Below are 114,266 nucleotides of genomic sequence, written 5' to 3'. Positions count from 1 at the left end.
GGACCGGTAGAGACCAATCAACGCATGCCGCTCACCCGGCCGGCCATGAATCCGCTGCATCGTCGGCCCATTGAGCGGCCTCAGGATGTCGGAGTGCGCGCAATTAACTCGCTGATTACCGTCGGCCAGGGCCAGCGTATGGGCCTGTTTGCAGGCTCCGGTGTGGGTAAATCGGTACTGCTGGGGATGATGACCCGAGGCACCACTGCCGATGTGGTAGTGGTGGGCCTGGTGGGAGAACGGGGCCGAGAGGTCAAAGAATTTATTCAGGATATTCTAGGCGAAGAAGAACGGCAAAAGTCAGTTGTGGTGGCTTCGCCTGCGGATACCTCACCACTGATGCGGCTCAAAGGTTGTGAAACGGCGGTAACCATTGCTGAATACTTTCGTGATCAGGGCCTGGATGTTTTGCTGCTGGTGGACTCACTGACCCGTTATGCGATGGCCCAACGTGAAATTGCGCTTGCGGTAGGCGAGCCACCCGCTACCAAGGGCTATCCACCTTCCGTGTTTGCTCGTTTGCCTGCACTGGTAGAGCGGGCGGGTAATGGCGGCGACGGGCAAGGTTCGATTACCGCCTTTTATACGGTATTGACGGAAGGCGATGACCTTCAGGATCCCATTGCCGATTCGGCTCGGGCGATACTGGATGGGCATATTGTGCTTACTCGTCGATTGGCCGACAGTGGTCATTATCCCGCTATTGATGTAGAGGCATCTATCAGTCGTGTTATGCCTATGGTGGTCAGCGAAGAGCATATGGATGTGGCACGCCGGGTGAAACAGGTCTATTCCACTTACCAGCAAAACCGAGATCTGATCAGCATTGGCGCTTATAACAAAGGCAGTGATCCCCGGATCGACCTGGCGATTCAGGCCGAGCCTGTAATTAACGAGTTCCTGCAACAGAAGATGAAGCAGGTCATCCCCTATGATGAGAGTCTGGAGCATTTGTTGCAGCTCGGACAGGGACTTGGGCAAGGGTAACCGGAGCGCGTTATGTCGATTAAGCAGTTACAAATGGTGGCTGAACGAGAACAGGAACAGGAGGATCGACTGGCGCGCGAGTATCAGCACGCTCAGCAGAATGTCTCCGCCCAGAAACAAAAGCTGACCGGTTTGAACAGTTACCGACTGGATTATCTGCGAGAGGTTCATCAACGAGCGTCATCCGGCGTGGGCGCCTCCACCTTTGGTCAGCACCAGGCCTTTATCGATAAACTGGATATGGCGTGCTTGCAACAAAGTCGTCTCGTGGCCCAGTCCCAGTCGGCCGCGGATCAGCGCAAGCAGCAATGGCTCAAGCAGCAGCAAAAGCGCAAAGCGGTGGAATTGCTGTTGGAGAAAAAATACCAGGAGCAGGCAGAGCGGGAAGCCCGTCAGGAACAACAGGTGCTGGATGAATTTGCTATTCAGCGCTTTCTAAGACAACGGCAAAGTTTCAGCTCCTGAACATTATAAAGTGGTTGCGAACCGCTCCAGGTTAATAGCTGGCCCGATAATTGCTTTTATTTTGTTCACAGATTCAGTGTCGGTAAGACGTCGCCTCATAAGGCGCTTCATTTGCCATCAGGCCCTTTGAATAAAGTGGGAAATCGAAAACTATGCAACAAGTTGCCACCCCCAACCCAGCGATTGCCGCCCCTAAAGTAAAAGGCAGCGAATCCCGGTCGCCACAGACGGCTTCAGAGTCGAATGGCGCTTTTTCTGAGCACTTTACTCGGCAACAAGCCGCCAATGAGTCGAAATCAGCAAAACAAACAGAATCGGCAAGCCGCACTGAAGTGTCTGAGCGGGCGGCGGTGTCCACCGATAAGGACAACCGGATTTCTGACAAGCCAAAGCATGATTCCGAGCGGTCTGCAAAGAAAGGTGAGGCGGCTAGTCAGGGCGTAAAAGGCAAGACAAGAGAGCACCCTGAAGCAACTCAGCATCCAGATCAACATAAAAAGGCACAAGCGGAGTCCGATAAGACAGCGGCGTCCTCGCAGTCTGCCCAGTCACCGGCAAAACCCATTCAGGCAGAGCAAAAAGATCATGTCGAAGAGGGGGAGTCGCCGGAGAACCAACACTGGCTGGATTTGATTCATGAGCTGGCCGACCAGCATATCAGTCAGCAGGGGAGTGTCGATAAGCAAAAGCAGTCTGAGGATGTGTCGGAAGAGGTGACCTCTGACCCGGATGACAATGCTCCGTCGATGGCGAAATGGCTGGAACAGCTGGGCTTCGATGCCGATAGAGTGCTACAGGAGCTGGATGGTGAACAGCGCCAGCAGCTTGAGGCCATAATGGCTGAGCTGCAAGCGACTGATAATAGTGGCGAGCCTAAAGAGCTTGTCCATTTTCTTGATAAATTAACGCGCTTTTTGCAACAACAGTCGGCGGACAAAGGTGAGGCTGCGAATCAGGATAACCCAGAGGATATGCCCTTAGATCCTAAGTGGCTGAACGGCCAGACCCAGAAGTTATTGCAGGCCATAAACCAATTCAATAAAGAGGCTGACGGAGAAGGACCCGGTCAGGAGGTTAAGGTCGGCGTGCAGGAATTGACTCTGCTGCGTCAGCAGTTAATGGCTCAGGAAAGTACTGGACTGACTACCGAAACCGAGTCTGACGAGGTGCTGCAACTGATACGCGATAAGCTCCTTAAGATTCAGGGTAAGGGGACGGCAGACGTGTCATCCGCCGGAGCGTCAGACTCTGGCAACAACTCAACTGCCAGCAATGCTGAGCCGGATATGGAGAGAACGCTTAAGGCTTTGGCACGGCTCTCTGATACCAAACTGGACCAGGCACTGAGTCAGGCCAGTCAGGCTCTGCAAGGCGCTGATGAGTCGGAGAAAAGCAGCTTTATCAGTAGTCTTAAGGCCGGTGTGGAAGAAATGAAGGCCCAGCTAAAACAAGGTCGCGAACCTGGACTGGACTTAAAAGCTCTGGTGGCACAGGCCCTTTCTTCTGAAGGCGAAAGCAGCGATAAGCAAACCGCGACGTTGCAGGATGCCATACAACGTCTTACCAGCCTGACTGATTCCCAGAGTCGTGCGCAGGCTCAGACGTCACCGCCCGCGGAACTCATGAACTCACCCATGGCGGCCGAACGAGCTGGCGTCGGTCACGTTGAGGCCACGTCGGGGAGCAAGGCCGCTCAGCCAACTTCAAGCCCTGCCGGGCAGATGGAGCGGGCCATTAACATAGCCAAGTCCGAGGCAGCTCAACAGCTGGCGGATCGAGTAAGGATGCTGGTGGATCAGGGTAATATGTCGGCGGATATTCGTCTGGATCCACCGGATTTGGGTTCCATGCAGATTCGTGTGCAGATGAACGGCGAGCAGGCCAGCGTGAATATGACGGTACAAAACCAGCAGGCCAAAGAGATGCTGGACCAGGCGATGCCAAGGCTCAGAGAACTATTATCAGAAAAGGGCATTGAACTGGGACAATCTTCTGTAGAGCAGGAACAGCAGCAGGCTCAGGAACAGAGCAGCCAAGGACAAGGGGCAGGCGGTTCGTCTGAGGGACACGACGGCGAGCAGGGTGAAGACAGTGAAACTGGCGTCGAGATGAGCGTGGTGAATGGCAGTCTGGGTGGCATTGATTATTTTGTTTAGTCTGGCCCATTGCCAAGGCAGCCCAGTGTTGAGGATAATAGCGATAAACGCAGCGGGAAGAGAAGCCAATGGCAGATGATAAAGAACTGGAAGTAAAAGAAGGCGGTAGTAAGAAAAAACTGATAGTGATCATCGCTGTCGCCGTACTGTTGCTCGGTGGTGGTGCCGGAGCCTATTTTATGTTTATGGGCGGCTCTGATACCCCGATGCCTGAGCAGGATACTGCTACTGCACCGGCTGAAGCCGATGATGGTACGCCACAAGCAAAACTGGGATCGGCGCGCTACGTTGCCATGCCCCGGCCCTTTGTCTTTAATGTGCCCGGTATCGGCCGTGATCGTCTGGTGCAAATTGAGGTGCAGTTGATGGTTCGGGGCAATGACAATGAAGAAGAAGCCAAGAAGCACATTCCCATGATAGAAGGGACCTTGCTGAGAGTCTTCAGTAGCACCAACGCCGAAGATTTAGCGACCGAAGCAGGCAAGGTCGCGCTGAAAGAACAGTCGACCCGCGAAGTACGCGCCGCCATGAAAGACGTGTCGGGCCGGGAAGTGGTAGAGAAAGTGCTCTTTACCGGATTTGTGATGCAATAAGGTACGTATTGTGAGCGACTTATTATCCCAAGACGAAATCGATGCCCTGTTACACGGGGTCGATGATGTCGAAGAAGAAGACGTTGAGTCCAGTGAGCCCTCGGGGGCAACGCTGGAGTATGACTTCTCGTCGCAGGATCGTATTGTCCGGGGACGGATGCCAACGCTGGAGATCGTCAACGAACGCTTTGCCCGTCATATGCGGGTGAGCCTGTTTAATATGATGCGTCGCAGTGCAGAGGTGTCTATCAACGGCATCCAGATGATCAAGTTCGGCGAGTACATCCATACTCTGTTTGTACCCACTAGCTTGAATATGGTGCGCTTCAGGCCGCTGAAAGGTACTGGCCTGATCACCATGGAAGCACGTCTGGTTTTCATTCTGGTGGACAACTTCTTCGGTGGTGATGGTCGCTACCATGCCAAGATCGAAGGACGGGAATTTACTCCCACCGAGCGGCGGATTATCCAGATGCTGCTCAAACTTATTTTCGAAGATTACAAAGAAGCCTGGGCACCGGTGATGGACGTCTCTTTCGAGTATTTAGACTCGGAAGTGAATCCAGCCATGGCGAATATTGTCAGCCCCACCGAAGTTATCGTCATTAGTTCCTTTCACATCGAGTTGGATGGGGGCGGCGGTGACTTCCATGTGGCGTTACCCTACTCCATGCTGGAGCCCATTCGTGAGTTGCTGGACGCGGGTGTTCAAAGTGATAAAGAAGATACCGACCTGCGCTGGAGTAAGGCCCTGCGGGACGAAATCATGGATGTGGAAGTCGGCGTTTCTGCAACCTTGCTGGAGCTGGAGCTCTCGCTTCAGGATATTATGAACATGAAGGAAGGGGATATTATTCCGGTGGAAATGCCCGAGCATGTGACCATGTTCATTGAAGATCTGCCCACCTTCCGAACCAAGATGGGACGCTCGAGAGAGAACCTAGCCCTGAAAGTGACCGAGAAGATCCCAAGACCGACCTCGGTGAAATCCGAATTACAGCTATTGACCAAAGGTGGCCGTCGTCTGGACAGTGATGCCGAATTGGCGGTGCTGGAAGATGACCTGTAACGATAAAGAGAGAGGTAGCCATTATGAGCACTGAAAATGATGACGGAATGGACGATTGGGCTGCGGCCATGGCCGAACAGGCTGAGTCAGAAGGCGAAGATGGCGGCGATGAGCAGTCGCAAGACGACGTGCAGGTCGCCGAACTGGATGAGCTGCAAGAAGAAGAGCCTGCCGATATTTCTCAGGAAGAAAAAAAGAAGCTGGACACTATTCTGGATATTCCTGTTACCATCTCCATGGAGGTGGGGCGAACCAGCATCAGCATCCGTAACCTGTTGCAACTCAACCAGGGCTCGGTGGTCGAACTGGATCGTGTCGCCGGCGAACCACTGGACGTTCTGGTCAATGGTACCCTGATTGCTCACGGCGAAGTGGTAGTGGTGAACGACAAATTTGGTATTAGGCTTACGGATGTTATTAGTCAAATCGAACGTATCAAGAAGCTTAAATAAAGCCCCTCTGATTTCCTCGGTGCTCAGTCTGGCCTGGTTGCCAATGACTGTGGCAGGCCAGGAATCTGAGAGTAGTCCTCGCACGGTCGGCAGTTCTGCCGACCTTCTTACACTTGGCTTATCACTGGCCGTGGTCATTGGTGTTATTTATGCCTTAGCCTATGTGCTGAAGCGCATGAATGTCAGCCATACCGGTAATCGTCAGATTAAAGTGGTGGCCTCGGCCGCCATGGGTACCCGGGAGCGCGTGTGTGTGATCGAAGTGGCCGGCGAACAACATTTACTCGGTGTGACGGCGAACCAGATCAGTCATCTGGCCACTCTAAGTGAGCATATCGATACCTCGTCCTCTGAGGTTACCGTACCGTTTAAAGATCGACTGGCGCAGTTTATGAATGGTTCGGCCGCGCAGAACAAGGGCTCCGGACAATGATTCGCTGGCTCCTGCTGACTGTTGTTTTAGCCGCTGGGCTGGTGCCCGAGCTAGCTTGGGCACAAAGTTCGGGCATCAAGGCGGTCACAGTGACCACCAATCCGGATGGCACCCAAGACTACTCCATGACCTTGCAGGCGCTGGCGATCATGACCGCGCTCAGTCTGATCCCTGCCTTTGTGTTGATGATGACCAGTTTCACACGCATTATCGTTGTGCTGGCAATATTGCGTCAGGCTATCGGCCTGCAGCAGTCGCCCTCCAATCAGATCCTGATCGGTGTCAGCCTGTTCCTGAGCCTGTTTATCATGGCTCCGGTGTTTGACAAGATGAACGAGGTGGCTCTGCAGCCCTACCTGGACGAAGACATCACCTTTTTGCAGGCGTATGAGCGAGGCAAGGAGCCCATGCGTGCCTTTATGCTGGCCCAGACTCGGGTTAAGGACTTAGAAACCTTTGTAAAAATAGGCAATATGCAGGGGGAGATCGATGATCCTCGTAACGTGCCCATGACCGTTTTGATACCCGCCTTTGTGACCAGTGAGCTTAAAACCGCGTTCCAGATTGGGTTTATGCTGTTTATTCCCTTTTTGATTTTGGACTTAGTGGTGGCCTCGGTGCTGATGGCAATGGGTATGATGATGCTCTCACCAATGATTGTGTCCTTGCCCTTTAAGCTAATGCTGTTTGTGTTAGTGGATGGCTGGAATCTGATTTTTGGCACTCTGGCCACGAGCTTTGGGATGGGTGTATGAGTCCCGAGTTATTTGTCGAGATCTTAAGGGATGCACTGGAGATGGTGATCATTATGGTAACGGCCATCATCCTGCCCAGCCTGATCGTGGGACTGATTGTGTCGGTGTTTCAGGCCGCGACCTCCATTAACGAACAGACCATTAACTTCTTGCCTCGTTTGCTGGTAACCATGCTGGCGATCATGCTGGGTGGTCACTGGATGACCGATAGAATGACCAGCTTTTTTATCGATATGGTGCAGCGGATCCCTGAAGTGGTTGGCTAGTTATGGACATTCTTGCCACCACCATTACCCAATTCCTGGTGGATCTGACGCTACCCTTTATGAGAGTTGTGGGCATGTTCACTGCAATGGTGGGGTTCAGTGCCCGTAACGTGAACCCCAGAGTGCGGGTGATGTTGGCGGTGTTTGTCACTCTGCTGGTGATGCCCATGATGGAACCGATTCCCATCACCCAATTACTCTCAGTGGGTTCTTTCTTACTGATCATTCAGCAACTTCTGATCGGCATTGCCATCGGTTTTTTGTCTTCCCTGATGCTTAATACCTTTGTATTAGCCGGGCAAATCTTAGCTATGCAAACCGGCCTGGGTTTTGCGTCGATCGTCGATCCGGTCAACGGAATTAACGTACCAGCGGTGGGTCAGTTCTATCTGATTCTCGCCACCCTGTTGTTTTGGGCGATGGATTGTCACTTGATCATGTTGCAGATGATCGCCGCCAGCTTTGAAGCCTTCCCGGTGGGAAGCGGCTGGTTTACCGGCGAGCAGTTTCGGGAAATCGCCCATTGGGGCTCTTATATGTTTCTGGCTGCAGTGACGATGTCCTTGGCCCCCATTATGTCACTATTGGTAGTGAACCTGTCTTTTGGTGTGATGACTAAAGCCGCGCCACAGTTAAATATTTTCTCTCTGGGGTTTGCCATCGCTCAGAAAGTGGGCTTTGTAGTGATGTGGGTTACCATTGGTAACTTTATCTATCATTTCGAAAGTCAATGGGACCGCGCGCAATTGCTGATGTGTCAGCTGCTGCGTGTCTGTCCGCCTTAAGGTTGGGGAGGGGCTATGGCTGAAGAATCTGCCGCGGAAAAAACCGAAGAACCCACGGAGAAAAAAATCAAGAAAGCTCGCGAGAAGGGGCAGATCGCCCGTTCAAAAGAGCTTCCAACCACGGCGGTACTCATTGGCGCTGCGGTCTGTATGGTGGTGTTTGGCCACTTTGTGGCAACCGCGCTTTACCGCGCTATGGAGCGGACCTTTACGCTCTCCCGTGATGAGGTGTTCGATACCAAACATATGTTTCAGGCCTTAGGCGCTTTTGTGGGGGAAGTGGCGTTTCCGTTGGCGATGATTCTGATCATCTTGATGGTGGTAGGCATCGTGGCCAGCACCATCCTCGGCGGCTTTAACTTTTCCTGGAAGGCGGCAGCGCCCCAGTTTAATAAGCTCAACCCCATTAATGGTTTCAAGCGTATGTTTGGTCCAAATGGCCTGGTGGAGCTGGTTAAGGCGCTGGGTAAGTTCCTGCTGGTAGCGGTGAGTGCGGTTACCGCTATGATGATTTTCCAGAATGAAGCCATTCACCTGGACCAGGAAGTCTACCCTCGTAACATTTTTCACGCCCTGGAGTTAGTCAGTTGGGTATTTTTGATTATCTGCTGTGCGATGATTCCCATCGTCGCGCTGGATGTGCCGTATCAGTCTTACAAGCACAACAAAGAAATGAAGATGACTAAGCAAGAAGTGAAGGATGAACATAAAAACCAGGAGGGTGACCCTCAGATCAAGGGTAAGCAGCGTCAGCTTCAGATGCAGGCTTCAGCGAGGCGGATGATGCAGCAAGTGCCGGAGGCGGATGTTGTCGTCACCAACCCCACACACTACTCTGTGGCTTTAAAATATGAGGAAGATGGTGAACGGGCACCCATTCTGGTGGCGAAAGGGGCTGATGAATTAGCTTTGCATATCCGTAAGATTGCCACGGCTCACGAAGTGCCCATCATAGAATCGCCGATGTTGGCCCGTTCCATCTATCACTCCACCGATGAAAATCAGGAAGTGCCCGAGAAACTGTTTATGGCGGTGGCTCAGGTGCTGGCTTACGTGTACCAGATGAAGCAATGGCGCAAGGGCAGAGGCAAGCGGCCTAAGCCCCTTGCCAAAGACTTACCCATTCCACCGGATATGCGTCACTAAAACGAGCCACCGTAGGCCCGCTGCATGCGCCGTTTGACGATATCCGGTGTGGCCTGGTGATTTTGTGGTCCTTCCGACTCCACCTTAATACAGCCCATGGTGCAGCCGATCTGGCCGGCTGTGTTCAGATCCTGCCCTTCGATCAGTCCATACAACAGGCCTGCCCTGAAAGCGTCACCACAACCGGTGGGGTCGGCGACTTGCTCGGGCGTGAGTGCGTCCAGGTGAAACTCGTCGTCCGCTGTATAGAAGTCCGCCCCTTCCCGACCACGGGTGACGATCAGTGCGTCTAACTGACTGGCCAGATCCTTGGCGGTATGTTTGGTTTTCTCCTGAGTGACCTGCCACTCATAGTCATTCACCGCCAGAATGTTGGCCTTTTGCACCAGCTCCAGCAGTTCATCACCATCGAACATGGGCAGCCCCTGACCCGGGTCGAAGATAAAGGGCACACCCGCCTCATGCAATTGTCTGGCGTGCTGCTGCATAGCCCCCTTGCTGTTGGGGCTGACAATGCCCCAGCTCAATGGCTCTTTGATATCAGCAATTTTCTGCTGCTCGGCCACATCCATGGCACCGGGATGGAAGGCGGTGATTTGGTTGTCGTCTTCGTCAGTGGTGATAAAAGCCTGAGCGGTGTAGTGGTCATTAACCGCTTTCACATAATTACGCGGGATGCCCTTTTGATCCATCCATTCGGCGTAGGGCGCAAAGTCTGAGCCGACCGTCGCCATCGGCAGTGGTGCCCCTCCTAACTGTTTGAGGTTATACGCGATATTGCCGGCCGTGCCACCAAAGTTACGCTGCATCTGCGGCACCATAAAACAGACATTCAGGATATGCACGTTCTCGGGAGAGATGTGATTCTTAAACTTATCGTGAAAAACCAGGATGTTGTCAAAGGCAACGGAACCACTGATCAAGGCATTCGACATTGTCGTTTCCTCTTGGTTGTTGGTTAAAAGTTTCATGATTTATTAAAAGCTGGAGGTCAAGCAAAAGTACAACTATAGACTCGAGGTTTCGGTCTGTAAAAAGTTAGTGTTGAAATAAAAGTGACACATTTTAAATCGGGGCTGTTGCTGGTTAACAGAGATCGCCTCCGAGTTCATAATTCTCCTTATCAGGCTCTAATGGCGGCCTGTCACGGCTGAATTCTAATTGTCTATGCGAGTTGTTGATCTTAATAGGGTTAGTGAAATTTTTTCAATAAGGGGTTGAATTATTTCGATAAAGGCGTTTAATTATTGGTGTTCTAATTATTAATGACCAAGATAAATGCGACCCGGAGAGACTGGTTTTCACCGGGTCTAGTCGTGCATTTGCCGTTCTGTAAAGCCAAATGTGGCGTTAGATACCTGATAACTAACGACCAGATGGCCCTAGGCGGAAAATGTGTGCCACCGCTTTTTGCCATCTGCGTCATGCTCAAAACCAAAACGGAGTGTGCAGATGAGTCAGCAATCAATGCGGGTCCAGGATTATGGGAGCGACCCGACCTCAGTACGCGAAACCGGAAAGTACGTCGAAGAATACATTCAGCCCTTTGTCGATAAGTGGGATGAACTGATCGACTGGGACGCCCGCGCAGAGAGTGAGGGTGAATTTTTTATCCAGAAGCTTAAAGAGCGGGGCGCGAAGAAAGTATTGGATGTGGCTACCGGCACAGGCTTTCATTCAGTTCAGCTGTTAAAGGCCGGCTTTGAAGTGACCAGTGTGGACGGCTCTGCTGAGATGTTGTCGAAGGCCTTCGAAAACGCATCCAGACACGGGTTTACTCTGCGCACCGTGTTAGCCGACTGGCGCTGGCTGAACCGCGATATTCACGATTACTATGATGCCGTAATCTGCCTGGGAAACTCCTTTACGCATCTTCACGACGAAAACGATCGGCGTAAGGCATTGGCAGAGATGTACGCAACCCTGCGTCACGATGGTGTCTTGATCATGGATCAGCGCAATTACGACGCACTGCTGGATGAGGGAGGCAAACCCACTCACAACTATTATTACTGTGGTGACTCGGTCAGGGCCGAGCCTGACTATCTCGATCCGGGTCTGGCGCGTTTTAAATACACTTTTGCCGATGGCGCAGTTTACTATCTGAACATGTTTCCCCTGCGCCGCAACTACACCCGCCGTCTCATGCAGGAAGTGGGCTTTCAGCGGGTCACTACCTATGGCGATTTTGAAGAAGAGTTTAGCGACAGTGAGCCGGACTTTCTGATCCATGTAGCGGAAAAGCGCTATGAGGAGGGATTAACCATGACCAAAGACGATGATAATGCCGATAACAGCGACTCTATCGCGGGCAGTTATCAGGCGGCCCTGAAGAAAGCGCGGGACTATTACAACAGCGAAGATGCCGATAATTTCTACGCCAATATATGGGGCGGTGAAGACATCCATGTGGGCATTTACCGGCGGGCCGATGAGTCCATTCGAGAGGCCAGTGCCCGTACAGTCAAATATATGCTGAATAAGTTAAACACCCTGAATAAAGACTCGGTGGTGTTGGATATTGGCTCCGGTTATGGCGGCTCGGCCCGCTATATTGCCGCCAACTATGGCTGCAAGGTTATCGCCTTAAACCTAGCGGAAGAAGAGAATAAACGAGCACGCAAACTGAATGAAGAGCAGGGGCTGGATCATCTTATCGAGGTGATCGACGGCTGCTTCGAAGACATCCCGCTGGAGCATAACAGCGTGGATATCGTCTGGTCACAGGATGCCATCTTACACAGTGGTAACCGGCCGCAGGCACTGAATGAAGTTAATCGGGTTCTCAAGCCCGGCGGTGAGTTTATCTTTACCGATCCAATGCAAAGCGATGACTGCCCCAAAGAGGTGTTAGAGCCCATTTATCAGCGCATTCACCTCCCCAATCTGGGCAGCATCAGCTTTTACCGGCAAATGGCCCAGCAACTGGGGTGGGAGGAGGTTCATGTGGATGACCTCACCGAGCAGTTGACCAACCATTACAGCCGTGTGCGGTCAGAGCTCATCGCTCATCGGGACGAGTTAAAGCAGCATGTGTCCACCGAGTATATGGACACCATGGTGGAAGGTCTGGGCCACTGGGTGGAAGGCGGTAAAAATCGTCATCTGAGCTGGGGCGTGCTGCACTTCCGTAAGCCTGAGTAATGTCGCAACGCTGAATCAGTCAAAGGCCAAAAGCCCGGTGAGCTTTTGGCGCCCGAATGAGAATAAAGAAACAAGGATTTGATTATGTCTAGAAACTATATTTTTTCTTCAGAATCTGTGGGTGAGGGTCACCCGGACAAAATCGCCGATAATATCTCCGATGCCATTTTGGATGAGCTGTTAAAACAGGACAAGAACTCTCGTGTGGCTTGTGAAACCATGGTCAATACCGGCATGGCGGTGATTTCTGGGGAGATCACCTCTAACGCCACCGTGGATTATACCGATGTAGTACGCAAGACCATTTGCGATATTGGCTACAACCACAGTGACTTAGGTTTTGACGGTAACTCCTGCGCGGTGTTGCTGGCCATTGATAAACAGTCTCAGGACATTGCTCAGGGCGTGAACGAAGGCAGTGGGATCGATTTGAACCAAGGCGCCGGGGACCAGGGCCTGATGTTCGGTTATGCGGTGAATGAAACGGACGAATTGATGCCCATGCCCATTCAGTACGCTCATAAGCTGACCGAACGGCAGTCCATTGTTCGCAAAAACGGCAGTATCCCGTGGCTAAGACCGGATGTGAAATCCCAGGTGTCGGTGCGCTATGAAGACGGTAAACCCAAGGCGGTGGATGCCATTGTGCTGTCGACCCAGCATGATGAGTTCATCGAGCATAAAGAGCTCAGTGAAGCGGTGATGGAAGAGATCATCAAGCCGGTCATTCCCGAGTCCATGCTGACCAATGATACTCAGTATTTTATCAACCCCACCGGGCGTTTTGTGATTGGTGGGCCGGTCGGTGACTGTGGCCTGACCGGGCGTAAGATCATCGTTGATACCTATGGCGGCATGGGTCATCACGGCGGTGGTGCCTTCTCTGGTAAGGACCCGTCTAAGGTGGATCGCTCGGCAGCTTATGCAGGCCGCTATGTGGCTAAAAATATCGTTGCTTCCGGCGTCGCCGATAAATGCGAGGTGCAGTTTGCCTACGCTATCGGTATTGCCGAGCCGGTGTCCATTCACGTAAATACCTTTGGCACTGCGAAAGTGCCGGAAGAGCGTATCGAAGGCCTGGTGCGGGACTTCTTTGACTTGCGTCCCAAAGGCATTATCCAGATGCTGGATTTATTGCGCCCAGTGTACAAGCCCACGGCAACCAATGGCCACTTTGGTCATAATGGTGACGGCTATACCTGGGAGCGAACCGATAAGGCTGACGCTATCCGCGAGGCGGCAGGACTCTGATGGCTGCACCTGAGCCGCGGTTTTTACCGCGGCTTATATTCATTGATGAATAACGAGGTGTAATTATGTCGAAATACGCAGACAGGCAGTTTTCTTTCGAGTTCTTTCCGCCCAAAACGGAGACCGGGGAAAACAAGCTCAAAGCCAGTTTAGAACGCTTGCAGCGTTACTCGCCGGAGTATGTGTCGGTAACTTTCGGTGCCGGAGGCAGTACCCGGGAGCGCACGCTGGAAACGGTCGACTGGATCAAACAAAACGGCAGAGTGGATGTGGCACCGCATCTATCCTGCATCGGTTCAATGGAGAAGGACATCGAAGGCATCCTGCGTCAGTACCGGGAGATGGGCATCAAGCGGATCGTGGCGCTTCGGGGCGATATCCCGGAGCACGGTGACGCTTTCATCGAGGGCGGTTTTCGCTACGCCAATGAACTGGTGGGCTTTATCCGTGAATTCGGAGGCTTTGAAATCCATGTGGGGTGTTACCCCGAGTTTCATCCGGAATCGAGCAGTGCCAAGGTCGATCTGGATAACTTCGCCCGCAAGGTGAAAGCTGGAGCGGACGAGGCCATCACTCAGTACTTCTTTAATAACGATGCCTACTATTACTTTATCGATGAGATCCAAAAACGCGGTGTCGAGGTACCCGTTCATGTCGGACTCATGCCCATTACCAACTACAACCAGATCCGTCGCTTCTCCGATATCTGCGGGGCAGAGATCCCGCGCTGGTTGTCAGAACGGATGAAGGACTTGGGTGATGATACTCAGGCACAAGAAGATCTGGGGGTGGAGTTCGCCACGCGCCAGGCCGAGGAGCTATTGGAACAGGGCGCCCCCGGCATTCATTTTTACACGCTTAATAACGCCGGGCCTACCGAGCGCATCTGGCGCAATCTGGGACTGGTGGATTCAACTAATCATAACGACAGAACTTAAAACCAAGGAGACTATTGAATGAGCGAATTTACCGATTATAAGGTCGCCGACATTTCCCTAGCCGAGTGGGGCCGTAAGGAAATCAACATCGCCGAAAGCGAAATGCCGGCGCTGATAAAGCTGCGTGAAAAGTATGCGGGCCAGAAACCGCTGGCAGGCGCTAAAATCATGGGTTGTATTCATATGACCATCCAGACTGCGGTACTGATTGAGACTCTGACTGCACTGGGTGCCGAAGTGCGCTGGTCCTCCTGCAATATCTTTTCTACGCAGGACCATGCTGCAGCAGCTATTGCCGCCAGTGGCGTGCCGGTATTTGCCTGGAAAGGCGAAACCGAAGAAGAGTTCCTCTGGTGCATCGAACAGACCATTTTGAAAGAGAAAGGCAGCAGTGAGACCTGGGACGCCAATATGATCCTGGACGATGGTGGCGACCTGACTGAGATGGTACACAGCAAATACCCGCAATTGCTGGATAAGATCCACGGCATCTCCGAAGAAACCACCACCGGCGTTCACCGCCTGCAGGAAATGCTGGAAAACGGCGAGCTGAAAGTCCCCGCCATTAATGTAAACGACGCCATCACTAAATCGAAAAACGACAACAAATATGGCTGTCGCCATTCACTGAACGACGCCATCAAGCGTGGTCTGGACCACCTGTTGTCCGGTAAGAAGGCACTGGTAGTGGGGTATGGCGATGTGGGCAAAGGCTCCGCCGCCTCGTTGCGTCAGGAAGGGATGATCGTTAAAGTCTCAGAAATCGATCCCATCTGCGCCATGCAGGCCTGTATGGATGGTTTCGAGGTGGTATCGCCCTATAAGGATGGCGTTAACGACGAAACCCTGGATTGCATCGACAAAGGCTTACTGCAAAATATCGACATTCTGGTCACCGCGACCGGGAACGTGAATGTGTGTGACCGCAACATGCTGCAAAGCCTGAAAAGCGGTGCTGTTGTGTGCAATATCGGCCACTTCGACAATGAAATCGATACCCCTTACATGCGCGATCACTGGGAGTGGGAAGAGGTGAAACCTCAGGTGCATAAAATCTACCGCGATAAAGCCAAGGACGACCACCTGTTCCTGCTGTCCGAAGGCCGTCTGGTGAACCTGGGTAATGCCACCGGGCACCCGTCACGGATTATGGATGGCTCCTTCGCCAACCAGGTGATGGCACAGATGTACCTGTGGGAGAAAAAGTTCGCCGAGCTGCCTGTCGATCAGAAGGCCGACAATCTCTATGTCCGCGTGTTGCCTAAGAAACTGGACGAAGAGGTTGCTGCCGGTATGGTAGAAGGCTTTGGTGGTGTCATCACGCGCATGACCCCGTCGCAGTCCGAGTACATTCGCCTGCCGGTCGACGGACCCTACAAGCCGGAAGCCTACAAGTACTAACACACCGGCAAAAGAATCTGGCAAGCCGGAATCCCCTCCGGTTTGTTAGAGCGCGAGCCCCCGCAACCCGGGGGCTTTTTTATATACAGGATGTATGGTAACCCACGAATGCAGGGAGCAATTCGTGGGATATGTCCAAGATGAACGGTATGCCGCGGGCGCATGGACGCGCAGGAGCGGCGATGTAAGGATGAACGATATCCCTCGAATACCGAGAGCAATTCGTGGGATATGTCCAGGGTGAATAGGCATAAAATCGCTCCTGCTTTTTTGTATTTCCGCCACTTGTGATGACGAGTCTCATGTGGGATAAGCCCGAAGGCGGCAGGATAATAATGTGACAAGTAAGCTTGACATTAAATCGATTAAGCCTATTGTTATGACAAGTCTACTTTACTTTTTTAGGTTCACTTTATGTCACAAACTCCGACAAATTCATTAGAACAGCGCCACAAGCGCTCAACAAAGGCCCTCTTTATCTGGACGTCAGGCTGGCTGCTGTCCCTGGCACTGGTTGCTTTTGGGCCGAAATTTTTGTGGCATTTCAGTACGTCGATAACCCTGGTAGCCATCGCTGTTAATCTGTTTCTGGGCTATCGCATGATTGTGGTCAATAAGCAGCATCTAGAAGCACTGGATGAATTGCAGCGCCAACTTCATATGAATGCGATGGCCATTTCACTGGGGGTCAGTATGGTGTTCGGCGCGGTTTACGGTTTGTTAGAACCTGTCCGCTTGCTCGACTCGACGCCGAGCCCGTCCAATATTCTGTTTGTGATGGGTCTGTCCTATCTCATCAGCATCGTCATCAACAGTCGAAAGTATCAATGAAGAATCGGTTAAAGGTGCTGCGGGCCGAGCGAAACTGGACCCAAAGTGATTTGGCCAAAGCGCTGGATGTCTCACGGCAAACGGTGAATGCCATCGAGACGGGCAAGTTTGATCCCAGTCTGCCATTGGCCTTCAAGGCTGCCCGAGTCTTTGGGCTGGCGATTGAACAAATCTTCGATGATGAGCATCAGCAGTCAGACTGACCGGGATTAACCCTGCCTGGCCCAATCATTTCACCTGCGCCGGCTCTCTGACCGGTAATTGCCATCACAGTCGGATCGCTGACGACCACTCTCATCATGGCATCGGTTTGGCTACACTGAACCTATCAGTTAAACATTTCAGCTAAGCAGGTTATGACATTATGTGGCGACTGAGACAGTCTGGTTTGCAGCGCTTTTCATCGTATCGTTATTCGCCCGAACAACTATCGGCACTAATAAAACGCGGTGAGATTAAATTGAGCGTGTTTAACGAACGCTTGCGTGTATTAATGCGCAGTGAGGATTCATCGCCGGTCAATGGCGCGGCGTTACTGAGTGACTATTCAGCCGATGAGCTGATTTTTCTGGGGCTGGATGAGTCAGACACGCCCTGTTTCAGTGCTCAGGTGAGAGACGATGACCTGGAGCTGGATAATGACGCGGACTGGCAGGACCTCCGGCTCTTGTTGCCACTGCTGAGCGATGAACAGGTCGCGCCACTGGCACAGGCCAAAGCCCTGCATCACTGGCATCAGAACCACCGCTACTGCGGCCGTTGTGGGGCCCGGACCAAAGTGGATGCTGCGGGTCATGAGCGCTACTGCGCTGAATGCGAATCCAGAGTTTATCCCCGTACCGATCCGGCGGTCATAATGGCGGTGACCCATAAGGACCGGCTGCTGCTGGCGCGTCAGCCACAATGGCCCCCAAAGCTTTATTCGGTGCTGGCCGGTTTTGTGGAACCGGGTGAATCCTTTGAGCAAACCGTGGCCCGAGAGGTGGCCGAAGAGGTGGGGCTGGATACGCAGCGAATAGACTATCTGGGCAGCCAGCCCTGGCCTTTTCCGTGCTCGGTGATGATAGGCTTTTACGCCGGGACCACTGACTCTAACGTTACTCTACAGGATGACGAACTGGAGGACGCTTTTTGGCTCACCGCCAAAGAGCTTGAAGCCGCGCTTAGGGAAGGCAGCATTGAACTGCCGGTTCCCGGCGCGATTTCGTATGCGCTGATACAGTACTGGGCTCAACAGCAGGGCGTTACCATTGATGGCTAAGCGGCCCTGAGGTCTGTCTTTAATTTTGCATCGGAATATCCCGCTCCCAGCGGAACCCGACGCCGCCACCATGCCAGACCCCGGAATCAGTGGGATTGGGGCCGTGTATGTCCAGATGCACCGGCAGGTCATGACGGGGCTTGAGCATATCCAGACCGCGAACCGTGCTGCGGTGCATGATCCTTAAACCCTGTTGTTCTGCGGGTAAGTGCGCCTCTGGCGCTGCCCGGTGAGCCACCGCCAGATTATCGATAAACAGGCAGTCGCCTTGTTCGTACTCGTAATTAACGGCATAGCCTTTATCAAACCCGTCATTTAGCAGTTCATTATATTGTCGGCATAGCTGAGTCAGTTCATCGGCTTCCAGTAACCGATAGCGGTCGTCATCCTGCGATTTTTCTATCACCGCACCGGTCATGCCCAGATGCAGCCAGACCGACTCACGGCCTGAAATGGGGTGGCGGTGTACCAGAGGATGGACCACGCCGCTGTTGGAATTGACCGACGATAAGCGCCGCCAATAGCTCTGCGTGTCTTTGGACAAGGCATCAAATGCCGCGCCCTGGTGGGCAAAGCTGGTGCCGCCACCGCGTTCTGCCGGGCGGATAATATGATATCCAGAATGGGAGAACGTCGTGGGGTTAAAGCTGCCATCGTTATGCCACTGCGGCCCCACGCCGGGTATGCCGATTTTAGGGTCATTGGACAAACGGAAAATGTCCTTGTTATAGCCCGGCGTGGCTGGATGGACGCCGTGAGTGCTGTGAATCTGCTTGCCGCCCCACCAGCAACTGGCGGCCAGAAACTGTTCTGGCTCGAGATTATCCTGGCCTTTGAACACAATAAATCCACGCTCCGCCATGGTTTTTTCAAGGGCCGATAAGACGTCGCCGGGCGGTGTGGCGCTGCGTAAATCTATGCCAGACACCGCAGCGCCGATGGGATTAAGTGGCTTAACCCTGGCACCAGCCGACTCAACGAGATCAATGCAGGATTGCGGAATAGGGGGAATGGGTGTTGGTGTGATAACAACCTCCTGAATGCGTCCGGATAATAAGAATCATCCGATAAGTGGCATAGTATTGGGCAAGTATCACGGCGCACAGTTCATTCGGGATTCAAGGACTTAGCTGCTCGGCATCACGGACCCTGTTTCAGGCGGCGAGAACATCAAAGGCAATGGCAACTATTTTCTTCGAGATTGCATGAATAATTAGCACCTGTTTATAACACCGAGATACAATGCACCACGACCAACCGGTTCGCGCGGGCACTTCACCCCGACGCGCACTACGAGTAAGAGATACATGCACAAAACCCTGATTGTGACGGACTCAGAGCTGAGTTCACAATCCTCCAATGATTTGATCATCAGTTTCGACACTTACCTGACCGACTATCCGAAAAAGAATGAGCCGAGTACCACGGTGATTAACCTCTGTGATACCGCGCATTACCTCAGCCAGGGCTATTATTGTTCGCTGCTGGCGGAGGCCAGACAGCACAAAGTGATGCCGTCGGTGAAGCTGATTAATACACTGCGCAAGAAAAACCACGAACGCCCCGCGACCCTGGACGTTCGGGTTAAAGCCGAGCTGCGACTGGATAATACACATGCGCAATATGTGTTTTTCGGGCAAACCTCACTGAATGAATACCGCGAGGTGGCGTTGGCAGTGTTTCGTGCTTTCCCCGCGCCCTTGCTCAGGATTCAGTGGCGGGAGCGCATGGCCGACGATACAGTGCGTGTCAGCGTTCAGCGCGCCAGTCTGGACGAACTGTCCGATGAGCAAAGCGCGTTGTTCTGGCAAGCACTGACCGACTTTTCTGAACGTACCTGGCCGGCCAAGGTGAAACGTAAACCGCTTCGCTGGGACATGGCGATCCTGGTGGATCCCGATGAGGCCATGCCACCCAGCGATGGCAAAGCCCTCAAGGCCTTTGTCAAAGCGGCCCGTAAATTATCCATTAACGCCACCCTGGTGACGCAGTCCGAGCTGGTGGGCATTAATCGTTTCGACGCCTTATTCGTGCGTGAGACCACGGCCATCGACCATCATACCTACCGCACCGTGGTGGAAGCGGAAAACGAAGGGCTGGTGGTGATGGATGACGCCCAGTCCATATTGCGCTGTTGCAATAAGGTGTTTCTGCACGACGCCTTCAGCTATCAGAAGGTGCCGACACCGCGTACCCGGGTCCTGCATCAGCTGACGCCAGACACACTGGGCGAGCTGGAAAGCGACTTTGGTTTTCCCATGGTGTTGAAACTGCCGGAAGGCTCGTTTTCCAAGGGCGTGTATAAGGTCAGCGATCAGAGTGAGTTAGCACAGCGACTGACCGAGATGTTTGAGCTGTCGGCCCTGGTGCTAGTGCAGGAATACATGTACACCGATTTTGACTGGCGCATCGGCGTGCTGGGCGGACGGGCTCTGTATGCCTGCCGCTACGAGATGGCCCGCAATCACTGGCAAATCTACAACCACGGCGTGAAGCGACACAGCAGTGGCGGGTTTAAAACTCTGCCCACCTTTGAGGTGCCAAAGTCGGTGTTAGACGTGGCGGTGAAAGCCTCCAATGTCATCGGTAAAAGCCTGTATGGCGTGGACATCAAGGTTAAGAACGGCAAGCCCTACGTGCTGGAAGTGAACGACAACCCCAGCATTGAGTACGGTGTTGAAGATGCCTATCTGGGCAATGAGCTGTATATGCAGATCATGGCCGAATTCCAGCAGCGGTTGGAAGCCCGTGGCAGAGGTTAACGGCCCCGTACAGATTGCCCCGGCTGAGCGCCGTCATCTGGACGCGCTGTTGGCGATTGAAGCGCGCTGTTTCGAGGTGGACCGCTTGTCTCGCCGCAGCTTTAAGCATTGGCTCGACAACGACAATGGACTGTTTCTGGTGGCGCTGGTGGACGGTCAGGTGGCGGGCTATGGTCTGGTGATCAATCACCCCGGCACCTTGCTGGCAAGGCTGTACTCACTGGCCGTGCTGCCCGGGTATCAGGGGCAGGGCATAGCGGTCAAACTGCTGTTGGCGTTAGAGCAGCAGAGCATCGAAGCCGGGCGTTTGTATATGCGCCTGGAAGTGGCCAAAAAGAACGCGCGCGCCATCGCACTGTACAAACAGCTGGGTTATCAGGAGTTTGGCGAGTATCAGGATTATTACGATGATCACGACGACGCCATCCGTATGCAGAAAAGCATCTGGCAGGGCAAGCGGCTCGAGCCACTGCAGCCGCTGCAATGGTACGGCCAGACCACCGATTTTAGCTGCGGCCCGGCGTCATTAATGATGGCGATGTCGTATCGCCTGCGTGACAAACCGCTGACACAAGCCGAGGAGCTGTCCATCTGGCGTACCTCAACCACGGTTTTTATGACCTCGGGCCACGGCGGCACTCATCCCTTTGGCTTGGCCTTGGCGGCCTGCGAACGAGGTTTCGCCGCCACCGTCAGAGTCAATGATACCGGCCCGCTGTTTCTGGACAGTGTTCGCAGTGAGCATAAAAAATCGGTGATGACGCTGGTGCATAATGAGTTTGAGCGCCAGATAAAAGACAGCGCCGCTACCGTGGAATATGAGGCGCCCACTTTGGACTGGATAGAGGCTCAGCTGGCGGCGGACGCCAGTGTGATTGTGCTTATCAGCACCTTCCAGCTGGACAAACGCAAAGCGCCTCATTGGGTGGCGGTAACCCACATGGACAAGGATTGTATTTACGTGCACGACCCCGATGTGGGCGACCAGCAGAGGCCGCTGGATTGTCAGCATATGCCCATTGCTCGCACGCGGTTTAACAGCATCAGCGTGTTTGGCAAAAGCAAGTTGCGAACGGCCGTAGCCATTAAACCATTATCGCCCTGAACTCAATTCAGGGCCCAGTTCATTCGTCCCTTGCCAGGAAGACAGAACCCTGGTCCTGAGCCGGATTTATCCTTTTGCCTCCTTGCCGGATATGACGTGCCTTCCATGGCACGCCAGCCCCTTTTGGCAAGACCCAAAAGGGGCGAAAAGGTCTTTGGTCGCTGCTGACTTTCCGGGAACCTTGCCGAATCAAGGCTCTGACAGCATCGAACCGGCTTAAGGTAGCGTCCTGCAAGGCTACCGCCTCGCGAAATCGTCCAGGATTTCGCGTTCAATTGAGCCTTGCTTCGCCAAGGGAAAGTCAAAGCGACAGAGAATAAACCCAACCATCCGAGTCACCCACAGTTTGTCTCAGGGACTTCAGAGATTGTGTTCATACCTGACCATCATAGAAAAGATCCAAGGCACAAATATGGGACAGTGGTGGGCGACGCTACTCCCCCTTAAAAACGCCACATGCTGGCAGAGCGCCAACAAAAAGGCGGTCAAATTTCCGGGAGAAATTTGAGTAAGGCATGAGTCGGGAACGAATCCTTACGACCCCTTTTTGGCAAGTTCTGGCAGTATGGCTGTTGGCGTTTCAGGGGGCGTGATTTCTTTTCGCTCCTTTTCTTTGGCACGAGCAAAGAAAAGGGGCTGGCGCGCCACGGATGGCGCGTCATATCCAGCAGGGACAGCCCGTAAGTTCATGACTGGCTCCAACCTCCGAATAAAAGGTGCCCTATGGCGCAATGGGTTAACTTGTTGTTAGTATGGGATAAACGGAGAAAACACGGATGTTCCCATGTGCAGCCTGCCTCGCGGATACCCAGAATTCACAGTAATACACTGTTAAACTTCTCTGATAAACCGAGAATATAGAATGAGATATAAGCACGTCAAAGTCGGCAATGCCGAAAGATACGATCTTGACCAAGGTGAAATCACTTCCATTCTTGCATCTGGTTCTGATACTGATAACAGAGTTTCTATTTTTGATAGCAAACTTCCCAAAGGAAATGAGGCTCCTTGGCACTTCCATGAGGTTGATGATGAGATCTTTTATCTAATTTCAGGAGAAATTGAGTTCGGTGTAGAAAACGACGAATTTGTTGCAACTGCAGGTGATCTTGTCATTGCAGGTCCTCAAGTAAAAAGGCGCTTTAAGGCCATCACAGACAGTCATTTGCTCGTCATCAATGCTCCATCAGGTCCTTCTGAGGGATTTATAAGAGACATATCCAAGTTTACAAATGATAATCCGCCTACTGATTCAGACAGACAGACGTTTATTGAAAAATACAAAATTCATATTGTCTAGCCACTCTGAAGCACTAGCGCTAAACAAGCGCATATTGTCGGACTGGTTTTCCGTTACGCTCCAAACCAGCCGTAAGCACAAGCGTTAGGCGGACAACAAAACTTAACTAAGGAAAACAGATGTACAAGGGCAGTTGTTTGTGTGGTTCAATCCACTTCGAACTGGACGGCAGTGTCACTGATATTATTCACTGTCATTGTTCGTTGTGTCGTAAAGCAAGTGGAAGCGCTTATGCTACAAATGGTTTCATTAATGCAGAAGACCTAAGATTAACAGACCAAAATAATACGCTTACTTTTTATGAGAGCAGTAAAGGTAAGCGTAAGTACTTTTGTAAAAGTTGCGGTGCTCCTATATACAGTTCAAATTCTCATTCTCCAGAAAGGTATCGTATACGTTTAGGGGCACTAGACAGTGATATATCGGAGCGCCCAATATCTCACAACTTTGTTACTTCGAAAGCAAACTGGGAAGACTTAAATGCGAAATTGCCACGTTACGAGAAGCATGAACCAGGGCGAAAGTAACATCGTACAAAATCGTTTAACAATTAATTTAAGCAGATTCGCAACGCTTGGCGGTCTGGGTTTGCATCGGCGTGGTTTTTGCGTTACCCAGTACTTAATTGGACGTTAGGACTTCTCAATGAAACCAACCAATTACGTCATTATTGATGTAGCACCGACAGCTAAGGAATTTATTGCCTTACGGTGTGAAGTCGACTGGGATCGTATCGATTTAGATGTGGCGCATAGGAGCTTAGATAATTCTTTATTTCAGGTATCAGTCAGAGATAACAAAAAGCTGATAGGAATGGCTAGGGTTGTTGGTGATGGATTTATGTATTTTTACATTCAAGACGTCGTAGTGACTCCTGAGTATCAAGGGCAAGGTATTGGTCGAATGCTTATGAATAGAGTTGAACGCTATCTATCCAAAGCGTGTCAGGTGGGGTCCACGGTCGGCTTACTTGCAGCTCAAGGTAAAGAAGCGTTCTATCGAAGTTATGGTTACATTGAGCGAGATGGTACTCATCTTGGTAAAGGGATGTGTCGCTTTGTTCGTGAACAGCCCTGACAAACAAATATTATCGCGAGCAAAAAGTGCTGGCTGTGACGTCAATCCGCTGAGCCGCAAATGCAGGCATTAAATGAACCCCTACCTCCCCATCGGCTTCTTGGGGTCTTTCCAGTTAATCTGATTCGATAACAGCAACTCCCTGAGCGTTAGCGCCCGGGGCTGGGCTTTCTTGTTGTGTTTCCAGCCGTGGCCGCAGCAGGCGGCGGTCAGGGTGGCCTTGGTGGGGATCAGCAGGTGATAGCGGTCGTGCTCCTGATGGGAGCCGGTCAGGGCAAACCAGCCGTATTTGTTGGTATGAATCAGTCCTTCTTCCGCGTCGATCCGGTCGACAGAATCCAGCTCCAGATGTTCCATGCCCAGTTCATGCACCCGGATTGGCACGGGCATACCCAGTTGGGCGTGCTGGCTGAACCACTGCTGACATTTCTCCGGTGCCGGTTTGGCCGGGCAGCGGGCGGCCTGTTTGCTTTGCCAGCTGGCGTTATGCACATCCACTTCCAGCGGACCGTCGTGTTGCATCATGGCTTCGGCGGCGTGGCGGATATGGTGGCTTAATCCCTTCAAACGCCGGGGCAGCAGGGATTTATTGTTTGAATGCGCCAGTTGCAGCAATTCCCGCTCATAAAGGGCGTTACACAGCTCAGCAAACGCCAGCTGTTGGGCGTCACTGCGGAAAATGTCCGTCTGTCTGGCGTTCATGGGATGAGAATAGCAGGCGGAAGCGGGCGCTTCCGCCTTTGTCGCTTACTGGCCTTTGATTTCTTTCAGGCCGTTGTACGTGGCGCCAGTGCCCAGCGCTTCTTCGATGCGCAGCAGCTGGTTGTACTTGGCGACGCGATCGGAGCGGCACAGGGAGCCGGTCTTGATTTGGCCGGCGGCAGTACCTACCGCCAGATCGGCGATGGTGGCATCTTCGGTTTCGCCGCTACGGTGAGAGATCACCGCGGTGTAACCGGCCTCTTTGGCCATGCGAATGGCGTTTAAGGTCTCGGTCAGTGAGCCAATCTGGTTAAACTTAATCAGGATCGAGTTGGCAATGCCTTTGTCGATGCCTTCCTGCAGAATGCGGGTGTTGGTCACGAACAGATCGTCGCCCACCAGTTGTACCTTGCTACCGATCTTGTCGGTCAGCACCTTCCAGCCGTTCCAGTCGCCTTCGTCCAGACCATCTTCGATGGACACGATAGGGTACTTGTCAGACAGCTCGGCCAGATAGTCGGCAAAACCGGCGGAGTCGAACTCTTTGCCTTCGCCTTTGAGGTTGTACTTGCCGTCCACGTAGAATTCGGAAGCCGCGCAATCCAGCGCCAGGGTAATGTCGCTGCCCATCTTGTAACCGGCTTTTTCCACCGCTTCCACGATCACCGACAGGGCTTCTTCGTTGGATTTCAGGTTGGGGGCAAAACCGCCTTCGTCACCGACGGCGGTGTTCAGGCCCTTGGCGCTTAATACTTTCTTCAGATTATGGAAGATTTCCGCGCCCATGCGCAGCCCTTCACGGAAGCTGGGGGCACCCACAGGCTGAATCATAAACTCCTGAATATCCACGTTGTTGTCGGCGTGCTCGCCGCCATTGAGGATATTCATCATTGGGACCGGCATGCTGTACTGCCCGGCGGTGCCGTTGAGATCGGCGATGTGCTGGTACAGGGCCACGCCTTTGGACTGAGCGGCCGCTTTGGCGGTCGCCAGAGACACGGCCAGAATGGCGTTGGCGCCCAGGTTTTCTTTGTTGTCGGTGCCATCCAGCTCAAGCATGATTTCATCGATGGCTTGCTGGTTCAGTGCGTCTTTGCCGCTTAAGGCGGGGGCAATCTTGTCGTTAACTGCGGACACAGCTTTCAGTACGCCCTTGCCCAGATAGCGGCTCTTGTCGCCATCGCGCAATTCCAGCGCTTCGCGAGAGCCGGTCGATGCGCCAGAGGGCGCACAGGCGCGCCCGAAGGAACCGTCTTCTAAAATAACATCGGCTTCGACCGTAGGATTACCCCGAGAGTCCATCACCTCACGACCGATAACAGTTTTAATTTGTGACATCTTGTTGCCTCTAAATTTGAGTCTAAAACACAAAAGGCCGCACAGGCGGCCTTCGCTTTAATTATTTTGTTTGTTGTAATCACCGGCGGCGTGCACAAAGCCCTCGAACAGAGGATGGCCGTCGCGCGGGGTAGAGTTAAATTCAGGGTGGAATTGTCCGGCCACAAACCAGGGGTGATCGTCGATTTCGATCACTTCCACCAGGCGTTTGTCGGTGGACAATCCAGTCACTTTCAGACCGGCTTTTTCAATTTCCGGGCGCAGATTGTTGTTCACCTCGTAGCGGTGACGGTGGCGCTCGTAGATTTCGTCCGACTTGTACATATTGTGGATCTTGGTATCCGGAATCAGGTGGCAAAGCTGACTGCCTAACCGCATGGTGCCGCCAAGATCGGAAGTCTCGGTGCGGGTTTCCACGCTGCCATCGGCGTCCAGCCACTCGGTGATAAGACCCACCACCGGATACGGTGTGTCCTGATCGAACTCGGTGCTGTTGGCGTTTTTCATACCGGCCACATTGCGGGCGTACTCGATATAAGCTACCTGCATTCCTAAGCAGATCCCCAAATAGGGCACCTTGTTTTCACGGGCATACTGGGCGGCCATGATCTTGCCTTCGATACCGCGCTCGCCAAAGCCGCCGGGCACCAGCACGGCGTCCAAACCGCGCAGAATCTCCACGCCCTTGCTCTCGATATCCTGAGAGTCGATGTATTTGATGTTCACCGTCAGGCGGTTTTTCAGACCAGCGTGTTTTAAGGCCTCGTTGACCGACTTATAGGCATCGGGCAGGGCCACGTACTTGCCGATCATGCCGATAGTCACTTCGCCATTGGGGTTGGACTCGGCGTAGAGTACCTGCTCCCATTCGGACAGGTCCGCTTCTGGGCATTTCAGGCCAAAGCGGTTTACCACCAGTTCGTCCAGACCCTGAGATTTCAGCATGGCCGGGATGCGATAGATGCTGTCTACATCGCGCAGGGCGATAACGGCCTTGTCGGCCACATTGGTAAACAGGGCAATCTTGTGACGTTCGTTAGTGGGCAGTGGCGCTTCAGAGCGGCACACCAGAATATCCGGCTGAATCCCCACCGAGCGCAGCTCTTTCACCGAGTGTTGGGTGGGCTTGGTTTTGACCTCGCCGGAGGCGGCCATGTAAGGCACCAGTGTCAGGTGCATAAACAGTGAACGCTCACGGCCAATCTCGGTGCCAAGCTGGCGAATGGCTTCGATAAACGGCTGAGATTCGATGTCGCCCACGGTACCGCCGATCTCCACAATGGCCACATCTGCGCCTTCGGCACCGTCGATAATGCGTTGTTTGATCTCATTGGTGATATGGGGGATCACCTGAATGGTCGCGCCTAAGTAATCGCCGCGACGTTCTTTTTTCAGAACTTCTTCGTACACCCGACCGGTGGTGAAGTTATTGCGTTTGGTCATCCGGGTGCGGATAAAACGCTCGTAATGGCCCAAATCCAAATCGGTTTCGGCACCGTCATCGGTGACAAACACTTCACCATGCTGAATTGGACTCATGGTGCCGGGATCCACGTTGATATAAGGATCCAGTTTAAGCATGGTGACATTCAGGCCGCGAGCTTCCAAAATGGCGGCCAGTGAAGCAGCAGCAATGCCTTTACCTAGTGATGACACCACACCACCAGTAACGAAAATATAGTTTGTCATGCGAAACCCAAGGCGTAGGAGTTGAACGGAATTTGGTTTATCGGCTTATCCATAGCCGTTTGAGCGGGCTGGCCCGTCTCTTGTCCCGGCCTTTTATGGCCGGTCATCCTTGAATTCGATTAATCCTGCCTGAGGCAAGGAATTAATCTATCAAGACGGGAAACTAGTATACCGAAAAGCCCCGGGTTGCTCAATTTAAAAATCCCCGCCCCGCTTGCTGAGCGCTTTTAGTTCGTACAAGGCATCCAGAGCCTGTCGGGGCGTCAGGTTATCAGGTGACAGTTCGGCCAGGCGCTGCTCGGCCGCCGATGGCTGGGGTTTGCTCTGAGGTTTGGGCTCGGGTCTGGGAGTAGGGTGCTCGCCGCCGGCCAGTGACGGCGCCTGTTCCAGTTCGTGCAGCTTGTGCTTGGCCTGCTCGATAACACAGGCCGGTACACCAGCCAGTTGCGCCACCTGCAAGCCATAGCTGCGATCGGCTGAACCTTCCTGCACCGCGTGCATAAAACTGATGCCGTGATCGTGTTCCACCGCATCCAGGTGCACATTGGCTAGCATGGGCAGGCTGTCGGCCAGCTGGGTCATCTCAAAATAGTGAGTGGCAAACAGAGTAAAGGCGCGCAGTCGTTCGGCCAGATAACTGGCGGTTGCCCAAGCCAGCGACAGACCGTCGTAGGTACTGGTGCCGCGGCCGATTTCGTCCATCAGTACCAGTGAGTTGGGCGTGGCATTGTTCAGTATGTTGGCGGTTTCGGTCATCTCCACCATAAAGGTCGAGCGGCCCGAAGCCAGATCGTCCGAGGCACCGATGCGGGTAAAGATGCGATCCACCGGGCCAATCTTGGCATCCTGTGCCGGGACAAAACTGCCCATATAGGCCATCAGGGTAATCAGCGCCGTCTGGCGCATGTAGGTGGACTTACCGCCCATATTGGGGCCGGTGATGATCAGCATCTGGCGCTGCGCATTCATCTGTAAGGGATTGGCGATAAAGGGCTCGTCCATGACCTGTTCCACCACCGGGTGGCGACCAGAGCTGTAGCTCAGACCTGTTTCAGTCACTAAACAAGGGCGGTGATAATCCAGGCTGGCGGCCCGTTCGGCCAGGTTGGCTAATACGTCCAGTTCCGCTAGTGCGGCGGCGCTGTCCATCAGATCATTGAGCTGTGGTAACAGGCGGTCGAACAGGCGCTCGTAGAGCTGTTTTTCCAGTGCCAGTGCGCGGCTTTGGCTTGTAAGCACCTTATCCTCATGCTCTTTCAGCTCGGGGATAATGTAGCGCTCGTTGTTTTTCAGGGTCTGGCGGCGAATATACTCGGGCGGCACCTGTGCGGAATAGCTGCGGCTCACCTCGATAAAATAGCCATGCACCTTGTTGTAGCCCACTTTCAGGGTAGGAATGTCGGTACGGGCCTTTTCTCTGTCTTCCAGCTCTTGCAGATAGTCGGTGGCGCCCCGCGACAGGTTGCGTAGCTCATCCAGCTCTTCGCTAAAGCCTTCGGCGATCACGCCGCCATCGCGCAGTACCACCGGCGGGTTATCGACGATGGCGCGTTGCAGTAATTCACACAAGTCATCGAACTGGCTGATGCGCCTGGCAATCGGGGCCAGTACGGGGGTATCCAGACTGCTCAGAAAGGTCTGGATTGCAGGCAAGTGCTCGAAGGCCTGACGCAGGCGGGCAAAATCCCGGGGGCGGGCCGAGCGCAGCGCCAGACGGCCCAGCACCCGCTCCATGTCACCCACGGCTTTTAAGTAGCCGCGCAGCTCGTCCTGATCCGCATCCAGCAGTTCGCTGATGGCGTCCTGACGCGCAGTCAACACACGATGGTCGGTTAGTGGGCGATGGATCCAGCGCTGTAATAACCGGCCGCCCATGGCGGTGGCGGTTTTATCTAAGATCGCCGCCACGGTATTATCTGTGCCGCCGGAGAGGTTCTGGGTCAGCTCCAGATTACGCCTTGTGGCGGCATCCAGCTGCACCACCTTAGACTGGGCCTCCATAGCGATGCTGCGAATATGAGGCAGGGCGGCGCGTTGGGTATCTTGCACGTATTGCAGCACGCAGCCTGCGGCGCACAGGCCCAGCTCGGCCTGTTCGACACCAAAACCGGTTAATTCGCGGGTGCCGAATTGCTCATTCAGCTTATTCCTGGCGGTGGCCAGATCAAATTCCCACTCGGGGCGACGCCGCAAACCTTTGATGGATTCGAGCAGGTGCAGGGCGCGAAAGCCTTCCGGGTACAGCAGCTCGGCAGGCTGGGTCTTTTGTAATTCGGCGGACAGGGCATCATCGCCGTTCAGTTCTACCAGAGTAAAGCGGCCGCTGGCCACATCCAGCGCGGCAAAACCGTAGTGGTCTTTATGCTCAAACACCGCCGCCAGCACATTGTCGCGCCTGTCTTCCAGTAGCGCCTCGTCGGTAACGGTGCCTGGGGTGACAATTCGGGTGACCTGACGTTCCACCGGGCCTTTACTGGTGGCGGGATCGCCAATCTGTTCGCAAATCGCCACCGACTGCCCCAGTTTTACCAGCCGGGCCAGATAGGATTCCACCGAATGGTAGGGCACGCCCGCCATAGGAATAGGGTCGCCGCCAGATTTGCCGCGGGCCGTCAGGGAAATGTCCAACAGTTCGGCGGCTTTCTTGGCGTCGTCGTAAAACAGCTCGTAGAAATCGCCCATGCGATAGAACAGTAAAATCTGTGGATGCTCGGCCTTAATGCGTAGATATTGCTGCATCATCGGCGTGTGCTTGGCAATGTGCTCTTGATGAAAGAGTTCGGCTTGTGTGGCGGCGTTTTCAGACGGCATAATGGCGCTATTATTATCGTTTGTGATGGTGATTTATGACACTTACGGAGTCGATTGTCGACACAGCCACTCAATTAGGGGCCGCCCTAAAACATCAGGGGTGGCGCATTAGCTGTGCCGAGTCCTGTACCGGAGGCGGCATAGGATACGCCATCACCAGTGTTTCTGGAAGTTCTCAGTGGTTCGAACGGGGATTTATTACCTATTCTAACGAGGCCAAAATCGGTGAGCTGGGCGTCGATGAAAGCATATTACTAACCTCCGGGGCCGTTTCTTCAGAAACCGTGGATGCCATGGCAAAAGGCGCACAGCGCCGGGCGGATGCCGAGGTGGCAGTAGCCGTGAGCGGCATAGCCGGGCCCGATGGTGGCACGCCGGAAAAGCCGGTTGGCCTCGTCTGGTTTGCATTAGCGGTGTGTGAAAAAACCATTACCTGGTCGAGGCGCTTTGACGGTGACCGGCATCAGGTGCGTCAGCAGGCTATTCAGGATGCATTAACCACGACCCTGGCGTACCTCAATAAAAATTAATTCGAATAAACTCATGCAGTTACAACGAATTTCTATACATGACTTGTAACTGTATAACTGTACAGTATAATTCTGGGTAACGATTAAGCTACCCGCTCATACAGGAGCCAAAGCGATGGATGAGAATAAGAGCAGAGCGCTAAACGCAGCGGTCGGACAGATTGAAAAGCAATTCGGTAAGGGTGCAATCATGCGCCTGGGTGATAACCAGGCCATGGATGTGGAGTCTATTTCCACCGGTTCACTGAGTGTGGATATTGCGCTGGGTATTGGTGGCTTGCCAACCGGCCGGGTGGTGGAAATTTACGGTCCGGAGTCTTCCGGTAAAACCACCATGACCTTACAAGTAATTGCCGAAGCGCAAAAAGCCGGTAAGACCTGCGCCTTTGTGGATGCCGAGCACGCACTCGATCCCGTCTATGCCGGCAAGCTGGGTGTAAACGTGGATGAGCTGTTAGTCTCCCAGCCGGATACCGGTGAGCAGGCGCTGGAGATCTGCGACATGTTGGTGCGCTCAGCGGCAGTGGATGTGGTGGTTGTGGACTCGGTGGCAGCACTGACACCGAAGGCGGAAATCGAAGGCGAAATGGGGGACTCTCACGTAGGTTTGCAGGCGCGTTTGATGTCACAGGCGCTGCGTAAGCTGACGGCCAATATCAAGCGCTCCAATACCCTGTGTATCTTCATTAACCAGATCCGGATGAAGATCGGTGTGATGTTCGGTAACCCCGAAACCACCACCGGGGGTAATGCCCTGAAGTTCTACTCGTCAGTACGCTTGGATATTCGTCGTATCGGCTCACTGAAAGAAGGTGACGAGGTGGTGGGTAACGAAACCCGGGTCAAGGTCGTCAAGAACAAGGTGGCCCCGCCGTTTAAGCAGGCCGAGTTTGCCATTATGTACGGCGAAGGCATCAGTAAAGAAGCCGAACTGTTGGATCTGGGCGTGAAAGAGAAGCTGGTGGAGAAGGCCGGAGCCTGGTACAGCTACAATGGTGAGCGAATTGGTCAGGGTAAGGCCAACTGTGTGCGTTTCTTAAAAGAGCATACGGAGATCGCCAATGAAATCGAAACTCAAATTAGAGAACGTCTGTTATTGACTAAAAAGCCCAAGAATGAAGAGGCCGAGGAGCAGGAAGAGCTGTAATAGTCTCTAAGTATTTAACAGAAAAAGCCGCTGTCATCAGCGGCTTTTTTGTATCGACAGAATCAACTTCATTTAGACGTCTAGACGTAAAGATGTTGACTTTTCCCCGGGCCTTGGCAAGATGGCACTCTGGTCTTTTTTGATGGAGCTTGATGATGCCTATCTGCATTCCCGGTGACTTGCCCGCACAAGATGTACTCAGCGATGAGAATATCTTTGTGATGGACGCTGAGCGCGCTTTAGCTCAGGAAATTCGTCCGCTGGAAGTTGGGATCTTAAATCTGATGCCCAACAAGATAGAGACCGAGGTGCAGTTATTACGGCTGTTGTCCAATACGCCGTTGCAGATCAACGTGGATCTGATCCGCATCGACTCCAAGGCCCCCAAAAATACCCCAGAAGCCCACATGCGCAACTTCTACCATCAGTTTGATGAGGTGGCGGGGAAAAAATACGACGGTCTGATCGTTACCGGTGCACCTTTGGCCAAACTGGCCTATGAGGACGTTAAGTACTGGGACCGGATGACAGAAATCATGGACTGGGCCCGTCGCCATGTGACGTCGACGTTGTTTTTGTGCTGGGCAGCCCATGCGGCGCTGTATCATTTTTATGGCATTAACCGCCGTTTGCGACAACAGAAGTTATTTGGGGTGTTTAATCACCAGGTGGAGCGGGAACATGATCCTTTGATGCGTGGTTTTGATCCCGTGTTTTTTGCACCTCACTCACGCTATGGTGAAATTCCGCTGGCCGATTATCGCTCGGTGGAGGAATTAGAGGTGCTGGCCAGTTCCGCAGAAGCCGGGGCCTATGCGGCAGCGTCTAAGGATAAGCGGGTGGTGTTTGTCACCGGCCACCCGGAATACGATCCCGACACCCTGGCTCAGGAATACTTTCGTGACCAGAAAGCCGGCCTGAATACTGCTGTACCAGCGAATTATTTTCCTGCCAACGATCCCAGCCAATGCCCCTTGGTTACTTGGCGTTCACACGGTAGCCTATTGTTTACCAATTGGTTGAATTATTACGTCTATCAGGCTACCCCTTACAACTTATCTGATATTGCGTAATAGTTTTATTCAATATCTCTCATTAACAAAACAGGTATAGGAATGTTCTTAACCGAAGCACAAGCGTTAGATGATGCGTTAAAGGAACGCATTCTGGTGCTGGATGGAGCCATGGGCACCATGATTCAACTGCGGGATTTGCAGGAATCGGACTATCGCGGTGAGCGGTTTGCCGACTGGCATCTGGATGTAAAGGGCAACAACGATATGTTGGTGCTGACCAAGCCCGATTTGATCAGAGAAATCCACGCCGAATATCTTGAGGCGGGGGCGGATATTATTGAAACCAACACCTTTAGTGCCACCACGATAGCCATGGCCGATTACGATATGCAGGACTATGCCCATGAGATGAATGTGGTTGCCGCCAAGTTGGCCCGTGAGGTAGCGGATGAGTACAGCACTCCCGAGAAACCACGGTTTGTTGCCGGTGTGTTAGGGCCCACTAACCGAACCGCTTCCATATCACCGGATGTGAATGATCCGGGCAAACGCAACACCAACTTCGATGAATTGGTCAAGGCCTATGAAGAGAATGCCGAAGGCCTAATCGAGGGCGGTGTGGATATGCTGTTGATTGAGACGGTGTTCGATACCCTCAATGCGAAAGCGGCGGTGTTTGCGGTTGAAAATGTCATGGAGCGAATGAACAAGCGTCTGCCGGTAATGATATCCGGTACTATTACCGATGCCTCCGGTCGCACATTGTCCGGTCAGACTACAGAGGCCTTCTATTACTCTCTGCGGCACGCTAAACCGGTCAGTTTTGGCCTGAACTGCGCGCTGGGGCCGGATCTGCTGCGTCAGTATGTGGTGACTCTGTCGGAGATCGCCGAATGCGGCGTGTCGGCTCACCCTAATGCTGGGTTGCCCAATGAGATGGGTGAATATGATATGCAGCCCGACGAGATGGCCGAGCATATCCGTGAGTGGGCCGAGTCCGGTTATCTGAACATCGTGGGGGGCTGCTGTGGCAGTCGTCCGGAACACATACAGGCGATTGCTGAGGCCGTCAAAGGCCTTCCTCCTCGCCAGCCCGCAAAACGGGACGTTAAGATGCGTCTTTCCGGGCTAGAGCCATTTGTGCATTAAGGAGGTGATATGAGTCAGGCAAGTTCAACCTTTATTAATATTGGCGAGCGCACCAATGTGACCGGTTCGGCCCGGTTCAAGCGCCTGGTTATGGACGGTGACTATGAAACCGCGCTCGATGTGGCTCGTCAGCAAGTGGAAAACGGTGCCCAAATCATCGATGTGAACATGGATGAGGCCATGCTGGACTCGGAAGAGGCCATGGTCACCTTTTTAAACCTGATTGCATCGGAGCCGGATATCTCCCGGGTTCCGGTGATGATCGACTCATCCAAGTTTACGGTTATCGAAGCAGGCCTTAAGTGTGTTCAGGGCAAAGCCATTGTTAACTCCATCAGCCTGAAGGAAGGCGAGGAGCAATTCCTCGAGCAGGCTAATAAGATTAAGCGCTACGGGGCGGCAACCGTGGTAATGGCCTTTGATGAAAACGGACAGGCGGATACCGAAGACAGAAAGTTTGAGATCTGTGAGCGTAGTTACCGCTTACTAACTGAAAAGATCGGCTTCCCACCGGAAGACATCATCTTCGATCCTAATATCTTCGCGGTAGCCACCGGCATCGAAGAGCATAATAACTATGCGGTGGACTTTATCGAGGCCACGCGGCGCATCAAGCAGAACCTGCCCCATGCCTCGGTATCCGGTGGCTTGTCCAATATCTCCTTCTCTTTTAGGGGCAATAACCCGGTGCGTGAAGCCATGCACTCGGTGTTTCTGTATCACGCCATCCGCGCGGGGCTGGATATGGCCATCGTCAATGCCGGACAGCTGACGGTCTATGACGACATTCCCGATGAGCTGCGTGAAGCGGTGGAGGATGTAATCCTTAACAAAGGGCCCGAGGCTACTGATCGCTTGCTGGAGCTGGCACCAAAATATCAAGGCGATGGCAAGGTGGCCGCCAAGGAAAATCTGGAGTGGCGTGAATGGCCGGTAGAGAAGCGTCTCGAACACTCTCTGGTGAAAGGCATCACCGACTATATCGAGGAAGACACCGAGGAGTGTCGCCAGCGAGCAGAAAAACCCCTGCATGTGATAGAAGGGCCACTCATGGACGGCATGAATGTGGTAGGGGATCTGTTCGGTGAAGGCAAGATGTTCCTGCCTCAGGTGGTCAAATCCGCCCGGGTAATGAAAAAGGCTGTGGCCTACCTCAACCCCTATATCGAGGCGGAAAAAGAAGAAGGCGACACCAACGGTAAGATTCTGCTGGCCACGGTGAAAGGAGATGTGCACGATATCGGTAAGAACATCGTCGGTGTGGTCTTGCAGTGTAATAACTTTGAAGTGACAGACCTAGGCGTAATGGTGTCCTGTGAAGAGATCTTAAAAGTCGCCAAGGAAAAGAACGTGGATATGATCGGTCTGTCGGGCCTGATTACCCCGTCCCTGGATGAAATGGTACATGTGGCAAAAGAAATGGAGCGTCAGGGCTTTGATATGCCGCTGCTGATTGGCGGCGCCACCACCTCCAAGGCCCATACCGCGGTGAAAATTGAGCAAAATTATCATGCGCCTGTGGTCTATGTGCCTAATGCCTCCCGCGCCGTGGGGGTGTGTCAGAAGCTGATTTCCAAGACCCACCGTCTGGCCTATGCTGCGGAGCTGGCTGAGGATTACGAGAAGGCCCGTGAGCAGCACGCCAAGAAAAAGCCGCGCACCAAGCCCATCAGTTTAGAAGCAGCGCGAGAGAATGCCTTTAAGCCCAGCTTCGACGACTATGAGCCTAAAGCACCGGAGCAAAAAGGCATTCAGGAAGTTTCGGCAGATATTGCCACTTTACGTCAGTACATCGACTGGACGCCCTTCTTTATGACCTGGTCGCTGGCGGGCAAATACCCACGTATTCTTGACGACGAGAAGGTGGGCGAGGAAGCCCGTAAGTTGTTCGAGGACGCCAAACAGTTGTTGGATGACCTTGAACAAAGCGGCGATATTCAGGCAAAAGGTGTAGCGGGAATTTTCCCAGCCAACCGCGTTGGCGACAGTGTAGAAATCTACACCGACGACAGTCGTGAGCAGGTGCGTGGCACGGCGCATCACTTGCGTCAGCAAACCGAGAAGAAAAATGGGGCCAACTACTGCCTGGCCGATTTTGTAGCCAGCAAAGACTCGGGTATTGCCGACTACATGGGGGCCTTCGCGGTCACCGGTGGTATCGGTGAAGACGAGTTGGCCAAGCACTATGAAAAACAAGGCGATGACTATAACGCCATCATGGTCAAGGCGGTGGCAGATCGCCTGGCCGAGGCTTTTGCCGAGTACCTGCATGAGCGGGTACGTAAGGAAATCTGGGCTTATGCGCCCGATGAGCAGCTGGCTAATGATGAACTGATTCGTGAGAAATATCAGGGCATTCGTCCCGCACCCGGCTACGCGGCGTGCCCGGAGCACACTGAGAAGCAGCTAATTTGGGATTTGCTGGAAGCAGAGCAGCGCACCGGCATGAAGCTCACCGAAAGCTTCGCCATGTGGCCCGGGGCCTCGGTATCTGGTTGGTATTTTGCTCACCCGGATACCCGCTACTTTGCGGTGGCCCAGATCAAGGACGATCAGCTCAAGGACTACGCCGAACGTAAAGGCTGGTCGGTGGAAAAAGCCGAGAAATGGCTGGCACCGAACCTGTCTGGCTGATGTTACACCTTGTCATACTGTAAAGCCGGGGCAAGCCCCGGCTTTTTTGTACTGGCTTGATTTATCGGTGTAAGTTGGCTTGTATAGGTCGTCTAACCGGAATGGGAGCGAAAGTATGCGAGTGTTGTTGATGGCGTGTTTGATTGGGGGACTTGGTTTCTGTCAGGTATTACAGGCCAATGAACCTCCGGTGTTTGGTGGCCAGCAGGGGTATGATGACAGCCTCGAAGCTATCGAGCCTACACCGTCTGCAATGAAAGTGGGGTTGGCAGGGGAACAGAAAACTGACATCGCTCGCTATATTATGGCGGCAAACGAAGGCGTGATTTCAGCTGCCTTATCACCATCCGGAGAGCGGGTGGCGTTTTTATGGGCGATAACCGGTGAGCCTCAGGTATGGCAGGTTCCCGTAGGCGGAGGAATGCCACAGCGATTGACGTACGGCAATGGGGTCAGCTTTTTTGATTGGCTTGATAACCAGACCCTGATCTACGGCGCGGATAACGATGGCAATGAACAAGAAGGTTTTTATACGATCAGTGCCGATGGGAGCAAAGAGCGTCGGTTAATACCTGCCAAGTCCGGTGATTTCAGGCGGTATGGCGGAGTGACAGCGAGTGGCGACACCATTGCTTATGCTTCCACGGCTCGGACAGGCAGTGATTTTGATATTTATCTGGCCGACAGAAGCACCGGTCAGGCCACTCGTATTGTTGATGGCGTATTTGGTTACAGTGTGGATTCTATCTCCCCAAATGGACGTTACTTGGTGATCACCGAAGATGTGGGGGAAGACGGCAGTAACCTCTATTTATTTGACCGGCAAGAAGATGAATTTACGGAGTTGTCAAAACCAAAACGCCGCGCCTATCACGCTGACTCGGTATGGCTTGATGACAACAGCGGCTTCTATTTTCTGAGCTCAAAAGACCGGGAGTTTAAGAATGTCTTTTTTTACGATGTTAATACCACAGCACTAACCGCAGTGGTGGAAGAAGACGTGTCCATCGAGACGCTGGCATTGTGCGGTGAACAGCAGCAACAGCTGGTGTGGACTGAAAATCACGCCGGTTTTTCTCAACTCAAGGGCCGGAATCTCAAGTCGAAAAAACCGCTTGACTTCAAGCCGCTTCCCGAAGGGGTTTATCGGGTGCAGTGTCCCAGTGGTCATATGCTGGTTGAAGTATCCGGCTGGCAGACTCCAGGCACTTTTATGGTTTGGGAAGAACAAACCCAACGTTGGCTGCAACCCGTGCCTACGTCTTTAGCTGGGGTGCCAAGGGAGAACCTGGTAAAGCCAGAAAGTGTCACGATGCCAGCGCGTGACGGGACTGAGTTGCAAGGGCTACTGTATTTGCCCCGAAACATCTCGGCCAGTGAGAAGCCGCCAGTCGTCTTTTTTGTGCACGGGGGGCCCACCGCCCAGTCGCGGCCCGTGTTTGATGCCGTAGTGCAATACCATGTTAATCAGGGAATGGCGGTATTTGAGCCTAACGTACGAGGTTCTACCGGGTTTGGCTTCAGTTATTTAAGTTTGGATGACCGGGAGAACCGGTTGGACTCCATCCGTGACCTGGTGGATATGTTGCAGGCATTGGGTGAGCGAGGGGTGGTCGATGCCAATCGTGCTGCGGTAGTTGGAGGCTCTTACGGAGGCTATGCCGTCAATGCGGTATTGGCCAACTACCCAGGTCACTTTAAGGCCGGTGCCTCTTTATTTGGGGTTGCCGACTGGGTTACAGCTCTGACGATCGCATCACCCGGCCTCAGAGCGTCTGATCGCATTGAATACGGGGATATCAACAAGCCAGAATGGAAAGCATTTTATGAGAAAAACTCACCGATTAATCAGGCGGATAACATTACTGTGCCGGTTTTATATTCTCATGGTGTGCAAGACCCTCGTATTGATATTGCTGAAACCGAGAAAATGGTTCGCATTCTGCGTAACAATGGAGTTCCAGCTCCTTACATTAGGATACCGGACGAAGGACACGGTTGGCGGAAGCTGAAAAATCAGTTGTTTTATTACCGGTATCAGGCTGAATTTTTGAAGCAACAACTCAGGGAAGGCGCGAAGCAATGAAGCCATTTAGTCAGGCCTGTGAGAATAACAAAATACCAATTTTAACGGTGTTGAAGGAGGCCTTTTCTGATCGTCAGCATATTCTGGAAATCGGCTCAGGGACCGGTCAGCACGCGGTGTTTTTTGCTCAACATTTATCAGAGCTTACCTGGCAAACCAGCGACCAACCGGACTATCATCCCGGCATGTTGCAGTGGATGCACGAATACCCCGCCGATAATCTAAAAACGCCTGTTGCCTTTACGGTTGGTCAGGATGAGTGGCCGAGATTATCACCGCCCATAGACGGTGTGTTCAGCGCTAACACCGCTCATATTATGCAAAAACAAGAGGCTAAATTAATGATGGAGCAGGTGGCCGGGCACCTGCCTGAGCAAGGAGTATTTTGTCAGTACGGGCCGTTTTTGTTTAGCGGAGATTTTACCAGCGAGTCCAATCGCCAGTTCCACCAAGGTCTGTTAGAACGAGGCTGCGGAGGCCTCAGGGATGTGGATGAACTGACGGCCTGGGCTTCACCCAAGGGGCTTCGACTGGAACAAACTCATGCCTTACCGGCCAATAACCACCTGCTGGTCTGGCGTAAGCACGGCTAATCCAGTGCTGAAAACGTATGCAATGGCGTTGATATTGACGAGTCTTATCGGCTGACCCAAGCTTACCGTTTCTATCAGAGAACAGAGAAACCTTATGTTGAGACTCCTTGCTTTAGTATGGATACTGGGTGTGACCGGCTGTGCCAGTCAGGTGACACCCCCCGAAACCCCCGCTGCGTATCAGCCTGAGCCCTACGTCAAAGTCTCTCATCCGGAATGGAGTAAGAACGCCGCCATTTACCAGATCAATACCCGTCAGTTTACCGAGGCTGGTACTTTTGCGGCGGCCGAGGAGGAACTCCCACGTCTTAAGAAACTGGGCGCCGATATATTATGGTTGATGCCCATCCATCCCATCGGGGAGAAGAATCGCAAAGGCAAACTGGGTAGCCCTTATTCGGTTAGGGACTACTACGGGGTGAATCCTGAGTTTGGGACGCTGGATGATCTCAAGTCTTTTGTAGATCGCGCCCACGAACTAGGCATGTATGTGATTCTGGATTGGGTGGCCAATCACACGGCCTGGGATAATCCCTTGGTGAAGCAGCATCCCGACTGGTACGAAAGAGACTGGAAGGGGGACTTTCGACCCACACCGTGGTGGGATTGGTCGGATATTATCGATCTGGACTACTCCAAGCCTGAAGTTCGTCAGTACATGACGAACGCTATGAAATACTGGGTCAAGGAAGCGGATATCGATGGTTATCGCGCCGATGTGGCCGGCTTTGTTCCGATCGAGTTTTGGAATAACCTGCGTCAGCAGCTGGATGCCATTAAGCCCGTGTTTATGCTGGCCGAATGGGAGTCGCGGGACTTACATGCCGAAGCCTTCGATATGACGTACGCCTGGAGTTGGTTTAAGGCGGTGCATCGTATTACCACCGGAGATGCTGGCCTCAGTGAGCTTTATATTTACTACTCATGGAATGAAAGTGCCTTTCCCAAAGACAGCATTCGCATGACGCATGTGACCAATCACGATGTGAATGCGTGGGAAGGCACTATGTTCGAGAACTTTGGCGATGGGCTTGATGCAGCGATTGTTCTGTCAGTGGTGGGCGAGGGTATGCCGCTGATTTATAACGGTCAGGAAGCGGGTAACGATAAACGCCTGCAGTTTTTTGATCGGGACCCTATCATGTGGAAGCCTCACCCTATAGGTGCTCTGTATAAAAAGCTCTTTGCGTTGATGAAGAGGAATACGGCACTGTGGCATGGCCATTGGGGGGCGACCATGATTAAAGTTGAAAACAGTGTGCCAGAGTCGGTGTTCAGCTTTGTACGCCAAAATGACAAGGATAAGGTGTTTGCGCTGATGAATTTTTCTGATCGTCCGCAACAGGTCAGCTTTCCTCAGTCGTTGCACCATGGCGATTATATGGATTACTTTAGCGGTGAGGCCGTTAGCTTCGGACGGGGCAGTGAGCTAAACATCGAGCCGTGGGGCTATCGGGTGTTTGTTCGTTAGCCATCTTTTTTAAACGGCAACAGAGTCGCGGCCTCCCGAATGTAGTCGTTCAGGTGACCGTGCTCTTGCTGAATAAAGTCGCCCACTGCCTGATGGAACTCGGGCCGCACCAGCCTGTGGCCCGAATAACACTGGGTGGGCTCAAAACCACGTTGAATCTTATGCTCGCCCTGAGTCCCGGGGTTAAATACCTTAAGACCACGTTTGATGCAAAACTCAATGCCCTGGTAGTAGCAGGTTTCAAAATGCAGGCCATCCAGAGGTTCTAGCGCGCCCCAGTAGCGGCCATAGAGATGGGTCTGGTCAAAGAACAACAGTGCTGAACCGAGCAGGCGGCCGCGCTGCTCGGCTCGGACGATGAGCATCTGTTCGGCCATGGTCTCCCTGATGCGCTGGAAAAATGCCGGGTTGAGATACCCACTGTGACCGGAGCGTTTCAGGTAGGTTTGTCGGTAACAGTGGATAAAGTCATCCATTACCTGAGTTGTGATGGCACTGCCGGTGAGACGCTCAATGTTGACCTCCTGTGCTCTGAGTTTTTGCCTCTCTTTTTTCAGGTTCTTGCGTTTGCGGGAGCTAAATCCGGCCAGAAAGTCGTCAAAGTCAGTGTACCCTCGATTGAACCAGTGAAACTGGACATTGTGCCGCTTAAGCAAGGAGCAGTCTTGAGGCCAGTGCCCGCTTTCCGGAAACAACAGATGAAATGAGGAATAGTCCTGGTGCTGACATTCTGACAGAATCGCACGCTCGGCCACCGACCAGAGCGCCTTTACATCACAGGAAGGAGAGGTTAACAGTCGAGGGCCCGGCACTGGGGTAAAGGGGATGGCACTGACCAGTTTGGGGTAGTAGTCCAGCCCATAGCGGTAATAGGCGTCTGCCCAGGCAAAGTCGAACACATACTCACCGTAGCTATGCTCCTTTACATATAAGGGTAAGGCGCCTACTAACTCGTCATCCTGATAGAGAGCCATATGATGTGGTTGCCAGCCGCTGTCACCGCCGACACAACCACTTTGCTCCAATGCGAATAAAAAATGATGCTGCAGAAAGGGCTGCTTGGGAGTCAACCGGTCCCAATGAGGAATATCCGCAATGCTTTTGACAAAGGTCGCTGTGACTGCTCGTTGCATTCGCTACAATAGCCTGACCATAAATCCCATATACTAACTATGACAGACTCTGAGCGATCGATCATTGTTAACCTGTTAACTCGTTTATTGGCGCGGCGAGAACATGGGCGCAGTGAGCTTGTGCGTAAGTGCCAGCAGCGGGAGCTGGATATGACATTAGTTCATCGGGTGTTGGACGAATTTGCCGAACAGGGCCTACAGTCTGACGCTCGTTTTGCCGAGAGCTTTGTGCGTCAGCGTTATAACAACGGTTATGGAGAGCGGCGAATTGAGGCTGAACTGCGTCAGAAACAGGTGGAGGATGCCTATATCCGACAGGCTTTCTCTGAGTTAGAAGGTGACTGGTTTGAGGCAGCCAGAGTCGTCTATCGCCGTAAGTATGCCAACCCCATTCAGGATCAAAAGGACCGTTTTAAACGACTGCGCTTTATGCAGTATCGTGGGTTTACCCAAGAGCAGACGCGTTACGCCATGGAAGATGCTGAAAACGAGTAACCCCCCCTTCAGGGTATTTCTGTATTGAGACAGATGGAATCGCCACTTTTTAGGTGGGTTTTTGATTGTCACAAGGCCTTTGTACGCTGACATTCGCTGACTATTCATGGTATGGTGCCGGATCACGTATTTTGGATAAATTTAAGCGTTTTCCGGGACCATCAATGACCATTAGCACTGCTGATATTCGACGTAAATTTCTGGACTTTTTTGCCGCCAAAGGCCACCAAGTGGTACCCACCAGTTCACTGGTGCCACATGACGACCCGACCTTATTGTTCACCAACGCGGGTATGAACCAGTTTAAGGATACTCTGCTTGGCATTGAGAAACGCGACTATAACCGGGCCACATCGGCACAGCGCTGCGTGCGTGCCGGCGGTAAGCATAATGACTTGGAAAATGTCGGTTATACCGCGCGCCACCATACCTTTTTCGAGATGATGGGCAACTTCAGCTTCGGCGATTACTTTAAGCGTGAAGCCATTCAGTTTGCCTGGCAGTTTCTGACCGACGAGCTTAAGCTGCCTAAGGAAAAGCTACTGGTGACCATCTATCACGAAGATGACGAGGCCTATGATATCTGGGCCAAGGAAATCGGCGTTCCGGCGGATAAAATTATTCGCATCAGCACCTCGGACAACTTCTGGTCTATGGGCGATACCGGCCCCTGTGGTCCCAGCTCCGAGATCTTCTATGATCACGGCGAGCATATCTGGGGTGGGCCTCCCGGAACACCAGAAGAAGATGGCGACCGCTTTATCGAGATCTGGAATCTGGTGTTTATGCAGTACAACCGTCTGGCGGATGGCACCATGGAAGACCTGCCCCAGCAGTCTATCGACACCGGCATGGGCCTGGAGCGTATTGCCGCTATCTTACAAGGCGTTCACAGCAACTATGAAATTGACCTGTTCCAGAATCTGATTAAGGCGGCGGCAACGGTCACCGGCACTGAGGATTTGGAAAATCAATCGCTGCGTGTGATCGCCGACCATATTCGCTCTTGCAGCTTTTTGATTGCCGATGGTGTTATGCCCTCCAATGAAGGTCGGGGCTATGTGTTGCGTCGCATTATACGCCGTGCCGTGCGTCACGGTTATAAGCTGGGTGCCGAGGATGTTTTCTTCTACCAGCTGGTGGAGGCCCTGATTAATGAGATGGGTGGAGCCTATCCAGAATTGAAGCAGCAGCGTACGACCATCGAGAAGGTGTTAAAGCTGGAAGAAGAGCAGTTTTCCCGTACTTTGGAGCGAGGTCTGCAAATGCTCAATGATGCTCTGACCGACATTGGCGATAAGCAGATCCCCGGTGAGCTTGTGTTTAAATTGTATGATACCTACGGCTTTCCCGCCGACCTGACCAATGATGTGGCCCGTGAAAAAGGTTACACCATCGATGAAGCGGGCTTTGAAAAAGCCATGGCCGAGCAGCGAAAGCGTGCTCAGCAAGCCAGTCAATTTGGTAAGGATTACAATGACACCCTGATCTCAGAGCAGCTGTCTGAGTTTACCGGCTACGATAACGAAGCGGGTAATGCCAAGGTGGTAGAGCTGTTTAGCACCGATGATAAGACTGAGCAGTTGGAAGCTGGTCAAACGGGAATGGTGGTTTTGGACAATACGCCATTTTATGCCGAATCCGGCGGTCAGGTCGGCGATACCGGGATCTTGGAAATGAAAGGCGGTGTTTTCCGTGTCACCGACACTCAGCATATGGGCAAGGCCATTGCTCATAAAGGGGTGGCAGAGGTGCCGCTGAAGGTAGGTGATAACGTCAATGCAGTGATCGATTCCGAACGTCGTCAGGCCATTAAGCTCAATCATAGTGCCACTCACTTGTTGCATGCGGCGCTTAAACAGGTATTGGGCGAGCACGTGAACCAAAAAGGCTCTTTGGTAGAGCCGGAGCGAATGCGCTTCGACTTCTCGCACTTCGAGGCCCTGACCCATGATGAGATTGAGCAGTTAGAGTCAGTCGTTAACGAGCAGATCCGACAGAATCACAGTCTGGAAACTCAGCTTATGGAACTGGAGCAGGCGAAAGCCGCCGGTGCCCAGGCACTCTTTGGTGAAAAGTATGATGATGATGTAAGAGTCGTCAGTATGGGGCCTTTCTCAATGGAGCTGTGCGGGGGAACCCATGTGAATCAAACTGGTGATATCGGCCTGTTCCGCATCGCCAGCGAGGCGGGGATTGCTTCGGGCGTACGTCGTATTGAGGCAGTAACGGGCGAGGCGGCCCTGGCCTTTAGTCAGGCCCAGAGTGAACAACTGAAGCAGGTCGCGGGAAAGGTAAAATCTGAACCCAGCCAACTGGTTGAGCGTATAGAGCAGATTCTGGACCAGCAAAAGGCTTTGGAAAAACAGGTTCAGCAATTGAAACAGAAAATGGCCAGTCAGGCGGGATCCGAACTGCTTTCCCAGGCGTATGAAATAAGCGGGACAAAAGTCCTGTCTGCTAAATTGGAAGACGTGGAACCCAAATCACTGCGGGATCTGATGGACACCTTGAAGAATCAGCTGGGCTCTGGCGTGATTGTGCTGGGTGTGCCGGGACAAGGCAAAGTTAATCTGATCGTCGGTGTCACCAAAGATCTGGTGGGGCAAGTGAAGGCCGGGGAACTGGTCAATTATGTGGCCCAGCAGGTGGGAGGCAAAGGCGGCGGTAAGCCAGACATGGCACAAGCCGGTGGTAAACAGCCAGAAAACCTTGACCAGGCACTGGCTTCGGTGGCGACATGGTTAGAGGATAGGCTATAATCGCCGGACCATGGCAGATCAGTTTTTGCAGTGACACAAAAACAAGGAATGATCGGCGTTGCAGAGGATTTCAACGCTTGATGGTACTGGAAGGAAAGATGATTAACGGAAAGGAGCAAGAGAATGCTGATTTTAACCCGTCGTGTTGGTGAGACTCTGATGATCGGTGACGAAGTGACCGTTACCGTTCTGGGAGTGAAAGGGAATCAAGTTCGCATCGGTGTGAACGCCCCCAAAGAAGTGTCTGTTCATCGTGAAGAGATCTATATGCGCATTCAGGCAGAGAAAAACTCTGACTCAGGAAGTTTGGCTTCCTCTGATAGCGACGATTAGGCACAAAAAAGAGGCTGGTAATTCCAGCCTTTTTTTATGTCTTTTGATTGCCGAACTGGTCCGGTTTTCTGCAGGTAATCATAGAAAAACTAGCCCTACTTAATAAAAACTCACCGAATCGTGCAAAACTCCAACACCTGTATGTTGGCAGCCCAAAAAAGGTTTGACTTCGCCCAGTGAATCATTAAACTTCGCTCCCACATTGAGGAGAGATGGCCGAGTGGCTGAAGGCGCTCCCCTGCTAAGGGAGTATAGAGTTTGTAGCTCTATCGAGGGTTCGAATCCCTCTCTCTCCGCCATTATTTTTAATGCAATGGTCAGCGCGTGTGTAGCTCAGCTGGATAGAGTACCTGGCTACGAACCAGGCGGTCGGAGGTTCGAATCCTTCCACACGCGCCATCTTCTTCTGAAAGTGAGATACTTTTTGAAGAGCGGTGTAGAAGTTGTGAATGGAAGCGTATTTAGGGTGTTTACGTCCTTGTACGGATATTCCAGCCAAGCCATCCATGGCTTGTCGTTCAGCAAACTTCCTTCATCCACAGGATAAAGGTTTTGCTTCACCCTTCCACACGCGCCATTTTTCTACTTTTGGTGTAGAATAGTACAATTAGTTTAAAGCGTGTGTAGCTCAGCTGGATAGAGTACCTGGCTACGAACCAGGCGGTCGGAGGTTCGAATCCTTCCACACGCGCCATATAAAAGAAAAGGCCCTGTCGCAAGACAGGGCCTTTTCTTTTATCCGCGTACGAGGAGGTGAGAATCTCCTCAGGTTCGACCAAAACGCCGGGTGGGTTTTGGGACAGCCATAGGCTGGCCCGCTAGGGCGAGGGCATGGACAGCCCGAGCAATCCTTCCACAATTCTTTGGGCAGTTTGGTATGACTCCTATTGAGGTTTGTCGCGCGCAGATACGCCATTAGAAGCCCTCTACAGCATGTATTGCTAGTCAAGCCTCAGCCCTTTTTCGCTTTCTCTGTTGCAGTTCTGCTGGGCCTTGCTACAATCGCCACCGATTCAGGCTAGGCCTGAAGTAACCAAGGGGTGCCGAGAGGCTGAGATTCACGTTCACTGAGGTGGCGTGTGAACCCTTACACCTGATCCGGATAATACCGGCGTAGGAATGGTTGGGGGATTTCACCCTGCAATAAAACTCCCATTGACCTGCCGTAACGCCGGATCTTTTCACGATGTAACAGAGAAGATCCATAATGCTAAAACTATCGACCCTTGCCTTGACGACTGCTGTAAGCGGTTTGTTTAGCGCTGTCGGCGTTGCCGAACAGCTGCCACAGGATGTTGAACACATTATCGTTAGCAGTGACTTTCAAAAGCGTAGTCTGCAAAAGTTGCCTTCCAGCCTGTCTATTGTTGGTGCACAAGACATTGAGCTCCGTCAGGCTCAGCACCTGGAGCAGATTTTGAATGTGGCGCCGAATGTTAATTTTGCAACGGGCGCTTCTCGTGGGCGTTACATCCAAATTCGCGGTATCGGGGAGCGCAGTCAGTTCGCCGAACCCATCAATCCATCAGTCGGCGTCATTGTGGATGATATGGACTTTTCCGGTATCGCAGCAGTGGGAACCTTGTTTGATGTTGAGCAAGTCGAAATTTTTAAAGGTCCACAGGCCACTGAATTTGGTGCCAGTGCTTTGGCGGGAGCGATAAAGATCAAAACCACCGAAGCCACCGCAGAACAAACCCAGAAGGTATCATTGACTCTGGCGCAGCAGGATACCTGGCGACTCGGCGCTGCCATAGGAGGCGCTTTAACTGACAGAGTATTTTACCGCGTTGCGCTTCAGCAACATAAAAGCGACGGCTTTGTTGAGAATATCCACCTGAACCGGGAAGACACCAATGGACAGGATGAGCTTACTGGCCGATTTAAATTGCGTTACCTGGCTTCTGAGCGGTTAACCCTAGATTTGAATTACCAGCATTTTGATATCGACAATGGCTATGATGCCTTCTCATTGGAAAACAATCGCCAGACCCGTTCTGACCAACCTGGATTTGATCGCCAGCAGACTCATGCGCTGGGTTTAAGAGCGCGTTATCAAGTCTCTTGGGGCGAACTGTTGGCGATAGGCACCCATGCGGAGTCTGAGATTGGCTATGCCTATGATGAAGACTGGACTTTTACCGGCTTTCATCCCTGGGGGTATACCTCTTTTGATGCGTACTTCAGAGACAGAGATACTCAGACCATAGAACTTCGGGCATCTTCCAACGATATCAGTGCTCTGTTTAACCAGTCTACAGATTGGACTTTGGGGGTCTTTGTTAAGGCGACCGAGGAGGATCTGCTGCGTCAATATACTTACGCCGCGTCAGACTTTACCAGTGAGTATCAGCCTGATAACCAGGCCATTTACGCTGAAACCCGCTCGCGTCTCAGCGAACGACTGGGGCTCACGGCAGGCTTGCGACTGGACCACTACGAAATCGACTATCAGGACTCTAATGCCTATCGTGAGCGTTTAAGTGAGACTATGTTGGGCGGTAAGCTGGTACTCGACTACGATCTTACCTCAAACACGATGCTGTATGCGGGGCTTTATCGTGGCTATAAGGCCAGCGGTTTTAATCCAGACGAACGTGTCAGTGCCGAGAAGCGCTTGTATGACCCTGAATATAACTGGAACTACGAGTTAGGCCTTAAATGGAGCGGCAAGCAAAGTTTTGTCCGTGTCGCGGCCTTCTATATGGATCGTAAAGACACTCAGATCAGCGATTTTGACGTACAGAGCAGGCCTGATGGTACTGCCTCCTTTATCGATGTGATTGATAATGCTGATTTGGGCGAACATCAGGGGCTGGAGTTAGAATCTGGCTGGCAAGTCACTGACAATCTGAACCTGAGTGCCAACCTGGGCTTATTGGATGCCAGCTTTGAGGGCTACCAGAGAGCCAATGGTGACTTTGTCGAAGAGCGGGAGCAGGCACAATCCCCCAGCTATATGTTCAATCTGGCCTTGAACTGGGATATAAGTGATCGTCTGCGCTGGCATGTGGAAGTGGATGGTAAAGACGAATTCTACTTCTCCGATGGCCACAATGAACAATCGGGTGCCTATGAACTTGTCCATGCCAGCTTGTCTTACCACCTTGCCCATTGGACCTTGTCATTATGGGGACGTAACCTGACGGACGAGACCTACTATACTCGGGGTTTCGGCGGTTTTAATAATGACCCCAGAGAGGGGTATGCGCCCCCGGAACCTTACTATCAACTTGGTGATGGTCGTCGTATTGGCATCAGTGCCGAGTACACTTTTTAGGAGGTATTGATGAAACTGGTGGCAGAATTGTCTCTGTATCCATTAACCGAACAGTACATTGGACCGATTAAGGATTTTATTGCCCGGCTTAACGGACACCCTGAGTTAGAGGTGGTAACGACCGCTACCAGTACAAGGGTAGCCGGCAGCTATAAGGCAGTAATGGCGATCTTATCTGCGGAGATGCAGCGCACTCATGAACAGGTTGGACAGGCGGTGTTTGTGTGCAAATTTTTAAACGGTGACAAAATGCAGGAGCACGCCTCTTGAGTTTTTGGCAGCAGTTGGCCGAGCAATGGAATGCTCAGTCTGGTTGGGAAGTCGTGGCGGTGATTCTCGCTATTGCTTATGTCTGGCTGGCTGCGCGTCAACATATCGCTTGCTGGCCATGTGCGTTAGTCAGCACAGCCATCTACAGCTGGTTGTTCTGGGATAATACACTGCCTATGCAGGCGGCGTTGAATGTTTATTACTTACTGATGGCCCTGTACGGTTGGTGGCACTGGCGAAAAGGCAACCAGGAACGAGGCTTGCCGGTTTCACGGCAGAGTAAGACTTTTCACGGGCTAATGATTATTGGCTGTTTGATGGTCTCGTTGTCCATGGCGTATGGTTTGTCTTGGGTCTTTATCAGTGACTACCTGTATCTGGATGCATTGGTCACTGTCTTTAGCCTTTACGCCACTTACCTGATGACCCAAAAGGTATTGGAAAACTGGGTTTACTGGGTAGTCATAGACGCTTTGGCTGCCTGGCTGTACTGGCAAACCGGGCTTTACCTGACCAGTATTCTCTTTATCGGTTACCTGGGGTTTGCGGTTTATGGTTTGATTCAATGGTACGACTCAATGCCGGAGCGGACTGCCAATGCGACCTGAACCGAATGTTATTGAAGAACTGGTGGAGCAGGGCCTTTGCAACAGGGACGCTGACTGGAAGAAACTGGATGAGGGCGCAATTAATGATAACTTCGTCCTAAAAGATAATGACACTGAGCTATTTTTAAAATGCTTTGCGCAAAAGACCCCTGCCAGAATTGACCGCCAAGTCCAGTATCAGATACAACAGCAACTGGCTAAACAGGGCTTTGCGCCAGAGCCTCTGTATCTGGGTGTACAGAGCAATTTCATGTTGGAGCCATGGCTGGATCTGACACCTATTGCGAAAAGCCGGACACCTCGCGAACTTAAAGTGGCCTTTCTGGCCAAACGCTTGGCTCAAATTCATGCATTAGACATCGAGGCCCCTGAGCTGGACTTAATTGGAGACTGGCAACACTATTTGGACAGTGGCGCAATGCTCAGTGAAGGGCAGCAAAAGATGATGCAGGAGTATGAGCAGTTGTGGCGCTCAGTGGACAAAAGCTGCTTTTGTCACCATGATCTGGCATTTAGTCACGTGTGTGTATCGCCGCAGAACATGACGCTGGACTGGGAGTACGCGGCCCTGTCTAATCCTGCTTTTGATATCGCTTCCTGCGTGTGGATTAACGAGCTCAGTCGCGCTGAAATGAGGACACTGGTGAAAGTCTATGCTGCTGAGTCCTCTAAGAATTGGCGACCCTTAGAAGAGCTCACTAGCCAGTTTTTGCCCTTGGCCAATTTTACCGCTGAACTCTGGCTACAAGTAGCGGGGTTGTCCCGGCAAGAGGTGGTTGCCGAATAATTGCGCAGTTGGGCGCAAGGCATGGGTTTTTGCTTTACCTTTATCGGCCCTTGGGTATAATTCTGCCCTCACTACAGGGGTGTAGCTCCAATTGGCAGAGCAGCGGATTCCAAATCCGCGTGTTGGGGGTTCGAATCCCTCCACCCCTGCCACGAATTTAGAAGAAACCGCACAGTGCTGCGGTTTTTTTGTGCCTGTAATTTATAGTGGAGAGCGAACTGGTGGAGGGTGAGAAGCCCCAAGGTTCGACACTTTGTCAGGAACAAAGTGAGCCGCGTCAGCGCCCTTGCGGTCAGGCACAAGTAAGTGCCTAAGGTAATTCCTCCACCCCTGCCACGAATTTAGAAGAAACCGCACAGTGCTGCGGTTTTTTTGTGCCTGTAATTAATAGCCACATGCTAGTTGGTAGGGGGTGAGAAGCCGGACAGGTCGACTCTTTTCTTATCCCTGTCCTGTGGTCTTGTGGTACATTTAAACCTATGACTAGCTTATCCGACTATCAAAAAGCCGTGTTAGCCGAGCTGGATATTCCGCTTTGGCAGTTGCGTTGTGCATTATCAGCGGAAGAGACTGATGCCCAGGTGGGGTCTTTTGCAAAAGCGGTGGTAGAGTCCAATCCTGAAAAAGGTCCAGAGGCCCAAGAGCCAGAGGCTTTAGTGGACAGTGAGCATCCCATGGCTGTGGATATGCAGCAACACCTGAACGCCATGACAGGCATCACGGTTCATCGTTGGGTTGTGTCCTCACAGCTGAGCTTTGATGATGGAGTGCTGCACGCTCCGCATCCGATGTATTTGGCGACCCAGCCTGAAACCAAGCGACGGCTGTGGGAGTTGCTCGTTGACTGACTTTATTTCTCTGGATAAGAATAATTATGAAGACGCCTTTCAGCTGCAGTGTCTGTGTCATTCCCACCCCTGGTCCCGTAACACCTTTATCGATAGCCTAAGCACGCCTTATTTTGCCTTTGCCTTAACTGAGACCCAGAATACTCAGGGGTTTTATTTGGGACTTCAGGTATTGCAAGAAGTGACATTGATGGATATCGGCGTTCACCCTGACTGCCGGGGAATGGGGGTGGGTCGTCGCCTAATGATGCATTTTGTCGATGTCTGTCAACGACGCGGGGCTGATCAGGTTTGGTTGGAAGTACGGGTATCAAATGAGGCTGCAATTCATCTGTATAAAACCTTTGGTTTTGATGTCGTAGAGCGCCGTAAGAACTATTATCCCTCGGCCTCGGGTCGGGAAGACGCTCTGATGATGACGTTGAAGTTGCTAGAAGGCAATTAGAAAAAAAGCCGCATTAATGCGGCTTTTTTATCGCTTAACTCAGAAGTAATAACCAAAGTTAATATTAAAGCGGGTGTTGGTCTGGCCACCATCGGCGCCCATAGTGCCGCCCACAAAGGGGTGGTTTTCGGCGGTAACAATATCAAAGTAGGTGTACAGGCCGCCCGCAGAAACGGCCATGCCCAATACATTCATGAAGGTATCGTCTTCCAGGCCGTTTTTGGCCGACATCAAACTGAAGTTGTCGTAAAAGCGCAGCGCCGAGACCGGTCCGATGTTAACTGGCAAGTCATAGGCCACATTGGCCGTATACAGTGTCGCGGCTGAGGGCATGGTATCAAAGTAGGCATAGGCGCCAGTGACAATGCCCTGATTGGCCACATCAGTGTCGAAGTCGTAGCGAGACACCATGCCCATCAGTTCCCACGGACCCGAGTTAAAGCGAGCGTGAGCGCCATAGACTTCCCGGTCGCCGACACTGTCGTTACCGTCATGCAGATCGCCGATTTGGGTGGACAGGCCAAGCTCCAGCTTATCACCGTCGGCAAAGTGGAATTTACGCGCCCCACGCACAGCCCAGTAATTACTCTTGGCAACTTGTAAACTGGGGGCGTCGTAAATGCCTTCGCCGTCCAGACGTATACCCACTGCATCGTAGGCATAGCGATCGGCGCGGCTGTCGACAAAACCGTCTACGCCACCTTGTTCATCGCCTTTCATAAAGCCGATGTCCCAGTCCCAGTCTTTGGAACGATACTGGAAGTTAATGCCTGATTCGGGGTTATCTTCCAGGCCTACATAGAAGTTGGAACTGAAGAAGTAGTTGTGTGAGTTGTAAGGAATATTGCCATAAGGCACGTTAATTATACCCACCTGACCTTGCCAGTGGTCAGTAAAGTTGTAACCCACATAAGCCTTTTGCACCGCTTCCATATATTGGAACCAACGGTACTGAGCGGCCAGGATCACATCGTTGATCTCTCCGTTGAAGTCGATGCGTACTAGGTCAAAGTCCAGGTCACCTGCTCGATCCCGGTTATCGGCATCATAGTCGGCATACACATACTGGAAGCGCACCGCGCCGCCAACTCGGATAGGAGGGTTTTGGGCGTCTTTGACTTCCTCTTCAAGCTCACCGAGACGAGCGTCTATAAATTCGCGCCGCTCCTGACTGCTGACGGACACGCGATCAATCGTGTGCTTGTCGGGATCAGGTTTCGAGGATGGCTCTGTGTCGTCAGATGACTGCTGCTGCTCGAGTTTAGCCTGCAGTGCTTTCACCTGCTGTTGCAGCTGGCGAACTTGTTCCATCACTGAGTCTAGCTCGTCCTGAGATACAGAAGTCTGCTGTGCTTGGGCAGAAAGTGGCAGCAACGCTGCCACTGCTAGCCCTAAGAGTTTCCTCTTCATGGGCGGTACCTTTATCTCAATACATGCAAGAAATGCATGTGTTTATGATAGTGATCGATAACATCGCCGATCACGGCCTCTTTCGACCAACCCATAATATCGTAATCCTGGCCACCCTCACTCAGGTGAACCTCGGCACGATAGTAGAGTTTATCTTCACTCATTTTGTCTGGGTCAGCTTCTTGTTCAGGATGTAAGAAGGCAGGGCGCACGTGACGACCTAAGCGAATTTCGTAGACAAAGTCGATCTCTTCGCCGTGTGATACCTTGAACAGAATCTGATCCTCACGGCTTTTGTCTAACTCTACTTCATAGTCGTTATTACGCATTTCTTCAGCGACTTCCTCGAAGGCAGGCACAACAACCTTTTTGATGTAGCGTTGGCCGTTTTCTTTACTGGGGAAGTCGACAATATTGTGCAGACGTTCTTTCCAGTTTTTAGAGCCCATGGTGGCCGCAGTCAGGTAACTGTTCTGCAATGCCTCGCGCTTGTGAAGGTCAATGCGCAGCGCCTTAATAAGACCATAAGTGGCGATCAATAACACAATGGTAAAAGGAAGAGCACTGGCGATGGCCATAGTCTGGAGTGCGCCCAGTCCACCGGCCAATAACAGAGCGATGGCAACCACACCTTCACCGCTAGCCCAGAAGATTTTTTGCCACAGATAGGTGTCGTCTCGACCATTGGAACACAGCATATCCACCACCATGGAGCCGGAGTCCGATGAGGTAACGAAGAATACGATCACCATAATGGTCGCAATAAAGGACAGGATCGACGACAGTGGGAAGTTTTCTAAAAACGCAAATAAGGCAATGGATACATCTTCTTGTACCATTTCACCCAAGCTGGCAACGCCCTGATTGAGAATCAGCTCAATGGCAGAGTTACCGAAGAAGGTCATCCACATCAGGGTAAAGCCTGTGGGGACCAATAGTACGCCCAGGACAAACTCACGAATCGTCCGTCCACGGGAAACGCGGGCGATGAACAAGCCAACGAACGGAGCCCAGGATAGCCACCAACCCCAATAGAATACTGTCCAACCACCAATCCAGTCGGATTTTTCATAGGCGAACAGGTTGAAGGTATTACCGACAATGTCGGATAGGTAGGCACCGGTGTTTTGTACAAAGGCTTGTGCAAGAAATACCGTCGGGCCCAATACAAGCACGAACAATAGCAGCAAAACGGCTAAGGCCATATTCAACTCTGAAAGACGGCGGATGCCTTTATCCAGGCCCGTACACACCGAGATAACCGCCAGGGCAGTAATGCCGATCACCAACAGTATTTGTGGTGTGGTACCGATGGGCATATCGAACAGATAGTTAAAACCGGCATTGACCTGAGCCACACCAAAACCGAGTGAGGTCGCAACGCCAAACAGCGTGCCGATAACGGCAAATACGTCCACAGCATGACCGATAGGGCCGTAGATGCGCTCCCCAATCATCGGATACAGGGCCGAACGTAAGGTCAGTGGCAGATTATGACGATAGGCAAAGAAAGCGAGAATCAGCGCGACAATAGCGTAAATCGCCCAGGCATGCAGCCCCCAGTGGAAGAAGGTGATCTTCATAGCCTCTCTGGCGGCTTCCACGGTATTGCCTTCGATCACCGGCGGTGACATAAAGTGCATCACAGGTTCGGCGACGCCAAAAAACATCAGACCGATCCCCATACCCGCAGAAAACAGCATCGAGAACCAGGTTATCATGCTGTAATCGGGGGTCGAATGATCGGGACCGAGTTTTATGGCCCCGTACTGTGAAAAGCCGAGAAAAACTACAGCCAGTAATATGACTGCAACGGCAATAACATAAAACCAACTGCCGTTTTCAATGATCGCACTCTGAGCCGCCTGGAATGTGGCGTTGGCACTATCAGGGGCGATGATTGAAAACAGTAGTAAGAGTACTATTAACCCGGCTGAGGGGTAAAATACCGCCGGATTAAATTTTGCTGGGGTGTTCTCAGACATCCTCTTAGCTCCTTTGGTTAACTGCCTTATTAGGACTGCCAACAACGAAAAAGTGGCAGACAGTTAGTATTTTAAGAGGCGTCGGACGAGAATAAGGAGCACGAGCGGCAGTCCTTACTTCTAAGCCGACTTTTTAACAGCACTGGCCTGATTCAGACAATACTGCGCTCCTCTTATCGCTGTTCTATTATCTATTTATTCGAATGTTTCGTCCACCCTGCGAGTTTTGAGGGTGGCTATGTTTGAGCATAGATGAGAAAAATAAAGCTGCCATAACTTGTTTAATTAAAAATAAAAAATGACTTATTAATTTTATGTGTTGCTGTTTAAGCGAGGCGAATAGTGAGGGGAGGCAGTTTCAGAATACAGAATGCTTATCCTGGTGCTCGGAGTCTGGCACTCGGGTAGCGCGGCTGTCATTTCAGCGCCGTCTTTTATATAATCGCGCGCCAAAGTCCAACCCATACTGCCAAAAACTAGGGGCAGCAAACCGCGGGATAGAAGCTTACTAATGAAACAAGCGGAACAAACGGCCAAACGCCGTACCTTTGCGATCATCTCGCACCCGGATGCGGGTAAGACCACCATTACCGAGAAGGTGCTGTTATTCGGCAACGCAATCCAGAAGGCTGGTACTGTTAAAGGAAAGAAGTCGGGACAGCATGCTAAATCTGACTGGATGGAAATGGAAAAGGAGCGGGGCATCTCGGTAACCACCTCGGTGATGCAGTTCCCCTATGACAGCTGTCTGGTGAACTTGTTGGATACGCCGGGACACGAAGATTTCTCAGAAGACACTTACCGGACCCTGACGGCCGTGGATTCTTGCTTGATGGTGATCGACTCCGCCAAGGGCGTCGAAGATCGTACCATTAAGCTGATGGATGTTACCCGCCTGAGAGACACACCCATTCTCACCTTTATGAATAAGCTGGACCGGGATATTCGCGACCCCATCGAATTGCTCGATGAGGTCGAAGAGGTGCTCAAGATCAAATGTGCGCCAATAACCTGGCCCATTGGCATGGGTAAAGAGTTTAAAGGTGTTTACCACCTGCTCAGAGATGAAACCATCCTCTATCAAAGCGGTCAGGGCCACAGGATCCAGGACAGTAAGATCATAAAGGGGTTGGACAATCCGGAACTGGACGAGGCCATCGGCAGTTACGCCGATGAGCTGCGTGACATGCTGGAACTGGTGCGCGGCGCTTCCCATGACTTCGAGTTGGAAGCTTTCTTAAATGGCGAACTGACGCCGGTGTTTTTTGGTACCGCGCTGGGTAACTTTGGTGTGGATCATATGCTCGATGGATTGTGTCAGTGGGCTCCAGCGCCTATAGGTCGCGAAACCGATCAGCGCAGGGTGGAGCCAGCGGAAGACAAGTTCTCCGGCTTTGTGTTTAAAATTCAGGCCAATATGGATCCCAGGCACCGGGATCGGATCGCCTTCTGTCGCATTGTGTCAGGCAAATACCAGAAAGGCATGAAACTGTTTCAGAGCCGTATCGGTAAGGATGTACGTATTTCCGATGCACTGACCTTTATGGCTGGAGACCGTGAGGCGCTCGATGAAGCCTGGGCTGGGGATATTATCGGTCTGCATAATCATGGCTCCATTAAGATCGGCGATACCTTTACCGAAGGTGAAAATTTACGTTTTACCGGCATTCCTAACTTTGCCCCTGAATTGTTCCGACGCATCCGTCTGAAAGATCCGCTTAAGCAAAAACAACTGCAAAAAGGTTTGATTCAGTTATCTGAAGAGGGCGCGGTTCAGGTATTCAGACCGCTCATCAACAACGACTTGATCGTCGGCGCCGTAGGCACGCTGCAGTTTGATATGGTGGTGGCTCGCCTAAAGGCAGAATACAATGTGGACGCCATTTACGAAAATGTGAATGTGGCGACCGCCCGTTGGGTGGACAGCGATGATCCGAAAAAACTGGACGAATTTAAACGCAAGGCGGAGCAGAACCTGGCTCTGGACGGCGGCGACAACCTTAGTTATATCGCTCCGACCATGGTCAATTTATCGCTGGCAGAAGAACGTTATCCAGATATCCAATTTATGAAAACCCGTGAGCATTAGGGCCTGACTAAGGTAGCTGACTATGAATATACATCAAATACTCACCGAGAAATTCCGTCTTGCCTTGCAGGCCATTGGCGCGCCTGAAAACGCACCAACGCCCCTGAGCCGAAGTACCCGTCCCGAGTTTGGTGATTATCAGTTTAACGGCGCTATGGCTCTGGCTAAGCAATTGAAGCAAAAGCCCCGGGACATCGCCGAGCAAATTGTTGCGGCCGCTGATCTTAGCGGTGTCGCCGATAAGCTTGAGGTGGCTGGCCCCGGCTTTATCAACGTGCATTTGAGTCAGAACTGGTTGGCCGACAGGCTGCAAGACGCGGCTAAGGATGAGCGTTTGGCTGTTGAGCCACAAGCCAGTCAGAATATTGTGGTGGACTACTCATCGCCTAATCTCGCGAAAGAGATGCACGTGGGTCATCTGCGTTCCACCATTATCGGTGATGCGGTGGTCCGGGTGTTGGAGTTCATGGGCCATAAGGTAATTCGTCAAAACCATATGGGCGACTGGGGAACCCAGTTTGGTATGTTACTGGCGCACCTGGAAGACAAACTGGCCGAGGACAAGCTGGCCGAAACCGCATTATCTGATCTGGAAGACTTTTATCGCGAGGCGAAAGTGCGCTTCGATGAGGAAGAAGGCTTCGACGATCGCGCCAGGGAATATGTGGTGCGTCTGCAGCGAGGCGATAAGGACTGTCTGGATTTATGGGATAAGTTTATTGATGTATCTATCGCGCATAGCGAAGAAGTCTATCAGACTCTGAACGTAACACTTTCTCGTGAGCATATTATGGGGGAGAGTGCCTATAACGACCAACTGGCCGATGTCGTTGAAAAGCTGAAGCAGCAAGGCGTAGCGGTGGAAGATCAGGGTGCCCAGGTCGTGTTTCTCAATGAAATGACTGATAAAGAGGGTAAGCCAGCCGTATACATTGTACAAAAATCCGGTGGCGGTTACCTCTATTCCACCACGGATCTTGCGGCCATGCGTTATCGCTCCTTTGACTTGGATGCAGATCGCATTCTGATATTTACCGATGCTCGGCAGGCGCTACATTTTAAACAAACCGAACTGGTAGGTCGTAAGGCAGGCTTTATCAAACAGCAGACAAGTTATGAACACTGTCCTTTCGGAATGATGCTGGGCAAGGATGGCAAGCCTTTTAAGACTCGTTCAGGCGGAACGGTGAAGCTGGTGGAATTGCTGGATGAAGCCGTGCAGCGCGCCACGAACTTGATTAACGACAGAGACGATGAACTGTCGAATGAAGTGAAGCAAGAAATCGCCCGTAAGATAGGCATTGGCGCGGTTAAGTATTCGGACCTGAATAAAAACCGTACTACCGACTATGTGTTTGACTGGGACGCCATGTTGAGCTTCGATGGCAATACCGCCCCTTACCTACAATACGCCTACACTCGGGTAAAGAGCGTATTCCGTAAGGCCGGTGTCGAGCCTAAGCAGGTCGAGGCTGGTTTAATCCTGGAAGAAAAAGCGGAGCGAGCCTTGGCGATCAAGTTGCTGCAATTTGAGGAAGCCTTATTGCAAGTGGCGGGTGAAGCTACGCCTCACGTTTTGGCTAACTATCTGTACGAACTGGCCAGTCAGTTTATGGGCTTCTATGAGTCCTGTCCGATCCTGAAGTCTGGAGTGACTGATGAGGTCAGAAACAGTCGCCTCATGCTATCGCGACTGACCGCAGAAACGCTCAGTCGGGGACTTGATTTACTGGGTATTGAGACGATGGAAAAGATGTAAATCTCTCTATCCTGCAGAGCATTAAAAAACGGCGCTTTTGAGCGCCGTTTTTAATGCTGCTGACACCTACTGACTGAGCGTCAACAGACTCTTGATGTTTTCCAGTGTGGCATCGCCAATGCCCTTGACGTCTTTTAGCTGCTCAATGGAACTGAAACCACCGTGAGAGTTACGATAAGCGACAATGGCCGCGGCTTTCTTTTCACCGATACCCGGAAGTGTTTGCAGCGCTTCAGCCGAAGCGCTGTTCAAATCGAGTTTTTGGTGTTGAGCGGCTGACTCAGAGTAGAGCTCTTTATCTGGTGTGGATGCCCATAAGGTGGGGCTGGTGATTGCCATAACCATAGTCAGTACTACTGATAACAACAACTTCATAATATCCTCCTTGGCCTTTGTTTGTTGTCATTACCGAGTGTAGTCAAAATTTTACAGTTGTGAGCATTCCGGTTAAATAAGTTTTTTATAAATAAAGTTGTTTAAATACCCTAGATGCATAAAAAAGCCAGCCCTGAGGCTGGCTTAATACATTAGGTGTAAGGTATTTAACGCGTTAGCTTTTTCTTTTCTGTTGCAGTAACAGATGCTTCAATGCGTCGGTTTTGTTTATGAGCCTCTGCTGTATTGGCTGGGTTGAGTGGTCGGGACTCGCCATAACCCACAGCAGAGAGTCTCTCTGGGGCGATGTTATAGCGGTCAATCAATAATTGTCTGACAGCTCTAGCACGGCGCTCTGACAGAGCCTGATTGTAGTCGGCGTCCCCTACGGTAGATGTGTGTCCCTGAATTTGCGCTGAGGTATTAGGAAAGCGTTGCAAGAAAGCCTGAAACTCATGGAATTTCTCGGCTTCCGGGTTTTCCACTTCGGCGCTGTCATTGGCAAAGAGTACTTCCAGGTTTTGAGTGACTGACTCATCAACAAAGATGCTGCAGCCCTTTGAGTCCACCTTGTCTTGTGTTGGAGTATTGGGGCATTGATCCTGAGCATCGTACACGCCGTCCTTGTCACTATCCGAGCGCACGGCTTCAGGTTCGGGCTGAGTCGGTGGGGCAGCTGCTTGAGTCGGCTCAGGGGACTGATAAGAACTACCGGTGTTGCCAAAGGTATAGGCAATACCCAGCTTGATGCCGAAGTCGTTAAAGCTTTGACCAAAGTCATGATAGATGGCAGCTTCACTGATTAGGCGCCAGTTTTTGCTTAATTGCCAGTGTTTTCCAACGCCCAGGTTGGCCATTCGGTAGGTCTGCTCCAGGTCTTCGACCTTATAGCCGACAAAGGTATAGATATCGGGGTCGTCGAGAAAGTACAGGGCATCAATGCCCAAGCGCTTACCACTCAAATCGATCGCAGGGTTGGTTTCATGGTCGAGCTGCATCCGGGCATACTCCAGCCTGAATGACCAGTCCTGGTTAAGGCCAATACCCACTTCACCACCAAGGTTGGCGCCATCATCCATATTGCTATTATCGAGCGGCTTGTCGCTATCCACCTCGTAATGTTCAACAAAGGCGCCGATCCAATTGTGAGATGGCTGTTCTGCGACCGCTGGGTAGCTAAAGACTGTTCCTGCAACACAAAGGCTGATAAGTGCTCGCTGCATAATGTTTCTCCTTGTTTAACAAACTTCCCCTAGCCGCAAGTATACCCGCGTTGTGAGAGAAGCAAGATAATATTTTCTGTTGGCGCTATTATTCGCCGTGAAGAGTTGCAATCAGTTGACGTGGTCCGGCGTTGTCTCTGTGCTCACACAGATAGATGCCTTGCCAGGTACCCAGGTTCAGACGACCATTGGTGATGGGTAAGGTCAGGCTTACTCCCAAAATGCTGCTTTTCAGATGGGCAGGCATATCATCGGGACCCTCGTAAGTGTGAATATAGTAGGGTTGGTTTTCTGGCACCATATGGTTGAAGTGGCTCTCAAAGTCCTGCCTTACACTAGGATCCGCGTTTTCGTTGATACTCAGGCTCGCGCTGGTGTGTTGCAGTAGTAGATGTATCAGTCCCACGCGGTAATCCGATAGCATGGGGAGTTGCTGGAGAATGTCTTCGGTAACCAGGTGGAAGCCCCGGGAATGAGGCTTCAGTCGAATGTGTTGTTGCTGCCAGGTCATAGATTTTCGAAGCAAATTTCCAGGTGAGCTTTACCGGCATCGCTTTCAAACGGCATGATGATTTTAGGACCATCTACCTTATGAGTGATGGTGTGTTGCTTACCGGACACCACCATCGGGGTGGCCATGTCAAACTCATAGCCCTTTTGGGATAAGTCATTTTTAGCACCGCCGGTGACCATATTCGTGATCTCGCCCACCATATCGGTGACATCATCGTTTATTTCAGTGCATTGTTCGCCCAGCATTCGCTCCATGATGGCAAGCGCCAGTGGTGCTTCAAAAGAAAGTGAAAAAGAACCACGGACCTGAGGCCCGACCATGCCGATCAAACCGGATACATCTCCCCGGGCGACCGCATCGGCTTTTTTCTTGGGTTTGCCTGCTTTTAACTCAGTCTGGGCCATGGTCTTAAGGACGTTGGTTAAGGCGGTGATAAAGGGATTCACAAATTCGACGTTCATGGTATTACGTTGCTCCTCATAACCACTACTCGGTGAGCATACCGTGGATTCATTATTACTATGGCTAAGTCAGACTCTTCTGTCTAACTTGGGTTGTTATTTGTCAGTGCTGACAGCGTGCACAAGTGCCGTGGGCTTCGATGGTTTGTTTTACGACTCGAAAGCCATACTGGTTTGCTTGTTTGTCCAGAGTTTCCTTTAAGCCCTCGGACTGGATTTCTTTCACTTCACCGCATTGGTCGCAGATTAGGAATTGAACCGGATGGTTGCAGTCAAAGTGATGACAGGCAATATAGGAGTTATTGGACTCAAGCCGATGGACTAAGCCTAGCTCCAGTAAAAAATCCAGTACACGATAGACGGTGGCAGGTTTTGCCGAAGATTCGGTCTGTCGAAGTTCATCGAGCAATTCGTAAGCGCCTGTCGCCCCCTGTCGCTGCAGTAACAGCCCATATACTTTCTCGCGAAGCTGAGTAAATCTCGCCCCTTTACCTTCGCAGAAACGGCGGGCATGACTGAGTAAGGCGTTGTGCTCCATAATATCCGCAGCCAATCAACATTCTATAACCAAATTCTACCACGATCGGACCTATGGGTGAATGGGCATAAATTCACAGCCAGTGTGCTTTTCGGTAGAATAGTGGTTTTAGGTAAGCTTCTTAATTGGTAATGACTGACCCACGCCGAATCTCAATCGCTCCCATGCTGGACTGGACAGATCGTCACTATCGCTTTTTCATGCGAGGACTGACGCGTCATGCCATGCTGTATACAGAAATGGTTACCACGGGGGCGATTCTCTTTGGTAAAGGGGATTACCTTGCCTTTGATGAACAAGAACATCCGGTGGCGTTACAACTGGGGGGCTCCGATCCAGAGCAAATGGCAGAATGTGCCGCCATTGCTGAGCAGCGCGGCTACGATGAGGTTAACATCAATGTCGGTTGCCCGTCTGACCGGGTTAAAAATGGCCGCTTCGGTGCCTGCCTGATGGCCGAGCCGGAGCTGGTCGCTCGTTGTGTGGCAGCTATGAAAGCTCAGGTTAGCATTCCGGTTACCGTTAAGTGTCGCATCGGTATCGACGATATGGACGAACAAGCGGCCTTAAACCAGTTCGTCGAGGTTGTTGCCAATGCGGGGTGTACGCATTTTACGGTCCATGCCCGTAAAGCATGGCTTCAAGGCTTAAGTCCTAAAGAAAACCGGGAAGTCCCCCCTTTGAACTATGAACGTGTTTACCAGCTTAAGCGTGACTTTTCAGAGTTACATATTGCCTTAAACGGGGGCGTTAAGAGTTTGGATGATGCTGAACGACATCTTGAGTGTCTGGATGGTGTCATGATTGGCCGGGAGGCCTATGCCAATCCTTTTCTGTTTTCACAAGTGGACGAACGGTTCTTTCAGCAGCCAGCCAGGGTACTGGATAGGGAAGCCATGGCTCGACGGATGATTCCTTACATTGAACATCAAATTACTCAGGGCGCCAAGCCGTGGCACATTGCCCGCCATATGTTGGGATTATTTCAAGGCCAGCCAGGGGGACGTATTTGGCGGCGTTATCTCAGCGAAAATGGCACTCGGGCTGATTCGGGACAGTTAATTGAGGCGGCCCTGGCAGCTCGACAAGAAAGAAAACCCTCTCCCAATCATCCGAGCGCTAAAATTTAGTCAAATCCACTAAATCTTGGTTTTCTTGTTTTCGGTAGATGGCGTTCTTGCTCGCAGGTCTTTTTAAAACTCCTTTTATAACAACTAGATAGTCACGCCGGCTAAGTTGGCATCAATCTGGCTAAACCTTTAGCGTCATTACAACGACCCAATTAGCGGTTAAAGGAGAAACAGATTATGTCAGTCATTAATACCCCAGCAGCTCTTGTTATTGGTTCTACTCTGGCGTTTAGCGCCGGTGCGCAGGCGAACACAATTTCCTTGTCAGAATTAGCCAGTCACTTTTTAAGCACTGCTCTAAGTGCCACAGCCTCTGAGGTTCAGTCCAGTGTGCGTACTAACGTGTTGGAAGCGGCTCGGTTCACTCTCAGTGAGTCATCATCGATGCAGGAGGAGCCGGAGTCTGAGACTCAGCCGGAGGAGAGCAAAGATGCCAGCCAGCATTGAGTTATTAGGCTTGTTATCGGTGCCGGTACTGAGCTTTGTGATCGGCGCTGTTGTTATGACCTGGTTTGGTCGCATCAGTCAGTCGCCTCTGTTCCTTCAGGGACGATAAGCCGGGTCAGATTGTCAGTTTAGGAGAATAAAGTTGTGAATTACGAACATGATGTTAATCGGTTATCCAAGCGGCCGGCACTGGCCAAAATCAGTGGTGTCTGTGCTGGTCTCGCGCGCCACTTCGGCTTCCCGGTATGGGCTGTGCGACTCGCTGCGCTGTTGTTTCTGGTTGTGTTTACGGTACCAACACTAGTGGCCTATGTTGCAGCAGCTTTATTATTACCCAGTCGCTGAGGTGAACCTAATTCTTCATTGGCATTAGTAGGATTATCCTCAATAATGAGTGCAAATTCGTAGCATAAGCCACAAGGGGTAAAGGTGAAACTTCGGTGTGTTTTTTTGATGGCGTTAACAATGCCGGTTCTGGCGCAAGCAGCCGTAAGCAGTTCCGAGGCGCGTATCCGCTTGCTGCCACCAGGGGTGCCAAACACGGCTGCCTATGTCACAGTGCTCAATAGTGGCGAGAAAGACATTACGATAGTGGGCGCTCAGTCGGACGTTGCTGAACGTGTTGAACTGCATAACCACGTGATGGACGATGGCATGATGAGTATGCAAAAACAGGATGAGATTCCATTGCCTGCAGGCAGTGAGGTGCGATTCCAGCCCGGCGGCTATCATATTATGTTATTTGATCTAAAAGCGCCCTTATCGGCGAATACACCGGTATCCATCCGGTTGCTATTGGATAATGGTCAATCGTTAATGTTCAGTGCCAAGCCTCAGAAGCCGCAATCTGAGCATCATCATTAGGAGATACTATGTGGGATAGAATCAAACCAGTCTGGCTAGTCTGGGGACTGGGTATTGTTGTGTTGCTGTTATTGTTGTTGAGCTGGTATTGGAGTAGCGAGCCAGACACCTTCGATGTGACGCAGCGGGCCGACCAGTATGCTGAACAGCATAAGGTACAGCCAGTAGCCGGGTTCTATCTTACTCATACTCTAATGGAAGTCGGGCAGACATTGCTGAATAAGCCTGGTGGTTATCTGGCCAATGATGTGCTTCCTCCGTCGGTAATAATGGACAATATGCCGAGCTGGGAGTTTGGTGTGTTGGAGATGACACGGGATTTGGCTCTGGCCATGCGTAAAGATCTGAGTCGATCTCAGTCTCAATCAGTGGAAAACCCTGATCTGGTGCAGGCGCAACCAAAATTCAATATTGATCATCGTAGCTGGTTGCTACCCTCCGCAGAGTCTCAGTATCAGGATGGTCTGAACGCGACTGAGCGATACTTACTGTCATTAGCTGATGTCGACCGTGAGGGCGCACAGTTCTATGCTCGTGCCGACAACCTCAGAGACTGGCTAAAGCAAGTTGAAAAGCGTTTGGGAAGTCTGTCACAGCGTCTTAGCGCTAGTGTCGGCCAGCAGCGAGAGAATATTGATCTGGCCGGTGATAGCGCCGCGCGCCAATCCACACAATCTCCTCAGGTTCAACATATCCAAACCAGCTGGTGGCAACTGGACAATGTGTTTTATGAAGCCCGGGGCGCCAGTTGGGCGTTGTTGCATTATTTGAAAGCCGTTGAAAGAGACTTTGCTGAGGTGTTGGAGAAGAAAAACGCCCGCGTCAGTCTGAAGCAAATTATACGTGAGTTAGAAGCCACACAACAAACGGTATGGAGTCCGATGATTCTTAACGGCAGCGGCTTTGGTATGATGGCCAATCATTCGCTGGTGATGGCCAACTATTTGTCCCGGGCGAATGCTGCCATTATTGATTTAACCGAGCTACTTCAACAAGGATAACCAATGAAAAGAACACTGATCTATTCTGCATTGCTGGCAGGCCTGAGTATCGGCTCTGCGCAGGCTGATACCCTTTTTGGGGTGTACGCGGGTGCGCAAGGCTGGAACATGGAAACTGAAGGCGGCTTTGCCAACGATACGGACTTAACTCAGTTTAATTTTGAGGATCAGTCTCAAAGTAGTTTCTATGTGGCTCTGGAGCATCCCATTCCATTGGTGCCCAATGCCAAAGTCAGGCGCACTACTATGGATACCGATGGTGTGGTGACCCTGGATAGCGATTTCACCTTCGCAGACACTGGCTTTGCCGCTGGTACCGCTGTGGACAGCGTGTTAGAGATGACGGCCACCGACTATATTCTTTATTATGAATTTTTTGATAATGACATTCTTACCTTTGACTTTGGACTGAATGGTAAACATCTGGATGGTAATTTTGTGGTAGTAGATGAAACCGGCACCTTGGAAGGGCGCCGTAGCTTCTCAGAAGTGATTCCTATGCTTTATAGTCGGGTTGCTGCTGGCATGCCGTTGACAGGTTGGGGCGTGGAAGCCGAAGGTAGCTTCTTATCCATCGACGACAATACCATCATCGATGCCCAGGCCATGGTGACCTATAGCCTGATGGATAATATCGCTGTGGATCTGACCTTCATGGCCGGTTATCGAACCGTCACCGTCGAACTGGATGATGTGGACGATCTCTATACTGATCTGGACTTTAAAGGTCCTTACGCGGGCGTTGAGGTACATTTCTAAATCGCTTTAAGTCCTTTGAGCACTTACTTGAGAGGCGGCAACTGCGGCCTCTTATATCGCAACGAATGTTTACAGAGTAAACTCAATTACAATCTGTAATAACGAATTTGATTTAATTCTTTCCTCCCCAGGCGCTCAGCCGCTAGTCTTGCACCATTATTAAAAAGGTTTATGAGTACTATGTCGTCAAAGCAACCGCAGGCATCCGGGCCTGCTGGCATTCTGAGCGATGCTCAGTGGCACAATCTACAACAGGCCGTTGCGCCACTAAACCCCTCACAGCTGACTTGGGTCAGCGGTTATCTGGCTGGCCTGGCTCAGTCCTCACCGGGAATGATGGCCGCGGCACCGGCTGCTGGCGCGGTGGCTGAAGCCAAGCTAACCATTTTATACGGCTCCCAAACCGGCAATGCCAAAGGCGTTGCCGAGGAGTATAAGGCCCAGGCTGAATCTGCAGGGATGACGGTCAGTGTGGTCAATATGGCCGACTTCAAAGGCAAGAAGCTGAAAGACGAAACGCATCTGGTCGTGATAGTTAGCACTCATGGTGAGGGAGATCCACCGGACGATGCCATTGAGTTGCATGAGTTTGTTGGCAGCAAGAAGGCGCCGAAGTTAGATGGCCTGAAATATGCCGTATTGGGACTGGGCGACAGCAGTTACGAATTTTTCTGTCAGACCGCCAAGGATTTCGATCAGCGTCTGGCTGCGCTTGGTGGCACGCCTTTGCTGGACAGAGTCGAATGCGATGTCGACTATGATAGCGACGTCAGTGCCTGGTCTGAAAAGTTAACACCGCTGTTAAAAGACGAGCTACAAAACGGTCAGCAAAATGCCGAAGTGGTTGCCATGCCAGGTGTTAGCCTGACGGGAGCCGCTGCCAATTACACCAAGAAAAATCCCTTTAGCGCCACCTTGTTAGAAAGCCAGAAGATTACCGGCCGGGACTCGGTGAAAGACATCCGTCATATTGAGGTGTCGTTGGAAGACTCCGGCATTCAGTATCAACCCGGCGACGCGTTGGGCGTATGGTTTAGTAATGACCCGCTCATGGTGGATCGTTTGCTGGAGCTATTGGCACTGGACGGTAGTCAGGCGGTCAATGTTGGCGATGACTCTCTGAGCCTTCGTGATGCGCTGCGTAACAAACTTGAACTGACCCAAAGTTATCCGAGTTTTATCAAGCATTACGCAGAGATAACGCAAAACACCGCCTTGTCCCAGTTGGCAGAGGATCGTCCCGCGCTTAGGGAGTATCTGGCCGAGCGTCAGATTGTGGATATTGTGGCGGAGCATTCGGCGAAAATTGACGCTCAGGCGTTGGTTGATTCGTTGCGAGGCATCACGCCCCGGTTGTATTCCATTGCCTCCAGTCAGGCGGAAGTGGAAGACGAAGTGCATTTGACTGTGGCGCTGGTGGAATACGATGCCTTCGGTCAACCTCACCAGGGTGGCGCTTCAGGCTTTTTGTGTAAGCGTCTGGAAGAGGGCGCAGAGCTGAATGTGTTTGTGGAAAAGAATGACAACTTCCGACTGCCAGAGGATCCCAATACACCCATCATCATGGTGGGGCCGGGCACGGGGATTGCCCCGTTTCGCGCCTTTATGCAGGAGCGGGAAGCTCAGGAAGCAGAGGGGAAAAACTGGCTGTTCTTTGGAAACCCGAATTTTACTCAAGACTTCCTGTATCAGGTGGAGTGGCAGCGCTGGGTGAAAGACGGCCTGTTGAATAAGATCAGCCTGGCGTTTTCTCGCGATCAGCAGGAAAAGATCTATGTGCAACACCGCCTGCTGGAACAAGCTGAAGAAGTGTATCAGTGGCTGCAGCAAGGCGCGCACCTGTATGTTTGTGGCGACGCCAATCGCATGGCTAAAGACGTCCACGACGCATTGGTCAGCATTGTTGAGCAGCAGGGCCAGATGACCCGCGAGCAAGCTACCGAGTATTTAACCGATTTGCGCAAAGCCAAGCGCTATCAGAAGGATGTGTATTAATGAGCGACCAGCAAGACCAGAAACTTTCTGATAACGAACGTATCAAGCGCGAGAGTAACTTTCTGCGCGGCACCATCAGTGAGGATCTGAAAGACGATCTGACGGGTGGCTTTACCGCCGATAATTTTCAGTTAATCCGCTTTCACGGTATGTATCAGCAGGATGATCGGGATATCCGCGCCGAACGCAGCAAACAGAAGCTGGAGCCGCTGCACAACGTGATGCTGCGCTGTCGACTGCCTGGTGGCGTTATCACGCCTAAGCAGTGGCTCGCCATCGACAAGTTTGCGGAGGAGCATTCACTGTATGGGAGTATCCGCCTGACCACTCGTCAGACGTTTCAGTTCCACGGTGTGCTAAAGCCGCATATTAAGATGATGCACCAGATGCTGGATAAGGTGGGCCTGGATTCACTGGCTACTGCCGGTGACGTAAACCGTAACGTGCTCTGTACTTCTAATCCTGTGGAATCCAAGTTGCATCAACAAGCGTATGACTGGGCCAAGAAAATAAGCGAGCATTTGTTACCAAAAACTCGGGCATACGCGGAGATCTGGCTGGATGGCGAAAAGCTCGAAACGACTGACGAAGAGCCGGTTTTGGGCAGTAATTATCTGCCGCGTAAGTTTAAGACTACCGTGGTGATCCCGCCCCAGAACGACGTGGATGTGCATGCCAATGATTTGAATTTTGTCGCCATTGCTGAACAAGGCGAACTGGTGGGGTTCAATGTGCTGGTGGGTGGCGGTCTGGCCATGACCCATGGTGATAAGTCTACCTATCCGCGTAAGGCCGATGATTTTGGTTTCGTACCCCTGGAAAAAACGCTCGATGTAGCAGAGGCCGTTGTGACGACACAGCGGGACTGGGGCAACCGTAGCAACCGCAAGAACGCCAAGACCAAGTACACCCTGGAGCGTGTAGGTGTTGAAACCTTTAAGGCAGAGGTGGAAAAACGAGCCGGTATTCAGTTTGCCGACAGCAAACCTTACGAATTTACCGGTCGCGGCGACCGGTTCGGCTGGGTAGAAGGCATCGATGGCAACTACCACCTGACCTTGTTTATCGAAAATGGTCGTATTCTGGATTATCCCGGCAAGCCGCTAAAAACTGGCTGCGCCGAGATTGCCCGAGTCCATCAGGGGGATTTCCGTCTGACTGCGAATCAGAACCTGATCATTGCCGGTGTAGCGCCAGAGCAGAAAGCGACCATTGAAAAGCTGGCGCGCCAACATGGTTTGATTGAGGATGAGGTCAGCGACCAGAAATTAAATTCTATGGCTTGCGTGTCTTTGCCGACGTGTCCTCTGGCCATGGCCGAGGCTGAGCGCTATTTGCCGACTGCAGTGGCCGAGTTGGAAGCCATTATGGACAAACACGGTGTGGGTGATGAGCATATCATTTATCGTATCACCGGCTGCCCGAATGGTTGTGGGCGCGCCATGCTGGCCGAAATTGGCCTGGTGGGCAAAGGGCCGGGCAAGTACAACCTGCATCTGGGTGGGAACCGCATTGGTACCCGGATTCCGAGAATGTACCGGGAAAACATCAGTGACAAAGAGATTATGCACGAGCTGGACACTCTCATTGGCCGTTGGGCTAAGGAACGCGAACAAGGCGAGTCGTTTGGTGACTTTGTGATTCGGGCCGAGATTGTCAAACCCGTGGTGGACTCAGCCAGAGATTTTTATGACCAATAATGGTGTACAACTGAGCTCGGTCAGCCAGCCTGTATCTCAACAGTGGCTGGCTGAGGCCAACAAGCAGTTGGAGAGAATGAGCGCTTCCGAACGAGTGGCATGGGCACTGGCGAACCTGCCGGATAAGCCGATGCTCTCGTCCAGCTTTGGTATTCAGGCGGCGGTCATGTTGCATATGGTTACACGCCAGATGCCGGAGATTCCTGTGGTGCTGACTGACACCGGCTATTTGTTTCCAGAGACCTATGACTTTATTGAGGAACTGACTCAGTCGTTGGATCTCAACTTAAAGACGTACAGTGCGCACATGACACCAGTCTGGCAGGAGCATAAGTACGGTCAACTTTGGGAACAGGGCGTAGAAGGCCTGGAAGCCTACAACCGTATGAATAAGGTGGAGCCCATGCAACGGGCTTTGAAAGAGTTACAGGTGGGGACCTGGTTCTCCGGCCTAAGACGCAGTCAGTCCAGTTCCCGTTCCGACTTACCCTTTGTTCAGTTGGTGGATGGCAGGGTTAAGGTGTTTCCGATTCTGGACTGGACCAATAAAGACGTTCATTACTATTTGAAAGATCATGGTCTGCCATATCATCCCCTATGGGATCAGGGTTATGTGTCTGTGGGCGACTGGCATACGTCCCGGCCTCTGGAAGCAGGCATGAGTGAAGAAGAAACCCGCTTTTTCGGATTAAAACGAGAGTGCGGCCTGCACGAGTTTGGTGACGGTATTTAGTCGAGACTGAACACGGGCGATAAATGCTGTTTTAGAGCATCAAAATAAGCTTGATAAGGAGCATGAGGCACCAGCCGAGATAGTTCGGTACCAGTGGCGGTAAACTTATAGTAATTTAATACAAGTCCCTTGCGCTTGGGTTGTAAGCGCAACTGGTGACTGCCATAGCGCCACTCACTGCTCTTATGTAGCTCCAGTTCGCCAGACTCGATCTCACTGCGATATAACAGCCCTAAATCCATCAACAGCAGCAAGTCCGGATAAGGGAGCCCGAATTGAGCCAGATTCAAGGGGTGACCACGTTGTAGGCTAAACAGGTTGAACATACCCGGGCGCTGATAATAACCGTAAATAATTCTGGGGCTGTAATCACCCGCCCGTCGGCAGGCGAGGCGACTGGCTCGCCGGAATACCTCGGCGTCCTTATGGGTCAACTGTTTTAGGGTCAGAAGGCTGCGTAATGAAAAACTGCCGGGCTGGCTGACTTCCACTGCCAATATCTTACTCCATAGCTCCTGCATGGCCGGGGTATAGATGTTTTCGGCAATCTCAATAAAACTAAAAAACCAGTCTGGATCTAACTGTTGGTCAGATACCTGACTGGGATTGAATTCTAGTGCCTGGCCGAGAATCGCTTCTAGATTCTCTAATTTACGCCGCTCTTTAACACTTTGCCGTCGGTTAACGCCTGCATTAGGCTTTTGTCCCGGGCGGTACGACTTGGGCTCAACTCCAGCCTGAGCAAACCAGTACTGGATGCGCTGCTTAATCGCTCCCTGGCTTTGCGCACTCGCCTGGTGAACTTTCGGCTCTCTCTCCGTTTTTACCGGTTCAGGCTCCCTTGAGCGGCGCTCAAGGTTGGCGGGTGAGAGAGGCGGGGTGTGGGGACCCTGAATTTTGGTCATAAGGTTTTTTGGCCAAGTATTGCTAATAAAACACTATACTGAAATTCTGATGTTTATTTAAGCGGCTATTGATTTGCTGGTGGTCGGTGACTGACAAAATAGCTATTTCTGTTTCCCTTTGGTTTATATTGAGATATGGTAATCCAAACTATAAGCTCCGAGTACAGGTAAGACCGGACGGAAAAATCCATGAGTCCATCTGAGTACGAAAATGATGAACTCGTCTTCCTCGATGAAGGCGATATCCAGCAGGAAAGCAATCTCGCCACTTGGAATATTTTAGTGGTGGATGATGACGAGGAGATCCATACAGTGACCCGATTGGCGCTGTCGGATCTGACCGTCAATGACCGTAAGCTCAATTTTATTCATGCCTATTCTGGCAAGGAAGCTCTGGAAGTACTCAAGGAACAAGGCAGCAGCATTGCTATCGTGTTGCTGGACGTGGTGATGGAAACCGATGATGCGGGTCTGATCGTTACCAGGAAGATGCGTGAGGAGCTTAATCTCCCCGAGCCTAGAATCGTATTACGCACTGGCCAGCCTGGTTATGCGCCAGAAGAAAGCGTCATCAAAGAGTACGACATTAACGACTATAAGACCAAAACCGAACTGACGCGGGGTCGGCTGGTGACCACCGTCATTGCCGCAATACGTTCCTATCAACAAATCCTGACCATAAATCAAAACCGAATCGGGCTTGAGAAAATCATCATGTCAGCAGCCAACTTATTGGAAGAACATTCCATTAAAGGGTTTTGCGAAGGTGTGGTGACTCAAATCAGCTCATTAATTGGTTTGGATGCGGGCGGAGTCGTCTGTGCTCGTGCGGGCTCAGTATTGGATAAAGACGACGATGGCCTCTACGTGTTGGGAGCGGCAGGCCCCTACGCTTCCTATATCAACAAGCGTCTAGACGGCATTCAGGACAACGATCTGGTTGAGAGTGTCAGCCGCTGCCTGCGTCAGAAAGAACATGTTTACGAGCCCCACTATTCGGTGCTGTATATGAACAGCAGTGGTTATGAGGCCGCAGTCTATATTCGGGCCGGTGGGGTCCAGAATAGGGTCTACAAGGAACTGCTGGAAGTCTTTATGACCAGTATTTCTATTGGCTACGAAAATGTGAACCTGTTCCATCAACTGCGCAACGCGGCGTTTAAAGACATGCTTACCAAGCTGCCTAACCGTAATGAGTTTATCAATGTTCTGGATGACCTCCAGGCTTTGGGGCGGCCACATGATAACTTGGTTGTGGCATTGGTTGATGTGAATCACTTCTCCGATATTAACGACGGTTTGGGTCAGGAAGTAGGTAACCTGTTGTTAATAGCCATTGCTGAACGTATGCATCAAAGTTTTGGTGAGTCCGTACATATGGGGCGGATTGGTGCTGACGTATTCGGACTTATTGGCGCTGATGACAAGGTCAGTCCTGAGAATATCAGTAATCTCTTTATGTCGCCCTTCAGAGCAGGCGATCACAGCCTGCCGGTGAATGTGACCATCGGTCTTTGTCGGCTTAACGAAGACGATTGCAGCGGTATCGAGGTGTTGAAACAGTCCAACATTGCGCTGAACCGGGCAAAGAAAAACATCACGACCAACTTCGAGTTTTACTTGCCCGAGATGGAAGAGAAAACGGCGTGGCGCTTAAGCATGATTCGTCAGTTACGTTCCGATTTTGCCGAGCGTAAGTTGGAACTGTGGTACCAGCCTCAGATCGATCTGGTCAGCGAGCGAGTCGTAGGCCTGGAAGCCCTGTTGCGGTGGCCAGATCCGGAAGGGCAGGGTTATATCTCCCCTGCGGTGTTTGTCCCCCTGGCTGAGTATAGCGGCCTTATTATTGAAATCGGGGCTTGGGTATTGGAGGAAGCGTGTCGCCGTCTGAAGGAGTTAAAGCAATCGGGTCATGAACAGATCCGCATGGCGGTGAACATCTCCATGCCTCAATTCAGGGACCAGCAGTTCGTGGGGCTGGTCAAGCAAACACTCGACGAGCATCAGTTGCCCCCAGACTCGCTGGAATTGGAAATCACCGAAAGTGTGGTGATGGATGAGCCTCAGATTGTTATTGAGTCTCTGCGCTCCCTTAAGGCACATGGGGTTAGTATTGCCATCGACGACTTTGGCACCGGATTCTCCTCCATGAGCTATTTGCAGAAGTTGCCTTTGGATCGCCTTAAGGTGGATCGCTCTTTTGTTAACGAGGTGGAACCGGGTCAAAACGCCTTTATCGCCGAAACCATTGTGACGCTGAGTAACAAGCTTGGACTGCATACCATCGCCGAAGGTGTGGAGAAGCGTGAGCAAGCCAGTTATATGCTTAAGCTGGGGTGTGATGAGGCTCAGGGATATTTGTATGCCAGGCCCATGCCTTTTGAGCAGTTAGTGGCATTTCTGCAAAAGCACGAATCGGAGCTAAAAGCCGAGAACTCTTGATACATGGTTTTTCAGCTGTGGCACCAGCTTTTGCTCAAACCACGGGTGACGCCTTAACCAGAGATTGTTTCTGGGTGAGGGATGGGGCATCACCCAATACTCAGGCGCGTAATCCTGCCAGTGGCGTACCCGTTCCGTTAGCGTTAGTTTGCCGTCCAAATAGTATTTCTGCGCATACTGACCGATGAGTAAAGTGGTCTGAATGTTCGGCATCGTGGCAATAATTTTGTTGTGCCACTGAGGAGCGCATTCTGGCCTTGGCGGTAAATCACCGGATTTGCCCTTACCAGGGTAGCAAAAGCCCATAGGCATAATAGCGATGTGCTGACTGTCATAGAATTGTTCCCGATCCAGACCTAACCATTGCCTGAGTCGGTCACCGGACGGGTCATTCCAGGGAATACCGCTCTTTTGAACGCGGGTTCCCGGAGCTTGACCGATGATCAGTAGTCGGGCGGATGCCGAGCCGGTAACCACAGGCTTGGGCTCAAAGGGCAGGTGGTCTTTACAGAGTTGACAGCTTCGGGCCTGCTCAAGCAGGTTATCCGTTCTATCTGATGTTACTACCTCGATTTTGTTCGTTGTTGTCATAAAACTGAAATAAAATTGTGATCCGAAACTTGTTGCAAAAATGTAATAGTTGCATGTATGATAATTGATAAGTGATGCGAAGTTTAGGAGATCACCATGCGTAAAGTTACTTCCCTGATTGTTACTCTGTTTGCGTTTGCCGGTATGGCGCACGCTGGTGAGACTGACAACTCCATGTTCCAATGTATGGCGAAAGACACTTTAGAAGTCGATAGCAGCTGCGTGCAGCAGCGTATTGATACCAATGTTGAATATCAGAATAGCCAGAAGCAGTTTTTCAATCAATCTGTGAATGCCAGTGGCAATGTGATGGCCACCATGCGCTTTTACCCCGAGCGTCACCTGATTGAAGTGGTAGCTCATAAGGATGCGCTTGAGAAGGCGGCCTTACTGGCACGTCGTCAGTAAGCCAAGCATGACTAATTGAAAGCCCGGCCTGAGCCGGGCTTTTTTGTGTCTAAAACAAGCGGTTCAAGCCGTTAATGGCGGCGACCCGGTAGGCCTCGGCCATGGTGGGGTAATTGAAAGTGGTGTTGACAAAATATTCGATATTGTTGGCCTCATCTTTTTGTTGCATGATGGCCTGGCCAATATGCACAATCTCTGAGGCACGCTCGCCGAAACAGTGGATCCCCAGCAACTGTTTGGTTTCCCGGTGAAACAAAATTTTCAGACTTCCCACCATGGTATCGGCAATCTGTGCTCTGGCGAGGTGCTTAAATTGGGCCCGGCCAACTTCATAAGGCACTTTACTGGCGGTCAGCTCCTGCTCCGTTTTACCGACAGAGCTGATTTCGGGGATGGTATAGATGCCGGTGGGGATGTCTTCAATCAGGGTCTCCTCTGAGGCTTGCCCCAGCATGACCTGCGCAACGTACCGGCCCTGATTATAGGCGGCTGAAGCGAGGCTGGGGTATCCGATAACATCCCCTACCGCATAGATATTTTCTACTTCGGTGCGGTATTGGCTGTCTACCTGAAGCTGACCGCGGCCATCTGGAGTCAGGCCCACATTGTCCAACGCCAGCATATCGGTATTACCGGTACGGCCATTAGCGAACAACAGACAGTCTGCCTGCATTCGCTTGCCGGATTGGAGATTTAGAATAACACCATCATCGTGGCCTTCCACCGAGGCATAGGTCTCGTTGTGGCGAATCACCAGCCCGCTATTCCAAAAGTGGTAGCTGAGGGCGTCAGATATCTCGGTGTCTAAAAACGACAGCAGACGATCTCGCATGTTCACCAGATCAACTTTGACTCCCATGCCCCTGAAAATCGAAGCGTACTCGCTGCCAATGACGCCTGCACCATAAATAATAATGTTCTTGGGCTGATGATTAAGGGACAGTATGGAGTCACTGTTGTAAATGCGTGGATGAGTAAAGTCGATATCCGCAGGCGTATAGGGTCTGGAGCCGGTGGCAATCACAAACTGCCTGGCACTGATTTGATCCACCGAACCGTCTTCTTTCAATATTTTTAAGGTGTGGCTATCCACGAAAGACGCTTCGCCGTGGATGATGTCAACATTATTGCGATCATAAAAGCTGCCGCGCAGACGGCTTTGTTTCTTAATCACACTGCTGGCGTGGCTCATTACATCCTGAAAAGTGAGCTGGCGCAAACGGTCGCCGCTATTGAAAAGCGGGTTGTTGTTGTATTCAATCAGACGGCTGACCGAGTGTCTTAGTGCCTTGGATGGAATCGTGCCCCAATGTGTACAGCCGCCTCCAACCATGGCATAGCGCTCAATAACGGCGACGCGCTTACCAGACTTCGAAAGCTGCATGGCGGCGCCTTCACCGCCGGGACCGGTGCCAATGACAATAGCGTCGTAGTGACTGGAATGATGTGATGTCATATCAAGCTCCTTGATGTTTGCCTCATCATAGCCTTTGTATCAGGGATAAGAAAAGGGCGCCGATAAAGGCGCCCTCAAAAGGATGTGGTTCAGGCGAACTCCAGTTGCCTGATATCGGCCCACTTGCGCTTGGCCAATTGTAAAGTTTGTTTCAACTCCCGGTATTTGTAGTCCAGATCCAGCTTTTCATATTCTCGTACCAGTTGTCGCTTCTTGATATCCAGCAAACGCTTCTTAGTGGCGTAATACTCCGACATCTTGTGAGTCAGTAATTCATATTCATGTTGCAGCGTTTCCAGTATGGGATCGGCGTTCGGTAGCAGACTGGCTTTTTGTTGAGCGCGCTGCAACTGCATCTGCAAGCGAGCTTTCTCAATACGCTCTTCAGGGCAACGACGCAGATTAGAGGTCAGACCGACAAAGCTTAATCCCCGGATTAGCCACTTGGTCGGATCAAACTGATACCAACGAATGCCGTTGCGATAATCATACTCAAAGATATGGTGAAAATTATGGTAGCCCTCACCGAAGGTTAAGAAGGCCAGGATGCCGTTATCTCTGGCGGTATTTTTGTCGGTGTATGTCTGACGCCCCCAGATATGTGCCAGCGAATTAATGAAGAAGGTGACATGATGGACTACCACCAGACGGAAAACTCCTGCCAGCAACAACATGCCCCAGATATCGCCATTGATCCAGCCAAGTAACATCGGCACACCAAAGTTGGCGAGCAGGGTTAAAGCCAGATAATGGCGGTGCTGGAACATAACAATCTTATCGCGCTGCAGGTCCCGGCAGTTGCTGTAGTCATCGTAGCGTGCTGCCTGGTACTCACGCAGCATCCAACCAATATGGGAAAACCAGAATCCGCGCTTGGCGGAATAAGGGTCTTTGTCGTTTTGATCCACAAACTTGTGATGGATTCGGTGGTCGGAAGCCCAGTGCAAAATACTGTTTTGCAGCGCCATGGCACCAAAAAAAGCCAGCAGGGCACGGATAACCGGATGGGCCTGGTAAGTTTTATGTGACCATAACCGGTGATAGCCAGCGGTGATGGACATGCCTGACATCCAGATTAGCGCGATACAGCTGGTGATCTCGACCCAGTCAAAGCCGCCAGTAAAAGCTTCGATGGGGACGAATATCAGGCTAACGGCGCCTGTCAGGATGAATACTAAGAGATTGGTCAGAATAATTGGCGGTTTGTTCATCTTTACTTATTTTCAGCGTACAACTGTGCGCTAATTTACGTTTTTTAGACTCTCGTTGCAATAAAAAAGGGCTCGTGAAGGGAAGATGGGTCAATGTTAAAATGGCAAAAAATCCCCACAGAGAGTGCAATGCGTCGCCAGGAAAAAAAACAGAAAACGCGCCGTGCTATTATCGATGCGGCTTTTGGGTTGCTGAATGAGCAGCGAAGCCTGTCGAGCGTGAGTTTGCGGGAAATCGCCAGGGCGGCGGGCATTGCGCCGACCTCCTTTTACCGTCATTTTGACGATATAGACGATCTGGGCCTGACTTTAGTGGATGAAGCGGGGTTGGCATTGCGTCAGCTAATGCGTCAGGCCCGCTCTCGTATCGATGCGGGCGGCGGTGTTATTTCAACATCAGTGATCACCTTTATGGAGTTTATTGAGTCCAACACCAATGAATTCCGGCTCTTGTTGAGAGAGCACTCGGGGACTTCCCCGGCCTTTCGTGCGGCGGTCTTACGTGAAATTCAGCATTTTATCGAAGAACTCACCCATTACATTATGGCGCATACGGGATTAGGGCAGGAGCTGGCTAGCCTGCAGGCGGAAGCGATGGTTAAGCTGGTATTCAGTACGGGGGCAGAGGCAGTGGATGCCAGCCTCGAGCGTCGTCGAGAGCTGGCCGAGCGCCTGGTAGAACAATTACGCTTTATTGCTCGCGGTGCCAAAGCGATGGCAGAACGTTAGCGTTTTTGTAGATAAACACCGCATTCGGCGTGATGGGTGTAAGGAAACTGGTCAAATAAAGCAAAGCGTTTGACCTCGTGCGTCTCTGTCAGCAGAGCTAAGTTGTCAGCGAGTGTTTCCGGGTTGCAGGAAATATAGATGATATTCTGGTATTCGCTGACCATATTACACGTATCCCGGTCCAGACCGGCTCTGGGCGGATCAACCAGTACCGTCTTACAATCGTAATCGGCTAAATTAACGCCTTTGAGCTTCTTGTGGTTCTGACCACTCGCCTGGATCTCGGTGTACTCTTCACTCGACATCTGCAACACGGTGACGTTATTTACCTGGTTTGCCTCAATGTTGTATTGGGCCGCTTTTACTGAAGTGCGGGAGATTTCCGTTGCAAGTACCCGACGGAAGTTCTGAGCCAGAGGCAGGGTAAAATTACCCAGTCCGCAATACAGTTCCAGCAGATCACCCCTGCTATTTTGACTCGCATCCAACGCCCATTGAATCATCTTGGAGTTCACCAGCCCGTTGGGTTGGGTGAAACTATTCTCCACCTGCTTAAACTGGAAGTGCTGACCGTTAACCGGCTGCGACTCCATGACGTAGTCCTTGTCCAGCAAGACCTTTTGCTTACGGGCTCGGCCGACAATGTCAATTTTATAATCTTTGCGAAGCTCAGCCAGGATCGCTTGAATCGCATGCTGCCATTCGCTATCCAACGGCCGGTGATAGATCAGGCTAACCAGAATCTCACCGCTAAGAGTACTTAAGTAGTCGATCTGATAGAGCTTACGCCTGGCGGTGGCATTGGGCCTCAATAATGCCAAAAGCTCCTGCATCACCGAGTTAATTAATCGGCTGCCAGGCAAAAAATGGTCGACCCGATATTTATCCTTAGTATCAGGATCGAACATAATGTGGTAAAGATCGTCACCGTCATGCCAGACGCGAAACTCGGCTCTCAAGCGATAGTGACTGGGCTCTGAGGCGTAAACCTCAAGTGTCGGCATGGAAAAGGCTGACATCTGAGTACGCAATGCCTGAGCTTTTTGCTCAAGTTGCTGATCATAGGTTGTGGGATCGATCTGGGTTGCTCTCATTATTACTCCTGCTAATGCCGCAGAGGATTCTAAGGGTTTTGGGCTGTTGTTCAATGTAGAATCCATTTTGAGAATTAAATCGCTGATTAAAAACTAAACTATTACAGAGCGCCGCCGATACAATAGCTGAGGGTAATTGCGAGGAAAAACTCATGAACTTGGGTGAATTAAAAGCGTTTTTGGGTCAGAAAGCGCAGTATGCACAATCGAATAATGCCAGGCAGCCGCAAGGGCAAGCGGTGGGTCATACTAAGCAAGCCCAGCCGGATGCGGTAACCTTGTCCAACTTGAGTCAGTCTCAACGCCTGATGAGTGTTCGAGTACTAACGGGCTCCTTCAATCAGAACCTTGAGATCAATGGACAAAAGCCGAATCTGACAGAACCTTCTGCCAAGGAGCAGGATAAGCCGCTGTTCGATTTTAATGAAGTGGTCAAAAATGTTCTTGGCTTTATCAGTGGTGCACTGAATAAAGCGAAACAGAACAATGCCTCCGATGATCAGTTGACCACTATGTTACAGCAAGCCAGAGATGGTGTTGCCAAAGGCATCGAAATGGCCGAAGAAGAGCTCGGGGAGTTGATGAATGACGACATTCAGGAAGGCATTAGCGAGAGCCGGGAGCGAATTAATCAAGGGATTGACGATCTTGAAACCAAGCTGTTCTCGGAAAACACCCCCTTGAGCAGTCAGAGTGTAACGGCAGCTCAATCGCTTAGCTACAGCCAGGAAAGTACAGGTTCGTTGACCATTCGGACTCAGGATGGTGACGAAGTTAGCCTTAGCTTCGAAGACATCCGTCGTTTCGAGGCCAGCCAGGCTGCCAGTATCAGTCAAACCGCTGACGGCGGACAGGGATTTGCCGCTGAGCAATTGGTAAGCTTTTACGAAAGAAGTGGTATCGCATTTTCGGTAAAAGGTGAACTGGACCAGGAAGAAATGGATGCGATTGCCAAGCTCGTAGGCGATACAGCCGATCTGGCGGACGAGTTTTTTAATGGTGATGTAGAAAAAGCCTATAACGAAGCCTTGAAACTGGGCTTCGATGAAAAGGAGTTGACTGGGTTTGCTTTAAACCTGAGTCGGCAGGAGCAGACACGGGTTGTTCAGGCTTATGAGTCCGTTTCATCGCTCAAAGATGAAAGCGGCCAAGGCAGTTTAAGAGAAATAAAGCCGGTGGCGCATTACCTGGATAAAATGCTGGATGTGATGGACCAGGCTCAGAAAAAGCTTGAGGATGTCGAAAGCTTCGACAATCTGATTCAGGAGTTGTTGAATCAGATGATGGATGACCTGAAGCTGGCTGACTTAGTTGATGCAGTCAATCAGTTCCAACAGTTCAATGCCAGGTTACTGGACAACCTCCCTCAAGCAGTGAAAGATGAATCAACGGACACCTCATCGCCGTCCACTAAGATGGAGTGAAGGAGTCGGTAATAATAAAAAAGCCTGCATCAAGCAGGCTTTTTTATATGGTTAAGGTAAGGTCAACTATCTTTCTTTAGCGACTCGTACCTTTAAAGTGCGATCCTGAAAGCTTTGGTCGTTGAGCTGCTTGATGGCCTTATCAGCTGCAGCCTCCGCCATCTCTACGAATCCATAACCCTTGCGCTTGCCGGTGCGACGATCCTTCATCAGTCGGACCGAGACGACACTGCCGCATTGAGCGAAGTGCTCACGTACCGCTTCCTCATTGGCACGGTAAGGCAGGTTGCCCACATATAACGTCTGAGTTTCTGAGGTATCCTCGGGATCGCCGGCTGTCTTGACGATAAGAGAGTGAAGCCAGGGGGTGAGTAGACCACCGAGCACAATACCTAAGGCAATGCCTTGAGATAATGACAGTCCTTCGAAAGGAAGAAAGTAGCCCACAACGGCTAATAGCAGGGCGATAACAACAGTAATAACAGGTGATTTCATGTAACTACCTAAAATGTAATGGAAATTAAAACTAAAACGGCACGCCTATGTTACTCATTAAAGCGCTTTGCGCCAAGCTCACTGGCCGAGGCTTTCGATATTAGCGGCCAAAGTGTGGGTAATAAGCACTAAAGAAGTACCTAACGCGCTTCATTGTGGTTGATATTTGCGCAGTTGAAATAAAAATATCAAAAAGCACTTGCAGGATAAGCGGGGAGCTGTAGAATGCGCCGCACTTCGACGGGATAGCCACTAACGGCGCCGCAGCAGGACGCGAATCGAGGTTACTGAAGAGACATTTAAGCGCTTCAGCGAGACAAGGAACGGCAAGCAACTTTTTAAATAAAAATGCTTGACAGTCGATGGGGTTAGCGTAGAATGCGCATCCCGCTTCAGGGCAAGCCAAGCTTGGATTTGAAGCGAAACGTTCTTTAACAATTTGCAACGAGACAATCTGTGTGGGCACTCGTTAAAAGAGTGTCAGCCAAAGATATTCATGATTATTTAATTGAAGAGTTTGATCATGGCTCAGATTGAACGCTGGCGGCAGGCCTAACACATGCAAGTCGAGCGGTAACAGAGAGAAGCTTGCTTCTCTGCTGACGAGCGGCGGACGGGTGAGTAATGCTTGGGGATCTGCCCGGTAGAGGGGGACAACCACTGGAAACGGTGGCTAATACCGCATAACGTCTACGGACCAAAGAGGGCTTAGGCTCTCGCTACCGGATGAACCCAAGTGAGATTAGCTAGATGGTGAGGTAAGAGCTCACCATGGCGACGATCTCTAGCTGTTTTGAGAGGAAGGACAGCCACACTGGGACTGAGACACGGCCCAGACTCCTACGGGAGGCAGCAGTGGGGAATATTGGACAATGGGGGCAACCCTGATCCAGCCATGCCGCGTGTGTGAAGAAGGCCTTCGGGTTGTAAAGCACTTTCAGTGATGAGGAAGGATGTGTAGTTAATACCTGCACATATTGACGTTAGTCACAGAAGAAGCACCGGCTAACTCCGTGCCAGCAGCCGCGGTAATACGGAGGGTGCGAGCGTTAATCGGAATTACTGGGCGTAAAGCGCACGCAGGCGGTTTGTTAAGCTAGATGTGAAAGCCCCGGGCTCAACCTGGGAGGGTCATTTAGAACTGGCAGACTAGAGTCTTGGAGAGGGGAGTGGAATTCCAGGTGTAGCGGTGAAATGCGTAGAGATCTGGAGGAACATCAGTGGCGAAGGCGACTCCCTGGCCAAAGACTGACGCTCAGGTGCGAAAGCGTGGGTAGCGAACAGGATTAGATACCCTGGTAGTCCACGCCGTAAACGCTGTCTACTAGCTGTTTGCGACTATAGGTTGTGAGTAGCGAAGCTAACGCGCTAAGTAGACCGCCTGGGGAGTACGGCCGCAAGGTTAAAACTCAAATGAATTGACGGGGGCCCGCACAAGCGGTGGAGCATGTGGTTTAATTCGATGCAACGCGAAGAACCTTACCTACACTTGACATGCAGAGAACTTTCCAGAGATGGATTGGTGCCTTCGGGAACTCTGACACAGGTGCTGCATGGCTGTCGTCAGCTCGTGTCGTGAGATGTTGGGTTAAGTCCCGCAACGAGCGCAACCCTTGTCCTTAGTTGCCAGCATTAAGTTGGGCACTCTAAGGAGACTGCCGGTGACAAACCGGAGGAAGGTGGGGACGACGTCAAGTCATCATGGCCCTTACGTGTAGGGCTACACACGTGCTACAATGGTTGGTACAGAGGGAAGCGAGAGCGCGAGCTGGAGCGGATCCCTTAAAGCCAATCGTAGTCCGGATTGGAGTCTGCAACTCGACTCCATGAAGTCGGAATCGCTAGTAATCGCAGGTCAGAATACTGCGGTGAATACGTTCCCGGGCCTTGTACACACCGCCCGTCACACCATGGGAGTGGGATGCAAAAGAAGTGGTTAGCCTAACTTCGGAGGGCGATCACCACTTTGTGTTCCATGACTGGGGTGAAGTCGTAACAAGGTAACCGTAGGGGAACCTGCGGTTGGATCACCTCCTTACGAAATGCTGACATCTTTTGATGCAGTGCCTACACAGATTGTTTTGTTGCATAAGAAAAGAGCAAAGTAGTGCAGAAAGACACGCTTAAATAAGTTGAGTCGAGTATTGCGCCGCGGATTTGCGGTTCAGGCAACGCCGCGAGGGATTTGTCGCCGGGAACAATCGTCTGATTGTGACCAAGCAAATCTCGCAGCAAGGCAGCATGAGCCACAAAGACCAAGCAATAGGCTTGTAGCTCAGCTGGTTAGAGCGCACCCCTGATAAGGGTGAGGTCGGCAGTTCAAGTCTGCCCAAGCCTACCACCTCTTCCGTGCTCTGCGTCAGGAACGCCCTTATGTGCTTAGCACACGACGGCCGTCCCATCCTTGACCACGAAAGAGGAAGCGCCAGAGACCGAGATATGCGCTATCAATGGGGCCATAGCTCAGCTGGGAGAGCGCCTGCCTTGCACGCAGGAGGTCAGCGGTTCGATCCCGCTTGGCTCCACCACTTTACTTATGAATGGCGGTTCGATGAGCCGGTATTGATAAGTCCAAGTGACTTAATGTTCTTTAACAATTTGGCAAGCTGATATTTAAATCAATCAAGCGAAGTAATCTAGACGTCGTCTGGTATTGCTTTATCTGATGATTAGCGCGTTACTGACTGTACGATTCTGACGTTATTTGGGGTTGTATGGTTAAGTGACAAAGCGTATACGGTGGATGCCTAGGCAGTTAGAGGCGATGAAGGACGTGTAAGTCTGCGAAAAGCTGTGGTGAGCTGACAAAATGCATTATTAGCCACAGATGTCCGAATGGGGAAACCCACCTCTTTAGAGGTATCTCATGTTGAATCTATAGGCATGAGAGGCGAACCGGGAGAACTGAAACATCTAAGTACCCCGAGGAAAAGAAATCAACCGAGATTCCCTTAGTAGCGGCGAGCGAACGGGGATTAGCCCTTAAGTTATCAGTGCGTTAGTGGAAGGCTCTGGAAAGTGCCGCGATACAGGGTGACAGCCCCGTACACTAAAACAATCTGATAGTGAAATCGAGTAGGTCGGGACACGTGTTATCTTGACTGAATATGGGGGGACCATCCTCCAAGGCTAAATACTCCTAACTGACCGATAGTGAACCAGTACCGTGAGGGAAAGGCGAAAAGAACCCCAGTGAGGGGAGTGAAATAGAACCTGAAACCGTATACGTACAATCAGTGGGAGCCTACTTGTTAGGTGACTGCGTACCTTTTGTATAATGGGTCAGCGACTTATATTTGGTAGCAAGGTTAACCGTTTAGGGGAGCCGTAGCGAAAGCGAGTGTTAACTGCGCGTCTAGTTGCCAGGTATAGACCCGAAACCCGGTGATCTAGCCATGAGCAGGTTGAAGGTTGAGTAACATCAACTGGAGGACCGAACCCACATCTGTTGAAAAAGATGGGGATGACTTGTGGCTGGGGGTGAAAGGCCAATCAAACCGGGAGATAGCTGGTTCTCCCCGAAAGCTATTTAGGTAGCGCCTCGGACGAATACCTGCGGGGGTAGAGCACTGTTTGGGCTAGGGGGTCATCCCGACTTACCAACCCCATGCAAACTCCGAATACCGTAGAGTACTATCCGGGAGACACACGGCGGGTGCTAACGTCCGTCGTGGAGAGGGAAACAACCCAGACCGCCAGCTAAGGTCCCCAAGTACTAGTTAAGTGGGAAACGATGTGGGAAGGCACAGACAGCTAGGAGGTTGGCTTAGAAGCAGCCACCCTTTAAAGAAAGCGTAATAGCTCACTAGTCGAGTCGGCCTGCGCGGAAGATGTAACGGGGCTAAAACTAGTCACCGAAGCTGCGGCAGCATGTTTACATGCTGGGTAGGGGAGCGTTGTGTAAGTGGCTGAAGGTGCATCGAGAGGTGTGCTGGACATATCACAAGTGCGAATGCTGACATGAGTAACGATAATGGGGGTGAAAAACCCCCACGCCGGAAGACCAAGGTTTCCTGTCCCATGCTAATCAGGGCAGGGTAAGTCGGCCCCTAAGGCGAGGCAGAAATGCGTAGTCGATGGGAAACGGGTTAATATTCCCGTACTTGTATTATCAGCGAAGGGGGGACGGAGAAGGCTATGTGAGCATGGCGTTGGTTGTCCATGTGAAAGTGCGTAGGCTGGAATCTTAGGCAAATCCGGGATTCTAAGGCCGAGACACGAGACGAGACTCCAAGGAGTTGAAGTCACAGATGCCCCGCTTCCAGGAAAAGCCTCTAAGCATATGATAATACGAACCGTACCCCAAACCGACACAGGTGGTCAGGTAGAGAATACTAAGGCGCTTGAGAGAACTCGGGTGAAGGAACTCGGCAAAATAGTACCGTAACTTCGGGAGAAGGTACGCCGCTGTTTGTGATGGGACTTGCTCCCTAAGCAGATGGCGGTCGCAGTGACCAGGTGGCTGGGACTGTTTATTAAAAACACAGTACTGTGCTAACGCGTAAGCGGACGTATACGGTATGACACCTGCCCGGTGCCGGAAGGTTAATTGATGGGGTTAGCGTAAGCGAAGCTCTTGATCGAAGCCCCGGTAAACGGCGGCCGTAACTATAACGGTCCTAAGGTAGCGAAATTCCTTGTCGGGTAAGTTCCGACCTGCACGAATGGTGTAACCATGGCCACGCTGTCTCCACCCGAGACTCAGTGAAATTGAAATCGCCGTGAAGATGCGGTGTACCCGCGGCTAGACGGAAAGACCCCGTGAACCTTTACTACAGCTTGGCACTGAACATTGAACCTACATGTGTAGGATAGGTGGGAGGCTTTGAAGCATTGTCGCCAGATGATGTGGAGCCAACCTTGAAATACCACCCTTGTATGTTTGATGTTCTAACGTTGGTCCCTTATCGGGATTGCGGACAGTGTCTGGTGGGTAGTTTGACTGGGGCGGTCTCCTCCCAAAGAGTAACGGAGGAGCACGAAGGTTGGCTAATCCTGGTCGGACATCAGGAGGTTAGTGTAATGGCATAAGCCAGCTTAACTGCGAGACAGACACGTCGAGCAGGTACGAAAGTAGGTCATAGTGATCCGGTGGTTCTGTATGGAAGGGCCATCGCTCAACGGATAAAAGGTACTCCGGGGATAACAGGCTGATACCGCCCAAGAGTTCATATCGACGGCGGTGTTTGGCACCTCGATGTCGGCTCATCACATCCTGGGGCTGAAGTCGGTCCCAAGGGTATGGCTGTTCGCCATTTAAAGTGGTACGCGAGCTGGGTTTAGAACGTCGTGAGACAGTTCGGTCCCTATCTGCCGTGGGCGCTGGATGATTGAGAGGGGCTGCTCCTAGTACGAGAGGACCGGAGTGGACGAACCGCTGGTGTTCGGGTTGTCATGCCAATGGCACTGCCCGGTAGCTACGTTCGGAATCGATAACCGCTGAAAGCATCTAAGCGGGAAGCGAGCCTCGAGATGAGTCATCCCTAGAGCTTAAGCTCTCTAAAGGGTCGTTCAAGACCAGGACGTTGATAGGCGGGATGTGTAAGCGTTGTAAGGCGTTGAGCTAACCCGTACTAATTGCCCGTGAGGCTTAACCATACAACGCCCAAGTGACGTTAAAACAGTAAGTAACGCGCATCAGAGCAATACCAAGACAGACAGATTACCGATTTAAAGACAGCTTGCTCAAATTGTTCACAGTTTATGCCTGGCGGCAATAGCAATACGGAACCACCTGATTCCATTCCGAACTCAGAAGTGAAACGTATTAGCGGCGATGGTAGTGTGGGGTCTCCCCATGTGAGAGTAGCACACCGCCAGGCTTCTAATTAAAGCAAAACCCCGAGTCGAAAGGCTCGGGGTTTTGTGCTTTAAGCAGCTCTGACGTGCTGCCTTATGGAAGACCCAACCCATCGCAACGTTGAGAGTTGTGCTTTTTACAGTTGGCTATTATCTGTCACACATCCCTGTGGCGATATTCCAGCTCGTCTTCCTTGACTCGCTTCAGCCCTAGCCGAGCTGCGCGCATTACTCCGGGCTTCCATGCCCTTCGCCCCAAGGGCCAGCTAAAGCTGTTCAAATTCTTTCCGGAAGAATTTGTCGCTCGTCTCGAGACGGGCTTCACCTACATGTGAGAGACACTCTACACCAAGATATTCGCCATACTAATGAAGATTAGCGGCTCTGGCGGGTATTTATTGGTGCTCTAACTCTTTGGATAGACTGGCCTGAATAGCTTTGGCAAGTTGCTTTCTGCCCGTGTAGCCATGCTGAGCGCTGAGCTCTTGAAGATCAAAGTATTGATAACTCCACTGGAATAAAAGCCTAGATAAAGGATCGTCCGTCTTTTTCCAGTGTGGCAGGTAGTGCTTGGTTGCTGTAAGAATGGTTTCCAGTGAGCGTAACTGAATGGTAAAGGCACGGAGCTGGTTTAACACCCAGTCGTCGGGGGCCGGATAGGAACAAGACTGCAAAAGCTTAAGACCCACTGCAGCGTCCAGATGTTTAAAAGTTTGGGGTAAAAGCGCACTGAATTCCTGCCGGAACTGCTTTTGCATAGGCACCAGTGCAGCTTCGGATACTGTGTCTAGAGGCTTTAGCATAATAGCGTTGTGCTCGCCGCTTGCGGTGTCTCTACGGTAACCCAACCGAGCTAGCTGGAATTGCTGATGTTGCCAAAACCGCACTAAATCGATTTGCGCTCCAAAGCTTACCGATAGAGCGCTCGCCTGAGCTTGTTTGGCATCCTGCTCAGCCTGCTTTAACAAAGCAGTAGCGATGCCTGTCCGCCGATGGTTCTGATCAACAGCAACGCGTACAACACGCCAATAATTCTGTGTTGCTAAAACCCTGTTGACAGAGTAACCCGCCAGGTTTTGTGCGGTTAGATGACCGTTAACCCGCCTTTGTCCTAATGCTACTGCGTCACTGATTTTCTCGAGCTCCGTGCCGCCTTCTAGCTGTATCAGCAAGGCGCCACAGATTTGATAGCCTCGGTGTGCGATGTAAACTCTGACATCGGGGGCATCCATCAGTCTAACCAGGTCGTCGGGTGTGGTTTGATAATGGGCATCGACCATCAGGTTGAACAGTTCTGCTGTCAGAGCCGGTTCGGCCAAGAGCTCTGCCTGTGTCAGTTCGCGAATCTCTATCGGTTGGCCGGGAGCGGCCTGGAGAGATTGACAGTCACTCATCATCACCCTAAACCAAAAGGCTTCCAGCATATCGCCTTCGAACCAGCGGACCGGCTGTTCGAGTTCGAGGTGTTGCCAGTTAGGATAGTGTTTTTGCAAATAGGGTTTAAAGCGTATTTCAAAGCCCCGCCCCGAACCTTCATAGCCATGAATCGTGGTGCTGAATGCTTTGCGCTGATAAACCTTGTCCAGTCCGATCAGTGTTGGTGCAGGCAAAGCTGCGGCCTCATCCACAAATAGCCAGTCCAGTTTAGGCTTCTCACGTAAGAGTACATCGGGTGGGTAAAAGATCAGGCTGGCACCATCTTGTGTCCGGAGACGCTGGTCTTTTAGTTCGGTCAGCGTACCAGACAGCCGCTCAGCCGCAAACCGGAATATCGGCCCGACAGTATTCCGATGCGGGGCGGTCACGCCAATGGTAATAGAGTTTGATTGCATGAGCTCGGCGGCGGCCATGCCGAGTGCAGAAGACTTGCCTCTTCCTCGATCGGCGGTAATAACAATTGGCCAAGAACGCTTGTTGGAATTCACCTTTTGAATCTGGGCTAGCACCTGCCGCTGGTCGTCAGTAGGGGAGGCTTGCTTATCATTAGAAGACATCAGAGGGGCGCTCGCTCTGACCGGACAGCCCCTAAACTGGCTGGGGGTGAGCAACGCTACATGACTATCTTGCCTGACACACTCTGTTAACCAGCGGGTAAATCGGCTTTGACGATAGTTTGTCTCATAACCATAAGACAGCCGCTTGGATAGCTCAGGGTCGCGATAGGACGGCCAGTCATCCAGGGGAGGACAGACTAACACCATCAAGCCGCCAGCCTGTATAGTGCCCGACAGTGCCATCATGGCACTGGCACGAAGACCGGAGTAGGCATTAAAGACTAAGTTAGGACACTCCTGACCAAGAAACTGAAGGTACTGACTAATGGCGATAGACTCAAGACTACCTTCGCCAAACCACAGTGCAGGCTCTCTCTGGGTAAGCCGCCGCGCCTGCTCTTCGGCCCAGTCCTGTGGCCCTGAGATAACCAGCAACTGCCGGTGTCGTTGTGCAGTTTTTCGGCGCTGTGCCAGCCAGTCGTTAAAACTTGTCTGCATTTTCCAGATCGTCAGTGTCAGAGGTTGTATAATGGCGGTAGTGTATTGAAAAGCAACGAGGAATACGAATGCGCTTTTTATCCCGCCGTTTGGTGATGCCCAATGACTTGAACTATGCGAACGCTCTGTTTGGTGGTCGTGCTTTGGAATGGATTGATGAAGAATCCGCCATTTACGCCATCTGCCAACTTGAAACCAACTACTTGGTGACCAAACATATCGGCGAAATCAGCTTTGAGAGCCCAGCCCTGTCAGGTGATGTGGTGGAGTTTGGTCTGGAGACCAAAAAAGTCGGACGTACCTCTATTACCGTCTCTTGTCTGGTGCGCAATAAGGCCACTAAGAAGACCATTTGCTTTGCCGATGATATTGTCTTTGTGCGCGTTAACCCCGATACCAAAGAGCCCATGCCGCACGGCAAAACACTGGAAGAACTGCAAAAGCAAACTGAGGAAGAAATTCAGCGACTGAATATGGCTGATTGAACGCTGGCTCATAGCTTGTCAGGTCTGCCTTTGCGGCAGACCTTTTTTATCGGGTTTAAGGGCGTGTTTTGGACAGCGATAGAAGCTACATTTTCCGTAAAAAACTGATCTGAAGTGAGGGGATAACACTATAATAACTCCGAGCTAATCAACGATTGATATTCTTTGTTACTTCGAAATTTATTAGGCCTGACGGTATTAGCGGTACTGGTGGGTATTATCTTTTCCATTCCTCTGTTGCCAATGCAGTCGCAAAACGCGGTTTCTCATGAGATGCTCAATGACATAGACCGTCGCCATGCAATCGTATTTTTTGGTTTTACAGGGTGTAAAGACGTCTGTCCCACGTCACTTGCCGTTTTGAGAAAGGTGTTGGCATTACAGAAGACGAAGCCGGACACACCGACGCCCGCTGTCATTTTTGTCGATATTGATGCCAATAGTAATCAACGTCTGGCAGAGCGTTACGCAAAACAGTTTGATGAGCGATTTATTGGCTATCATGCTAATGAGCAGGAGCTGGCCAAACTCAGCCAGTTGTTCGGACTGAATATTTCTCAAAAGGGAGAGCAAATCAATCACCGTGGACGAACCTACTTGCTTGAAAAACGAAATGGTCGTTGGTGGGTCGACTATGCCATTAATCCTCAGGGGTTGACGGCCGATGGTTTAATCAATGAATTACGTCAGGAGAGTTGACCATGCTAAAAAATCTGTGGGTCTACTACGATACATCCTTGAGCGATAGACTGAAGGCTCGGTTTGAGCGTGACTTTGAGGACGCTGACAAAGTCGTACTTTTTACAATACTGGCGTACGGCTTCATTGTGGCCTTTCTGACGTCGCTGCATCACGGTTATTTTAAACTTGGCATAATCGGCGGCGGTTTGGTCTGCGCTTTGTCTTTTCTGGCTTATAAGACCATGAAAGGCACTCTGCTGAGTCGTTTGATCATGGCAACCGCCCTCACGGCCATGATGGCCATATCAATTCAACAGTCCAACGGGCTGGGCGAAGGGCACTTCCTGTTCTTTCTGAACTTTACCATCTTGATTCGATACCGGGATGTATTGCCACTGGTACTGTTGGTTGGCCTTACGGTGGTGCATCATGCGGTGTTTACCTATTGCCAGAGTGTAGGGCTTGATATTGCAGGCACGCCGCTGGCTATTTTCTCCTGGGGACAGGAGACGGAACTGGGACTCGTCGCCCCCCTGATTTACCACGTTGTTATTGCTGTGCTTGGTGCGGTGATCGCTGGCTATTATATTCTTGATGGTAATACCAAGTTCATCGAGTCCAATAGTGTTCAACTGGCATTAGAGCAGGCCTCTGAAGGTAATCTGGATGTTGAAATAGACAGAAAGGCGCAATCTGAGCTCAGTGAGCAAAGCCGTCAATTCTTTGAGCGTCTAAGGACGTTCATGGCTGAGACCCACGCGATGGTTGAAACGTTGCGTGATCGATCGGTCAAGGATAAGGCGTCGGCGTCCAAACGTTACCAACATGCCAGTGAGCAACAGGAGCAGGTAACTCAATTGGCCACGGCCATTCACCAGATGTCTGCCTCCACAGAAGAAATATCACGTAATACTCAGGAAACGGCTTCCGCCATTGATGATGTGGCAGGGAAAACTCAAACCGGGCGTGGTATGACCGTCTCTTTTCAACAATCCATTAAGGAATTGGCGGATAAGGTGGATGAATCGTCATCGACCATTAGTGAATTGGCCCAGAACAGTAGCAAGATCCAGGGGATTGTGGCGACTATTCGTGGCATTTCAGAACAAACCAACTTACTGGCGCTTAACGCCGCTATTGAGGCTGCCAGAGCAGGGGAGCAGGGGCGAGGGTTTGCGGTAGTAGCCGATGAGGTGCGAGTGTTATCTCAGCGTACCCATGATTCAACGGAAGAAATCAACGCTATGATCCGGTCTTTCGAGCAGGCGACCAACAGTGCTGTTGCCAATATGGAGCACTGCCAAGGGCTGACAGGAAGCAGTGTTGAAGAGGCGACATCAGTCTCAGAGCTGTTTGATAACATTGCCCAGAGCATCAAGGCAATTAACGATATGGCGGCTCAGATTGCCACTGCGGCTGAACAGCAGACCTCCGTATCCGAGGATATCAACAGAAACACCACGACCATTGATGATTTTGCTAATGAGTTTCTGAACGATGCCAAAAAGGGAACCGACAATGCCAGTCAGCTGGCCAAGCTCGTTGAGGGGATTGAAGCTCGGATGGCACATTACAACTATTGAGTCGCAGAGTCGGTTGGTGTCGCTGTTTATCCTGCAGGGACGACACCAATCGACACCGGGCTATCCATTATCGGAAAGGTTAACAATCAGTAGCACCAAACCGCTGGTCAAGGCATAGATGAAGGCGCCTTCAAAAGAGCCTGAGCCAATTTGGGTTTGCCACATCTGAAATAACGCACCGCCAATTACGACAAAACCACCAAACCAGACCAGCACACCCATGCCAGCTCCCAGGGTTGCGAAGGTCTTGGCATTATTAAACGCTTCTCCATCTAAGTGGCGAACTTGCCACAAATCCCACGCGCCTTTGAGTGAAAGAGCACCGACCAGGAACTCACCGGTTAAGATAATCAGAAAGGCAATGGTGACACCAATGTCACTGGTTATAGCGGGAAATATGGGGTTGGGGTAAACCTCGTTGCCTTGCATGCTGAGGACATAGCCAATGGCACCTATGCCTGAGTCCCAGTTAGCGATGTTTCCCGCGACATAGAACCAGCCTTGCAGACCGACAAAGATAACCAGCAGTATTTTTAACAGTCGAATGGCCATGGTAGGACTCCTTATTCATATTTTCCTGGCCAGTAAAAGGCACTCAGGTATTCTCTGAAGTCTTTGATTATAGGAACAAACCGGGCGTTGTCGACTCAGATTCCTTTTGTCATTTCATGGAATGCAGGCCCAGTCGGTTGCCTTCTGAATCTTCAAACAGGCCGATAAAGCCATGCTCGCCAATACTCATTTTTTCTTCCAGGGTACGGCCACCGGCACTGTTGATGCGGGTTAGCTGCGCGGTCACTTCATCGCAGACAAAGTAAATCAGTACGCCCTTGTGGTTAGGCTCATAGTCAGGACCCTGCACCAGAGCGCCGGTGCACTGAGGTTTGTCATGGTCATAGGGAAACATCGCCATCTGGCAGGGGCCCATTTCCAGCTGCTCAAATTCCGCGTCAAAAGCGTTGTGATAAAACAGTTTGGCGCGTTCTATATCCAGACAAGGGATTTCAAACCAGCCCACAGGGTTCGGCTTCATGATGTCGTTCTCGTTTTAGGAAAATGAGCGTTGAATATAGTCTGGTTTTTGACCAGGGGCAGGTTTTCACCCTTCTAATAATCGGGGCAAAACTTATCTTTTAACAGCGCCAGAAATTTTTCGGTATCGGGATCGGCGATGGAGTAATAAATGGTCTGGGCGTCTTTGCGGGTTTTGACCAGACCTTCTTTTCTCAGCACCGCCAGGTGCTGGGAAAAGGCCGAGGCGGACAGGTCAAAGTGCTGATGTAACTCGCCCACACTCAGCTCCTTGCCCACCAGATGGCAGATGATCATCAGTCGATGGGGGTTCCCTAAAGAGCGTAAAAAGCCCGCTGCCTGAGCCGCTTGTTGTTCTTTGAATAATTCCATCGACATCATCATAACCTCACTACTTACTGGCCGCGGGCAATTTCGGCTTCAGTTTTCAACCCAAACAGTTTACGCATGACGATGGTCGCCGGACAGAATCCGGTAAAGGATTGCTGAAACAAGTTGGCACCAATAAACACGGTAAACCAGACAAAGCCGGGATGGACCCAGACGGTTAAGGCCACGGATAATAACACCATAAAGCCGGCGAAGGCAGTCAGAGCTCGTTCTGCACTCATGTTTTGGTACTCCTAGAAGTTGTAGCGAACCCGCAGGTACGCATTGTCGTTGTGGTGGAACTGACCAAAGAAGCTGTGGCTTTGGTCACGGAAAAACAGGTTCATGCCAGTGCTGAACTGCCACTGGTCGTTTAGACGGTACTCCACTCGGGGGCGCAGGTGGCCATCGTCGTCACTGGGTGAGTAAAAGCCAAACAGCGACAGGGTGATGTCGTCGGTACGGTTGCGCCACGTAAGCCGGGTTGTCACCAGGGTGCGGTTTTGGGCGTCCTCCCACTGTGGGAACGGGGAAGTCGCCAGTGCCTTGCCGTGATCCTGGTTATGCTCCAGATACAACTGCACACTGCCGGTTAAGCGGGTGATGATTTCCTGCTCGTAACCCAGCAGGGCGCGAAACTGACTGTTGGGGATGGTCGGATTAACCCCGTCGCTGTCGGCCAACGAGTCATGCTGGGCGATTTCGGCGTTAAACAGGCCCTCGCCCAGAGGCAGGCGGATTGAGGCGCCAAGGCTTCGCAGGCGACTGTGGTAGGGGCGGCCGGTCAAGCTGTCTACCGCCTCCGGGCTTTTCTGATAGCCCCAATAGCCATAGGCGGCAAGCTCAATGCCATTGACCGTTTTATAAGCCCTGAGCGCCCATTCATCACCGTTTTGCGATACGGCATTGATGCCCGATGGGGGCGCAATGATCTGTCCCGCCCAGGGATTAAAAAAACTGAAGCGCTCGCCGGTGATGGCGTTATCCGGGTCAAACTCGGGCGTCCACACCAGGTTCAGGTTCAGCCAGTCGCCGTAAAATGACAGCTTGGCCGCATCGGACGGTGCTTTCAAATACTCATCGTCGCGACCACTGAAAAATGACTGCCAGTCTTTGGGAAAAAAGTCATTCAGAAACAGGAAATCTCCGGTGCCCCAGGTCAGGATCTGACGGCCCACCTTGGCGTCGATATCCTCGCTGATTTGAAACTGCGCCGACAGCTCGCGTACCTCGCCCTGCCACTTTGACAGAGCCGCGTCATACAGCCCGTCGGCCTTTATATCAAAGGTCACACCATCCCAGTAGTGCTCTGTCTCCAGGCGCAAGCGTGCATCGCCAAGGGTCAAGCGGTCATGATAGGGGCTGGATTCCAGTCGTGTACCCAGCCCGAGTTCGGCAAAGCCGGTCACCAGCGGGCCACTGCTGGATTCGGTATCCCAGCCGCTGTCCCACTGACCATCATCCCAATCATCACCGCCCCATTCATCGGTTTCCTGAGCCGGTGCCGATAGGACCGTCAGGCAGGCGGCCATCAGTAACAGCGTCCGCATCAGTCGTCCCTCAGATTCAGCCATTCACGGGGCGGGTTACGGAGGCTGCGCTCGGAGAAGATGTCATCCGGTAAACCAAGGTCATAGCTGATAAAGCGAAACTGCATCTGGGTCTCGCCGCCGTTACGCAGGTCCTGTACCCGGGAATGGGTGACAGTAGGGTGGCCATCGATGGTGTCTGTCTCAAGTGCTTCGACGCGGCGGTAGGGCTGCTCCTTGCCGTCGAAAAACTCGATTTTTACTGGCAGCATGGAGTCTTTGGCAATGGTGACCTCATAGCGGGTAAACTCCACATCCTCCGGTTTTTTAGGCGAGCCCTCCAGCCGGTAATGATCGTCGGTTTCTTCCAGCAAACGGAAGGTGTCCAGATCCGGGTTACGGCCGGAAACATCTTCATAGAAAAAGTGCGAGCCCACAAACGAGGTGCGCTTATCCCCGGCGGAAATGCGTTTGACCAGATCCAGTCCGGGCAGATACAGCCAGCGGTCGTCGTCGCGATCATCGTGCTTTACCACCCGGAAAACGGTGCCGCGAACGTCAGAGGGACGAGAGAAAAACACCATCATATCCTGAGCGCCGCCGTCTTCGCGGTCCTTACGCAGGATAATAAACTGGCGCATTTGCTTACGGCCCTGAGCGTCGGTGATCAGCATTCGGGCCGCGCTGCGGCCATCATCGCCAGCGTAATAGGAGGCTAATTCGGCCTGTTCAATAATCGCTTTAGGTTCAGGCGTTTGCTGAGCCACGGCGGCTGTGGTCAGTAGCAGAGGTAAAATCATCAGTAAGGGTTTCATCGTCGTCTCCTTAGCGGGCTGTACGAACCAGGTGGTTTTTGAAAAGTGACATGACCGAAGGCAGCATCACCAGCGTCACAATGGCTGAGATCGCCATGATGCTGGCCAAAAACACGCCCACGGTGATGTAAGGCACCAGCGGCGCAAACAGCAATGGGGTAAAGCCCATGGCAATCACAATGGCATTTCGCGAGATAGCGCGGGCCGGCTCCTGAAACATGAGCTTGATGGTAGCTGACCATTCTTGTTGCTGGCTCAACGTGGCGCGGAACCGCTCGATAAAGTGAATAGCAAAATCCACCGACAGCCCAAGGGTCAGTGCCGAGAGCACCGCAATGGGCATGTCGTAGTCTTTGCCGACCCAGCCGATCAGACCGTAAATCAGGGTAATGGTTAAGGTCAGGGGCAGCATGGCCAGAATGCCAAACAGCAGCGAGCGGAAGAGCAGAACCATCATGATCAGCACAATGACAAAGGCGCTGGTGAGGCTGTCGAGCATGCCTTCCACCATCTGCTGCTGCCAGACCACATTCAGATACGCCTTACCGGCCCAGTTCAGCTCAAGTCCCTTTGGCAGCGGGTGTTCAGTGGTGTATTGATCGACTGCATCCACAACCGCCGTCATATGCTGATTATCGCCACTGGTCAGTTGCAGCCAGACTAACGCGCTCTGATAGTCTGGTGTTACAAAGTGCCATAAGTCCTGCGGCCGGTGTGAGGATTGGTACTGCAACAGGGTTTGTGCCACGCCATTGGCATTGGCAGGGAGCTGATAATCCTTCTCTTCACCGGAGCGAAGCTCGCGATTGACGGTTTTGACCACATCGGCCAGAGAATTGGACTTACCCACCAGGCCAGTCTGTTTAAGGTGTTGTTCCAAGTCGCTGATGTAGCTCAGCACCTCGGGTTGTAAGAAGGCCTTTGACTGGCTGTTAATACGCTCCAGTTTAAGCAGTAACTCGCTCAGTACATCGGCTTCGTCAAAGCTCACCTCAAAGCTTTTATCATCAATGGCCATGATATGGTCATTGATGTCGCTGTCGGCACTGGCGCGGCCTTTCAGCCAGTCGGCGGTGTCTTCGCTCAGTGCTTTATTTTGCGCTTTTTTTTCAATAGCGGCTGTGACCTTGTCCTGGTTATCACCTTGAGTGTTTTCCAGGACCAGATAGGCGTTGTAGGTCCCAGCGAAGTGGTCATTCAACACTCGGTCGGCAATGCGCAGCTCGTGGTCGGATTTAAACCAGCGCACTGGGTTGTCGTTGATCTGAATCTGGCTGATGCCCCACACCGATACAGCAAGGATAACCACAAAACCCATCACCCAGAGCCTGGCATGACTGCCGGCCAAATGCCCTAGTTTAACCAGGGCGGGGGCGAGTTTTGACTGGCTCTCATCGGGGAGCTTCTGAGTCAGTCGGGTCAGGGTTTTATCACTGAGTCCGCATAAGTAAGCCGGAACAAAGGTTACCGTTATTAAAAACGCCAACAGAATACCAAAGCCGACAAAGGCGCCGAAGATCTGCACCGGAGGGATTGGGGTGATCATCAGGGATAGAAAACCCACCGTAGAGGTGACTGAGGTAAATAACATGGGGGTAAACAGATGACCCATGACTTCGCCAATGACAGCCTTGGCGTCGTCACCGGGTTTAAAACGGTCGGCAAATTCCGACAGAATATGCACCGAGTCGACCACGGCGATGGGCATCAGGAAAATGGCGATCATGGAGGACATGATATGCACCGTAAAACCCATCCCGATCAGCAACCCCATGGTGATGAGCACTGTACTCATGGCCACGATCATGGCTGGCACAATAAAGGGAATATTGCGGAAAAACACAAACAGCAACACAAAGATGGTCAGTCCGGCTAAGGGTGCCGAGATACCCATCTGTACAAACATCTCATAGCCGAAACGATCTTCGGCCACCGGCAAACCCGTGATATGCCAGTCGTCGCTGGAATCCAGCGCATCGATATGGCTTTTCAGCTCTCGGGCAATGGCGTAGCTCTGGTTCTTATCTTTAATAGGGACATAGAGCGCGGCGGCTTTGCGATCTTCCGAAACCAGAGTGTTATACAGTAAGGGCAGGTTTTCTGCCTGCTTGCGAATACGCTCGGCGGCGGCGTTGTCTTTTGGTGGTGTTTTCATCATCCATTCAAAGCGAATGGTGCCCGGGTCCTCCTGGGTGATGTTATCCACATTGGCCAGCGACATCAGGTCCGCCTCAATCACGCCCTCAATACCCTCGGCATACTCAGTCAGGGCGTGCAAAGCGCCCAATGTTTGAGGATTGTAGACGCCCTTTTCATTCACTACACCCACCACAATGGTGTCGTGCATGGAAAAACGCTGTTTGACTGCATTGTGGAATACCCGCTGAGTGTTATCAGCAGGGAGCATGTTTTCCGGATCGGTATCGATTTGTATTTGCGGCAATAAAGCCACAAAGATCGCCGTAACCAGACCAAGAGCCCAGTAAACAAGCCGTCGGTGTGACGTGGCGAAACGAAACAATGGCTGACCCATGTTGCTCCTCTTCATTAAATTCTAATTTAGATATTTACGAAATATAGATGTAAAAAAATAGGCTGTCACCCTGTATTTCGCAAAAATCTAAACTTTATGATGTTTAAATTGAGTGACAGCCTGCTGGTATTTTTAGGGATGTTCGACTTTCAGCTCGGCTTTCTTCCAGGCCTCAAATCCGCCGTCAACCGAGTAGACTTTGTTAAAGCCCATCCGCTGCAGTGACTCGGCGGCCAGCGCCGAGCGGGCTCCACTGCGACAGTATAGGTAAATGTCTTTCTGGGCCAATTCATCCAGCGGCGCCTCGGCACCTTCGGCCAGGGAGGCGATTTTCATTTCCAGAACGCCTCTGGGTAGGTTGACAGCGCCGGGCACAAACCCCTGCTCGTACTCACCAGGCTCGCGCACATCGATGATCATTACATCGTGGGCCAGTTGTTGTTCCAGTGTGGTAACCGGGACTTCGTTGATGTGCTTTTTCACATCGGCGACGATTTCGGGCGCAGACTTAATCATGAGACCTCCATAAGCTCGGGTAATGTTTGCCAGAACACCAATCCTGCCAGCAAAATCAGAAACACCGCAAAACCTTTGCGGAGTCGCTGTTGAGGCCAGCGAGCGGAATAATGTTGGCCAATCAGGGCGCCGAGGGCACCCAGGGTTGCAATTGAAATCAATACTAACCAGTCAAGCGTAGAGCCTTGCTGGTTGAGCAGCCAGCTATTTTTTATAAAACCCACACTGGCGTTGACCGCGATCAGCAATAAGCTGGTGGCTCGGGCTCGTAGAAAATCCAATCGAGCGATCATCACCAGCGCAGGTAACAGCAAAAAGCCGCCGCCAACACCGGCAAAGCCGGTAAAAATACCTACCAAAAACCCTGTCGCTACCATCAGCCACAGTCCGGCCGGGTTATTCTCGGCGGCCTTGGGCTGCTGGCGCCACATCAGGCTGCTGGAGACCAGCATTAAAATGGCAAATACCGCGAGCTGCACCGCACCGGATACCAGGCTGGCCAGCAGTGCGCCACTATAGGTACCAGCAATGCCGGGCACACCCAAGGCTACTGCATTGGGCCAGTGAATTTGTCGGCGACTGTCACTGAATAATAAAGTGGTGATACTGATAATGGTGACGATAAACAGCGACCCGGTCACCGCTTCTTTGGGCGACTGACCGGCCAGATACACGAGCACGGGTAGGGCTAACACTGAGCCCCCTGAGCCGAACACGCCCAGACTCACGCCGATACTGGACCCTGCTAATAGGGCTAGCTGCATACGCCACCATAAGTAATAAGGTTATAACTACTGGTTGTATGTTATTTCGTGTTTTGCTAAATTTCAAGAGTGATTTTTAAGCAATACTGTTAGATTCTGTATAGAGGAGAGCATCATGACCATCAATGTGCAGCATTTCTATCATGAAGACACGGGCACCTTAACTTATGTGATTCATGAGCCAAGCTCTGCTGAGGCGGCGGTGATCGATCCCGTGCTCGATTTTGACTATGCCGCCGGTCGCACCGATACCACCTCTATTGATGCTATTGTGGCCTACTTAAGACAGAACCGGTTGACCCTAAAATGGGTGCTCGAGACTCATGCTCACGCCGATCATTTAACCGCCGCGCAGCATTTAAAGAAGCAACTGGGGGGCACTATCGCCATTGGCCGTGGCATTACTCAGGTACAAAGCACCTTTTGTGAAGTGTTTAACTTAGGTGAAGAGCAGGATGTGACAGGTCGTGATTTTGATCATCTCTTTGCCGAGGGCGAGCATTTTTCGCTTGGCTCTGTGGAGGGGCAAATTTTAGCGACGCCAGGGCATACCAACGACAGCATCAGTTATGTGATCGACGGTAATGCGTTTGTGGGTGACACTCTGTTTATGCCCGATGCGGGGACGGCTCGCTGTGACTTCCCGGGGGGTAGCGCGTCGCTGCTGTATCAGTCTATTCAAAAGCTCTACGCGCTGGGGGACGAGATAAAAATCTGGGCCTGTCATGATTATAAGCCAGAAGGGCGAGAGCTTCGTTACATGGCCACTGTCGCCGAGCATAAGGCCAACAATATTCATGTGAACGCGGATACCAGCGAGGCTGCTTTTGTGGAGAAGCGCGAGGCACGGGATGCCACGCTGGCTATGCCAAGGTTGATTGTACCCAGCATTCAGGTCAACATTCGCGCCGGACTGTTGCCTGAACCCGAGAGTAATGGTGTTCGCTACCTGAAAGTACCGCTGAATCATTTGGGCTGTACATAGACGGTGGGGCTATTCGGCGCGCAAGGCCTCAATCGGTGGCAGGCGCGAGGCCATATACGCCGGCCGGGCCCCAGACAGCAAGCCCACAAGCAGCGAAACACTCAGTCCCAGGCCGGCGCTGGACAGGGTTAGCAAGGTCGGTAGCTCTGGTAGCCAGTAAAACAGCAGTCCTTGCAGCACGGCGACGGTTAGCAAGCCCAGTATCCCGCCGATCAGAGCCAGCGTCAGTGCTTCACCAAGAAAAAGCAACATCAGCAAGCGCTGTGGCATACCTAAAGCGCGCACTAATCCCACCTCTTGCTGACGCTGACTGATAGTGATAGTCAATATGGTATAGATGCCCACAGAGCCTACCAGAAGTGAAATGGCGCCGATGATGATACCGGTAATCCGAATCGCGGTTAAAATGCCAGCCATGGTATCGAGCATTTGATCCTGAGTAACAATAGTAAAGTCCTCGGCGCCATGGCGCTTGATAAGGTGCAGCTTAATGGCACTGACGGCCTGCGGCGGGCTTAAATGGGATCGGTAGACGATGTCTACTTCCATCAGTGAGTCGCGGTTAAATAGCTCCAGGCCCTTGGCTGCGGGGACATACACCATTTCATCGAGATCCATGCCCAGAAACTGGCCCTTAGGCGCGAGCACTCCGACTACTGTAAAGCGTTGCCCGCCGATACGAATAAACTCACCGAGCACATGCGTATTCTCAAACAGGGCCTGATGTATTTTGCTGCCCAGCACCGCCACCGGCCTCGGACGATATAGATCATCGTTGGGCAGGAAGCGCCCCTGAGCTTGTTGCAATTGCCAGGCCGCCAGCGCAAAGTGATTGGTGCCGATAATGTCCGTGGCTCGCAAGCGATTGGCGTGTTTGACTTCGGCGGTACCGGCGATAACTGGGATTACTTTTTCCACCTGAGGTAAGTGTTGCAGGCTTGCAACATCTTCAAGATAGAGCCCTTTGTTGGTGCGCAGTATGCCACTGACCCCCATAGTCTCAGTTTTGCCCGGGGTGACAGCAACAATGTTGCTGCCAAACTGCGTAAACTCAGCCACTACAAAGGTCTTTAAACTGTCGCCCAGCGCAGCCAGCAAGGTAATGGTACTGACACCAATGGCAAAGCCCGTAATAGTCAAAGTATTACGGTGGCGTTGAGATAGCACCGATGTTCTTATCCAGTCGAGTGCATCTATTAGTTTCATCCTCTGAGGGCCTCCACAGGTGACACATCTGCGGCCTGACGAGCAGGGAACCAGCTAAAGGCACCAGCGATGCAAAGAGCCAACAGCGTGGCCGCCAAGGCAGCCCAAACTGGTATGGTGACCAATAAATACGATTGCAGTTGGTTGAGGAGCAACAGGGCCATAAAGGTGACGAGCAACCCCAAGGCACTTCCCATAGCGGCCAGTAGTAGCGACTCGCTGACAAATAAGACCAACACGGTACGGCGGCTGGCACCCATGGCTTTGAGCAGGCCTATTTCGCTGCGTCTCTGCGCCACGTTGATAAGACTTAGGTTCATGACCAAAAAACCGGCGACCAACAAGCTGACGGATGCGAGCAGTCCAATCACGGCCGTCAAGGTGAGCATGATGCGGTTAAAGGCATCAAGGATGGAGGCCTGAGTGACAATCGTAATATCTTCGCTACCTTGATGGCGCTGACGGATTAACTCGTAGATGTGCTGAATAATGGCCTTATCTTCAAACCGGTGCCTTGTCTCAACCAATACCCGAAACAGTGCGGGTGAGTCGAATAAAGCTTCGGCAGCGGATACGGGAATGATTGCCACATTCCGCATATCCAGCCCCAAAGACTCTCCCCGGTAGTTAAGGATGCCCACTACTCGAAATCGATATCCATCAAGAGTAACCTTCTGGCCCAACTGAGTGTGATTGTCCAACAAATCCTGGGCCAGTTGATGGCCCAGTATCACGTCGTTGCGGTGGCTATGGTTTTTACTGAGGTTTTGTCCCATAGCCAGCTCCTGGCCTCGAACAGCCAAAAACTCATGAGTAGAACCCACCACCATAATGTCTTTGCTAAGGCCCTGTACTGACAATGTCGCGGTGCCAGCGATAATAGGGGCAACCCTGACTATGCCGGGGAGGTGTCGAATGGCTTCAGCGTCCTGTATTGTCAGGTCCCGCGTGGCGGTACCGTAAAAAGGAATACCGCCCCCCTGAGTGTGTTTTTTGCCCGGCAGGACGATCAACATATTACTGCCCAGAGCCGCAAACTCACGTTGTACATATTGCCTGGCGCTCTCCCCCAGGCTGACCAACAGCACCACCGCACTGACACCAATTGCGATACAAAGGCTAATCATCGTGGTGCGCCAACGGTGGCGGACCAGTTGATGGTGATGGAACTTGATAATGTCGGTGACGATCATGAGTTCACCAAAGCTCCGTCGATCATACGAATTTGCCGCCGGGCTCGCTGTCCCAGCGCCGGATCGTGGGTGACCACAATCAAAGTGATACCTCGTCGGTTTAGGTTTTCTAACAGCTCGGTAATATCATGACCGGATTGTTGATCCAGATTGCCGGTGGGCTCATCGGCCAGTATCACACTCGGTTCGGTGACAATCGCCCGGGCGATGGCGACACGTTGTAGTTGCCCACCGGATAACTGGGACGGACGATGATGAGCACGAGCAAGCATATCCATTTGCTTCAGAACCGATGTTACCTTCTGCTGGCGCTCATGTGATGGTACTTCACTAAGCACCAACGGTAACGCTACATTCTCAAAAGCTGTGAGCCGCGGAATAAGCTGAAATGACTGAAAGATAAAGCCGATATGTTCACGTCGAAGCCGGGCGCGTGACTCTTCGCTGAGTTCGTGAGTCGGGTGCTGGGCCAGCCAGTATTCGCCGTCCTCGAATACATCCAAAAGGCCAATCATATTCAGTAGGGTGGACTTCCCTGAGCCCGATGGTCCCATCAGGCTAACGTAGTCACCCGAGTGAATCTCCAGATTGATGTTCTTAAGGGCATGCAGCTTAGTGTCGCCAGATGGGTACCACTTATTGACTGCCTGCATGCGGATCATTGTGTCGACTCTTGCTCAGAGAGAGGTATTACTGCCATTCCCGCCTCAAGGGGAACCGAGGTGTCCAGCACAATCATATCCCCTGAGCGAAGCCCTTCGGTTATCTCTGTATAACGCCAGTTGCTCAGGCCCTGCTGAATCTTAGCAACCTGTATTTCTCCATCCACCACTCGGTAAACCTGGTCCTCATTAAAAATAGCTGGCGTCGGAATTCTCAGTACTTCTGTTCGGGCTTCTATCAGAATTTCCATATCGGCGCTGTAACCTACAAGCAGGGGAAAAGGAGGGGGTTGAGTGAGTTTTGCCTCCACTTCCACGGTTCGGGCCTGACGCTGCTGGGCAAAGACGTAAGGTGCGATGCGTCTGACCCTGGCCTTTAGTGTGGTGTTGCGAAAGGCATCAATATGCACGGTGACCGGCATATCAAGGTGAATCTGAGCAGCATCCACCTCATCGATGGGCGCGGTGACGTAATAGCAGCTGTCATCAATAAGATCCACAACGGGGAGGGTGGGGATGCCCGGCGGTGAGGGCGTGGCAAATTCACCCACCTCACCGTTAACTTCCGCGACAGTGCCGGGGAAAGGAGCGGTAAGCTGGGTTTTGCTTAGCTGGGCCTGATAAAGTTCAATGGTTGCCTGGGCCTGATTGATACTGCCTTGAGCCGCTTCACAGGCAAGTTGGCTGGCCCGGGCATTGGATTCGGCGACATCCACCTGTTCTTCAGAGGTCAGTCCCTGGGCCATTAAACGCTTCAGGCGGGTAGCCTCACGCTGGTCTCTCTCGGCAAGCAGGCAGAGCCGACGCCGTTGCAGTTGTGATTGGTCTAATGCCGCTTGTGCCTGGGCTAGCTGGGCCTGAATATCATCATTGTAAAGCGCCAGTAGCAGCTGGCCCCCTTTAACAATATCTCCGGCCCGAACCGTGACGCTTTCAATTTGTCCGCCAATAGGAAAGGATAAGCGAGCGCGGCGGCAAGCTTCTATCTCGCCAGCCCGGTTATTGACCACCGTGTGACTGACAAGGCCGGTATTCACGCGGTAGGTTTGCACCTTGAGGGGGGACTGTCGTTGCCACAGCCAGAGAGGCACCGCAAGCAGGATAACAATGCCAATAAGCCATTTTTTCATAGGTAACCGTAGCCAAGCGGGATATTACCTAATAATAGACACTCGGCGGTACACAGCAGTGATCTGTATCAATTGGAGGGGAGAGTCAGAGCCGTTCTATTTTCTGACTATAACGGTAGATAACATAAAGCAGAAAAGCGACTACCAACGCTAAGGGCAGCAAAAGCTTAAGGGTGTGGGGTAAAGGCAGTTCCCCGCGGATAAGGCCAAAGTCGGCAATCAGGCCCATTGCGAAGCCAAACACCAGAGTAACCAGTGGCAGAATGATAAGCGCGGATTTGATATCGGATTTCTTATCTTCCTTGTTTAATGACTTCATCCCTGCATCCATGTGATATTAACCCTTTAATAGAGATAGCGTCGTTTTACCCTAGCCGAATGCCCACATCAGGTCAATTTTTCTTCAATGATTTGGAACCAGGCAGGCCCTGAATCAATCCATGGGCCTGCCTCATATTCAGCGCTAGTGATCGTGGTCACAGCCGCCTTCGCCGTGCACATGACCGTGCTCCAGCTCTTCGGCAGTGGCTTCACGCACATCTACCACTTCCACATCAAAGTTAAGCGTGATGCCTGCCAGCGGGTGATTGCCGTCGACGACGACTTCATCGTCCGCCACATCCACCACGGTTACAGACTGATCACCGGCATCAGTGGTCGCACGAAATTGCATACCTACTTCCACATCCATGCCTTCAAACATGGATTTTGGGACGGCTTGCATCAGTTGATCGTGGCGTTCGCCATAGGCTTTCTCAGGCTCGACTTTGGTTTCGAAGGTATCACCGGCGGCCTTACCTTCGAGCTCTTCTTCCAGGCCCTTAATAAGGAAGTTCTGGCCATGGATGAAAGTCATTGGCTCGGCGTTTCTGGAGGAATCGATTTCCACACCCTCATCGGTGCTCACTGTGTAGTGCATGGTGACTACAGTATTGGGTTCAATCTTCATAAATTGTCTCTATTGATCGTCGAGTTTGTATGGCAATGGCTGTACGCTGAATTGTTGTTCAGGGTTGGCCTTACTGCGCAAAACGGCATCGGATTCAGTGTCCTTAGCCAGTACTGCCAATAACCAAGTCTCCGCTGTTAGCGGCGCACAGCTTAACACAGTGCCACCGCGACGCCAGTTTTCTCCCAGTTGGAGCTCCAGCGTATCACCGGGGTTAAGCTCATGCCGCCCCTCTCCTTTGAGGATAAAAGCAGCGCGTTTGTTCCGGCCTAAAAACTTGGTGCGGGCCACTACTTCCTGGCCCATGTAACAGCCTTTCTTAAAGTTAATGCCGTCCAAAGCGTGCACATTCATCATTTGAGGCACAAATTCGTTGCTGGTGGCGTCAGTAACCTGAGGCAGCCCGGCCTGAATATCCAGCGCTTGCCACAGGGCACTGTCAGCCACAGAATCGGCCAGTGCGGTTTCCAGAGTGTCGGCCAGTTGTGGCGTCAGCATTAACAGGTAGCGGGGTCTGGGCTGATCGAACCGGATTATGGCACCGTGCTCTGAAGCACTCACTTCAAGGTGCTTCTCGGGGAGGGAGCCAAACTGCAGCTGTAGCCATTGCTCCAGCTCTTGACCATGGCCACCATAAAGCCGGAACTGGTCGCTGGTATCGCGAATATCCACTTTAGAAAACACGCCATATTTCTTTAGTTCTGGCAGTGACGCAGCCAGTCCCCCGCGGTGGCCCACAAGCACGCTTTGGTCTTGCCATAGAAAACCGTGAAACAGGCTCCAGCTCTTGCCCTTAAAGTCACAGTGAGCGGCCAGTAATGCGGTGTCATGACTCATCTGATTGGCGTCATTGGTTATTTGCCCTTGCAGGTACTGAATCTGCTCTTCGCCTTGCAGAAAAATCAGCCCCAGTTGGGGTAGGGGACAAAGCAGGTTCTCAGGGAGCTCTGTGAGTGTTGAGGGTAAAGACTGAGTCATCGGCGATATCTTGTATTGAAGTGTTGCGGGTTATTATGGGGATGGATGGTCGTAAGTCCAATCCCCGGCTGTGCGGATTGGTATTACATCCTTGGCATTACTGGTAAGATTAGCGGCAGTAAAATTCGCCAATAGGTTTCTTGAAGATGTTTGACAAACAACGCACTAATCGGGTTCGCTGGGCTTGCCGTCGCGGCATGCTGGAGCTGGATGTTTTGTTATTGCCCTTCTATGAGGAAGTGTTTCATGACCTCAGCGATGCCGATAAGCTCACGTTTGAACGTTTGCTTACCTGCGATGATCCTGACCTTTTTGCGTGGGTAATGGGCCACAAAGCCTGTGAAGACAGAGATCTGGCCGCCATGGTGGACACCATCGTTAAGCGTGTCAAAGCATAGTCTGCATATTCGTCCTTCGGCTTGGCCCGGACGACTTGTCATACTTCTGTTCGCCACACTGATAGGTAGCGTGTGGCTTTGGCAACCCTACATCTTCACAGGGCAAGCATGGGCTCAGTTGGGGGTTAGCCTGTTTCTGTTAGCGGCAGGCTGGTGTATTTACCCCCGCGGAGAGAAGACGCAACGGCTCTGGTTGGATGAAAAGGGGCAGATTCAGTGGCCAGAGGCAGTAACAGAAGGGCAAGCTGGCTGGCAAATCACCAGTGATTCCCGGGTTATGCTGGGAATTATCTGGCTTACATTACGCAACCCGGGGACATCCCGGCGTCGCTGGCTGACGTTGTATAAAGACAGTCTGAGCGAGGCGGACTTTCGTCGGATATGTCGACAGGTACGCCGTATTCAGAGCAAGGAATATGAATATGAATAATGGGATCAGGGAATTACGTCAGCCACCGGCGTTGTTGCCACTGTTTGTTAAAGCCGTAGCTAAACGCTCTCGGGCGATGTCGGAACCGGCATTGCCACAGCATCGACTGGCGCTGACCATGCGCCCGATCACTGCTAAATTAAAGGCCTATCATCGGCTGGTGGGGTGGCAGGGAGAAGGCATTCACCCCTGCTGGCTTCAGGTAAGGGCCCTCCCGTTGCAACTGAGTTTGCTGACCGATAAGTGCTGTCCCTTTGCGGTGATGGGGCTGATGCATATGAAGAACCGCATCCAGCAGTATCAGCCAGTCCGGGAGAATATGGCGCTGGAGCTGAGCTGTTCTCTGGATGCGTTGAAAAAGCACCGTATGGGCTGGCAGTTTGAAATTCTTACCCAGGCTCGCCATCATAAAAAACTGGTGTGGGAGTCGGTGGCGACTTCACTCGCCCCCACGGTGAAGGTCCAAGCTGGACAGCGGCAGCGCCAGGCTCCCGAGCCGCCAGAAGTTCAAGCTTTGGAGTGCTGGTCACTGGAAGCGGATCTGGGGCGGCGCTACGCCTCGGTCAGCGGCGACTACAATCCCATTCATTTGCACCCATTAACATCATCCATGTTCGGTTTCCCACAGCCTATTATTCACGGTATGTGGAGTTATGCCAGAATCCTATCTGCCTTGACTGAACATGGGTACATTGACACTGACTTTAGTTCCTCGGTGACCTTCAAGCGCCCCTTGGTGTTACCCGGGGACGCCGAACTGTATCTGAACGGAGAGGAAGCCTCGGTAAATCAAGGGCGTTTCGAGCTACGCGCAGAGAGTGGCCACAAAGTATTATTGAACGGGGATTGGCAGGCGCTGAGGAGATAGCTTCTAAGATACTAGGGTATGTGTTATGGCAATAAAGTGTTTTAACAAACCTAAGGTTTGGTTTCATCCCCTCAAGCATCTGGTACAATCAGTTACCAGACAATAAGAACAATAGCAGACACAGCAGGTTTTCAATGATTTATAAAGCCCAGAGCCCGGCCAGCTTCGCCGAAGAATATATTGTTGAGTCGATTTGGAGCGGACGTTTTCCTCCCGGGACTATCTTACCTGCCGAGCGGGAGTTGTCGGAGCTTATCGGTGTGACCCGAACGACGTTACGCGAGGTGTTACAGCGTCTGGCCCGTGATGGCTGGCTGACTATTCAGCACGGCAAGCCGACCAAAGTGAATAACTTTTGGGAAACCTGTGGGCTGAACATTTTGGAAACGCTCGCCAGCCTGGACGAGGAAGGCATTCCCGACCTGGTGGATAATCTGCTGGCGGCGCGAACCAGCTTCAGTGCCATCTTTATTCGCGGCGCTATCAAACAGGCCCCTGAAAAGGTGGTGAAACTGTTGAGTGATTTCGATTCAGTGGAAGACACCGGTGAAGCCTTTGCCGAATTTGACTATTGGATCAATCACGAACTGGCCATGGCCTCGGACAATCGTGTTTATGTGCTGATGATGAACGGCTTCAAGGGCTTGTATAAGCGTATTGGCAGCTACTATTTTACCCACGAGCCCTCCCGCGAACTGGCGCGAGATTATTACGCTAAATTGATGGCGGCTGCTAAGGATGGAGATTTCGAGCGAGTGCCCGCACTGGTAAAAGATTACGGCATAAAGAGTGGGCGCATCTGGAATAAAATTCGCGGCGATATGCCAGGCGACCTCGTCGAATAAGTGAGGCCTTTACCTCTCATTGTTAAAAGCGGAGCCAACGGGCTCCGTTTTTTATGTCTGACTGATACCTGTCACAATACTGGTGAGCTAGTGGCAGAGCCGCTTTATCAATATAAAAACGGGCTGTAGTTAATGCTACAGCCCGTTTAATGATTGACCTGACTGACGCTTTGTAACGTCGTCTAGGTGTATTAGCCTGGATTATTAAGCCATGTTCTCGTTGGCGAAATCCCAGTTGACCAGGTTCCAGAAACCTTCCAGGTACTTAGGACGCGCATTGCGATAATCGATGTAGTAGGCATGCTCCCACACATCCACGGTCAGCAGAGGCGTCAGGTTTGGATCAGTAATGGGCGTGCCGGCATTGCTGGTATTAACAATATCCAGAGAGCCGTCAGCTTTTTTCACCAGCCAAGTCCAGCCAGAACCAAAGTTGTTGGCGGCTTTGTCATTGAAAGCTTCTTTAAAGTCAGCGAAAGAGCCCCACTTGCTGTTGATGGCCTCGGCGACCGCACCACTTGGCTCGCCGCCACCGTTCGGGCTCATGCTGTGCCAGTAGAAAGTGTGGTTCCAAACCTGGGCTGCGTTGTTAAATACACCGCCTTCTGATGATTTGATGATCTCTTCCAGGCTCTTGTTTTCCATGTCAGTGCCTTCAACCAGGCCATTCAGCTTAGTGACATAGGTGTTGTGGTGTTTGCCGTAATGGAATTCCAGTGTCTCGGCTGAGATGTGCGGCTCAAGGGCGTTTTTTTCATAAGGCAGAGCGGGTAGTTCAAATGCCATAATCGTCGTTCTCCATGTACAGTTAATGAATGAAACTATCCCTACGCTCAGACAAGCGCAAGGTTTTATAAAGTCTTTTATTTACTTATTAGTCTAACAACAATATGGGGCTTGTCGATAAGAAAACAAGCCCACAGTCAGTAAGTTGCTCTGAGTGTAGACTGTAATTGGTTGTAAAGCTGGGGTGTGGCATTGAAAAAAGTTACAATGGCCGCCACATCGTGGTTTTACGTTAGTAAGAGGTTCCGAGTCGTGGAAACAGTAGAGAAAATCAAACAGCAGATCGCTGAAAATCCTATCCTCATTTATATGAAGGGCTCGCCCAAGCTGCCAAGCTGCGGCTTTTCTGCACAGGCAGCACAGGCACTGATGTCCTGTGGTGAGCAGTTTGCCTTTGTCGATATTCTGCAAAATCCGGATATCCGTGCTGAACTGCCCAAATACGCCGACTGGCCGACATTCCCTCAGTTGTGGGTTGAAGGTGAACTGGTTGGTGGATGCGATATTATCCTGGAAATGTACCAGCAGGGTGAATTACAGCCGTTGGTCAAAGAAGCGGCCGAGCGTGCTAAAGACGCCGAGCAAGGCGAGTGATAACGCGTCAAACGCAAAAAAGGGCCAACGGCCCTTTTTTTATGTTCTCTGCTCGCTGAGGCGGGGATTACACGACTTCTTTAAACAGTGACTCATCCACAATGGTAGCGTCGATCACTTCCTGAGCTGCCTGTACACATTTACCGCACTGGCTGCCAACCCCCATACTCAGGCGCAGCTCACGCATGTTGCCAATGCCTTCTTCACGTACCACATTGGCAATTTGCTTTTCGGTTATGCCATTACACAAGCAGACAAACATGACAGACTTCTCCAAACAACGACGCAAATGATAATAGTTGTTATTTGTTTTGCATGCAAGCGCTAATTTGATGTTTTAATGACCATTGCCAACCTGTATAGATCTTCAAAACGGCCTGACCTAAGATAAGTGCTCGTCTGTCATCAAAGATTTTCTGACGAAGTTTCTGGTTCGGGACTTGGTTTTTTCTTACCAGACCCCAATTTAGTCCAGACTGAACAGTTTCATCTAAGGGCGGCCTTCGGGTTGCCCCATAAACTCACAAGAAACGGAGAAGACAATGAGTGTATTAGTAGGTCGTCAAGCCCCCGACTTTACCGCTCCAGCAGTACTGGGCAACGGTGAGATCGTTGATGAATTCAATCTGCAAAGCCACATCAAAGGCAAAAAAGCGGTTATCTTTTTCTACCCGCTGGATTTCACCTTTGTTTGTCCTTCAGAGCTGATCGCTTTTGATAAGCGTGTTGAAGAGTTCACTAAGCGTGGTGTTGAGGTGATCGGTGTGTCTATCGACTCTCACTTCACTCACAATGCGTGGCGTAACACCCCTGTGAACGAAGGCGGTATCGGTGCGGTGAAATACCCTCTGGTTGCTGATATCAAGCACGACATCTGTAAAGCCTACGACGTTGAGCACCCAGAAGCGGGCGTTGCTCTGCGTGGTTCCTTCCTGATCGACGAAGAAGGTAGTGTTCGTCACCAGGTCGTGAACGATCTGCCTTTGGGTCGTAACGTTGATGAGATGCTGCGTATGGTTGACGCACTGGCGTTCAATCAGGAGCACGGTGAAGTTTGCCCTGCTGGTTGGCAGGAAGGCGATGCTGGCATGGGTGAAAACCCAGAAGGCGTGAAGAAATACCTGTCTGAGAATGCTGACAAGCTGTAAGCAGTAGCCGGACGGACAAAAAAGCCGCTCTTCATGAGCGGCTTTTTTATTTCAGGAATCGGCTGTTAATCAAGATGCGTTCGGTTCGTCCTCGCTGGCAAGTGGCCATCCCCCCAGGCTTTGCCACTTATTGACCATGCCGCAAAACAGCTCCGCGGTTTTCGCTGTATCGTAGAGCGCCGAGTGGGCCTCGGACTGGTCAAATTCGATACCGGCTGCCCGACAGGCTTTAACCAGCACGGTTTGCCCATAGGCGAGCGCGGCCAGACTGGTGGTGTCGAACGACACAAAAGGGTGAAACGGTGTGCGCTTGATACCGCCGCGTTCGATGGCGGCATTAACAAAGCTCTGGTCGAAGGAGGCGTTGTGGGCCACGATGACCGAGCGCTGGCAGTCGGCGGATTTTTGGGCTTTGCGTACCGCTTTGCATATGGCTTTCATCGCCTCGGTTTCGTCTACGGCACCGCGCAAGGCACAGTTTGGATCAATACCGTTAAACTCAAGCGCGGCTGGCTCCAGGTTGGCGCCTTCAAAGGGTTCGATATGATAATGCAGGGTCTGATCTGGCTCCAGGCGGCCATCTTCGGTCATCTTCAAGGTAATGGCGGCAATTTCCAGTAAGGCGTCAGTTTTGGGATTAAACCCCGCCGTTTCCACATCGATGACCACTGGAAAATAACCACGAAATCGATCTTTGAGTTGTTGCCCTTGCGCTGTCATTGTATACCTATATGAATAATGGGAGCGGAATTATCACAGTTATGAAGGGCGCTATCCAGACTCCATTTATAATTAAGGGTTAAGTGATCGCCGAAACCGCCGATACTAGGGTGGAGAGAGTGGAAACGGTAGCCATGAAAAGAACAGTTTTAGCTTTGACAGTCCTGATTGCCCTGCCGGTGACGGCCGGTGTAAGGCACTACTCGGCCGATATCAATGAGTCCCAGTGGCAGCTTACCGACAGCAGTCGCCTGCAATGCCGCCTGGAGCATAATATCCCCGGCTACGGCGACGCCATGTTTACCAGCCGTGCCAGCAAGCAGCTGAACCTGGAGTTTGAGTTGGACATGCTTAGTCTGCCCAGTGAATACGGAGCTGCAGCAGTCTACTCGGCGCCTCCGGAGTGGATGCCCGGCCAGATGCAGCGCCGTCTGGCTGAGATGCCCATACGCAAGCAGTACAACGGCGACCTTCCGCAGAAAACTGCCTGGACGATGCTCTCCGAATTGGAAAAAGGCTATTGGCCGACCATCTATTATCAGGATTGGTATAACCGGTATGACAGAGTGGCAGTGGAGCTAAACGCCAGCAATTTTATCGGAGAGTACCAGTCTTTTGTGCGCTGCGTGTCGTCGTTACTGAAATTCAGTTTCGAAGATATTTCCTACTCCGTGTTGCAGTATAAAAAGAACAGCGATGAATTTACTCGTGCCTCAGAGAAAAAGCTCAGCATG

The 114,266-nt window shown here is 51.7% G+C and carries 107 protein-coding genes, 6 tRNA genes, 3 rRNA genes and 1 riboswitch (2 of these 117 running past the window's edge); of the genes, 76 read left to right on the top strand and 40 right to left on the bottom strand.

The window, feature by feature from the left end:
• The 11 genes from fliI to flhB form a co-directional block, all read left to right on the top strand.
• Positions 1–987, top strand: the 3' portion of a protein-coding gene (gene fliI / locus HMF8227_RS10445) for a flagellar protein export ATPase FliI (protein WP_109340122.1). Its footprint begins 351 nt before the window's first position; 987 of the gene's 1,338 nt are visible here — the last part of the coding sequence; its start codon lies beyond the left edge, outside the window; its stop codon occupies positions 985–987.
• 12 nt (positions 988–999) lie between these two features.
• Positions 1,000–1,452, top strand: a complete 453-nt coding sequence (gene fliJ / locus HMF8227_RS10440; protein ID WP_109340121.1) for a flagellar export protein FliJ — start codon at positions 1,000–1,002, stop codon at positions 1,450–1,452.
• A gap of 152 nt (positions 1,453–1,604) precedes the next feature.
• A complete protein-coding gene (locus HMF8227_RS10435; RefSeq protein WP_109340120.1) occupies positions 1,605–3,608 on the top strand; it encodes a flagellar hook-length control protein FliK in 2,004 nt (667 codons plus the stop codon).
• 68 nt (positions 3,609–3,676) lie between these two features.
• Entirely contained in the window at positions 3,677–4,201 is a 525-nt protein-coding gene (gene fliL, locus HMF8227_RS10430; protein WP_109340119.1) for a flagellar basal body-associated protein FliL, read from the top strand.
• Positions 4,202–4,211: 10 nt separating this feature from the next.
• A complete protein-coding gene (fliM, locus tag HMF8227_RS10425; RefSeq protein ID WP_109340118.1) occupies positions 4,212–5,270 on the top strand; it encodes a flagellar motor switch protein FliM in 1,059 nt (352 codons plus the stop codon).
• Positions 5,271–5,293: 23 nt separating this feature from the next.
• The gene (gene fliN, locus HMF8227_RS10420; protein WP_109340117.1) at positions 5,294–5,722 is read left to right on the top strand and encodes a flagellar motor switch protein FliN; all 429 of its coding nucleotides are present in this window, start codon (positions 5,294–5,296) and stop codon (positions 5,720–5,722) included.
• Positions 5,682–6,155 carry a flagellar biosynthetic protein FliO gene (fliO, locus tag HMF8227_RS10415; protein ID WP_239421283.1) on the top strand — a complete coding sequence of 158 codons (474 nt, stop codon included), beginning with the start codon at positions 5,682–5,684 and terminating at the stop codon, positions 6,153–6,155. Before fliN ends, fliO begins: the two co-directional genes overlap by 41 nt.
• On the top strand, positions 6,152–6,910 hold the full coding sequence (fliP, locus tag HMF8227_RS10410) for a flagellar type III secretion system pore protein FliP (protein WP_109340116.1): 759 nt from the start codon (positions 6,152–6,154) through the stop codon (positions 6,908–6,910). Before fliO ends, fliP begins: the two co-directional genes overlap by 4 nt.
• Positions 6,907–7,176, top strand: coding sequence for a flagellar biosynthesis protein FliQ (gene fliQ / locus HMF8227_RS10405; RefSeq protein WP_109340115.1), 270 nt, complete (start codon positions 6,907–6,909; stop codon positions 7,174–7,176). The genes fliP and fliQ overlap by 4 nt, the downstream gene beginning before the upstream one ends.
• 2 nt (positions 7,177–7,178) lie before the next feature.
• Entirely contained in the window at positions 7,179–7,961 is a 783-nt protein-coding gene (gene fliR / locus HMF8227_RS10400; protein WP_109340114.1) for a flagellar biosynthetic protein FliR, read from the top strand.
• Positions 7,962–7,976: 15 nt separating this feature from the next.
• Complete coding sequence (flhB, locus tag HMF8227_RS10395; RefSeq protein WP_109340113.1) at positions 7,977–9,107, top strand: flagellar biosynthesis protein FlhB; 1,131 nt, start codon at positions 7,977–7,979, stop codon at positions 9,105–9,107.
• Here the strand turns inward: flhB and HMF8227_RS10390 are convergent.
• Positions 9,104–10,042 carry a carbohydrate kinase family protein gene (locus tag HMF8227_RS10390; RefSeq protein ID WP_109340112.1) on the bottom strand — a complete coding sequence of 313 codons (939 nt, stop codon included), beginning with the start codon at positions 10,040–10,042 and terminating at the stop codon, positions 9,104–9,106. The genes flhB and HMF8227_RS10390 overlap by 4 nt on opposite strands.
• A 517-nt stretch (positions 10,043–10,559) precedes the next feature.
• On the opposite strand from HMF8227_RS10390, the gene HMF8227_RS10385 reads away from it, so the two are divergent.
• From HMF8227_RS10385 to nudC, 7 genes are all read left to right on the top strand, one after another.
• Entirely contained in the window at positions 10,560–12,251 is a 1,692-nt protein-coding gene (locus HMF8227_RS10385; RefSeq protein WP_109340111.1) for a glycine/sarcosine N-methyltransferase, read from the top strand.
• Positions 12,252–12,335: 84 nt separating this feature from the next.
• Positions 12,336–13,502 carry a methionine adenosyltransferase gene (gene metK, locus HMF8227_RS10380; RefSeq protein WP_109340110.1) on the top strand — a complete coding sequence of 389 codons (1,167 nt, stop codon included), beginning with the start codon at positions 12,336–12,338 and terminating at the stop codon, positions 13,500–13,502.
• 65 nt (positions 13,503–13,567) lie between these two features.
• Positions 13,568–14,440 (top strand): methylenetetrahydrofolate reductase [NAD(P)H], encoded by an 873-nt coding sequence (gene metF / locus HMF8227_RS10375; RefSeq protein WP_109340109.1) that lies wholly within the window; start codon positions 13,568–13,570, stop codon positions 14,438–14,440.
• A gap of 18 nt (positions 14,441–14,458) precedes the next feature.
• Positions 14,459–15,841, top strand: coding sequence for an adenosylhomocysteinase (gene ahcY / locus HMF8227_RS10370; RefSeq protein ID WP_109340108.1), 1,383 nt, complete (start codon positions 14,459–14,461; stop codon positions 15,839–15,841).
• A 414-nt stretch (positions 15,842–16,255) separates the two neighbouring features.
• Complete coding sequence (locus HMF8227_RS10365) at positions 16,256–16,672, top strand: hypothetical protein (RefSeq protein ID WP_109340107.1); 417 nt, start codon at positions 16,256–16,258, stop codon at positions 16,670–16,672.
• Positions 16,669–16,875, top strand: coding sequence for a helix-turn-helix transcriptional regulator (locus tag HMF8227_RS10360; protein WP_109340106.1), 207 nt, complete (start codon positions 16,669–16,671; stop codon positions 16,873–16,875). The genes HMF8227_RS10365 and HMF8227_RS10360 overlap by 4 nt, the downstream gene beginning before the upstream one ends.
• Before the next feature lie 161 nt (positions 16,876–17,036).
• Complete coding sequence (gene nudC / locus HMF8227_RS10355) at positions 17,037–17,933, top strand: NAD(+) diphosphatase (protein WP_109340105.1); 897 nt, start codon at positions 17,037–17,039, stop codon at positions 17,931–17,933.
• Between the two features lie 19 nt (positions 17,934–17,952).
• Here nudC and HMF8227_RS10350 read toward each other — a convergent pair whose 3' ends face one another.
• On the bottom strand, positions 17,953–18,921 hold the full coding sequence (locus HMF8227_RS10350; RefSeq protein WP_275425515.1) for a TauD/TfdA dioxygenase family protein: 969 nt from the start codon (positions 18,919–18,921) through the stop codon (positions 17,953–17,955).
• 319 nt (positions 18,922–19,240) lie between these two features.
• On the opposite strand from HMF8227_RS10350, the gene HMF8227_RS10345 reads away from it, so the two are divergent.
• The 5 genes from HMF8227_RS10345 (at position 19,241) to HMF8227_RS10325 (ending at position 24,177) form a co-directional block, all read left to right on the top strand.
• Positions 19,241–20,695 (top strand): RimK family protein, encoded by a 1,455-nt coding sequence (locus tag HMF8227_RS10345; protein WP_109340103.1) that lies wholly within the window; start codon positions 19,241–19,243, stop codon positions 20,693–20,695.
• Positions 20,682–21,800 carry a peptidase C39 family protein gene (locus HMF8227_RS10340; protein WP_239421281.1) on the top strand — a complete coding sequence of 373 codons (1,119 nt, stop codon included), beginning with the start codon at positions 20,682–20,684 and terminating at the stop codon, positions 21,798–21,800. Before HMF8227_RS10345 ends, HMF8227_RS10340 begins: the two co-directional genes overlap by 14 nt.
• 862 nt (positions 21,801–22,662) lie before the next feature.
• Positions 22,663–23,100, top strand: coding sequence for a cupin domain-containing protein (locus HMF8227_RS10335; RefSeq protein WP_109340101.1), 438 nt, complete (start codon positions 22,663–22,665; stop codon positions 23,098–23,100).
• A gap of 119 nt (positions 23,101–23,219) precedes the next feature.
• Complete coding sequence (locus tag HMF8227_RS10330) at positions 23,220–23,627, top strand: GFA family protein (RefSeq protein WP_109340100.1); 408 nt, start codon at positions 23,220–23,222, stop codon at positions 23,625–23,627.
• A 118-nt stretch (positions 23,628–23,745) separates the two neighbouring features.
• Positions 23,746–24,177 (top strand): GNAT family N-acetyltransferase, encoded by a 432-nt coding sequence (locus tag HMF8227_RS10325; protein ID WP_109340099.1) that lies wholly within the window; start codon positions 23,746–23,748, stop codon positions 24,175–24,177.
• 81 nt (positions 24,178–24,258) lie between these two features.
• Here HMF8227_RS10325 and HMF8227_RS10320 read toward each other — a convergent pair whose 3' ends face one another.
• The 4 genes from HMF8227_RS10320 to mutS all read right to left on the bottom strand — a co-directional run bounded on the left by HMF8227_RS10320 (position 24,259) and on the right by mutS (position 30,717).
• Positions 24,259–24,879, bottom strand: a complete 621-nt coding sequence (locus HMF8227_RS10320) for a hypothetical protein (protein ID WP_109340098.1) — start codon at positions 24,877–24,879, stop codon at positions 24,259–24,261.
• A gap of 45 nt (positions 24,880–24,924) precedes the next feature.
• Positions 24,925–26,217, bottom strand: coding sequence for a phosphopyruvate hydratase (eno, locus tag HMF8227_RS10315; RefSeq protein ID WP_109340097.1), 1,293 nt, complete (start codon positions 26,215–26,217; stop codon positions 24,925–24,927).
• A 57-nt stretch (positions 26,218–26,274) separates the two neighbouring features.
• On the bottom strand, positions 26,275–27,906 hold the full coding sequence (locus HMF8227_RS10310; RefSeq protein WP_109340096.1) for a CTP synthase: 1,632 nt from the start codon (positions 27,904–27,906) through the stop codon (positions 26,275–26,277).
• 195 nt (positions 27,907–28,101) lie between these two features.
• Positions 28,102–30,717: a DNA mismatch repair protein MutS gene (gene mutS, locus HMF8227_RS10305; RefSeq protein WP_239421280.1), complete on the bottom strand. Its 2,616-nt coding sequence runs from the start codon at positions 30,715–30,717 to the stop codon at positions 28,102–28,104.
• A 35-nt stretch (positions 30,718–30,752) separates the two neighbouring features.
• Here mutS and HMF8227_RS10300 point away from each other — a divergent pair, with 35 nt between their 5' ends.
• The 8 genes from HMF8227_RS10300 to HMF8227_RS10265 all read left to right on the top strand — a co-directional run bounded on the left by HMF8227_RS10300 (position 30,753) and on the right by HMF8227_RS10265 (position 41,343).
• Positions 30,753–31,247: a CinA family protein gene (locus tag HMF8227_RS10300; RefSeq protein ID WP_109340095.1), complete on the top strand. Its 495-nt coding sequence runs from the start codon at positions 30,753–30,755 to the stop codon at positions 31,245–31,247.
• A 115-nt stretch (positions 31,248–31,362) separates the two neighbouring features.
• Complete coding sequence (gene recA / locus HMF8227_RS10295) at positions 31,363–32,394, top strand: recombinase RecA (RefSeq protein ID WP_109340094.1); 1,032 nt, start codon at positions 31,363–31,365, stop codon at positions 32,392–32,394.
• Positions 32,395–32,549: 155 nt separating this feature from the next.
• Entirely contained in the window at positions 32,550–33,467 is a 918-nt protein-coding gene (metA, locus tag HMF8227_RS10290) for a homoserine O-acetyltransferase MetA (protein WP_109341078.1), read from the top strand.
• A gap of 42 nt (positions 33,468–33,509) precedes the next feature.
• On the top strand, positions 33,510–34,559 hold the full coding sequence (locus HMF8227_RS10285) for a homocysteine S-methyltransferase family protein (RefSeq protein WP_109340093.1): 1,050 nt from the start codon (positions 33,510–33,512) through the stop codon (positions 34,557–34,559).
• Between the two features lie 9 nt (positions 34,560–34,568).
• The gene (metH, locus tag HMF8227_RS10280) at positions 34,569–37,193 is read left to right on the top strand and encodes a methionine synthase (protein ID WP_109340092.1); all 2,625 of its coding nucleotides are present in this window, start codon (positions 34,569–34,571) and stop codon (positions 37,191–37,193) included.
• 115 nt (positions 37,194–37,308) lie between these two features.
• Positions 37,309–39,279 (top strand): S9 family peptidase, encoded by a 1,971-nt coding sequence (locus HMF8227_RS10275; protein ID WP_109340091.1) that lies wholly within the window; start codon positions 37,309–37,311, stop codon positions 39,277–39,279.
• Positions 39,276–39,872: a DUF938 domain-containing protein gene (locus HMF8227_RS10270; RefSeq protein WP_109340090.1), complete on the top strand. Its 597-nt coding sequence runs from the start codon at positions 39,276–39,278 to the stop codon at positions 39,870–39,872. Before HMF8227_RS10275 ends, HMF8227_RS10270 begins: the two co-directional genes overlap by 4 nt.
• 94 nt (positions 39,873–39,966) lie before the next feature.
• On the top strand, positions 39,967–41,343 hold the full coding sequence (locus HMF8227_RS10265) for an alpha-amylase family glycosyl hydrolase (protein WP_109340089.1): 1,377 nt from the start codon (positions 39,967–39,969) through the stop codon (positions 41,341–41,343).
• On the opposite strand, the gene HMF8227_RS10260 is transcribed toward HMF8227_RS10265, so the two are convergent.
• The gene (locus HMF8227_RS10260) at positions 41,340–42,476 is read right to left on the bottom strand and encodes a GNAT family N-acetyltransferase (protein WP_109340088.1); all 1,137 of its coding nucleotides are present in this window, start codon (positions 42,474–42,476) and stop codon (positions 41,340–41,342) included. The genes HMF8227_RS10265 and HMF8227_RS10260 overlap by 4 nt on opposite strands.
• A gap of 150 nt (positions 42,477–42,626) precedes the next feature.
• Here HMF8227_RS10260 and HMF8227_RS10255 point away from each other — a divergent pair, with 150 nt between their 5' ends.
• The 13 genes from HMF8227_RS10255 to rimI all read left to right on the top strand — a co-directional run bounded on the left by HMF8227_RS10255 (position 42,627) and on the right by rimI (position 52,304).
• Complete coding sequence (locus HMF8227_RS10255) at positions 42,627–42,971, top strand: regulatory protein RecX (protein ID WP_162558574.1); 345 nt, start codon at positions 42,627–42,629, stop codon at positions 42,969–42,971.
• Between the two features lie 164 nt (positions 42,972–43,135).
• The gene (alaS, locus tag HMF8227_RS10250; protein WP_109340086.1) at positions 43,136–45,733 is read left to right on the top strand and encodes an alanine--tRNA ligase; all 2,598 of its coding nucleotides are present in this window, start codon (positions 43,136–43,138) and stop codon (positions 45,731–45,733) included.
• Positions 45,734–45,856: 123 nt separating this feature from the next.
• A complete protein-coding gene (csrA, locus tag HMF8227_RS10245; protein ID WP_109340085.1) occupies positions 45,857–46,066 on the top strand; it encodes a carbon storage regulator CsrA in 210 nt (69 codons plus the stop codon).
• A gap of 206 nt (positions 46,067–46,272) precedes the next feature.
• Positions 46,273–46,365: transfer RNA gene (locus HMF8227_RS10240), tRNA-Ser, on the top strand.
• 23 nt (positions 46,366–46,388) lie between these two features.
• Positions 46,389–46,465, top strand: a tRNA-Arg gene (locus HMF8227_RS10235).
• Between the two features lie 218 nt (positions 46,466–46,683).
• A tRNA-Arg gene (locus tag HMF8227_RS10230) sits at positions 46,684–46,760 on the top strand.
• 332 nt (positions 46,761–47,092) lie between these two features.
• Positions 47,093–47,203: riboswitch (TPP riboswitch) on the top strand.
• 70 nt (positions 47,204–47,273) lie between these two features.
• Positions 47,274–49,346 (top strand): TonB-dependent receptor, encoded by a 2,073-nt coding sequence (locus HMF8227_RS10225; protein ID WP_109340084.1) that lies wholly within the window; start codon positions 47,274–47,276, stop codon positions 49,344–49,346.
• Between the two features lie 9 nt (positions 49,347–49,355).
• Positions 49,356–49,616, top strand: a complete 261-nt coding sequence (locus HMF8227_RS10220) for a YkoF family thiamine/hydroxymethylpyrimidine-binding protein (protein ID WP_109340083.1) — start codon at positions 49,356–49,358, stop codon at positions 49,614–49,616.
• On the top strand, positions 49,613–50,224 hold the full coding sequence (gene pnuC, locus HMF8227_RS10215) for a nicotinamide riboside transporter PnuC (RefSeq protein WP_239421278.1): 612 nt from the start codon (positions 49,613–49,615) through the stop codon (positions 50,222–50,224). Before HMF8227_RS10220 ends, pnuC begins: the two co-directional genes overlap by 4 nt.
• Positions 50,214–51,011 carry a phosphotransferase gene (locus tag HMF8227_RS10210; RefSeq protein WP_109340082.1) on the top strand — a complete coding sequence of 266 codons (798 nt, stop codon included), beginning with the start codon at positions 50,214–50,216 and terminating at the stop codon, positions 51,009–51,011. The genes pnuC and HMF8227_RS10210 overlap by 11 nt, the downstream gene beginning before the upstream one ends.
• Positions 51,012–51,086: 75 nt before the next feature.
• A tRNA-Trp gene (locus HMF8227_RS10205) sits at positions 51,087–51,163 on the top strand.
• A gap of 327 nt (positions 51,164–51,490) precedes the next feature.
• Positions 51,491–51,859 (top strand): hypothetical protein, encoded by a 369-nt coding sequence (locus tag HMF8227_RS15070; protein WP_162558573.1) that lies wholly within the window; start codon positions 51,491–51,493, stop codon positions 51,857–51,859.
• The gene (gene rimI / locus HMF8227_RS10200) at positions 51,852–52,304 is read left to right on the top strand and encodes a ribosomal protein S18-alanine N-acetyltransferase (RefSeq protein ID WP_162558572.1); all 453 of its coding nucleotides are present in this window, start codon (positions 51,852–51,854) and stop codon (positions 52,302–52,304) included. Before HMF8227_RS15070 ends, rimI begins: the two co-directional genes overlap by 8 nt.
• A gap of 39 nt (positions 52,305–52,343) precedes the next feature.
• On the opposite strand, the gene HMF8227_RS10195 is transcribed toward rimI, so the two are convergent.
• Together HMF8227_RS10195 and HMF8227_RS10190 are read right to left on the bottom strand one after the other, a co-directional pair.
• Positions 52,344–53,714, bottom strand: a complete 1,371-nt coding sequence (locus HMF8227_RS10195; protein ID WP_239421276.1) for a porin — start codon at positions 53,712–53,714, stop codon at positions 52,344–52,346.
• An 11-nt stretch (positions 53,715–53,725) separates the two neighbouring features.
• Positions 53,726–55,699 carry a BCCT family transporter gene (locus HMF8227_RS10190; protein WP_109340080.1) on the bottom strand — a complete coding sequence of 658 codons (1,974 nt, stop codon included), beginning with the start codon at positions 55,697–55,699 and terminating at the stop codon, positions 53,726–53,728.
• A gap of 511 nt (positions 55,700–56,210) precedes the next feature.
• On the opposite strand from HMF8227_RS10190, the gene prfC reads away from it, so the two are divergent.
• The gene (gene prfC / locus HMF8227_RS10185; RefSeq protein WP_109340079.1) at positions 56,211–57,788 is read left to right on the top strand and encodes a peptide chain release factor 3; all 1,578 of its coding nucleotides are present in this window, start codon (positions 56,211–56,213) and stop codon (positions 57,786–57,788) included.
• 22 nt (positions 57,789–57,810) lie between these two features.
• Positions 57,811–59,547, top strand: coding sequence for an arginine--tRNA ligase (argS, locus tag HMF8227_RS10180; RefSeq protein ID WP_109340078.1), 1,737 nt, complete (start codon positions 57,811–57,813; stop codon positions 59,545–59,547).
• 66 nt (positions 59,548–59,613) lie between these two features.
• Here the strand turns inward: argS and HMF8227_RS10175 are convergent, their stop codons facing one another.
• From HMF8227_RS10175 to HMF8227_RS10155, 5 genes are all read right to left on the bottom strand, one after another.
• On the bottom strand, positions 59,614–59,922 hold the full coding sequence (locus tag HMF8227_RS10175; protein ID WP_109340077.1) for a ComEA family DNA-binding protein: 309 nt from the start codon (positions 59,920–59,922) through the stop codon (positions 59,614–59,616).
• Between the two features lie 167 nt (positions 59,923–60,089).
• Positions 60,090–61,145 (bottom strand): OmpA family protein, encoded by a 1,056-nt coding sequence (locus HMF8227_RS10170; protein WP_109340076.1) that lies wholly within the window; start codon positions 61,143–61,145, stop codon positions 60,090–60,092.
• An 88-nt stretch (positions 61,146–61,233) separates the two neighbouring features.
• Positions 61,234–61,656, bottom strand: coding sequence for a secondary thiamine-phosphate synthase enzyme YjbQ (locus HMF8227_RS10165; RefSeq protein WP_109340075.1), 423 nt, complete (start codon positions 61,654–61,656; stop codon positions 61,234–61,236).
• The gene (locus HMF8227_RS10160; RefSeq protein WP_109340074.1) at positions 61,653–62,120 is read right to left on the bottom strand and encodes a chemotaxis protein CheX; all 468 of its coding nucleotides are present in this window, start codon (positions 62,118–62,120) and stop codon (positions 61,653–61,655) included. Before HMF8227_RS10160 ends, HMF8227_RS10165 begins: the two co-directional genes overlap by 4 nt.
• Positions 62,121–62,223: 103 nt before the next feature.
• Positions 62,224–62,658, bottom strand: coding sequence for a transcriptional repressor (locus HMF8227_RS10155; RefSeq protein ID WP_109341075.1), 435 nt, complete (start codon positions 62,656–62,658; stop codon positions 62,224–62,226).
• 131 nt (positions 62,659–62,789) lie between these two features.
• Between HMF8227_RS10155 and dusA the strand changes: the two genes are divergently transcribed.
• The 10 genes from dusA to HMF8227_RS10110 all read left to right on the top strand — a co-directional run bounded on the left by dusA (position 62,790) and on the right by HMF8227_RS10110 (position 71,287).
• Positions 62,790–63,788, top strand: a complete 999-nt coding sequence (gene dusA, locus HMF8227_RS10150) for a tRNA dihydrouridine(20/20a) synthase DusA (RefSeq protein WP_109340073.1) — start codon at positions 62,790–62,792, stop codon at positions 63,786–63,788.
• 177 nt (positions 63,789–63,965) lie between these two features.
• The gene (locus tag HMF8227_RS10145; RefSeq protein ID WP_109340072.1) at positions 63,966–64,235 is read left to right on the top strand and encodes a hypothetical protein; all 270 of its coding nucleotides are present in this window, start codon (positions 63,966–63,968) and stop codon (positions 64,233–64,235) included.
• A complete protein-coding gene (locus HMF8227_RS15260) occupies positions 64,219–64,344 on the top strand; it encodes a hypothetical protein (protein WP_275425504.1) in 126 nt (41 codons plus the stop codon). The genes HMF8227_RS10145 and HMF8227_RS15260 overlap by 17 nt, the downstream gene beginning before the upstream one ends.
• 35 nt (positions 64,345–64,379) lie before the next feature.
• Positions 64,380–64,580, top strand: coding sequence for a PspC domain-containing protein (locus HMF8227_RS10140; RefSeq protein ID WP_109340071.1), 201 nt, complete (start codon positions 64,380–64,382; stop codon positions 64,578–64,580).
• 108 nt (positions 64,581–64,688) lie between these two features.
• Positions 64,689–65,099, top strand: coding sequence for a copper chaperone PCu(A)C (locus HMF8227_RS10135; RefSeq protein WP_109340070.1), 411 nt, complete (start codon positions 64,689–64,691; stop codon positions 65,097–65,099).
• An 8-nt stretch (positions 65,100–65,107) separates the two neighbouring features.
• The gene (locus HMF8227_RS10130) at positions 65,108–66,100 is read left to right on the top strand and encodes a DUF2333 family protein (RefSeq protein ID WP_109340069.1); all 993 of its coding nucleotides are present in this window, start codon (positions 65,108–65,110) and stop codon (positions 66,098–66,100) included.
• A 3-nt stretch (positions 66,101–66,103) separates the two neighbouring features.
• The gene (locus tag HMF8227_RS10125) at positions 66,104–66,859 is read left to right on the top strand and encodes a TIGR04219 family outer membrane beta-barrel protein (RefSeq protein WP_109340068.1); all 756 of its coding nucleotides are present in this window, start codon (positions 66,104–66,106) and stop codon (positions 66,857–66,859) included.
• Positions 66,860–67,039: 180 nt separating this feature from the next.
• A complete protein-coding gene (locus HMF8227_RS10120; protein WP_109340067.1) occupies positions 67,040–68,854 on the top strand; it encodes an assimilatory sulfite reductase (NADPH) flavoprotein subunit in 1,815 nt (604 codons plus the stop codon).
• A complete protein-coding gene (gene cysI, locus HMF8227_RS10115; RefSeq protein ID WP_109340066.1) occupies positions 68,854–70,554 on the top strand; it encodes an assimilatory sulfite reductase (NADPH) hemoprotein subunit in 1,701 nt (566 codons plus the stop codon). Before HMF8227_RS10120 ends, cysI begins: the two co-directional genes overlap by 1 nt.
• Complete coding sequence (locus tag HMF8227_RS10110; protein WP_109340065.1) at positions 70,544–71,287, top strand: phosphoadenylyl-sulfate reductase; 744 nt, start codon at positions 70,544–70,546, stop codon at positions 71,285–71,287. Before cysI ends, HMF8227_RS10110 begins: the two co-directional genes overlap by 11 nt.
• Here the strand turns inward: HMF8227_RS10110 and HMF8227_RS10105 are convergent.
• On the bottom strand, positions 71,284–72,192 hold the full coding sequence (locus tag HMF8227_RS10105; RefSeq protein WP_109340064.1) for a TIGR03899 family protein: 909 nt from the start codon (positions 72,190–72,192) through the stop codon (positions 71,284–71,286). The two genes, HMF8227_RS10110 and HMF8227_RS10105, sit on opposite strands and share 4 nt — an antisense overlap.
• A 189-nt stretch (positions 72,193–72,381) precedes the next feature.
• Between HMF8227_RS10105 and HMF8227_RS10100 the strand changes: the two genes are divergently transcribed.
• Positions 72,382–74,634 carry a bifunctional diguanylate cyclase/phosphodiesterase gene (locus tag HMF8227_RS10100; protein ID WP_109340063.1) on the top strand — a complete coding sequence of 751 codons (2,253 nt, stop codon included), beginning with the start codon at positions 72,382–72,384 and terminating at the stop codon, positions 74,632–74,634.
• Here the strand turns inward: HMF8227_RS10100 and HMF8227_RS10095 are convergent.
• Positions 74,614–75,225, bottom strand: a complete 612-nt coding sequence (locus tag HMF8227_RS10095) for a uracil-DNA glycosylase family protein (protein ID WP_109340062.1) — start codon at positions 75,223–75,225, stop codon at positions 74,614–74,616. The two genes, HMF8227_RS10100 and HMF8227_RS10095, sit on opposite strands and share 21 nt — an antisense overlap.
• Positions 75,226–75,321: 96 nt before the next feature.
• On the opposite strand from HMF8227_RS10095, the gene HMF8227_RS10090 reads away from it, so the two are divergent.
• A complete protein-coding gene (locus HMF8227_RS10090) occupies positions 75,322–75,633 on the top strand; it encodes a hypothetical protein (RefSeq protein ID WP_109340061.1) in 312 nt (103 codons plus the stop codon).
• Between the two features lie 49 nt (positions 75,634–75,682).
• On the opposite strand, the gene sthA is transcribed toward HMF8227_RS10090, so the two are convergent.
• Positions 75,683–77,089, bottom strand: coding sequence for a Si-specific NAD(P)(+) transhydrogenase (sthA, locus tag HMF8227_RS10085; protein WP_109340060.1), 1,407 nt, complete (start codon positions 77,087–77,089; stop codon positions 75,683–75,685).
• An 89-nt stretch (positions 77,090–77,178) separates the two neighbouring features.
• On the bottom strand, positions 77,179–78,300 hold the full coding sequence (locus tag HMF8227_RS10080) for an acyl-CoA desaturase (RefSeq protein WP_109340059.1): 1,122 nt from the start codon (positions 78,298–78,300) through the stop codon (positions 77,179–77,181).
• A 129-nt stretch (positions 78,301–78,429) separates the two neighbouring features.
• Between HMF8227_RS10080 and fabR the strand changes: the two genes are divergently transcribed.
• On the top strand, positions 78,430–79,029 hold the full coding sequence (fabR, locus tag HMF8227_RS10075; RefSeq protein ID WP_109340058.1) for an HTH-type transcriptional repressor FabR: 600 nt from the start codon (positions 78,430–78,432) through the stop codon (positions 79,027–79,029).
• Here the strand turns inward: fabR and trmA are convergent.
• Positions 79,026–80,123 carry a tRNA (uridine(54)-C5)-methyltransferase TrmA gene (trmA, locus tag HMF8227_RS10070; RefSeq protein WP_109340057.1) on the bottom strand — a complete coding sequence of 366 codons (1,098 nt, stop codon included), beginning with the start codon at positions 80,121–80,123 and terminating at the stop codon, positions 79,026–79,028. The genes fabR and trmA overlap by 4 nt on opposite strands.
• Before the next feature lie 152 nt (positions 80,124–80,275).
• On the opposite strand from trmA, the gene HMF8227_RS10065 reads away from it, so the two are divergent.
• Positions 80,276–81,547 carry a DUF5610 domain-containing protein gene (locus tag HMF8227_RS10065; RefSeq protein ID WP_109340056.1) on the top strand — a complete coding sequence of 424 codons (1,272 nt, stop codon included), beginning with the start codon at positions 80,276–80,278 and terminating at the stop codon, positions 81,545–81,547.
• A 66-nt stretch (positions 81,548–81,613) separates the two neighbouring features.
• Here the strand turns inward: HMF8227_RS10065 and HMF8227_RS10060 are convergent, their stop codons facing one another.
• Positions 81,614–82,042 (bottom strand): RNA recognition motif domain-containing protein, encoded by a 429-nt coding sequence (locus HMF8227_RS10060; protein ID WP_109340055.1) that lies wholly within the window; start codon positions 82,040–82,042, stop codon positions 81,614–81,616.
• 505 nt (positions 82,043–82,547) lie between these two features.
• Between HMF8227_RS10060 and HMF8227_RS10055 the strand changes: the two genes are divergently transcribed.
• The 5 genes from HMF8227_RS10055 (at position 82,548) to rrf (ending at position 87,864) form a co-directional block, all read left to right on the top strand.
• Positions 82,548–84,080 (top strand): 16S ribosomal RNA (locus tag HMF8227_RS10055).
• A 226-nt stretch (positions 84,081–84,306) separates the two neighbouring features.
• Positions 84,307–84,383 (top strand) — tRNA-Ile (locus HMF8227_RS10050).
• A 111-nt stretch (positions 84,384–84,494) separates the two neighbouring features.
• A tRNA-Ala gene (locus HMF8227_RS10045) sits at positions 84,495–84,570 on the top strand.
• Positions 84,571–84,758: 188 nt separating this feature from the next.
• Positions 84,759–87,640: ribosomal RNA gene (locus HMF8227_RS10040) — 23S ribosomal RNA — on the top strand.
• Between the two features lie 108 nt (positions 87,641–87,748).
• Positions 87,749–87,864, top strand: a 5S ribosomal RNA gene (gene rrf, locus HMF8227_RS10035).
• Together the 16S, 23S and 5S rRNA genes with 2 tRNA genes alongside form the textbook arrangement of a ribosomal RNA operon.
• A gap of 372 nt (positions 87,865–88,236) precedes the next feature.
• Here the strand turns inward: rrf and HMF8227_RS10030 are convergent.
• Positions 88,237–90,333, bottom strand: coding sequence for a tRNA(Met) cytidine acetyltransferase TmcA (locus HMF8227_RS10030; protein WP_109340054.1), 2,097 nt, complete (start codon positions 90,331–90,333; stop codon positions 88,237–88,239).
• Between the two features lie 68 nt (positions 90,334–90,401).
• Here HMF8227_RS10030 and HMF8227_RS10025 point away from each other — a divergent pair, with 68 nt between their 5' ends.
• The 3 genes from HMF8227_RS10025 to HMF8227_RS10015 all read left to right on the top strand — a co-directional run bounded on the left by HMF8227_RS10025 (position 90,402) and on the right by HMF8227_RS10015 (position 93,082).
• Positions 90,402–90,818 (top strand): acyl-CoA thioesterase, encoded by a 417-nt coding sequence (locus tag HMF8227_RS10025; RefSeq protein WP_109340053.1) that lies wholly within the window; start codon positions 90,402–90,404, stop codon positions 90,816–90,818.
• Between the two features lie 165 nt (positions 90,819–90,983).
• Entirely contained in the window at positions 90,984–91,517 is a 534-nt protein-coding gene (locus HMF8227_RS10020; RefSeq protein ID WP_109340052.1) for an SCO family protein, read from the top strand.
• 2 nt (positions 91,518–91,519) lie between these two features.
• Entirely contained in the window at positions 91,520–93,082 is a 1,563-nt protein-coding gene (locus HMF8227_RS10015) for a methyl-accepting chemotaxis protein (RefSeq protein WP_109340051.1), read from the top strand.
• A 60-nt stretch (positions 93,083–93,142) separates the two neighbouring features.
• Here HMF8227_RS10015 and HMF8227_RS10010 read toward each other — a convergent pair whose 3' ends face one another.
• From HMF8227_RS10010 to HMF8227_RS09970, 9 genes are all read right to left on the bottom strand, one after another.
• A complete protein-coding gene (locus tag HMF8227_RS10010) occupies positions 93,143–93,634 on the bottom strand; it encodes a DUF2165 domain-containing protein (RefSeq protein WP_109340050.1) in 492 nt (163 codons plus the stop codon).
• 109 nt (positions 93,635–93,743) lie between these two features.
• Positions 93,744–94,115 (bottom strand): VOC family protein, encoded by a 372-nt coding sequence (locus HMF8227_RS10005; RefSeq protein ID WP_204101049.1) that lies wholly within the window; start codon positions 94,113–94,115, stop codon positions 93,744–93,746.
• A gap of 74 nt (positions 94,116–94,189) precedes the next feature.
• Positions 94,190–94,498: an ArsR/SmtB family transcription factor gene (locus HMF8227_RS10000; RefSeq protein ID WP_109340048.1), complete on the bottom strand. Its 309-nt coding sequence runs from the start codon at positions 94,496–94,498 to the stop codon at positions 94,190–94,192.
• A gap of 11 nt (positions 94,499–94,509) precedes the next feature.
• Positions 94,510–94,725 carry a YgaP family membrane protein gene (locus HMF8227_RS09995; RefSeq protein WP_109340047.1) on the bottom strand — a complete coding sequence of 72 codons (216 nt, stop codon included), beginning with the start codon at positions 94,723–94,725 and terminating at the stop codon, positions 94,510–94,512.
• A 12-nt stretch (positions 94,726–94,737) separates the two neighbouring features.
• On the bottom strand, positions 94,738–96,033 hold the full coding sequence (locus tag HMF8227_RS09990; protein WP_109340046.1) for a hypothetical protein: 1,296 nt from the start codon (positions 96,031–96,033) through the stop codon (positions 94,738–94,740).
• On the bottom strand, positions 96,033–96,827 hold the full coding sequence (locus HMF8227_RS09985) for an outer membrane lipoprotein-sorting protein (protein ID WP_109340045.1): 795 nt from the start codon (positions 96,825–96,827) through the stop codon (positions 96,033–96,035). Before HMF8227_RS09985 ends, HMF8227_RS09990 begins: the two co-directional genes overlap by 1 nt.
• A 10-nt stretch (positions 96,828–96,837) precedes the next feature.
• The gene (locus HMF8227_RS09980) at positions 96,838–99,360 is read right to left on the bottom strand and encodes an efflux RND transporter permease subunit (RefSeq protein WP_109340044.1); all 2,523 of its coding nucleotides are present in this window, start codon (positions 99,358–99,360) and stop codon (positions 96,838–96,840) included.
• Positions 99,361–99,492: 132 nt separating this feature from the next.
• Positions 99,493–99,876 carry a rhodanese-like domain-containing protein gene (locus HMF8227_RS09975; RefSeq protein ID WP_239421258.1) on the bottom strand — a complete coding sequence of 128 codons (384 nt, stop codon included), beginning with the start codon at positions 99,874–99,876 and terminating at the stop codon, positions 99,493–99,495.
• The gene (locus HMF8227_RS09970; protein WP_109340043.1) at positions 99,873–100,640 is read right to left on the bottom strand and encodes a sulfite exporter TauE/SafE family protein; all 768 of its coding nucleotides are present in this window, start codon (positions 100,638–100,640) and stop codon (positions 99,873–99,875) included. The genes HMF8227_RS09975 and HMF8227_RS09970 overlap by 4 nt, the downstream gene beginning before the upstream one ends.
• Before the next feature lie 115 nt (positions 100,641–100,755).
• On the opposite strand from HMF8227_RS09970, the gene HMF8227_RS09965 reads away from it, so the two are divergent.
• Positions 100,756–101,625, top strand: a complete 870-nt coding sequence (locus HMF8227_RS09965; RefSeq protein ID WP_109340042.1) for an MBL fold metallo-hydrolase — start codon at positions 100,756–100,758, stop codon at positions 101,623–101,625.
• A gap of 9 nt (positions 101,626–101,634) precedes the next feature.
• On the opposite strand, the gene HMF8227_RS09960 is transcribed toward HMF8227_RS09965, so the two are convergent.
• The 7 genes from HMF8227_RS09960 to ygfZ all read right to left on the bottom strand — a co-directional run bounded on the left by HMF8227_RS09960 (position 101,635) and on the right by ygfZ (position 107,743).
• Positions 101,635–102,831 (bottom strand): ABC transporter permease, encoded by a 1,197-nt coding sequence (locus HMF8227_RS09960; protein ID WP_109340041.1) that lies wholly within the window; start codon positions 102,829–102,831, stop codon positions 101,635–101,637.
• Complete coding sequence (locus HMF8227_RS09955; RefSeq protein ID WP_109340040.1) at positions 102,828–104,024, bottom strand: ABC transporter permease; 1,197 nt, start codon at positions 104,022–104,024, stop codon at positions 102,828–102,830. Before HMF8227_RS09955 ends, HMF8227_RS09960 begins: the two co-directional genes overlap by 4 nt.
• Entirely contained in the window at positions 104,021–104,686 is a 666-nt protein-coding gene (locus HMF8227_RS09950) for an ABC transporter ATP-binding protein (RefSeq protein ID WP_109340039.1), read from the bottom strand. The genes HMF8227_RS09955 and HMF8227_RS09950 overlap by 4 nt, the downstream gene beginning before the upstream one ends.
• Positions 104,683–105,816: an efflux RND transporter periplasmic adaptor subunit gene (locus HMF8227_RS09945; RefSeq protein WP_109340038.1), complete on the bottom strand. Its 1,134-nt coding sequence runs from the start codon at positions 105,814–105,816 to the stop codon at positions 104,683–104,685. The genes HMF8227_RS09950 and HMF8227_RS09945 overlap by 4 nt, the downstream gene beginning before the upstream one ends.
• An 85-nt stretch (positions 105,817–105,901) precedes the next feature.
• Entirely contained in the window at positions 105,902–106,135 is a 234-nt protein-coding gene (locus HMF8227_RS09940) for a hypothetical protein (RefSeq protein WP_109340037.1), read from the bottom strand.
• A gap of 144 nt (positions 106,136–106,279) precedes the next feature.
• Complete coding sequence (locus tag HMF8227_RS09935; protein WP_109340036.1) at positions 106,280–106,765, bottom strand: FKBP-type peptidyl-prolyl cis-trans isomerase; 486 nt, start codon at positions 106,763–106,765, stop codon at positions 106,280–106,282.
• A gap of 9 nt (positions 106,766–106,774) precedes the next feature.
• The gene (ygfZ, locus tag HMF8227_RS09930; protein WP_109340035.1) at positions 106,775–107,743 is read right to left on the bottom strand and encodes a tRNA-modifying protein YgfZ; all 969 of its coding nucleotides are present in this window, start codon (positions 107,741–107,743) and stop codon (positions 106,775–106,777) included.
• A gap of 146 nt (positions 107,744–107,889) precedes the next feature.
• Here ygfZ and HMF8227_RS09925 point away from each other — a divergent pair, with 146 nt between their 5' ends.
• The 4 genes from HMF8227_RS09925 to fadR all read left to right on the top strand — a co-directional run bounded on the left by HMF8227_RS09925 (position 107,890) and on the right by fadR (position 110,284).
• The gene (locus HMF8227_RS09925) at positions 107,890–108,141 is read left to right on the top strand and encodes an FAD assembly factor SdhE (RefSeq protein WP_109340034.1); all 252 of its coding nucleotides are present in this window, start codon (positions 107,890–107,892) and stop codon (positions 108,139–108,141) included.
• Positions 108,083–108,571 carry a protein YgfX gene (locus HMF8227_RS09920; RefSeq protein WP_109340033.1) on the top strand — a complete coding sequence of 163 codons (489 nt, stop codon included), beginning with the start codon at positions 108,083–108,085 and terminating at the stop codon, positions 108,569–108,571. The genes HMF8227_RS09925 and HMF8227_RS09920 overlap by 59 nt, the downstream gene beginning before the upstream one ends.
• Positions 108,564–109,439: a MaoC/PaaZ C-terminal domain-containing protein gene (locus tag HMF8227_RS09915; RefSeq protein ID WP_162558569.1), complete on the top strand. Its 876-nt coding sequence runs from the start codon at positions 108,564–108,566 to the stop codon at positions 109,437–109,439. The genes HMF8227_RS09920 and HMF8227_RS09915 overlap by 8 nt, the downstream gene beginning before the upstream one ends.
• A gap of 134 nt (positions 109,440–109,573) precedes the next feature.
• Positions 109,574–110,284, top strand: a complete 711-nt coding sequence (fadR, locus tag HMF8227_RS09910) for a fatty acid metabolism transcriptional regulator FadR (RefSeq protein WP_109340031.1) — start codon at positions 109,574–109,576, stop codon at positions 110,282–110,284.
• 204 nt (positions 110,285–110,488) lie between these two features.
• On the opposite strand, the gene sodB is transcribed toward fadR, so the two are convergent.
• Positions 110,489–111,070, bottom strand: a complete 582-nt coding sequence (gene sodB, locus HMF8227_RS09905; protein ID WP_109340030.1) for a superoxide dismutase [Fe] — start codon at positions 111,068–111,070, stop codon at positions 110,489–110,491.
• A gap of 252 nt (positions 111,071–111,322) precedes the next feature.
• Between sodB and HMF8227_RS09900 the strand changes: the two genes are divergently transcribed.
• The gene (locus tag HMF8227_RS09900) at positions 111,323–111,664 is read left to right on the top strand and encodes a Grx4 family monothiol glutaredoxin (protein ID WP_109340029.1); all 342 of its coding nucleotides are present in this window, start codon (positions 111,323–111,325) and stop codon (positions 111,662–111,664) included.
• A 67-nt stretch (positions 111,665–111,731) separates the two neighbouring features.
• On the opposite strand, the gene HMF8227_RS09895 is transcribed toward HMF8227_RS09900, so the two are convergent.
• The gene (locus HMF8227_RS09895; RefSeq protein ID WP_109340028.1) at positions 111,732–111,926 is read right to left on the bottom strand and encodes a (2Fe-2S)-binding protein; all 195 of its coding nucleotides are present in this window, start codon (positions 111,924–111,926) and stop codon (positions 111,732–111,734) included.
• Between the two features lie 280 nt (positions 111,927–112,206).
• Here HMF8227_RS09895 and HMF8227_RS09890 point away from each other — a divergent pair, with 280 nt between their 5' ends.
• Positions 112,207–112,812, top strand: coding sequence for a peroxiredoxin (locus HMF8227_RS09890; protein WP_109340027.1), 606 nt, complete (start codon positions 112,207–112,209; stop codon positions 112,810–112,812).
• Between the two features lie 69 nt (positions 112,813–112,881).
• On the opposite strand, the gene rnt is transcribed toward HMF8227_RS09890, so the two are convergent.
• Positions 112,882–113,532: a ribonuclease T gene (gene rnt / locus HMF8227_RS09885; RefSeq protein ID WP_109340026.1), complete on the bottom strand. Its 651-nt coding sequence runs from the start codon at positions 113,530–113,532 to the stop codon at positions 112,882–112,884.
• Between the two features lie 134 nt (positions 113,533–113,666).
• Between rnt and HMF8227_RS09880 the strand changes: the two genes are divergently transcribed.
• Positions 113,667–114,266, top strand: the 5' portion of a protein-coding gene (locus HMF8227_RS09880; RefSeq protein ID WP_109340025.1) for a flagellar protein MotY. Its footprint extends 264 nt past the window's final position; the window shows 600 of its 864 coding nt (coding positions 1–600); its start codon is at positions 113,667–113,669; its stop codon lies beyond the right edge, outside the window.

Origin of the sequence: Saliniradius amylolyticus, from assembly GCF_003143555.1 — a bacterium.
Taxonomy (GTDB): Bacteria; Pseudomonadota; Gammaproteobacteria; order Enterobacterales; family Alteromonadaceae; genus Saliniradius; species Saliniradius amylolyticus.
The sequence above is the reverse complement of the archived record's forward strand: the minus strand, read 5'-3'. Positions and strand labels throughout refer to the sequence as shown.

What these genes read in the sequence shown, in the direction of transcription:
- HMF8227_RS10320 (WP_109340098.1), bottom strand. Translation starts at nt 24,879, where the DNA reads ATGAACGCCAGACAGACGGACATTTTCCGCAGTGACGCCCAACAGCTG.
- HMF8227_RS10385 (WP_109340111.1), top strand. Translation starts at nt 10,560, where the DNA reads ATGAGTCAGCAATCAATGCGGGTCCAGGATTATGGGAGCGACCCGACC.
- HMF8227_RS09925 (WP_109340034.1), top strand. Translation starts at nt 107,890, where the DNA reads ATGTTTGACAAACAACGCACTAATCGGGTTCGCTGGGCTTGCCGTCGC.
- HMF8227_RS10300 (WP_109340095.1), top strand. Translation starts at nt 30,753, where the DNA reads ATGACACTTACGGAGTCGATTGTCGACACAGCCACTCAATTAGGGGCC.
- HMF8227_RS09995 (WP_109340047.1), bottom strand. Translation starts at nt 94,725, where the DNA reads ATGAGTGCAGAACGAGCTCTGACTGCCTTCGCCGGCTTTATGGTGTTA.
- HMF8227_RS10000 (WP_109340048.1), bottom strand. Translation starts at nt 94,498, where the DNA reads ATGATGATGTCGATGGAATTATTCAAAGAACAACAAGCGGCTCAGGCA.
- fliN (WP_109340117.1), top strand. Translation starts at nt 5,294, where the DNA reads ATGAGCACTGAAAATGATGACGGAATGGACGATTGGGCTGCGGCCATG.
- HMF8227_RS10190 (WP_109340080.1), bottom strand. Translation starts at nt 55,699, where the DNA reads ATGTCTGAGAACACCCCAGCAAAATTTAATCCGGCGGTATTTTACCCC.
- fliO (WP_239421283.1), top strand. Translation starts at nt 5,682, where the DNA reads ATGTTATTAGTCAAATCGAACGTATCAAGAAGCTTAAATAAAGCCCCT.
- HMF8227_RS10175 (WP_109340077.1), bottom strand. Translation starts at nt 59,922, where the DNA reads ATGAAGTTGTTGTTATCAGTAGTACTGACTATGGTTATGGCAATCACC.
- HMF8227_RS10360 (WP_109340106.1), top strand. Translation starts at nt 16,669, where the DNA reads ATGAAGAATCGGTTAAAGGTGCTGCGGGCCGAGCGAAACTGGACCCAA.
- HMF8227_RS09915 (WP_162558569.1), top strand. Translation starts at nt 108,564, where the DNA reads ATGAATAATGGGATCAGGGAATTACGTCAGCCACCGGCGTTGTTGCCA.
- HMF8227_RS10025 (WP_109340053.1), top strand. Translation starts at nt 90,402, where the DNA reads ATGCGCTTTTTATCCCGCCGTTTGGTGATGCCCAATGACTTGAACTAT.
- HMF8227_RS10275 (WP_109340091.1), top strand. Translation starts at nt 37,309, where the DNA reads ATGCGAGTGTTGTTGATGGCGTGTTTGATTGGGGGACTTGGTTTCTGT.
- HMF8227_RS10005 (WP_204101049.1), bottom strand. Translation starts at nt 94,115, where the DNA reads ATGAAGCCGAACCCTGTGGGCTGGTTTGAAATCCCTTGTCTGGATATA.
- HMF8227_RS10095 (WP_109340062.1), bottom strand. Translation starts at nt 75,225, where the DNA reads ATGACAACAACGAACAAAATCGAGGTAGTAACATCAGATAGAACGGAT.
- HMF8227_RS10145 (WP_109340072.1), top strand. Translation starts at nt 63,966, where the DNA reads ATGTCAGTCATTAATACCCCAGCAGCTCTTGTTATTGGTTCTACTCTG.
- mutS (WP_239421280.1), bottom strand. Translation starts at nt 30,717, where the DNA reads ATGCCGTCTGAAAACGCCGCCACACAAGCCGAACTCTTTCATCAAGAG.
- HMF8227_RS15260 (WP_275425504.1), top strand. Translation starts at nt 64,219, where the DNA reads ATGCCAGCCAGCATTGAGTTATTAGGCTTGTTATCGGTGCCGGTACTG.
- HMF8227_RS09950 (WP_109340039.1), bottom strand. Translation starts at nt 104,686, where the DNA reads ATGATCCGCATGCAGGCAGTCAATAAGTGGTACCCATCTGGCGACACT.
- HMF8227_RS10365 (WP_109340107.1), top strand. Translation starts at nt 16,256, where the DNA reads ATGTCACAAACTCCGACAAATTCATTAGAACAGCGCCACAAGCGCTCA.
- fliQ (WP_109340115.1), top strand. Translation starts at nt 6,907, where the DNA reads ATGAGTCCCGAGTTATTTGTCGAGATCTTAAGGGATGCACTGGAGATG.
- recA (WP_109340094.1), top strand. Translation starts at nt 31,363, where the DNA reads ATGGATGAGAATAAGAGCAGAGCGCTAAACGCAGCGGTCGGACAGATT.
- metK (WP_109340110.1), top strand. Translation starts at nt 12,336, where the DNA reads ATGTCTAGAAACTATATTTTTTCTTCAGAATCTGTGGGTGAGGGTCAC.
- HMF8227_RS10090 (WP_109340061.1), top strand. Translation starts at nt 75,322, where the DNA reads ATGCGTAAAGTTACTTCCCTGATTGTTACTCTGTTTGCGTTTGCCGGT.
- HMF8227_RS10125 (WP_109340068.1), top strand. Translation starts at nt 66,104, where the DNA reads ATGAAAAGAACACTGATCTATTCTGCATTGCTGGCAGGCCTGAGTATC.
- HMF8227_RS10030 (WP_109340054.1), bottom strand. Translation starts at nt 90,333, where the DNA reads ATGCAGACAAGTTTTAACGACTGGCTGGCACAGCGCCGAAAAACTGCA.
- ygfZ (WP_109340035.1), bottom strand. Translation starts at nt 107,743, where the DNA reads ATGACTCAGTCTTTACCCTCAACACTCACAGAGCTCCCTGAGAACCTG.
- HMF8227_RS10345 (WP_109340103.1), top strand. Translation starts at nt 19,241, where the DNA reads ATGCACAAAACCCTGATTGTGACGGACTCAGAGCTGAGTTCACAATCC.
- HMF8227_RS10325 (WP_109340099.1), top strand. Translation starts at nt 23,746, where the DNA reads ATGAAACCAACCAATTACGTCATTATTGATGTAGCACCGACAGCTAAG.
- HMF8227_RS10210 (WP_109340082.1), top strand. Translation starts at nt 50,214, where the DNA reads ATGCGACCTGAACCGAATGTTATTGAAGAACTGGTGGAGCAGGGCCTT.
- dusA (WP_109340073.1), top strand. Translation starts at nt 62,790, where the DNA reads ATGACTGACCCACGCCGAATCTCAATCGCTCCCATGCTGGACTGGACA.
- sodB (WP_109340030.1), bottom strand. Translation starts at nt 111,070, where the DNA reads ATGGCATTTGAACTACCCGCTCTGCCTTATGAAAAAAACGCCCTTGAG.
- HMF8227_RS09890 (WP_109340027.1), top strand. Translation starts at nt 112,207, where the DNA reads ATGAGTGTATTAGTAGGTCGTCAAGCCCCCGACTTTACCGCTCCAGCA.
- HMF8227_RS10100 (WP_109340063.1), top strand. Translation starts at nt 72,382, where the DNA reads ATGAGTCCATCTGAGTACGAAAATGATGAACTCGTCTTCCTCGATGAA.
- csrA (WP_109340085.1), top strand. Translation starts at nt 45,857, where the DNA reads ATGCTGATTTTAACCCGTCGTGTTGGTGAGACTCTGATGATCGGTGAC.
- HMF8227_RS09990 (WP_109340046.1), bottom strand. Translation starts at nt 96,033, where the DNA reads ATGCGGACGCTGTTACTGATGGCCGCCTGCCTGACGGTCCTATCGGCA.
- eno (WP_109340097.1), bottom strand. Translation starts at nt 26,217, where the DNA reads ATGTCACAAATTAAAACTGTTATCGGTCGTGAGGTGATGGACTCTCGG.
- HMF8227_RS10330 (WP_109340100.1), top strand. Translation starts at nt 23,220, where the DNA reads ATGTACAAGGGCAGTTGTTTGTGTGGTTCAATCCACTTCGAACTGGAC.
- HMF8227_RS10130 (WP_109340069.1), top strand. Translation starts at nt 65,108, where the DNA reads ATGTGGGATAGAATCAAACCAGTCTGGCTAGTCTGGGGACTGGGTATT.
- metA (WP_109341078.1), top strand. Translation starts at nt 32,550, where the DNA reads ATGCCTATCTGCATTCCCGGTGACTTGCCCGCACAAGATGTACTCAGC.
- HMF8227_RS10165 (WP_109340075.1), bottom strand. Translation starts at nt 61,656, where the DNA reads ATGACCTGGCAGCAACAACACATTCGACTGAAGCCTCATTCCCGGGGC.
- HMF8227_RS10195 (WP_239421276.1), bottom strand. Translation starts at nt 53,714, where the DNA reads ATGAAGAGGAAACTCTTAGGGCTAGCAGTGGCAGCGTTGCTGCCACTT.
- HMF8227_RS10065 (WP_109340056.1), top strand. Translation starts at nt 80,276, where the DNA reads ATGAACTTGGGTGAATTAAAAGCGTTTTTGGGTCAGAAAGCGCAGTAT.
- HMF8227_RS09935 (WP_109340036.1), bottom strand. Translation starts at nt 106,765, where the DNA reads ATGAAGATTGAACCCAATACTGTAGTCACCATGCACTACACAGTGAGC.
- HMF8227_RS10135 (WP_109340070.1), top strand. Translation starts at nt 64,689, where the DNA reads ATGGCGTTAACAATGCCGGTTCTGGCGCAAGCAGCCGTAAGCAGTTCC.
- HMF8227_RS09975 (WP_239421258.1), bottom strand. Translation starts at nt 99,876, where the DNA reads ATGATTAAGTCTGCGCCCGAAATCGTCGCCGATGTGAAAAAGCACATC.
- HMF8227_RS10265 (WP_109340089.1), top strand. Translation starts at nt 39,967, where the DNA reads ATGTTGAGACTCCTTGCTTTAGTATGGATACTGGGTGTGACCGGCTGT.
- HMF8227_RS09960 (WP_109340041.1), bottom strand. Translation starts at nt 102,831, where the DNA reads ATGAAACTAATAGATGCACTCGACTGGATAAGAACATCGGTGCTATCT.
- HMF8227_RS10155 (WP_109341075.1), bottom strand. Translation starts at nt 62,658, where the DNA reads ATGGAGCACAACGCCTTACTCAGTCATGCCCGCCGTTTCTGCGAAGGT.
- HMF8227_RS10435 (WP_109340120.1), top strand. Translation starts at nt 1,605, where the DNA reads ATGCAACAAGTTGCCACCCCCAACCCAGCGATTGCCGCCCCTAAAGTA.
- trmA (WP_109340057.1), bottom strand. Translation starts at nt 80,123, where the DNA reads ATGAGAGCAACCCAGATCGATCCCACAACCTATGATCAGCAACTTGAG.
- metF (WP_109340109.1), top strand. Translation starts at nt 13,568, where the DNA reads ATGTCGAAATACGCAGACAGGCAGTTTTCTTTCGAGTTCTTTCCGCCC.
- HMF8227_RS10110 (WP_109340065.1), top strand. Translation starts at nt 70,544, where the DNA reads ATGACCAATAATGGTGTACAACTGAGCTCGGTCAGCCAGCCTGTATCT.
- HMF8227_RS09980 (WP_109340044.1), bottom strand. Translation starts at nt 99,360, where the DNA reads ATGGGTCAGCCATTGTTTCGTTTCGCCACGTCACACCGACGGCTTGTT.
- HMF8227_RS10255 (WP_162558574.1), top strand. Translation starts at nt 42,627, where the DNA reads ATGACATTAGTTCATCGGGTGTTGGACGAATTTGCCGAACAGGGCCTA.
- HMF8227_RS10390 (WP_109340112.1), bottom strand. Translation starts at nt 10,042, where the DNA reads ATGTCGAATGCCTTGATCAGTGGTTCCGTTGCCTTTGACAACATCCTG.
- fabR (WP_109340058.1), top strand. Translation starts at nt 78,430, where the DNA reads ATGCGTCGCCAGGAAAAAAAACAGAAAACGCGCCGTGCTATTATCGAT.
- HMF8227_RS10270 (WP_109340090.1), top strand. Translation starts at nt 39,276, where the DNA reads ATGAAGCCATTTAGTCAGGCCTGTGAGAATAACAAAATACCAATTTTA.
- HMF8227_RS10170 (WP_109340076.1), bottom strand. Translation starts at nt 61,145, where the DNA reads ATGCAGCGAGCACTTATCAGCCTTTGTGTTGCAGGAACAGTCTTTAGC.
- HMF8227_RS10060 (WP_109340055.1), bottom strand. Translation starts at nt 82,042, where the DNA reads ATGAAATCACCTGTTATTACTGTTGTTATCGCCCTGCTATTAGCCGTT.
- flhB (WP_109340113.1), top strand. Translation starts at nt 7,977, where the DNA reads ATGGCTGAAGAATCTGCCGCGGAAAAAACCGAAGAACCCACGGAGAAA.
- HMF8227_RS09895 (WP_109340028.1), bottom strand. Translation starts at nt 111,926, where the DNA reads ATGTTTGTCTGCTTGTGTAATGGCATAACCGAAAAGCAAATTGCCAAT.
- HMF8227_RS10015 (WP_109340051.1), top strand. Translation starts at nt 91,520, where the DNA reads ATGCTAAAAAATCTGTGGGTCTACTACGATACATCCTTGAGCGATAGA.
- HMF8227_RS10105 (WP_109340064.1), bottom strand. Translation starts at nt 72,192, where the DNA reads ATGACCAAAATTCAGGGTCCCCACACCCCGCCTCTCTCACCCGCCAAC.
- HMF8227_RS09970 (WP_109340043.1), bottom strand. Translation starts at nt 100,640, where the DNA reads ATGCAGCTAGCCCTATTAGCAGGGTCCAGTATCGGCGTGAGTCTGGGC.
- fliP (WP_109340116.1), top strand. Translation starts at nt 6,152, where the DNA reads ATGATTCGCTGGCTCCTGCTGACTGTTGTTTTAGCCGCTGGGCTGGTG.
- HMF8227_RS10260 (WP_109340088.1), bottom strand. Translation starts at nt 42,476, where the DNA reads ATGCAACGAGCAGTCACAGCGACCTTTGTCAAAAGCATTGCGGATATT.
- fliL (WP_109340119.1), top strand. Translation starts at nt 3,677, where the DNA reads ATGGCAGATGATAAAGAACTGGAAGTAAAAGAAGGCGGTAGTAAGAAA.
- fliJ (WP_109340121.1), top strand. Translation starts at nt 1,000, where the DNA reads ATGTCGATTAAGCAGTTACAAATGGTGGCTGAACGAGAACAGGAACAG.
- HMF8227_RS10220 (WP_109340083.1), top strand. Translation starts at nt 49,356, where the DNA reads ATGAAACTGGTGGCAGAATTGTCTCTGTATCCATTAACCGAACAGTAC.
- fadR (WP_109340031.1), top strand. Translation starts at nt 109,574, where the DNA reads ATGATTTATAAAGCCCAGAGCCCGGCCAGCTTCGCCGAAGAATATATT.
- fliR (WP_109340114.1), top strand. Translation starts at nt 7,179, where the DNA reads ATGGACATTCTTGCCACCACCATTACCCAATTCCTGGTGGATCTGACG.
- HMF8227_RS15070 (WP_162558573.1), top strand. Translation starts at nt 51,491, where the DNA reads ATGACTAGCTTATCCGACTATCAAAAAGCCGTGTTAGCCGAGCTGGAT.
- HMF8227_RS10335 (WP_109340101.1), top strand. Translation starts at nt 22,663, where the DNA reads ATGAGATATAAGCACGTCAAAGTCGGCAATGCCGAAAGATACGATCTT.
- sthA (WP_109340060.1), bottom strand. Translation starts at nt 77,089, where the DNA reads ATGACATCACATCATTCCAGTCACTACGACGCTATTGTCATTGGCACC.
- prfC (WP_109340079.1), top strand. Translation starts at nt 56,211, where the DNA reads ATGAAACAAGCGGAACAAACGGCCAAACGCCGTACCTTTGCGATCATC.
- nudC (WP_109340105.1), top strand. Translation starts at nt 17,037, where the DNA reads ATGTGGCGACTGAGACAGTCTGGTTTGCAGCGCTTTTCATCGTATCGT.
- argS (WP_109340078.1), top strand. Translation starts at nt 57,811, where the DNA reads ATGAATATACATCAAATACTCACCGAGAAATTCCGTCTTGCCTTGCAG.
- HMF8227_RS10285 (WP_109340093.1), top strand. Translation starts at nt 33,510, where the DNA reads ATGTTCTTAACCGAAGCACAAGCGTTAGATGATGCGTTAAAGGAACGC.
- HMF8227_RS09940 (WP_109340037.1), bottom strand. Translation starts at nt 106,135, where the DNA reads ATGAAGTCATTAAACAAGGAAGATAAGAAATCCGATATCAAATCCGCG.
- alaS (WP_109340086.1), top strand. Translation starts at nt 43,136, where the DNA reads ATGACCATTAGCACTGCTGATATTCGACGTAAATTTCTGGACTTTTTT.
- HMF8227_RS09945 (WP_109340038.1), bottom strand. Translation starts at nt 105,816, where the DNA reads ATGAAAAAATGGCTTATTGGCATTGTTATCCTGCTTGCGGTGCCTCTC.
- cysI (WP_109340066.1), top strand. Translation starts at nt 68,854, where the DNA reads ATGAGCGACCAGCAAGACCAGAAACTTTCTGATAACGAACGTATCAAG.
- HMF8227_RS10010 (WP_109340050.1), bottom strand. Translation starts at nt 93,634, where the DNA reads ATGGCCATTCGACTGTTAAAAATACTGCTGGTTATCTTTGTCGGTCTG.
- HMF8227_RS09965 (WP_109340042.1), top strand. Translation starts at nt 100,756, where the DNA reads ATGACCATCAATGTGCAGCATTTCTATCATGAAGACACGGGCACCTTA.
- HMF8227_RS10225 (WP_109340084.1), top strand. Translation starts at nt 47,274, where the DNA reads ATGCTAAAACTATCGACCCTTGCCTTGACGACTGCTGTAAGCGGTTTG.
- HMF8227_RS10160 (WP_109340074.1), bottom strand. Translation starts at nt 62,120, where the DNA reads ATGAACGTCGAATTTGTGAATCCCTTTATCACCGCCTTAACCAACGTC.
- rnt (WP_109340026.1), bottom strand. Translation starts at nt 113,532, where the DNA reads ATGACAGCGCAAGGGCAACAACTCAAAGATCGATTTCGTGGTTATTTT.
- HMF8227_RS09955 (WP_109340040.1), bottom strand. Translation starts at nt 104,024, where the DNA reads ATGATCGTCACCGACATTATCAAGTTCCATCACCATCAACTGGTCCGC.
- HMF8227_RS10120 (WP_109340067.1), top strand. Translation starts at nt 67,040, where the DNA reads ATGTCGTCAAAGCAACCGCAGGCATCCGGGCCTGCTGGCATTCTGAGC.
- ahcY (WP_109340108.1), top strand. Translation starts at nt 14,459, where the DNA reads ATGAGCGAATTTACCGATTATAAGGTCGCCGACATTTCCCTAGCCGAG.
- metH (WP_109340092.1), top strand. Translation starts at nt 34,569, where the DNA reads ATGAGTCAGGCAAGTTCAACCTTTATTAATATTGGCGAGCGCACCAAT.
- HMF8227_RS10080 (WP_109340059.1), bottom strand. Translation starts at nt 78,300, where the DNA reads ATGAACAAACCGCCAATTATTCTGACCAATCTCTTAGTATTCATCCTG.
- HMF8227_RS10310 (WP_109340096.1), bottom strand. Translation starts at nt 27,906, where the DNA reads ATGACAAACTATATTTTCGTTACTGGTGGTGTGGTGTCATCACTAGGT.
- HMF8227_RS09985 (WP_109340045.1), bottom strand. Translation starts at nt 96,827, where the DNA reads ATGAAACCCTTACTGATGATTTTACCTCTGCTACTGACCACAGCCGCC.